At 62.3% G+C, this 97,233-nt stretch carries 90 protein-coding genes; 56 read left to right on the top strand and 34 right to left on the bottom strand.

The features are described from left to right. The 4 genes from AC1DVN_RS16300 to AC1DVN_RS16285 form a co-directional block, all read left to right on the top strand. Nucleotides 1-300: diiron oxygenase (locus AC1DVN_RS16300; protein WP_477994041.1), on the top strand; the 300-nt coding region annotated here is incomplete at its 5' end. Nucleotides 301-333: 33 nt separating this feature from the next. Beyond that, the gene (locus AC1DVN_RS16295) at nucleotides 334-2,061 is read left to right on the top strand and encodes an FAD-dependent oxidoreductase (RefSeq protein ID WP_046379510.1); all 1,728 of its coding nucleotides are present in this window, start codon (nucleotides 334-336) and stop codon (nucleotides 2,059-2,061) included. Nucleotides 2,062-2,273: 212 nt separating this feature from the next. Beyond that, nucleotides 2,274-2,750: a Zn-ribbon domain-containing OB-fold protein gene (locus AC1DVN_RS16290; RefSeq protein ID WP_019745839.1), complete on the top strand. Its 477-nt coding sequence runs from the start codon at nucleotides 2,274-2,276 to the stop codon at nucleotides 2,748-2,750. Next, complete coding sequence (locus tag AC1DVN_RS16285; RefSeq protein WP_020909545.1) at nucleotides 2,747-3,937, top strand: lipid-transfer protein; 1,191 nt, start codon at nucleotides 2,747-2,749, stop codon at nucleotides 3,935-3,937. The genes AC1DVN_RS16290 and AC1DVN_RS16285 overlap by 4 nt, the downstream gene beginning before the upstream one ends. Before the next feature lie 30 nt (nucleotides 3,938-3,967). On the opposite strand, the gene AC1DVN_RS16280 is transcribed toward AC1DVN_RS16285, so the two are convergent. Continuing rightward, nucleotides 3,968-4,774: an alpha/beta fold hydrolase gene (locus tag AC1DVN_RS16280; RefSeq protein ID WP_477994040.1), complete on the bottom strand. Its 807-nt coding sequence runs from the start codon at nucleotides 4,772-4,774 to the stop codon at nucleotides 3,968-3,970. A gap of 168 nt (nucleotides 4,775-4,942) precedes the next feature. On the opposite strand from AC1DVN_RS16280, the gene AC1DVN_RS16275 reads away from it, so the two are divergent. Continuing rightward, nucleotides 4,943-5,914, top strand: coding sequence for a helix-turn-helix domain-containing protein (locus AC1DVN_RS16275; RefSeq protein WP_477994039.1), 972 nt, complete (start codon nucleotides 4,943-4,945; stop codon nucleotides 5,912-5,914). Here the strand turns inward: AC1DVN_RS16275 and AC1DVN_RS16270 are convergent. Next, on the bottom strand, nucleotides 5,875-6,636 hold the full coding sequence (locus AC1DVN_RS16270; protein ID WP_020971188.1) for an ankyrin repeat domain-containing protein: 762 nt from the start codon (nucleotides 6,634-6,636) through the stop codon (nucleotides 5,875-5,877). The two genes, AC1DVN_RS16275 and AC1DVN_RS16270, sit on opposite strands and share 40 nt — an antisense overlap. Further along, nucleotides 6,633-7,343: a FadR/GntR family transcriptional regulator gene (locus AC1DVN_RS16265; protein WP_019745844.1), complete on the bottom strand. Its 711-nt coding sequence runs from the start codon at nucleotides 7,341-7,343 to the stop codon at nucleotides 6,633-6,635. Before AC1DVN_RS16265 ends, AC1DVN_RS16270 begins: the two co-directional genes overlap by 4 nt. Before the next feature lie 216 nt (nucleotides 7,344-7,559). On the opposite strand from AC1DVN_RS16265, the gene AC1DVN_RS16260 reads away from it, so the two are divergent. The 5 genes from AC1DVN_RS16260 to AC1DVN_RS16240 all read left to right on the top strand — a co-directional run bounded on the left by AC1DVN_RS16260 (nucleotide 7,560) and on the right by AC1DVN_RS16240 (nucleotide 15,150). Continuing rightward, nucleotides 7,560-8,999 (top strand): aspartate ammonia-lyase, encoded by a 1,440-nt coding sequence (locus AC1DVN_RS16260; RefSeq protein ID WP_477994038.1) that lies wholly within the window; start codon nucleotides 7,560-7,562, stop codon nucleotides 8,997-8,999. Next, nucleotides 8,999-10,444 carry an amino acid permease gene (locus tag AC1DVN_RS16255; RefSeq protein ID WP_029256561.1) on the top strand — a complete coding sequence of 482 codons (1,446 nt, stop codon included), beginning with the start codon at nucleotides 8,999-9,001 and terminating at the stop codon, nucleotides 10,442-10,444. Before AC1DVN_RS16260 ends, AC1DVN_RS16255 begins: the two co-directional genes overlap by 1 nt. Before the next feature lie 15 nt (nucleotides 10,445-10,459). Further along, the gene (locus AC1DVN_RS16250; protein WP_446695418.1) at nucleotides 10,460-11,422 is read left to right on the top strand and encodes an asparaginase; all 963 of its coding nucleotides are present in this window, start codon (nucleotides 10,460-10,462) and stop codon (nucleotides 11,420-11,422) included. Nucleotides 11,423-11,599: 177 nt separating this feature from the next. Next, nucleotides 11,600-14,314, top strand: coding sequence for a winged helix-turn-helix domain-containing protein (locus tag AC1DVN_RS16245; RefSeq protein WP_477994037.1), 2,715 nt, complete (start codon nucleotides 11,600-11,602; stop codon nucleotides 14,312-14,314). A gap of 14 nt (nucleotides 14,315-14,328) precedes the next feature. Beyond that, nucleotides 14,329-15,150 (top strand): hypothetical protein, encoded by an 822-nt coding sequence (locus AC1DVN_RS16240; RefSeq protein WP_020909552.1) that lies wholly within the window; start codon nucleotides 14,329-14,331, stop codon nucleotides 15,148-15,150. Here the strand turns inward: AC1DVN_RS16240 and AC1DVN_RS16235 are convergent. Genes AC1DVN_RS16235 through AC1DVN_RS16225 form a run of 3 tightly spaced genes read right to left on the bottom strand, consistent with a single transcriptional unit; the run spans nucleotide 15,142 to nucleotide 18,227 of the window. Then, a complete protein-coding gene (locus AC1DVN_RS16235; protein ID WP_477994036.1) occupies nucleotides 15,142-16,842 on the bottom strand; it encodes a SulP family inorganic anion transporter in 1,701 nt (566 codons plus the stop codon). The two genes, AC1DVN_RS16240 and AC1DVN_RS16235, sit on opposite strands and share 9 nt — an antisense overlap. Further along, nucleotides 16,839-17,552: a GAP family protein gene (locus AC1DVN_RS16230; RefSeq protein WP_019745851.1), complete on the bottom strand. Its 714-nt coding sequence runs from the start codon at nucleotides 17,550-17,552 to the stop codon at nucleotides 16,839-16,841. The genes AC1DVN_RS16235 and AC1DVN_RS16230 overlap by 4 nt, the downstream gene beginning before the upstream one ends. 15 nt (nucleotides 17,553-17,567) lie before the next feature. Beyond that, nucleotides 17,568-18,227, bottom strand: a complete 660-nt coding sequence (locus AC1DVN_RS16225; RefSeq protein ID WP_020909553.1) for a GAP family protein — start codon at nucleotides 18,225-18,227, stop codon at nucleotides 17,568-17,570. A 257-nt stretch (nucleotides 18,228-18,484) separates the two neighbouring features. On the opposite strand from AC1DVN_RS16225, the gene AC1DVN_RS16220 reads away from it, so the two are divergent. Next, nucleotides 18,485-18,697 carry a hypothetical protein gene (locus AC1DVN_RS16220; RefSeq protein WP_078377385.1) on the top strand — a complete coding sequence of 71 codons (213 nt, stop codon included), beginning with the start codon at nucleotides 18,485-18,487 and terminating at the stop codon, nucleotides 18,695-18,697. Nucleotides 18,698-18,809: 112 nt separating this feature from the next. On the opposite strand, the gene AC1DVN_RS16215 is transcribed toward AC1DVN_RS16220, so the two are convergent. Beyond that, the gene (locus AC1DVN_RS16215; RefSeq protein ID WP_020909554.1) at nucleotides 18,810-19,226 is read right to left on the bottom strand and encodes a DUF7144 family membrane protein; all 417 of its coding nucleotides are present in this window, start codon (nucleotides 19,224-19,226) and stop codon (nucleotides 18,810-18,812) included. 145 nt (nucleotides 19,227-19,371) lie between these two features. On the opposite strand from AC1DVN_RS16215, the gene AC1DVN_RS16210 reads away from it, so the two are divergent. Then, nucleotides 19,372-19,845, top strand: a complete 474-nt coding sequence (locus tag AC1DVN_RS16210) for an SRPBCC family protein (RefSeq protein WP_259349088.1) — start codon at nucleotides 19,372-19,374, stop codon at nucleotides 19,843-19,845. Between the two features lie 54 nt (nucleotides 19,846-19,899). Here the strand turns inward: AC1DVN_RS16210 and AC1DVN_RS16205 are convergent, their stop codons facing one another. Together AC1DVN_RS16205 and AC1DVN_RS16200 are read right to left on the bottom strand one after the other, a co-directional pair. Further along, nucleotides 19,900-20,580, bottom strand: a complete 681-nt coding sequence (locus AC1DVN_RS16205; RefSeq protein WP_021333365.1) for a cation efflux transmembrane domain-containing protein — start codon at nucleotides 20,578-20,580, stop codon at nucleotides 19,900-19,902. Beyond that, entirely contained in the window at nucleotides 20,571-20,915 is a 345-nt protein-coding gene (locus tag AC1DVN_RS16200) for an ArsR/SmtB family transcription factor (RefSeq protein WP_003943224.1), read from the bottom strand. The genes AC1DVN_RS16205 and AC1DVN_RS16200 overlap by 10 nt, the downstream gene beginning before the upstream one ends. Nucleotides 20,916-21,043: 128 nt before the next feature. On the opposite strand from AC1DVN_RS16200, the gene AC1DVN_RS16195 reads away from it, so the two are divergent. Next, nucleotides 21,044-21,808 (top strand): acyl-[acyl-carrier-protein] thioesterase, encoded by a 765-nt coding sequence (locus tag AC1DVN_RS16195; protein WP_477994035.1) that lies wholly within the window; start codon nucleotides 21,044-21,046, stop codon nucleotides 21,806-21,808. On the opposite strand, the gene AC1DVN_RS16190 is transcribed toward AC1DVN_RS16195, so the two are convergent. Continuing rightward, nucleotides 21,799-22,395, bottom strand: coding sequence for a CHAP domain-containing protein (locus tag AC1DVN_RS16190; protein WP_047888262.1), 597 nt, complete (start codon nucleotides 22,393-22,395; stop codon nucleotides 21,799-21,801). The two genes, AC1DVN_RS16195 and AC1DVN_RS16190, sit on opposite strands and share 10 nt — an antisense overlap. A 131-nt stretch (nucleotides 22,396-22,526) precedes the next feature. Between AC1DVN_RS16190 and AC1DVN_RS16185 the strand changes: the two genes are divergently transcribed. The 4 genes from AC1DVN_RS16185 to AC1DVN_RS16170 all read left to right on the top strand — a co-directional run bounded on the left by AC1DVN_RS16185 (nucleotide 22,527) and on the right by AC1DVN_RS16170 (nucleotide 25,727). Next, nucleotides 22,527-23,042 (top strand): toxin-antitoxin system HicB family antitoxin, encoded by a 516-nt coding sequence (locus AC1DVN_RS16185; protein WP_029256566.1) that lies wholly within the window; start codon nucleotides 22,527-22,529, stop codon nucleotides 23,040-23,042. A gap of 65 nt (nucleotides 23,043-23,107) precedes the next feature. Further along, entirely contained in the window at nucleotides 23,108-23,983 is an 876-nt protein-coding gene (locus AC1DVN_RS16180) for a DUF4097 family beta strand repeat-containing protein (RefSeq protein WP_317559140.1), read from the top strand. Nucleotides 23,984-23,997: 14 nt separating this feature from the next. After that, complete coding sequence (locus AC1DVN_RS16175; protein WP_477994034.1) at nucleotides 23,998-24,939, top strand: ATP-binding cassette domain-containing protein; 942 nt, start codon at nucleotides 23,998-24,000, stop codon at nucleotides 24,937-24,939. Next, the gene (locus tag AC1DVN_RS16170) at nucleotides 24,936-25,727 is read left to right on the top strand and encodes an ABC transporter permease (RefSeq protein ID WP_019745861.1); all 792 of its coding nucleotides are present in this window, start codon (nucleotides 24,936-24,938) and stop codon (nucleotides 25,725-25,727) included. The genes AC1DVN_RS16175 and AC1DVN_RS16170 overlap by 4 nt, the downstream gene beginning before the upstream one ends. Here the strand turns inward: AC1DVN_RS16170 and AC1DVN_RS16165 are convergent. Together AC1DVN_RS16165 and AC1DVN_RS16160 are read right to left on the bottom strand one after the other, a co-directional pair. Then, the gene (locus AC1DVN_RS16165; protein ID WP_097386688.1) at nucleotides 25,682-26,476 is read right to left on the bottom strand and encodes a 2-phosphosulfolactate phosphatase; all 795 of its coding nucleotides are present in this window, start codon (nucleotides 26,474-26,476) and stop codon (nucleotides 25,682-25,684) included. The two genes, AC1DVN_RS16170 and AC1DVN_RS16165, sit on opposite strands and share 46 nt — an antisense overlap. A gap of 13 nt (nucleotides 26,477-26,489) precedes the next feature. After that, nucleotides 26,490-27,317, bottom strand: a complete 828-nt coding sequence (locus AC1DVN_RS16160) for a transglutaminase domain-containing protein (RefSeq protein ID WP_097386687.1) — start codon at nucleotides 27,315-27,317, stop codon at nucleotides 26,490-26,492. Nucleotides 27,318-27,405: 88 nt separating this feature from the next. Between AC1DVN_RS16160 and AC1DVN_RS16155 the strand changes: the two genes are divergently transcribed. Further along, nucleotides 27,406-28,419, top strand: a complete 1,014-nt coding sequence (locus AC1DVN_RS16155; protein WP_223257822.1) for an ABC transporter substrate-binding protein — start codon at nucleotides 27,406-27,408, stop codon at nucleotides 28,417-28,419. Here the strand turns inward: AC1DVN_RS16155 and AC1DVN_RS16150 are convergent. After that, entirely contained in the window at nucleotides 28,394-29,686 is a 1,293-nt protein-coding gene (locus AC1DVN_RS16150) for an MFS transporter (RefSeq protein WP_019745865.1), read from the bottom strand. The genes AC1DVN_RS16155 and AC1DVN_RS16150 overlap by 26 nt on opposite strands. A gap of 132 nt (nucleotides 29,687-29,818) precedes the next feature. Between AC1DVN_RS16150 and AC1DVN_RS16145 the strand changes: the two genes are divergently transcribed. Next, complete coding sequence (locus AC1DVN_RS16145) at nucleotides 29,819-30,940, top strand: endonuclease/exonuclease/phosphatase family protein (protein ID WP_477994033.1); 1,122 nt, start codon at nucleotides 29,819-29,821, stop codon at nucleotides 30,938-30,940. On the opposite strand, the gene AC1DVN_RS16140 is transcribed toward AC1DVN_RS16145, so the two are convergent. Next, entirely contained in the window at nucleotides 30,911-31,990 is a 1,080-nt protein-coding gene (locus tag AC1DVN_RS16140) for an alpha/beta fold hydrolase (protein ID WP_477994032.1), read from the bottom strand. The two genes, AC1DVN_RS16145 and AC1DVN_RS16140, sit on opposite strands and share 30 nt — an antisense overlap. Before the next feature lie 106 nt (nucleotides 31,991-32,096). Here AC1DVN_RS16140 and AC1DVN_RS16135 point away from each other — a divergent pair, with 106 nt between their 5' ends. Next, the gene (locus tag AC1DVN_RS16135) at nucleotides 32,097-32,699 is read left to right on the top strand and encodes a TetR/AcrR family transcriptional regulator (protein ID WP_020971207.1); all 603 of its coding nucleotides are present in this window, start codon (nucleotides 32,097-32,099) and stop codon (nucleotides 32,697-32,699) included. On the opposite strand, the gene pip is transcribed toward AC1DVN_RS16135, so the two are convergent. Next, nucleotides 32,687-33,646: a prolyl aminopeptidase gene (gene pip / locus AC1DVN_RS16130; RefSeq protein ID WP_031331457.1), complete on the bottom strand. Its 960-nt coding sequence runs from the start codon at nucleotides 33,644-33,646 to the stop codon at nucleotides 32,687-32,689. The genes AC1DVN_RS16135 and pip overlap by 13 nt on opposite strands. A gap of 100 nt (nucleotides 33,647-33,746) precedes the next feature. On the opposite strand from pip, the gene AC1DVN_RS16125 reads away from it, so the two are divergent. The 10 genes from AC1DVN_RS16125 to AC1DVN_RS16080 all read left to right on the top strand — a co-directional run bounded on the left by AC1DVN_RS16125 (nucleotide 33,747) and on the right by AC1DVN_RS16080 (nucleotide 49,316). Next, nucleotides 33,747-34,205 (top strand): hypothetical protein, encoded by a 459-nt coding sequence (locus AC1DVN_RS16125; RefSeq protein ID WP_019745870.1) that lies wholly within the window; start codon nucleotides 33,747-33,749, stop codon nucleotides 34,203-34,205. Nucleotides 34,206-34,209: 4 nt separating this feature from the next. Beyond that, nucleotides 34,210-34,806, top strand: a complete 597-nt coding sequence (locus AC1DVN_RS16120) for a hypothetical protein (protein ID WP_020909569.1) — start codon at nucleotides 34,210-34,212, stop codon at nucleotides 34,804-34,806. An 84-nt stretch (nucleotides 34,807-34,890) separates the two neighbouring features. Continuing rightward, nucleotides 34,891-35,511, top strand: coding sequence for a TetR/AcrR family transcriptional regulator (locus tag AC1DVN_RS16115; RefSeq protein WP_021333352.1), 621 nt, complete (start codon nucleotides 34,891-34,893; stop codon nucleotides 35,509-35,511). A gap of 9 nt (nucleotides 35,512-35,520) precedes the next feature. Beyond that, nucleotides 35,521-36,381 (top strand): 3-hydroxyacyl-CoA dehydrogenase, encoded by an 861-nt coding sequence (locus AC1DVN_RS16110; RefSeq protein WP_097386684.1) that lies wholly within the window; start codon nucleotides 35,521-35,523, stop codon nucleotides 36,379-36,381. Between the two features lie 185 nt (nucleotides 36,382-36,566). Next, nucleotides 36,567-37,610, top strand: coding sequence for a ParB/Srx family N-terminal domain-containing protein (locus tag AC1DVN_RS16105; protein ID WP_477994031.1), 1,044 nt, complete (start codon nucleotides 36,567-36,569; stop codon nucleotides 37,608-37,610). A gap of 182 nt (nucleotides 37,611-37,792) precedes the next feature. After that, nucleotides 37,793-43,261: a glutamate synthase-related protein gene (locus AC1DVN_RS16100; RefSeq protein WP_477994030.1), complete on the top strand. Its 5,469-nt coding sequence runs from the start codon at nucleotides 37,793-37,795 to the stop codon at nucleotides 43,259-43,261. A gap of 31 nt (nucleotides 43,262-43,292) precedes the next feature. Then, nucleotides 43,293-45,065 (top strand): sulfite reductase subunit alpha, encoded by a 1,773-nt coding sequence (locus tag AC1DVN_RS16095; protein WP_477994029.1) that lies wholly within the window; start codon nucleotides 43,293-43,295, stop codon nucleotides 45,063-45,065. A 46-nt stretch (nucleotides 45,066-45,111) separates the two neighbouring features. Continuing rightward, the gene (locus AC1DVN_RS16090) at nucleotides 45,112-46,005 is read left to right on the top strand and encodes a ChuX/HutX family heme-like substrate-binding protein (protein WP_477994028.1); all 894 of its coding nucleotides are present in this window, start codon (nucleotides 45,112-45,114) and stop codon (nucleotides 46,003-46,005) included. 132 nt (nucleotides 46,006-46,137) lie between these two features. Then, complete coding sequence (locus AC1DVN_RS16085; protein ID WP_477994027.1) at nucleotides 46,138-47,769, top strand: ATP-binding cassette domain-containing protein; 1,632 nt, start codon at nucleotides 46,138-46,140, stop codon at nucleotides 47,767-47,769. Next, on the top strand, nucleotides 47,769-49,316 hold the full coding sequence (locus AC1DVN_RS16080; RefSeq protein WP_477994026.1) for an ATP-binding cassette domain-containing protein: 1,548 nt from the start codon (nucleotides 47,769-47,771) through the stop codon (nucleotides 49,314-49,316). Before AC1DVN_RS16085 ends, AC1DVN_RS16080 begins: the two co-directional genes overlap by 1 nt. 11 nt (nucleotides 49,317-49,327) lie before the next feature. On the opposite strand, the gene AC1DVN_RS16075 is transcribed toward AC1DVN_RS16080, so the two are convergent. The 3 genes from AC1DVN_RS16075 to AC1DVN_RS16065 form a co-directional block, all read right to left on the bottom strand. Then, a complete protein-coding gene (locus AC1DVN_RS16075) occupies nucleotides 49,328-49,915 on the bottom strand; it encodes a sugar O-acetyltransferase (RefSeq protein WP_037120624.1) in 588 nt (195 codons plus the stop codon). A 258-nt stretch (nucleotides 49,916-50,173) separates the two neighbouring features. Further along, nucleotides 50,174-51,259: an ABC transporter substrate-binding protein gene (locus AC1DVN_RS16070; RefSeq protein ID WP_080910289.1), complete on the bottom strand. Its 1,086-nt coding sequence runs from the start codon at nucleotides 51,257-51,259 to the stop codon at nucleotides 50,174-50,176. A 74-nt stretch (nucleotides 51,260-51,333) separates the two neighbouring features. Further along, nucleotides 51,334-52,164 carry a siderophore-interacting protein gene (locus tag AC1DVN_RS16065; RefSeq protein WP_477994025.1) on the bottom strand — a complete coding sequence of 277 codons (831 nt, stop codon included), beginning with the start codon at nucleotides 52,162-52,164 and terminating at the stop codon, nucleotides 51,334-51,336. Nucleotides 52,165-52,335: 171 nt separating this feature from the next. Here AC1DVN_RS16065 and AC1DVN_RS16060 point away from each other — a divergent pair, with 171 nt between their 5' ends. Further along, a complete protein-coding gene (locus AC1DVN_RS16060; protein WP_477994024.1) occupies nucleotides 52,336-53,922 on the top strand; it encodes a helix-turn-helix domain-containing protein in 1,587 nt (528 codons plus the stop codon). Nucleotides 53,923-53,952: 30 nt separating this feature from the next. Here AC1DVN_RS16060 and AC1DVN_RS16055 read toward each other — a convergent pair whose 3' ends face one another. After that, nucleotides 53,953-54,267: a hypothetical protein gene (locus AC1DVN_RS16055; protein WP_042953267.1), complete on the bottom strand. Its 315-nt coding sequence runs from the start codon at nucleotides 54,265-54,267 to the stop codon at nucleotides 53,953-53,955. A 174-nt stretch (nucleotides 54,268-54,441) separates the two neighbouring features. Between AC1DVN_RS16055 and AC1DVN_RS16050 the strand changes: the two genes are divergently transcribed. Together AC1DVN_RS16050 and AC1DVN_RS16045 are read left to right on the top strand one after the other, a co-directional pair. Continuing rightward, the gene (locus AC1DVN_RS16050; RefSeq protein ID WP_092765547.1) at nucleotides 54,442-55,557 is read left to right on the top strand and encodes an agmatine deiminase family protein; all 1,116 of its coding nucleotides are present in this window, start codon (nucleotides 54,442-54,444) and stop codon (nucleotides 55,555-55,557) included. 36 nt (nucleotides 55,558-55,593) lie between these two features. Further along, entirely contained in the window at nucleotides 55,594-56,166 is a 573-nt protein-coding gene (locus AC1DVN_RS16045; protein ID WP_046379538.1) for a TetR/AcrR family transcriptional regulator, read from the top strand. A gap of 3 nt (nucleotides 56,167-56,169) precedes the next feature. On the opposite strand, the gene AC1DVN_RS16040 is transcribed toward AC1DVN_RS16045, so the two are convergent. Further along, a complete protein-coding gene (locus AC1DVN_RS16040; RefSeq protein WP_021333340.1) occupies nucleotides 56,170-56,826 on the bottom strand; it encodes a TetR/AcrR family transcriptional regulator in 657 nt (218 codons plus the stop codon). A gap of 167 nt (nucleotides 56,827-56,993) precedes the next feature. Between AC1DVN_RS16040 and AC1DVN_RS16035 the strand changes: the two genes are divergently transcribed. From AC1DVN_RS16035 to AC1DVN_RS16010, 6 genes are read left to right on the top strand one after another with little or no spacing between them, the layout of a single operon-like run. After that, on the top strand, nucleotides 56,994-58,382 hold the full coding sequence (locus AC1DVN_RS16035; RefSeq protein ID WP_175470368.1) for a flavin-containing monooxygenase: 1,389 nt from the start codon (nucleotides 56,994-56,996) through the stop codon (nucleotides 58,380-58,382). Next, nucleotides 58,379-59,533: an EstA family serine hydrolase gene (locus tag AC1DVN_RS16030; protein ID WP_019745886.1), complete on the top strand. Its 1,155-nt coding sequence runs from the start codon at nucleotides 58,379-58,381 to the stop codon at nucleotides 59,531-59,533. The genes AC1DVN_RS16035 and AC1DVN_RS16030 overlap by 4 nt, the downstream gene beginning before the upstream one ends. Beyond that, nucleotides 59,530-60,570, top strand: a complete 1,041-nt coding sequence (locus AC1DVN_RS16025; RefSeq protein WP_020909584.1) for an NAD(P)-dependent alcohol dehydrogenase — start codon at nucleotides 59,530-59,532, stop codon at nucleotides 60,568-60,570. Before AC1DVN_RS16030 ends, AC1DVN_RS16025 begins: the two co-directional genes overlap by 4 nt. Before the next feature lie 19 nt (nucleotides 60,571-60,589). Then, entirely contained in the window at nucleotides 60,590-62,251 is a 1,662-nt protein-coding gene (gene casG / locus AC1DVN_RS16020) for a steroid-24-oyl-CoA synthetase (protein ID WP_092765492.1), read from the top strand. Next, on the top strand, nucleotides 62,248-63,993 hold the full coding sequence (locus tag AC1DVN_RS16015; RefSeq protein WP_092765491.1) for an N-acyl-D-amino-acid deacylase family protein: 1,746 nt from the start codon (nucleotides 62,248-62,250) through the stop codon (nucleotides 63,991-63,993). The genes casG and AC1DVN_RS16015 overlap by 4 nt, the downstream gene beginning before the upstream one ends. Continuing rightward, a complete protein-coding gene (locus tag AC1DVN_RS16010) occupies nucleotides 63,983-64,771 on the top strand; it encodes an SDR family NAD(P)-dependent oxidoreductase (RefSeq protein ID WP_029256589.1) in 789 nt (262 codons plus the stop codon). Before AC1DVN_RS16015 ends, AC1DVN_RS16010 begins: the two co-directional genes overlap by 11 nt. Nucleotides 64,772-64,773: 2 nt before the next feature. Here AC1DVN_RS16010 and AC1DVN_RS16005 read toward each other — a convergent pair whose 3' ends face one another. The 3 genes from AC1DVN_RS16005 to AC1DVN_RS15995 all read right to left on the bottom strand — a co-directional run bounded on the left by AC1DVN_RS16005 (nucleotide 64,774) and on the right by AC1DVN_RS15995 (nucleotide 67,116). Continuing rightward, nucleotides 64,774-65,253, bottom strand: coding sequence for a carboxymuconolactone decarboxylase family protein (locus AC1DVN_RS16005; protein ID WP_003943220.1), 480 nt, complete (start codon nucleotides 65,251-65,253; stop codon nucleotides 64,774-64,776). Next, nucleotides 65,250-66,374, bottom strand: coding sequence for an NAD(P)H-dependent amine dehydrogenase family protein (locus AC1DVN_RS16000; protein WP_477994023.1), 1,125 nt, complete (start codon nucleotides 66,372-66,374; stop codon nucleotides 65,250-65,252). Before AC1DVN_RS16000 ends, AC1DVN_RS16005 begins: the two co-directional genes overlap by 4 nt. 61 nt (nucleotides 66,375-66,435) lie before the next feature. Next, entirely contained in the window at nucleotides 66,436-67,116 is a 681-nt protein-coding gene (locus tag AC1DVN_RS15995; RefSeq protein ID WP_477994022.1) for an NUDIX hydrolase, read from the bottom strand. Between the two features lie 78 nt (nucleotides 67,117-67,194). Here AC1DVN_RS15995 and AC1DVN_RS15990 point away from each other — a divergent pair, with 78 nt between their 5' ends. The 6 genes from AC1DVN_RS15990 (at nucleotide 67,195) to AC1DVN_RS15965 (ending at nucleotide 77,243) form a co-directional block, all read left to right on the top strand. Continuing rightward, nucleotides 67,195-69,132 carry an O-acetyl-ADP-ribose deacetylase gene (locus AC1DVN_RS15990; RefSeq protein ID WP_477994021.1) on the top strand — a complete coding sequence of 646 codons (1,938 nt, stop codon included), beginning with the start codon at nucleotides 67,195-67,197 and terminating at the stop codon, nucleotides 69,130-69,132. Nucleotides 69,133-69,435: 303 nt separating this feature from the next. Beyond that, on the top strand, nucleotides 69,436-70,545 hold the full coding sequence (locus AC1DVN_RS15985) for an Ig-like domain-containing protein (protein WP_021333332.1): 1,110 nt from the start codon (nucleotides 69,436-69,438) through the stop codon (nucleotides 70,543-70,545). A gap of 29 nt (nucleotides 70,546-70,574) precedes the next feature. After that, nucleotides 70,575-72,320 carry an Ig-like domain-containing protein gene (locus AC1DVN_RS15980; protein ID WP_264613532.1) on the top strand — a complete coding sequence of 582 codons (1,746 nt, stop codon included), beginning with the start codon at nucleotides 70,575-70,577 and terminating at the stop codon, nucleotides 72,318-72,320. Nucleotides 72,321-72,424: 104 nt separating this feature from the next. Further along, nucleotides 72,425-74,548 carry a phosphocholine-specific phospholipase C gene (locus tag AC1DVN_RS15975; RefSeq protein ID WP_477994020.1) on the top strand — a complete coding sequence of 708 codons (2,124 nt, stop codon included), beginning with the start codon at nucleotides 72,425-72,427 and terminating at the stop codon, nucleotides 74,546-74,548. Nucleotides 74,549-74,628: 80 nt separating this feature from the next. After that, nucleotides 74,629-76,098, top strand: coding sequence for a cellulase family glycosylhydrolase (locus AC1DVN_RS15970; protein ID WP_477994019.1), 1,470 nt, complete (start codon nucleotides 74,629-74,631; stop codon nucleotides 76,096-76,098). 83 nt (nucleotides 76,099-76,181) lie between these two features. Next, complete coding sequence (locus tag AC1DVN_RS15965; protein ID WP_477994018.1) at nucleotides 76,182-77,243, top strand: alpha/beta hydrolase; 1,062 nt, start codon at nucleotides 76,182-76,184, stop codon at nucleotides 77,241-77,243. Nucleotides 77,244-77,250: 7 nt separating this feature from the next. Here AC1DVN_RS15965 and AC1DVN_RS15960 read toward each other — a convergent pair whose 3' ends face one another. Beyond that, complete coding sequence (locus tag AC1DVN_RS15960) at nucleotides 77,251-77,577, bottom strand: winged helix-turn-helix transcriptional regulator (RefSeq protein WP_019745900.1); 327 nt, start codon at nucleotides 77,575-77,577, stop codon at nucleotides 77,251-77,253. A gap of 56 nt (nucleotides 77,578-77,633) precedes the next feature. Between AC1DVN_RS15960 and AC1DVN_RS15955 the strand changes: the two genes are divergently transcribed. After that, a complete protein-coding gene (locus AC1DVN_RS15955) occupies nucleotides 77,634-78,518 on the top strand; it encodes an NmrA family NAD(P)-binding protein (RefSeq protein ID WP_477846002.1) in 885 nt (294 codons plus the stop codon). Nucleotides 78,519-78,578: 60 nt separating this feature from the next. Here AC1DVN_RS15955 and AC1DVN_RS15950 read toward each other — a convergent pair whose 3' ends face one another. After that, the gene (locus AC1DVN_RS15950) at nucleotides 78,579-78,707 is read right to left on the bottom strand and encodes a hypothetical protein (RefSeq protein WP_003943237.1); all 129 of its coding nucleotides are present in this window, start codon (nucleotides 78,705-78,707) and stop codon (nucleotides 78,579-78,581) included. A gap of 179 nt (nucleotides 78,708-78,886) precedes the next feature. Continuing rightward, a complete protein-coding gene (locus AC1DVN_RS15945) occupies nucleotides 78,887-79,459 on the bottom strand; it encodes a TetR/AcrR family transcriptional regulator (protein ID WP_021333326.1) in 573 nt (190 codons plus the stop codon). A gap of 53 nt (nucleotides 79,460-79,512) precedes the next feature. Between AC1DVN_RS15945 and AC1DVN_RS15940 the strand changes: the two genes are divergently transcribed. Further along, nucleotides 79,513-79,950: a DUF2867 domain-containing protein gene (locus AC1DVN_RS15940; RefSeq protein WP_477846001.1), complete on the top strand. Its 438-nt coding sequence runs from the start codon at nucleotides 79,513-79,515 to the stop codon at nucleotides 79,948-79,950. On the opposite strand, the gene AC1DVN_RS15935 is transcribed toward AC1DVN_RS15940, so the two are convergent. Genes AC1DVN_RS15935 through AC1DVN_RS15925 form a run of 3 tightly spaced genes read right to left on the bottom strand, consistent with a single transcriptional unit; the run spans nucleotide 79,951 to nucleotide 83,850 of the window. Continuing rightward, nucleotides 79,951-81,579, bottom strand: coding sequence for a cation:proton antiporter (locus tag AC1DVN_RS15935; protein ID WP_269576694.1), 1,629 nt, complete (start codon nucleotides 81,577-81,579; stop codon nucleotides 79,951-79,953). Between the two features lie 37 nt (nucleotides 81,580-81,616). Next, a complete protein-coding gene (locus AC1DVN_RS15930; protein WP_019745905.1) occupies nucleotides 81,617-82,282 on the bottom strand; it encodes a YoaK family protein in 666 nt (221 codons plus the stop codon). Nucleotides 82,283-82,296: 14 nt separating this feature from the next. Beyond that, on the bottom strand, nucleotides 82,297-83,850 hold the full coding sequence (locus AC1DVN_RS15925) for an MBL fold metallo-hydrolase (protein WP_355332711.1): 1,554 nt from the start codon (nucleotides 83,848-83,850) through the stop codon (nucleotides 82,297-82,299). A 244-nt stretch (nucleotides 83,851-84,094) separates the two neighbouring features. On the opposite strand from AC1DVN_RS15925, the gene AC1DVN_RS15920 reads away from it, so the two are divergent. Then, on the top strand, nucleotides 84,095-85,072 hold the full coding sequence (locus AC1DVN_RS15920; RefSeq protein WP_477994017.1) for an ABC transporter substrate-binding protein: 978 nt from the start codon (nucleotides 84,095-84,097) through the stop codon (nucleotides 85,070-85,072). A gap of 33 nt (nucleotides 85,073-85,105) precedes the next feature. On the opposite strand, the gene AC1DVN_RS15915 is transcribed toward AC1DVN_RS15920, so the two are convergent. Further along, nucleotides 85,106-85,591 (bottom strand): hypothetical protein, encoded by a 486-nt coding sequence (locus AC1DVN_RS15915; RefSeq protein ID WP_020971240.1) that lies wholly within the window; start codon nucleotides 85,589-85,591, stop codon nucleotides 85,106-85,108. A gap of 71 nt (nucleotides 85,592-85,662) precedes the next feature. After that, on the bottom strand, nucleotides 85,663-86,541 hold the full coding sequence (locus AC1DVN_RS15910) for an alpha/beta fold hydrolase (RefSeq protein ID WP_477846000.1): 879 nt from the start codon (nucleotides 86,539-86,541) through the stop codon (nucleotides 85,663-85,665). Between the two features lie 82 nt (nucleotides 86,542-86,623). On the opposite strand from AC1DVN_RS15910, the gene AC1DVN_RS15905 reads away from it, so the two are divergent. Next, nucleotides 86,624-88,564, top strand: a complete 1,941-nt coding sequence (locus tag AC1DVN_RS15905; protein ID WP_477845999.1) for a BTAD domain-containing putative transcriptional regulator — start codon at nucleotides 86,624-86,626, stop codon at nucleotides 88,562-88,564. A 10-nt stretch (nucleotides 88,565-88,574) separates the two neighbouring features. On the opposite strand, the gene AC1DVN_RS15900 is transcribed toward AC1DVN_RS15905, so the two are convergent. After that, on the bottom strand, nucleotides 88,575-90,149 hold the full coding sequence (locus AC1DVN_RS15900) for a carboxylesterase/lipase family protein (protein ID WP_477845998.1): 1,575 nt from the start codon (nucleotides 90,147-90,149) through the stop codon (nucleotides 88,575-88,577). A gap of 112 nt (nucleotides 90,150-90,261) precedes the next feature. Beyond that, entirely contained in the window at nucleotides 90,262-91,590 is a 1,329-nt protein-coding gene (locus tag AC1DVN_RS15895) for a diacylglycerol/lipid kinase family protein (protein WP_020909604.1), read from the bottom strand. 154 nt (nucleotides 91,591-91,744) lie between these two features. Here AC1DVN_RS15895 and AC1DVN_RS15890 point away from each other — a divergent pair, with 154 nt between their 5' ends. From AC1DVN_RS15890 to AC1DVN_RS15875, 4 genes are read left to right on the top strand one after another with little or no spacing between them, the layout of a single operon-like run. Further along, nucleotides 91,745-92,179 (top strand): hypothetical protein, encoded by a 435-nt coding sequence (locus AC1DVN_RS15890; RefSeq protein ID WP_031331451.1) that lies wholly within the window; start codon nucleotides 91,745-91,747, stop codon nucleotides 92,177-92,179. Further along, complete coding sequence (locus AC1DVN_RS15885) at nucleotides 92,176-92,439, top strand: hypothetical protein (RefSeq protein WP_019745914.1); 264 nt, start codon at nucleotides 92,176-92,178, stop codon at nucleotides 92,437-92,439. Before AC1DVN_RS15890 ends, AC1DVN_RS15885 begins: the two co-directional genes overlap by 4 nt. Further along, nucleotides 92,427-93,071 (top strand): TetR/AcrR family transcriptional regulator, encoded by a 645-nt coding sequence (locus AC1DVN_RS15880; RefSeq protein WP_020909606.1) that lies wholly within the window; start codon nucleotides 92,427-92,429, stop codon nucleotides 93,069-93,071. Before AC1DVN_RS15885 ends, AC1DVN_RS15880 begins: the two co-directional genes overlap by 13 nt. Nucleotides 93,072-93,081: 10 nt before the next feature. Then, a complete protein-coding gene (locus AC1DVN_RS15875; RefSeq protein WP_020909607.1) occupies nucleotides 93,082-93,720 on the top strand; it encodes a DUF5701 family protein in 639 nt (212 codons plus the stop codon). Here the strand turns inward: AC1DVN_RS15875 and AC1DVN_RS15870 are convergent. Beyond that, a complete protein-coding gene (locus AC1DVN_RS15870; protein WP_477994016.1) occupies nucleotides 93,717-95,150 on the bottom strand; it encodes an amidase in 1,434 nt (477 codons plus the stop codon). The genes AC1DVN_RS15875 and AC1DVN_RS15870 overlap by 4 nt on opposite strands. Before the next feature lie 68 nt (nucleotides 95,151-95,218). Here AC1DVN_RS15870 and AC1DVN_RS15865 point away from each other — a divergent pair, with 68 nt between their 5' ends. The 3 genes from AC1DVN_RS15865 to AC1DVN_RS15855 all read left to right on the top strand — a co-directional run. Then, complete coding sequence (locus tag AC1DVN_RS15865; protein WP_264613544.1) at nucleotides 95,219-95,851, top strand: TetR/AcrR family transcriptional regulator; 633 nt, start codon at nucleotides 95,219-95,221, stop codon at nucleotides 95,849-95,851. Continuing rightward, entirely contained in the window at nucleotides 95,848-96,702 is an 855-nt protein-coding gene (locus AC1DVN_RS15860; RefSeq protein WP_070795460.1) for an alpha/beta fold hydrolase, read from the top strand. Before AC1DVN_RS15865 ends, AC1DVN_RS15860 begins: the two co-directional genes overlap by 4 nt. A 56-nt stretch (nucleotides 96,703-96,758) precedes the next feature. Next, nucleotides 96,759-97,233, top strand: a 475-nt coding sequence (locus AC1DVN_RS15855) for a DUF222 domain-containing protein (RefSeq protein WP_477994015.1), incomplete at its 3' end; no start/stop codon positions are given.

The raw sequence follows: 97,233 nt of genomic DNA, 5'->3' as shown, positions 1-97,233 counted from the left end.
GTCCTCTCGCTGCTGTTCCCGATCGTCATGCGCATTCTCTGTGACGCCATCGTCATCCCGCCGAAGTCCTTCTGGAAGCAGTTCGACATCCCGAAGTCCGTGAAGAAGGACCTGTTCTGGGATCTGCCCGAGTCACGCCAGACCCTGCGCAACTACTTCGGTGACGTCCGCATGCTGGCCACCGACACCGGCCTGATGAACCGTGCCTCGCGCCTGGTGTGGAAGGCCTGCAAGATGGACGGCCGCGCATCACGTTTCCGTAGCGAACCTCACCGCAGCTCGCACAACGCCGCCGCGTAGCTCCCGGACAGTCGAGATCGGACTCATAGCGCCATGCCACACGTAGTCACGCAGTCCTGTTGCAGCGACGCCTCGTGCGTCTACGCCTGCCCGGTCAACTGCATCCATCCGACGCCGGACGAGCCGGACTTCCTCACCGCCGAGATGCTGCACATCGATCCGCAGGCCTGCGTCGACTGCGGCGCATGCGTCTCGGCCTGCCCGGTCGACGCCATCGTCCCCGAGTCGAAGCTGACCGACCCGCAGCGAGTCTTCCTGTCCATCAATGCGGACTTCTACAAGGAAGAGCGGCCCAGGCCGCTTCTCGCCAAGGTCATTCCGGCAGCCCACGTCGACAAGGGCCGACCGCCGTTGCGCGTTGCGATCGTCGGTTCCGGACCGTCGGCGATGTATGCCGCGGACGAGTTGCTGACTCAGCCTGACGTGCAGGTCAACGTCTTCGATCGCCTTCCTGTGCCTTACGGCCTGGTTCGCGCCGGCGTTGCTCCGGACCATCAGAAGACCAAGCAGGTCACTCGCTTGTTCGACAAGATCGCCGCACAAAAGGGTTTCGAGTTCTACCTCAACGTCGAGATCGGCAAGCACATCTCGCACAGCGAACTGCTCGAAAATCACCATGCGGTGCTCTACGCAGTCGGCGCTTCGTCCGACCGTGGTCTCGGCATTCCGGGTGCTGATCTGCCTGGCACGGCATCGGCCACCGACTTCGTGGCCTGGTACAACGGCCACCCCGATCACGCCGACGACGTCTTCGATCTCTCGCATCGCCGCGCGGTCATCATCGGAAACGGAAACGTCGCGCTCGACGTCGCTCGCATTCTGACGGCCGATCCCGAGAAGTTGGCGGGCACTGACATCTCCGCTCACGCACTCGCCGCTCTGCGGAAGAGTCGCGTCGAAGAAGTTGTCATCGTGGGTCGACGCGGAATCGCGCAGTCCGCGTTCACAGTCCCCGAGTTCACCGGCCTGATGGCACTGCCGGACATCGAACTCTCTGTCGGATCCGACGACATGGTTCTCGACTCGGCCACCGAAGAACTGGCAAAACGCGGCGAGCTTCCGCATGCCGTCGAGCAGAAGTTGCGTCTACTCGAAGCACTGAAGAACCGCGATCACGTCGACGTCGGCAACAAGCGCATCACGTTGCGCTACCTGCTCACGCCGACGTCGATCACCGGCGACGATCAGGTCAGTGGAATCGAGTTCGCTCGCAACGCCCTGGTCGACGCCAACGGAACCGTGCAGATCGAGGCGACGGGCGATACCGAGACCATCGATACCGGCTTGGTCCTCACCTCGATCGGCTACCGCGGAGTGCCCATCACCGGCGTCCCGTTCGACGAGCGTGCTTCGGTCATTCCGAATGAGAACGGCCGCGTCCTCGAAGCTCCGAACGGCGATCCCGCAACCGGCGTCTACGCGACCGGTTGGATCAAGCGCGGACCGAGTGGGTTCATCGGCACCAACAAGTCCTGCGCGCAGGAAACGATCAGGATGCTCGTCGACGACTTCAACGACGGACGCCTGACCAACCCGGTCGCCGACGACTCCGCAGTCGATCGTCTGGTTCGGGCGCGACAGTCCGACGTAGTCGACCGCGAGGGCTGGCACGCCATCGACAAGGCGGAACTGGAACGCGGCGCTGCGCACGACCGTGTCCGCGAAAAGGTTCTGGATCAGGTCGAGATCACCTCCATCCTCGACGCTGCGGCCCGGGTGAAACCGACGCGTCGATTCGGTCGACCCGTTCGCGCCCGGTGATCCGCTACAGGTAAACAGCTACTTTCACGCACACGGCCCCGCCTGCAGACTCGTCTGCCCGGCGGGGCCGTCTGCGTTCCGGCAGCGTCCCACTCAGCGAAAATTTTTGCCCGTCAGCGGCCAAAATCGTGTAATACTGCAACCTGTTCCAGTAAGCGGCACAGCGGGCCCACGATCCCCCGGATCAGGCTCGCCAACCAGATGAGGATTGCATGAGCGAGACTGCAACGCCGGCGCCGAACGGGAGTGTGACACCTGCAGTAGAGGGTTGGTTCACCACCGGCGACGAACCTGCTCTGATCGGCACGAAGTGCCAATCCTGCGGCACCATTTCCTTCCCTCGTGAGGCGACGTTCTGCAAGAACCCGAGCTGCTTCAGCGAGGAGTTCGACGACGTGGAACTCTCCCGCCGCGGCACTGTCTGGTCGTACACCGACGCGCAGTACCAGCCCCCGCCGCCGTACATCCCGCGCTCGGATCCGTACGAGCCTTTTGCTCTCGCAGCAGTCGAGCTGCCCGAGGGGATCGTCATCCTCGGCCAGGTGGCCGACGGATTCGGCGTCGACGATCTCAAGGTCGGCAATACCGTCGAATTGGTTGTCGAGCCGCTGTACACCGACGAAACCGGAGTACGTACGACGTGGCGCTGGAAGCCTGTCGCCGCAGCTGATCAGGAGTCGCAGTCATGAGCAAGGACGTCGCAGTACTCGGTGTCGGAATGCACCCCTGGGGCAAGTGGGGGCAGTCGTTCGTGAAATACGGCGTAGCCGCCGCTCGCGCCGCGCTCGCCGATTCGGGTGTGAATTGGCAGGACGTCGACTTCATCGTCGGCGGCGAGACCGTCCGCAACGGTTACGGCGGATACGTCGCCGGAGCCACGTTCGCTCAGGCCCTCGGCTGGAACGGCGCTCGCGTCGCCACGTCGTATGCAGCGTGCGCGACGGGAGCCCAGGCACTCGACACCGCTCGCGCACGAATTCTGGCCGGCCTCAGCGAAGTTGCCCTGGTCGTCGGAGCCGACACCACCCCCAAGGGTTTCCTCGCTCCCGTCGCCGGTGAGCGTTGGGACGACCCGGACTGGTTGCGCTTCCGCCTCATGGGTATGACCAACCCGGCGTACTTCGCGCTCAACGCGCGTCGTCGCATCGACCTCTACGGCGCCACCGCGGAGGACTTCGCCAACGTGAAGGTCAAGAACGCCAAGCACGGGCTCAATAATCCGAATGCGCGCTACCGCAAGGAAGTCACCGTCGAGAACGTGTTGGCATCCCCCGTGGTGTCCAATCCCCTGCATTTGCTCGACATCTGCGCGACGTCCGACGGCGGCGCCGCAATCTTGCTGACGTCGATGGAATACGCCCGCAAGATGGGCATCGCGGAACCTGTTCGCATCAAGGCTATTTCGACGGTCACGCCGACGTTCCCGCAGACGATCATGGATATGCCGAACTTCTCCACCGATTCCAGCTCCGCCGTCCCGGCTCCGGAGCGCACGTTCAAGGAATCCATCGGCTACGCCGCGTACGAGGAAGCCGGAATCTCTCCCGAAGACGTCGACGTCGCCGAGGTCTACGACCTCGCTACCTCGGTGGAACTGGACTGGATCGAAGACCTCGCGCTGTGCAAGCGGGGCGAGGCCGAGCACCTTCTACGTGCGGGTGACACCAGTATCGGGGGGCGCATCCCGGTCAATCCGTCCGGCGGTCTCGCATGCTTCGGCGAAGCCGTTCCCGCACAGGCACTTGCGCAGGTGTGCGAGCTCACCTGGCAGCTGCGCGGACAAGCCGAAGGCCGTCAGGTCGAAGGCGCCCGCATCGGTATCACCGCCAACCAAGGTCTGTTCGGACACGGCTCCTCGGTAATCGTTTCCGCCTGACCCCGTTCTACTTTCGTGGCGGTCGCACACTCACCCGTGAGCGGCCGCCACGATCACGTCTGCCACTGCCCCTGGCTGTGAAACCAGCGAGGCATGGGAGGTCGGGAGTTCGCTGATGTTCGCGCCCATCCGGTTTGCCATGAACCGCTGCGCCGAAGCTGGGATCACGCGATCCTCACCGGCGACCAGATACCAGCTCGGTGTGTTCGCCCACGACGGTGGCCCGCCGAGTTCGAGGTTCGCCCACAAAGCGGCCGACTTCTGATGAGCCAACATCGTTGCCGCCGTCTCGTCGGAAACGTCCTGAGCGAAGACGGAATGGAAATACTCGTCCGTGACGTAGCCGTCGACGTTCTTCCCGCCGATCGCGTGAGGATCGTCGACGATCTTCAATCCCAGAGCGGGAGGAAGCAATTGGCTGCCAGGGAATCGAATCGGGTCGATCGTGATCTGTACCGGCTCACCCTCCACCGGACCGAACGCCGCGATGTAGACCAGCGACTGGACTTTCGGATCGTGGACATTGGTGATCACCGCGCCGCCGTACGAGTGCCCGACGAGAACGACGGGGCCGTCGATGTCCGCAACCGTCTTCTCGATCACGGACGCGTCGTAAGCCGGCCCGCGCAGAGGATTGTCCGGCACCACGACGCGATAGCCACGCGAGCGTAGGTCGGCGGCAACTCCGTCCCAACTGGTGGCGTCGGCAAAGGCGCCGTGAACCAGAACGACAGTTGGCTTGGGGCCTGCCACCGCAGCACCGGAACCGAAGATCAGTCCGGCCGCGACTGTCATGAGCATTGCCAGAACTGCTGTGAATACACGTGAGATCTTCATGCGTTTCCTTCACTCTCTTAGGCAAGCGAGAAACTGCGGTAGGCCGGGACACGCCCGTTTCGATCCTAGAAATACCTGCTGCGACGGACGTGACTGTCCGTGCAGACTTCTGGGCTCACGGTGCACAAATTCTGGTTGAGCGTCCACATCCCGGGGTATCAAGGCTGCATGGCTTTGCTCCTGGATACTTCCGTGCTGGAGCCTGACCAACGCACGGACGCCTTCGTCGACGCGATGGGACGCGCATCGGTTCCCTGTGCGATCCACTTGGAGGATCCGGCGGGCGTGAGCGCCCGGATGAACGTGTGGAATCTGGGCGCAGCATCACTGTTCCGCTCCGAGTCGACCGGGATGCGATTGACCAGAACACCGCGGCACGTGCGATCAGCGTCGATGCCGGTTCTCGCGATTGCCCTGCAGGAGAGCGGAATCGGCCATCTAGATCAGCACGATGAGCAACGCAGAGTCCCGGCCGGTGAACTACTCATGACGGACCTGACGTCGACCTACGATTTCTCCTGGACGGGAACGGGCGCTTCCCAGTGCCTCTACGTTCCGATGGATCGGCTGGGACTACCGATCGACACCGTGCGAGACGCTGCCACGCGACCTCACCACAGCAACCTGTACCCCTTGATGATCGCGCACGTTCGTGAATTGTTCCGCAGCGCCGATCAGTTGGAGACCGATCCTGCCGCCGAACAGTTGGGCGAGGCCTCGATCGAACTGGCGCGCGCTTTGGTCGTATCGATCGCGCATGCAAATCCCGACGCCTCCGCTCCGAGATCGGCACTCACGTTGACATCGGTCCGCCGATACATCCGCGAAAACCTTCACGATCCGGCGCTGCATCCTGCACGAATTGCCCACGCCCACAGCATCTCACTGCGTCAGCTGTACAAGATCTGTTCGGACAACGAATTCCGGCTCGAGCAGTGGATCATCACCCAGCGCTTGCAGAAAGCTCGGGCCGAACTCGCTCGACCCGCTACCGTCGACCTGCCCATCGCGACCATTGCGCGCCGTGCGGGATTTGTCGACGCCGGACACTTCAGCCGACGGTTTCGGCAGGCCTACGGAGTCAGCCCGACTCGTTGGCGTCAGCTCCGCGATTGCAGCAGCGCCACAACGTCTGACTGACCACGGCTTTCGGCATTGTCCAATGCGGTCTTTCCCGACGCATCCCGGATCGAGGGATCTGCCCCGGCGTCGAGAAGCTGAGTGATCACGTCGACGTAGCGCGCCGAGCCGTCGCCGTACACAACGGCCTCGAGAAGCGCCGTCCACCCCGGATCATTGACGTGATTGACCGGTACCCCGGCAGCAATCAGCATCCGGACGGTCTCGACATGCGCGTGTTCACTCGCGGGAATCAGAGCCGTACCGCCGTAACGGTTCACGCTGTCGACATCCGCGCCATGGCTGAGCGTCAATGCCAGAATCTCGTTCAATCCCTCGGCTCCGGAATACAGGAAGGCCGAATCCTGCATGGAGTCCTTCGCGTTCACGTCAGCTCCGGCAAGAATCAACGTAGAAGCCGCAGCGACGGCGTTGTTCTTGGTGGCCTCGACGAGTGGAGTCCGTTCGCCCTCGCCGCGCGCTTCGATGTTCGCGCCGGCAGTCAGGGCAGCGGTAACAGCTGCGGGATCATTGCGGTCCACAGCATCGAAGAGCGTGCGTTCGGATTCCGGCGTCGATGCTGGCTTTACACCCGTAGGCGGTACAGCTGCCGTTGTTGTCGCTGACGCCGCGGTGGTCGGCGTCAGCGGGGTGTCGGACGAACTGCAACCCGCCAACGCTCCGGTCACCGATGCCGCGAAGATTGCGCAGGCGAGGACAGACCTGCGCGGCCGCGCCGTCACAGCGAATCACTTTCTTGGACAAGTGTTTCGAGCGTCACCCTGACGGCGTCCAGGTGTTCGGCCATCGCCCTGGAGGCGTGGTCGTAACTCCCGGATGCAATTCCTTCGACTATTCGTTCGTGTTCCTCGTTCGACTTTTCCTGGCGACCTGCAACAAGATTGAGTGTCTCGGATTGCCTTGTCAGCGCTTCACGGATGTCGACGATTACCGACTCGAAGACACGATTCCTACTGGCTTTTGCAATCAGTCCGTGAAATTGGGCGTCGAGTGCAACCCATACGAGCGGATCGTCCTCGTCACGCATCTGCTGAACCAGTCCGCGGAGGGCTGCCAGTTCCTCCGCGGTGTGCCGTTGTGCAGCCCATCCCGCGGCCGGAATTTCGACATGAGGCCGTGCTTCGACCAATTCGTTGGCCGCATAGCTGCCGAAATCGAGGTCTCGCGCTATCGAATCACTGACGACGAACGTGCCGAGCCCGGATTTTGTCTCGGTGAGCCCGAGGGCGTGGCACGAGCGCAGGGCTTCACGGATGACCGATCGACTGACCCCGTGCCTTTCGGCCAGGGACGCTTCGGACGGGAGACGCTCTCCGACTGCCAGATCGCCGGAGGCTATTGCGGCACGAAGGTCTGCGAGAACTGCCTCGGCAGCACTCACCCGCGCGGCGACTGGTCGCCTGGTGGCCCAGCTGTCTGACAGGTTCATGCCGTCATTGTTGCGACTGCCGAAGTCCCGCGTCAAACATCGCACCTGGTGACGGGTTGACGTGCAGGAGTGAGCGAGGTAACAATTAGACCTGTCAGACAGCCTGATAGCCCGATAGCTGGGCTGGTCTACTACTTGTCCGTCAGCGCTGCGATCCCGAAATACACCCACCGCGCAGAGTGATGCTTGCGCGAAGAGACACGAGGAATTGATCAAGTGCTCGAAACGCGAACAGAACACGATCTGCTCGGCGATCGCGAAGTTCCAGCCGATTCGTACTGGGGAATCCACACCTTGCGCGCGATGGAGAACTTCCCGATCACTGGTCGAACAATTGCCACGAACCCGCATCTGATCCGCGGCATCGCTTACGTCAAATGGGCCGCAGCCAGCGCAAACGAGAAGCTGGGCATCCTCGATGGCCCGCGAGCCGAGGCCATCTCACAGGCATGCAAGGAAATCGTGGACGGCCGGTGGCACGAACAGTTCGTAGTGGACGTCATCCAGGGTGGTGCCGGAACTTCGACGAACATGAATGCCAACGAGGTAATCGCCAATCGCGCATTGGAAATCCTCGACCACCGGCGCGGCGACTACGAACGACTTCACCCCAATGAGCACGTGAACCTGAGCCAATCGACCAACGACGTCTACCCCACGGCCGTCAACATCTCGACGATCTTCGCGATCGAGGACCTGCTGGATGCACTTCGTGTACTCCAGAATGCGTTCACGACCAAATCTCTCGAGTTCGCCGACACAGTGAAGATGGGACGCACCCAACTGCAGGACGCCGTGCCGATGACTCTGGGTCAGGAGTTCGGCACCTACGCGGTCATGATCGAGGAGGATCGAGCGCGCCTGGCTGAGGCTGCTCTTCTCGTTCACGAGATCAACCTCGGCGCCACTGCTATCGGCACCGGTCTCAACGCACCTGCCGGCTACGCCGAGGTGGCCTGTTCCGACCTGGGCGCACTAACCGGGCTGCCGCTGGTGTTGGCAACGGATCTGGTCGAAGCGACCCAAGACGTGGGCCAGTTCGTCCACCTCTCCGGCGTACTCAAGCGGGTCGCTGTGAAGTTGTCCAAGGTGTGCAACGATCTTCGGCTGCTCTCTTCTGGTCCGCGAGCCGGATTGAACGAGATCAATCTGCCTCCGGTGCAGGCAGGTTCGTCGATCATGCCGGGCAAGGTCAATCCGGTAATTCCCGAGGTCCTCAATCAGGTCGCGTACGAAGTCATCGGCAATGACGTGACGATTACGATGGCTGCGGAATCCGGGCAACTCCAACTCAACGCTTTCGAGCCGATCATCGTGCACTCACTGTCCGAAGGAATGCGACACCTCGGTGCGGCTTGCCGCATTCTGGCGGACCGGTGCGTACTCGGTATCACGGCCAACACCGAACTGTTGCGCGCGCGAGTCGAAGATTCCATCGGCCTCGTCACTGCGCTCAATCCCTACATCGGATATACCGCGTCCACACGGATTGCCCAGGAGGCGTTGATTTCCGGGCGTCGCGTCGCCGATCTCGTGATCGAAGCGGGCCTGCTCGACCGCGAGGAACTCGATCGGTTGCTCAGCCCCGAACATCTCGCCAATCTCCGCGTTGCGGGCGAGAAGCCTCATGCTACCGCCGTTGCGGAGGAGGTTTGATGACCGTCGAACGGGAAGAGACACCCCACGCCGAGGTTGCCGCTGAAGAGGATCTCGGGTATCAGAAGGCGCTCGGCCCCAGACAGATTCAGATGATCGCGATCGGTGGTGCGATCGGAACAGGCCTTTTCATGGGTGCGGGAGGGCGGCTCCAACAGGCGGGCCCGGCCTTGGTTCTCGTGTACGCGCTGTGCGGGTTCTTCGCGTTCCTGATCCTGAGGGCACTCGGCGAACTGGTGATGCACCGACCGACTTCGGGATCCTTCGTTTCCTACGCACGCGAATTCTTCGGCGAGAAGATGGCTTTCGCTGCGGGTTGGCTGTACTGGATGAACTGGGCAATGACTGCCGTGGTCGATGTCACGGCTGTGGCGTTGTACATGAACTTCTTCAAGAAGTACTGGGCGCCACTGGGGCACATCGATCAGTGGATGTTCGCTCTGATCGCGGTGGTGTTGGTTCTCGGACTGAATCTGGTGTCCGTGAAGGTCTTCGGAGAGCTGGAGTTCTGGTTCGCGTTGATCAAGGTCGTTGCGTTGACCGCGTTCCTCGGGTTCGGTGTCTATTTCGTACTCTTCGGCACGCCCATCGAAGGACATTCCTCCGGATTCAGCCTGATCACCGACAACGGTGGGCTGTTCCCCAACGGAATACTTCCGGCAGTCGTGGTGATTCAGGGCGTCGTGTTCGCTTACGCCTCAATTGAACTCGTGGGAACCACGGCCGGAGAGACCGAAAATCCCCGGAAGGTGATACCCAAGGCAATCAACACAGTGATCATTCGGATCCTCGTCTTCTACGTGGGATCGGTGCTACTGCTCTCGCTGTTGCTCCCGTACACGGAGTACCACGCCGGTGAAAGTCCATTCGTCACATTCTTCGGTTCGATCAACATCCAAGGCGCGGATGCGATCATGAATCTGGTCGTTCTCACGGCAGCCTTGTCTTCCCTCAACGCCGGATTGTATTCGACCGGACGAATACTCCATTCGATGGCGATGGCAGGCTCGGCGCCTGCCTTCGCTGCCAAAATGAACAAAGCCGGAGTGCCGTACGGGGGAATCGCACTCACCGGCGTGGTCATCCTGTTCGGCGTCGGGCTCAATGCTGTTGTCCCAGCGCAAGCCTTCGAAATAGTCCTCAATCTTGCAGCCCTCGGCATCATCAGTGCGTGGGCAGTCATAGTGTTGTGCCAGTTGAAGCTCTGGCAACTTGCGAAACAAGGCAAAGTCACCCGCCCTCCCTTCCGCATATTCGGCGCACCGTACACCGGGATCGCGACACTGGTTTTTCTTGCGGTCGTTATCGTATTGATGGCATTCGACAACCCTGTTGGAACATGGACCGTCGGCTCCATCGCGATCATCGCACCGCTGTTGATGATTGGTTGGTACGGCGCCAGGAATCGCATTCGCGAGTTGGCCATCCATCGACCCGCAGCTTGACGTGAAAGGACCTCAGTGTCGAAAGTCGCAGTCGTCACCACTGGTGGCACCATCGCCAGCACCCGAGATGCGCACGGAATCAGTCGGCCCGCAATCACCGGTGCAGATCTGCTCGGCAATGAGCAGACCGACATCGATCTTCGAGTCGTGGACGTGATGTCGAAGGACAGTTCGAGCATGACCTTCGCGGACATGGATCGTGTTCGCGACGCCGTAGCCGACGAATTGAAGGATCCTGGACTCGACGCGGTGGTCGTGCTTCACGGCACCGACACGATGGAGGAAACTGCGTTCTTGTTGGACCTGCACCACGACGACCGACGTCCGGTGGTCTTCACCGGGGCGCAGCGCACTTTCGACCATCCAGAGTCCGACGCTCGTTCGAATCTGGCCGCTGCGATCGCGGCCGGACTCGACATCTCGTCGCAGGGACGTGGTGTCCTCATCGCCTTCGGCGGTTCGGTCCACCCGGCCGCAGGTACGCGAAAGGCCGACACCACGGCACTTGATGCCTTCCGCTCCTTGCGCATCGATCCGGCACTGCTGCACACTCCCGAACCATTGCCGTGGCATCCCATTTCGAACACCCGCGTCGACATCATCGCCGTGTATCCCGGGGCAGACCGCGTACAGATCGACGCTTGCGTGAGCGCCGGGGCAAATGGACTTGTTCTCGACGGACTCGGTTCGGGAAATGCCAATCCGACGATCGTCGAGGCCGTCCGAGACTGCGTAGGCGCTCACATTCCGGTGGTCGTGACAACTCGTGTGCCCTCGGGGCCAATCTCCCCGGTTTACGGTGGTGGTGGCGGCGGCCACGACTTGATCGCCGCGGGCGCTGTATTTTCCACCGATCTTCGGGCCGGGCAGGCACGTGTACTTCTGGCGGCCTTGTTGTCAGATCCGGATCTCGTGGGCCGGGAAAAGGTATTCGACCGATATTCGAGGTTTGCTCGCACCCCGCCGTTCAGGCGGTAGCACTGGCGACGCCGTTCGTAGTTCGAACGCACCCCTTGCTAAATCAGGGACTTTGGTCCGAATCTTTTGATTTGGACGCTTAACAAGTGTCCGAATTGGGTAGTTTCACATCATCTAACTCGTTACGTATGTCGATCCAGCGGTCACGTCCAGTGCAGCCAGTCGAACAGGAGTCGGATGAGCAGCCCATTTCGTGATGCCGCTGCAGTGACGCTCGACGCGTCTCACCGCGTCGGGCACACTCACGCGTCGGACGCGCCTGTCAGCGGGCGCTTTCACCCGCCCTCTGCAATCAAGGGACTGGTTCCACGTCCCCGGTTGCACCAGAAACTCACCGCGTCCACCACTACCGAGGGCTCGGGGCCCGGGTCCGTCGGGCTGCTTTCTGCACCGGCCGGAGCGGGAAAGACCCTGCTGCTGGCGAATTGGGCTCGTGAGTATTCGCGGGCGTCCCCTGACGTGGACCTGGCCTGGCTGACGTTGGCCGAGCGCGACAACAACGTGTCGGTGCTGTGCGAATCCCTCGCCGAGGCCATCTCGACGCCTCTCGACCCGGCCGGTCGCGCGCCCACCGGGCAAGGGTTCCCGGCACAGGCGGGATCGAGACGCCCCGTCGAACAGTGGCTCGCGCACTTCGCGGAAACCGTCGAAGCTCACGATCGCCGAACGACGCTGATCCTCGACGATGTGCACACACTTCACGATCCGATGTCGATCGGTCTTCTCGACCAGATACTCACGCACACGCCGGACAATCTGTCGATCATCGTCGCTGCTCGATACGAACCTCCGCTCACCTGGCATCGTCTCGCGCTCGATGGCCGACTCACTCGCTTCGCATCCACCGATCTCGCCTTCGACCGCACCGAGATCACTGCGATGTTCGGCGAATACGACATCACCCTCGGCGACGACGAGCTCGCAATCGTCGAGAACTTCACCGAGGGGTGGGGCGCTGTTGTTCGCCTGACCGCAGCGTTCCTGGCAGGCCGGAGCGACATCGGTGATGCATTGAACGAGTTCACCCATACGCCCCGCCCGATCGCCGACTTCCTCGTCGACGAGGTCCTGACATCCTTGCCCGAGCATGTCACGACATTCATGTTGCGGACATCCGTCGTCGATTCGTTCTCTGCTCAACTCGCAGAAACGTTGACCGATTCGAATGCTCGGTCCGAGATCGACGCTCTGATTCAATACAACTTCCCCGTGACGCGGACCGACTCCGCTGACCACACCACGTGGTTCAGCTACCACCCCCTTCTCCTCGAACACCTCCGCGCAGAGTTCCGTCGGGTCGATCACGAGGAGAGAAATCGCGCGCACCTTCGAGCAGCAACCTGGTTCGAGAGTCATCACTTCGAACTCGAGGCGCTCGAACTCGAGGTGTCGATCGGCGACCCGTGCCGCATCCTCGCTTTTCTCGAGCGCTGCGGACTGGGCCTCGTACTCGACGGGCACAGCGGAGACGTCGTCCGAGTGCTCGAATCCGCACCGACGCAGGTCTCCGAATCTCCGATCACCCGCCTGGTCCTGGCTGCGGCCGCCCTCCATTCCGGTGACATGACCTCTGCGACAACGTGCCTCGATCTCCTCGAGGCAACTCATCCGCCTATTGCGGACGAGCCACTGTTCCTGGCGATGAGTCTGGAAATCTCCTGTGCTTCGCCAACTTCCGACAACAAACCATTGGTTTCGCGCCTGGTGCGGCGCCAGAACAGCACTCACTCGGACGTCGAAGCCTACGCTCACCTTGAGGTAGCGACGGCCCTCCTACTCAAACGCGAGTTCGACAGGGCAACTGTCGAATACACCCAGGCGGTCGCGCTCGGAACACTACGAGGCAGGTCGCGATTCGTACTGAAGGCACTGACCGGGCTGGGATTCGTCGCCTCACTCAGCGGGGACATCGAGGCGATGAGGGCACACTCCACCTACGCCATCGACTACGCGGTCGAACACCGAATCACAACGACGGCGGAGTACGAGTTGTCCGCGTCCGTGGTGGCCTTCGCTGCATATCTCTGCGCCACCAGCGAACTTCCGTACCGCATACCGACTATCGGAAACTACCGGAGCACAGATGTTCTCGGCGCCAGCGTCCCGGCATTCGGGTGGCACACCGTCGTCACGTTCGGGCTCCACAGTCTCGGCGACGCGGCCGATCGACGGTCGACCGCTGCCGACGTCCGCGATGCGATGCTCAGCGCAATCGCACTGCGCACCTTCTCATTGGCGACTCTTGCCCTACTCCCACCGGTCGTGAACGCATGCCTGTCGGTCGGCGAAGTGGAATGGGCCGGCCGACTCGTGCGCGATGCGGCTGATCAGTTCGGCGAGACTTCCGAGATACACCTGGCGCGAGCTGCCGTGGCTTTCTCGTCCAACAAGTTCGCAGAAGCACTCGTCGAGGTTTCCGAAGCCCTCGGATCCACCGAAGAGCCTGTGCTCGCCCACACCGTCTACGCCTGGACACTCGAGGCTGGGATCCACGCTGCCACCGGTCACGAGCGCAAGTCGTTTCGTTCGCTGCACAAAGCCCTGCGAGCCGCAGAAACCGGTGGGCTGTTGCGACCTTTCCTCGACTACGGCGCGTCACTGCGTCCGATCTTCGACGAGTTCAGTGGGCACTTCGGCGATCAGGAAGCTTTTGCCGAACAGGTACGCAACCGCATTCGTCCACAAGAGCTGGTGAGTGCACCGATCCTCACACCGGGCGAATACACCGTGCTGCGCGAACTGGCCTCGGGAGACACCACCGAGTCGATCGCCGACACGCTGTTCCTGTCCGTCAACACCATCAAGACGCATCTACGCGGGATCTATCGGAAGTTGGAAGTAAGCAACCGACGCGACGCACTCAAGGCTGCGCGTCGCGGCGGACTCATCTGAGCAAGACTGCTTCCATGCCCCCGAAGTTGTACTCCGATACGCGCGATCGAATGACCGTCTGGGCGAGACGCACGCCGAGCCGACGGTTGGCTACCGACGCGACGATCGACGTCTTCGAAGTCGGACTCGTCGACAGCGCCATGACTTTGGCAGCCCAGGCATTCACGTCCTTGCTGCCGGTGATGATCGCAGCGTCCACCCTGGAAAAGCTGAAGCCCTTGGCCGATGTCGCCAGAGACGACCTCGGGGTGCAGCTTCCCGACGCCGTGATGACCGACACCTCCACTGCGGCCGCGTTCGGCATTGTCGGCCTGCTCATGCTGTTGATCAGTTCCACGTCCTACGCTCGCGCCCTTGGCCGGATGTACGGACGAATCTGGAGTGTGCCGACAGCGACACTTCGCCAGGCATGGCGGTGGATCGCGGTCGTGTTCGTCGTCGCCGCGTCAGTGGTCGGTGCTGCGCTGTGCCGCGAACTGAATGCCGTTCCGAGAGTGGGCAGTCTCCTGGAATTTGTTGCGGTCTACGCAGTGTGGGCACTGGTCTGGACTGCCGTGCCCATGCTGTTGACCGCCAATCGCATGACCACTCGTATGTGTGTCGGGTCCGGCTTGCTCACTGCGACGGGTCTGACCGGACTGCACGTGGCCGGCACTCTTTTCCTGCCGCGGATGACCAAGACGTCTCAGGACGAGTTCGGCCTTCTCGGCGTGATGTTCACCGTGATCGGGTGGCTGTTCATCTTCTCTGCCATCGTGGTGGTCGCGTCGTCGATCGTCGGATCGGTCGCAAAAGATGCGGGGCCACTGGGAATCTGGCTGCGGACGTCACGCTGAAGTGTTGTCCCGGCCCTCGAGTGCCTGCGAGACGGTCGGATAGACGTCGACCTTCAGCGCACCCTCGTCGGCCCCGGACAAGACATCGCGGAACTGACCGATGTCGCGGGCCACCCGGAAGCTCACATTCTTGCGAGCCAACGAATCTCGAAGCTGAGCCAACATCTGGGCCGCGCTGACGTCGATGAACGGTGAAGTCTCGGCGTCGAGAATGACCGTCGTGGTCCCGGTAGTCACCATGCCGGTGATCTGATCACGCACGTGATCGGCATTCGCGAAGAAGAGTCCGGATTCGACCCTGACCACCACGACGCCGTCGAGTGTCCTCAGATCAGGATGGCTGCTGGTGTCGACCCAGCGCGTGCCGTCCTTGGCCAGAGCAGCCACGTGCGGTTTGGAGACTCGATACAGGAGCAGCAGCATCGAGACGACGATTCCGATGATCAGACCGGGCAAGGTATCGAACAGGAGAACTCCGAACATCGCCGCGACAGCGGCGGCGAAATCGGCCCGAGCGGCGTGCCCGTAGATGCTGCCCAATCGCCTCGTCCAGACCCGGTACAGCGCTGCGAGAGAAGAGAAATCCACTAGTTCGATCACTGCGGCGATCACCACCGCCGATAGCGTCGCTTCCGGTAGTTTCTCGAACAACCCAGTCAGGAACAGCAGTGTCAGCAGGGTCAATGCGGCGACCACCAACCCGCTGACCTGTGATTTGGCACCCGCTCCCCCGTTGACAGCCGTCTTCGAGAGGCTGCCGTTGACCACCATTCCCGAGCAGATGCCCGATCCGAGATTGGCGGCCCCCAGTCCTACCAGTTCCCGATTGGCGTCGATCGTGTATCCGGCCTTCGCCGCGTATGTCTTTGCAGCGCCGAGACCTTCGGCGAACCCGATGAGTAGAACACCGACGGCCGGCCCCACTAGGTCGAGGTAGTCCTCGGCTCCTACTCCACTCGGCAGGCCCATAGTCGGCAAGCCCGAATCGATGTGTCCCACGATGTCGATGCCACGGTCGTCGAGTCCGAACAGCGCCACTGCGGTAATCCCCAGTAGCACAACCAGAAGCGAACCTGGCACCAGCGGGAGCCATCGCTTGACTCCCAGAACCATTGCCAAGCTGAGCAATCCGATGACCACCGTCGGACCGTCGACCTCGCCAAGTTCCTTGATCACCGTCCACGCCTGGACGAAGAAGTTCCCCTCGCCCTTTTCCACGCCCAGGAGTTTGGGTACTTGACCGATGATGATCGTGAGCGCCAAACCGACTATGAATCCCTTGAGAACCGGCTCGGAGATGAAGGATGCGATGAATCCGAGGCGCATGAATCCTGCGAGCAGTCCGACGAGTCCGGTCACTATCGCGAGCCCGACCGACAACGCGACAAATCTGGTGTCGTCTCCCGACGCCAGTGGAGCGATCATCGCCGCGGACAACGCGGCAGTGGCCGACATCGGTCCGACGATCAGATGCCGCGAACTACCAGCTGCTGCATACAGAATCAGTGACGGAACTGCAGCATAGAGCCCGACCACCGGCGGAACTCCGGCGATGGTGGCGTACGCGAGCGCTTCCGGGACAAGGACAGCCCACACCGTGAGGCCCGCGATGATGTCTGGTCGAAGCCAGCCTCGCTGATAGTCGGACAGTGATCCGAAGACCCACCACGTCCGTGTGTGCGGAGCACTCATAGCCCTTGCACCCCTTTACTGATCTGCATCGCCGCGATCAGGACGAGGAGCCCGACGTTCAGCAAGTGCGTGTTGGTGGCTATCCAGGTGCGGATCTTCTGCAGCGGTTCGGTGGCCTCCTCCTTCTTGATCAGGAGAAGGGCGACCGGCACGGCGACCGAGGTCACGGACACCAGAGAAAAGATCACGGCCGAGACGATCTGCGACGTCGGCGCCACGGTGCTGAGGCGAAAGTTCATGGCAGCGGCAATCGCACAGGACATGTCGATGGGATTGAGAACGAACAGCGCGAACCCGAGCACACCCGATCGCATCGGCTGGAAGTGTTCTACCGACTGGAGCATTTTCGGCAGTTGAGGGGCCGCCGCGACAACATCTCCCGGAGCCACTGCAGCCGCCATCGCCTGTACTCCGCGCCGACTACGCGTGTAGACGAACCAGGCACCCGCGAGCAACGTCACGCCGAGAACGAGGTGGAGGATGGGCACCCACAGGGGTGGGTGTGTTCTCTGATGAACTTGGAGTGCGGTCAAGATGATGTACGACCCGGCCAGGGCGACAACTATTCCGAGATACCACCCGATCAGATACGCGATGCTGTTGAGACGCGCTCGTTCGGAAAAGAGCACGGCGACAACGGCGACAACCGCCAGCGGGCTCATGATGATACCGAGTGCCAGCGGGATCTGTTGCAGTAGCAGCGATCCCATAACTACCTCCCGTTGTCAGAGACCGCCGATGCCCTTACCGATGAGAACAACACCGATAACCAGGATCAACACACTCATCACAGTGGCGTTGTTGTCCTGCAACCACACCTTCAGCTTGGCCAGCGGACCGCGCAGTCGCTCCGCGGCAACGAGGTAACCGATCACGGGCACGCACACTGTCGAGGCAGCGATGACGGTGAAAACCAGAACCGCGACGACTACTTCGCCGGAGCCCAATGACGCAGAGCCGATCGAGATACCAGCCGCGATACACATCATCAGATTCTTCGGATTGATCGCTGCCAGCGCGAAGCCCAAGCCGAGGCCCTTGGCAGCGGTCATGTCGTCGATGGCTTGCATCCACTTCGGGGTTTCATGCTCGCCACCGCGGCCACGCCATTGCTTCACTCCGAACGCAAGCAGCAACACACCCAACGCCAGCTTGATCCACGACACCGTCGCAGAGGGATCGCCTTCGGAGTCGCCGAGCTTGCTGGACAGGAGCACGAAGATCACAGTGGCGACAACTATTCCGAGTATCCAGCCCAGGGCGAAGCCGACGCTGGTGCTACCGGCTCGCTTGGACAACAACATCAAGATTGCCGCGATGATCGGGATGGGCGATACCGCAACACCGACCGCTAAGGGTAGAAGATCCCCGATGACAGATCCCATGCCGACCTCTTCTCTCTCCCGGTCGACACTAGGGGTGACGTTCCTTCGCAGCCTCACACTAAAGGGATGAACGGAGCCGCGATGACATTCACCCGTTGGGGATGACGCCTCGGGAGCGTGTGGGAGCAAGACTGGATCTCACGGATACGGAGTCCTGGATCGAGCGGCGACGCCGATTACCCCTGACGACACGTGATTTCGAGGCTCGACGCGGTGCTGACCGAACCTCATGGCCCTACGAAATGGAGCGGACACTGATGAATGCTCCCACTCGGTATCAATTCCTCATCGACGGCGAAGTGTCGGACCGCGTCAAAGCGGCGTTTCCCGAACTCAGCGTTGCCAGTGCAGCCGGCGGATTCACCAGTTTGTACGGACCCGTCGCGGACCACACTGCTATGCGAAGCATCATGGCCCGCCTCGATTCCCTTGGCTTGACCGTAGCCGAACTACGGAGGCTCCCAGACTGATCCGAGCCGACTGATCCGAGCCGGCCCTCCGTCGGATCGTCCCCCGCGCACGAGCGATGGTCCCGACCGAGTCGATTCGGTCGGGACCAACTGCTCTCGAGTTGTTCGGCGCCTAGACTCTGTCTGTGTCCCAGGTCGCGACGGCCCAGATCACAACGACGTCGAGCGCGATGACCAGGATCGACCACAGCGGGTAGTACGGCATCCACAAGAAGTTGGCGATGATCGAGAGCGACGCAATGACTATCGCCGCCGCCCTGGCCCACACTGCACCGGTGAAGAGGCCGAGAGCCACCACGATTCCGATGATGCCCAAGATGATGTGGATCCAGCCCCACGTCGTGATGTCGAACTTGTACGTGTAGTTGATACCCACGACAAACAGATTGTTGTCGGCGACCGCCGCAATGCCCTGAAGCAGAGCGACAATGCCTGCGGTGAGCAGCAGAATTGCTGCTGCAAACGTCGTACCTACCGCGAAACCCTGCCGGACAGGGTGATTCGCGGGTTCCCGCGGTGGAGCAGTCATCAGCGTTCCTTTCGACAGAATGCACTTCCCATACTCAGTCTCGAGGGGCTGGGAAGCGAAAACATCACCCGTCGCGGATGAACCGCAGGTCACCGACCCGTACCCGCTTGTCGGCATCGCAAACCAACATTGGCAGACTGGCACTGTGCAACACACCGTGGTCGTGATTACCGATATCTACGCTCCACCAGCAGTGATCTTCGATCTCGAACTCGACATGGACGAACACTCCGCCTCGCTCAGCGCAACAGATGAGGTGGCAGTCACCAGTACGGGTAGATCGACGCTGGGAGAGGGCGACGAGGTGTCGTTCACTGCTCGGCATTTCGGGTGGAGATTCTCGATGACAAGCCGAATCACGCAGTACAACCGTCCGTACTCGTTCACAGACGAGCAGGTCCGCGGCCCGTTTGCCGCAATGCAACATGAGCACGTCTTCGACGATCAGCCGGGTGGGTGGACGCGGATGCATGACCGCTTCACGGTTACGGCCCCTTTCGGCGTGCTCGGACACCTGGCACTGAGGTTGGCTGTCGGCCCGTATCTGCGCCGTCTTCTCGAGCAACGCGCCGCGCACATCAAGACCCGCGCAGAAGGTGGCACCCCTTTCATCGAGTGAGCACCCGCTCCGACGCGCTGCAGACGGTGTTCACTCAACTGAACCTGTGCTCACTCAGCAGCAGTCACACTCGTCACCGCTCTCGGGCACCGTCACAACCGGGCAGCACGGATCACCCTTCCACGCGTTGATGCCTTCCTTCACGGCGATGACGGCGATCACCAGTGCCGCAATCGGGTCCGCCCACGACCAGCCGAGCACCGAGTTGAGCAGCAAACCGACCAGCAAGACTGCAGAAAGGTAGGTGCAGAGCAGCGTCTGCTTCGAATCCGCGACCGCCGAAAGCGAACCCAACTCCCGACCTGCTCGGCGTTGCGCATAGGACAGAGCCGGCATGATTGCCAAACTCACTGCAGCCAATACTATTCCGACGCTCGTGTGCTGCGCTTCACCCAGACCGAACAGCGACCGAATCGCGTCGAACGAGACGTACGCAGCGAGCCCGAAGAACGAGAATGCGATCACTCGCAGTGCCGTCTTCTCACGGCTCGTCGGATCCGGGGCCGAGAACTGCCAGGCAACCGCTGCCGCCGAGGACACTTCGATCACGGAATCGAGGCCGAAACCGAACAGTGCTGCGGACGACACCCGTGTGCCCTCCGCCAGCGCGATGATCGCTTCGACGACGTTGTAGCTGATCGTGATCGCCACGAAGATGCGAATTCGTCTCGACAAGAGCGCACGCCGGGCAGTCGAGAGGCCGCCACCGTCAACGGGCGCAACCATCAGCAGCATCCTTCTGATTCACTGTCCGGGCAGTACGACGGATCCACCGCGAGTACGACCCCGAGCAGGTCGTCGAGGGCCTGACCGATATGTGCGTCGGCGAGTTCGTATCTGGTCCGGCGCCCTTCCGGGACGGCCACTACCAAGCCACAACCGCGCAGACAAGCCAGATGATTGGACAGCTTCTGCCTGGTCACAGCCAGTGTTTCAGCGAGGTCGGACGGGTACCGAGGGGCAGTTTTCAGTTCGAGCAGTATCCGTGTCCGAGTCTCGTCGGACAAGGCATGCCCGAACCTCGCAAGCACCGCCACGTTGGTCACCACATCTACGCCCTCGATATCCATACATACGACAGTACATCGAAATCTGTATTCAGAAAACAGTGAACTCAGATGGTTCAAGATCCCTCCATCGGGTAACGCAAGCGTGAAGCCACCCGACCGGATAAGCGAACACCGGGAGTCCACATCCGATGAACCGTACAAAAGTCGACGATCACGTAGCGATGGCCGAACTACCGACAACCGGCAGCATCTTCCAGGTCTCCTGGCCGGTGCGTACGGGCGACATCCACACCGACAAGCAACTGCGCCTCGACGCGATCGCGCGCTACCTCCAAGACGCGGGCTTCGACAATCTCGTCGACCGCGGCGCCATGGATACACACCCGCTGTGGATGGTGCGAAGGACGGTGATCGACGTACTCGAACCCGTCGTCTGGCCGGATCGAGTTCATCTGCAGCGCTGGTGTTCCGGACTCTCCAGCAAGTGGTGTTCGATGCGGGTTCGGATCAGGTCCGACAGCGGTGGATTGATCGAGACCGAGGCATTCTGGATCAACATCGACCCGAAAACCGGAATGCCGGCAACCATCAGTGAAAAGTTCACCGCTGCCCTGGCATCGACGGCCGTGGACGAGCATCTTCACTGGCGTCGGTGGATCGACCCCGACACCGACAATCAGGTGGATTCTCCATTCCCGTTGCGCTCGAGCGATTTCGACCCTTTCGATCACGTGAACAACGCGATCTATTGGCAACCCGTGGAAGATGCACTGCCCGAAAAATTACGAAGCAAACCCTTTCGCGCGATCCTCGAGTACACCCAGCCCGTCAAGAGAGGTGAGCAGGTGAGCGTGCGAACCGGCACGAACACGCTGCACATCGACGCCGGCGGCGAGGCACGTGCATCCGCTCGATGGTTTGCCCTGACCTCGAACCACAGCGATCAGGGGTGAAGTTTTCCGAACCCCACGACGGCGGAGTCGGATTGCCAGTGAAGATCATGGACTCGCACCTTGCCGAACTCGTTGCCGCCGACCGTGATCGCCGAGTCACCGTCCACTGCCACAACGATGTTGGTGTGCTGACCCACCCATCTCGAACTGTCGTAGATCACCACATCACCCACGCTCGGGATGTACCCGCTGCCGTTCTCGGCGTACGCGCCGATCCCCTGGTAGTACTCCTGCAAGGTGTACACCCCCGGGATACGCCAGCTTCCGGAGTTCGGGTTCGACAACGGTCTACCCGCTTCCCTCATGATCCAGCTGACAAAATCGGCGCACCATTCTTCGTCGATACCGTCGGAATAGAAAGTGCCCGGACGGTCCCGCTCGTGCTCGGATTGCAGCAGTTCGAGCACTCGAGCCTGGTCCGCAGTCACCGAACTGGCATCGACCGTCGGGAACTCGGCAGTGTCCCAGGGCAGATACCGCGAAGGCGCGACCGCGACGACAACCGCCCCGACCACGATCACGACGCCGAGCACCCCGGCAATCCAGAGCAAGATACGGCGGCGACGGTTGGGTTCGGCAGGACTCACCCTTACGAGTGTGCCAGCCTGCCGAGAATCGAAACGCCAACCACCCCGATGACCTGGCGCTTCTCATCAAACTCACATGAATGTGCCACCAAACTATTGCTATGGCACCAAAGTGGTGCCATAGTGATGCCATGGACTTGACACCGTACGTAGACAACCTTCGCCACGAACTCGCGGTGGCGGCCGAAGCAGGCGGAGAAGACGCAAAGGCCCTCGCCGATCGTTTGACCGCACCGCTGGAATCAGCAGTGCGACTCACCCTTCTCGACGCATTGTCTGCGGCAGCCGCCGAGATCACGCGTGACCTCGCCCCAGGCTCGGTGGACCTGCGCCTACGGGGACGCGAACCCGAATTCGTGGTGGCACCAGCCATCAGCGAACCGGCTCCGGCCCCCGCCGAAGAGGAACCGACTCCGGCTCCGCGCCCCGTCACGGAGTCCGACGACGCCTCGATGACTCGAATCAACCTGAGGCTGGGGCAAGACCTCAAAGACCGGATCGAGGCGGCGGCCAAGGAAGCCGGGATCTCCGTGAACGCGTGGCTGGTTCGCTCGGCTGCAACTGCGCTGGAAGGCGGCATGAGCAGAAGCACTCCGAGACAGCGCACGTCCCAAGGCTCCGAAAGCTTCAGCGGCTGGGTGCACTGACACCGGCTTCACCTTTCGCACGACCCTCTATCACCAACCGAGACAACCTCATCGGGAGTATCACCATGCCTACATTCAGCACACCTGACCCCATCACCTTGAACTTCGACGTGGCAGTCGGACACATCCGGATCGCTGCGAGCAGCCGCAACGACACTGTCGTGGAAGTGTTGCCCAGCAACTCGTCTCGCGAGGTAGACGTTCGAGTCGCCGAACAAACGCGCGTCGAATTCGCAGGTGGCCGGCTACAGATCAAGACTCCGAAACAGCGCGGTCTCGGCATTTTCGGGAAGACAGGATCTGTCGACATCGCCGTTCAGCTTCCTTCCGGCTCGGGACTCGAAGGCACTGCCGCAGTTGCCAGCCTTCGCGCCGAAGGCACTCTCGGACGCTCACGCGTGAAGGTCTCGGCCGGAGATTGCACACTGGACACCACCGGACCGCTCAACGTCAGCACCGGCGCCGGAGCGATCATCGTCGAGCATGTGGCCGGTGACATCGACACGAGCACCGGGTCCGGAAGCATCCGCATCGGCCGCGTCGACGGCAACGCGGAGGTCAAGAATTCCAACGGCGACATCAACATCGGCACGATCACCGGCGCGCTGAAGGCGAAGACCGCCAACGGAAGCGTCGCCGTCGAACACGCCGAATCCGACGCGAGCGCCGCAACCGCCAACGGCGACATCCGTTTCGAGACCATCGAGAGTGGAGTCGTATCCGCCAAGACGGCCGCCGGGCGAATCCATATCGGCGTTCGATCCGGAACCGCCGCACGATTCGACGCTCATACGTCCTTCGGCCGTGTCGACAACCAGATGAATGCCACGCACGGTCCGGCTTCCACCGAACGCCGGGTAGACGTCCGGGCACAAACCAGTTACGGCGACATCGTCATTCGACGTTCGGAGCCCCGAGAAGAATCCAACAAGAAGATCTAGCGAAAGGAACGCTGATGTCCCGTAAACCAGCCATCACCGCGACGGGTCTGAAGAAAGCCTACGACGACAAGACGGTACTGGACGGAATCGACATCTCCGTCGACCGCGGAACCGTCTTTGCACTCCTCGGCCCCAACGGCGCCGGCAAGACCACCATCGTGGAAATCCTCTCGACCCTCGTTCCCGCAGACGGCGGCGACATCCGCATCGCCGGGTACACCCCTTCCGACGATCCTGACGCGGTGCGTTCGCGCATCGGTGTCACCGGACAATTCTCGGCGGTAGACGACTACCTGTCCGGCGAGGAAAACCTTCTCCTCATGGCCGATCTTCACCACCTCGGCAAGGACGAACGCCGCAGTCGCACTGACGAACTCCTGGAGATGTTCGATCTGCAGGGCTCCGCGGACAAACTCGCGTCGACGTACTCGGGCGGAATGCGCCGACGGCTCGACCTGGCAATGACGTTGATCGGACGACCGGAGATCATCTTCCTGGACGAGCCCACCACCGGCCTCGATCCCCGGAGTCGACGCACCATGTGGCAGATCATCCGGGAGTTGGTCAAGGGCGGTGTCACCATCTTCCTCACGACGCAGTACCTCGAGGAAGCCGATCAACTGGCCGACCACATCGCCGTCCTCGATCAGGGACGGATAGTCGCCCAAGGTACGGCAGCGGAACTCAAACGACGCATCCCCGGCGGCCACATTCGTCTTCACTTCATCGATCGAGACCAACTCGACTCTGCTGCTGCTGTTTTCGACGAGTCTACCCGTGACGATGCCGCGTATGTTCTGCAGGTTCCCAGCGACGGCGGTGTCCGCTCGCTGCGCTCTCTTCTCGACCAACTCGACGCTCACTCGATCGACGTCAAGGAACTCTCCGTGCACACACCGGACCTGGACGACGTGTTCCTGACTCTGACCGCCACCGAAAGGACCGACGCGCGATGACCACCATGACGCTTGCCTATCAGGACTCGAAAACCATGCTGCGTCGCAGCATTCGACACATCCTTCGATATCCGTCGATGACGGTGATGCTTGTCGGGATGCCAGTCGTCTTCCTGCTGCTGTTCGTCTACGTGCTCGGCGGAACGCTCGGGAACGGCCTCGGCCCAGGCGGTGGCGGCCGAGCCGAGTATGTCAATTACGTTGCACCGGCGATTATTCTGATGACTGTGGCATCAGCGGCACAAGGTACTGCCATCTCCGTCGCAACCGATATGACCGCGGGGATCATTGCACGATTCCGCACGATGGCGATCACGCGCACGTCCGTCCTGACCGGTCACGTTCTCGGCAGTCTCCTTCAGACGATCGTGAGCCTCGTTGTAGTCATCGCCGTGGCGATAGCCGTCGGCTTCCGGCCTACTGCAGGCTTCGTGGAGTGGGTCGCCGCGTTTGCTCTACTCATCCTGGTATCCATCGCGATGATCTGGTTGTCCGTTGCCTTCGGCCTCGTCAGCAAGAGCGTCGAGACGGCCAGTAATCTTCCAATGGTGTTGATCCTCTTACCTTTCCTGGGAAGCGGATTTGTCCCCACCGACTCGATGCCGACCGTGTTGCGATGGTTTGCCGAGTATCAGCCGTTCACTCCGATCATCGAGACTCTTCGAGGACTTCTTCTCGGCGAAGCGATCGGGAACAACGCCATACTCGCGATCGGATGGTGCGTCGCAATCACCTTCCTCTCCTACCTCTGGGCGCGGAGTTTGTTCAATCGACGCCCGGTGCGCTGACCTCGAAACACACGATCTTCGAGAACAGGTACGGTGTCGCTGTCGTCGAGTTCCGAGGCGATGGCGACGTCGTGTGGAAACCCCATGACGATCAACTCGCGTCCTGAGGCACAGTCCCGCAGGCGGTCCTCGTACGAATCCGACACCGCTGTCCAGGCATCCGCCGCCATCTGTGCCTCGGGCGACAGGGAACCTTCCCAACCAGCCGCGGTCAACGCCGTGACAACCCCGCCGGCGCCCCACAGATCCTCCACTGCAGGACGCAACTCTCCACCGGGCCACTTCTCCCCGGATGCGACTATCGCAACCCGCGATCCCGGACCATGTTCGTGCACAATCCAATCAGCGACGGCGGAAGCGTTCCTCAATGAAGCGCCGACACACACCGCAACCTGGGACGCCAACGCAAACGCGATAGTCGACCCGTTCGGCGACGGCAGTACCAGCCGACTCGGGACCTCGGACTCGCGAATCGTCCTGGGAGACAGACTGATCTGCCCCTCCCTGGCCACACTTCGTCGCACTGCAAGAACCGCATCGGCATCACGCGCGTAATCGACCGCCCTCTCGTCGTTCCAGGAAAAGGGAAGTACGTCGATTCCCGCATCGGCGGCGACGCTCAGCGTCGTCGTGAACGAGAGGACGTCGACCACAACGGCGGTATCGACTCCCGCAGCGATCGCCTCGGCGCCGCGCAGGCCCCAGTCGAATCGAAGTCCGTACTCGAGTTGGCGGTGCTCCTGATTCATGCAGGCAAGTCTCTCAGAAAGTAAGCAGCTTCTCCGGCACGCGTAAATCCTCGTGCTCGTACAACGCTCGCACGGCCACGGGATCGTCAGTGGCGCAGACGTCGGCGATGTCGTCGAGAAGTACGTCGTACGCCGCACCGGTCTTTCCGTCGTAGGCGTCGGTCATGCGGCCCCACTCGTCCCATGGCAGGGTTTCGACTTTGTTCATCGCGGCAAGGTCTTTCACAGCGTTGCCGCGGATCTCGGCGGCTCCCCAGTTCTGGGTTCCGTACACCCCGAACTGGGAGGCGTCGATCTCGCCGCGTCGATACGCCAACCACGCCTCACCACCACTGAGGAATTCTCCCGGCTGCAGGTTATGGGCGTGAGGAAGGACGTTCTGTCCGAGGATCTCCGAGTCGATGCGGATCCACCGCTTGCCGGCGTCGTCCCAGTACTCGGTAATCCAGTGGTCCACGCCCTGTCCCGGTTGAAAGTAGGTGGCAAAACCACAGCGGACGCGAGCGGCAATTCCGCGGTGGCGCAGAAACGCACAACTCAAAACAGCAAAGTGCCGACAGGTTCCGACGAGCCGCTTGTCGGGTTCTCGGGCGGAGGTCACCGGTGCCGGATCGAGCGCAAGCAAGCGTTGGAGCAGAACGCTTGCCGGCCGGATCTGGTTTTCGTCGAATCGGTCGGCAGGCAGATTCAGCGACCGTGCATCGGTGGGTTGGACCACCAGGTACGGCACTACCCGGCATATTTGCACGGGGTCGGTGGGGAGTGACTCGAGGGCGAGCGGGTCCACTCCGTCGATGCGGGTGAACGGTCCTGCTGATGTGTAGTCGAGAACCGCCGTCATGGGCGGAGACTAACAAACACTGCCGACACTGCCGCTCCACTATGGTTAGGGTCCCATAACCATGAAACCCGAGGTTGCTGTGAACCCAATGTTGAGCCGCCGTGCCATGCTGTCCGTCACCTTCGCAACAGCAGCAGGTTTTGCCCTTGCTGCCTGCGGCGACAGCGCGAAGGACGAATCCACTCCCGGCACCGAAGGTGCTCACGCCGAGGCCAACGCCTTCCCGGTGACGATCGACCACAAGTTCGGCTCCACCACCATCGGGCAGGCACCCAGCCGCATCGCAGCGGTCGGCATCGGCGACGCAGACGTACTGCTTTCCCTCGGGCTGACGCCCGTCCTGGTCCCGGTGTGGAAGGGATCGACCGACGACGGAATCGGAGTCTGGGCCGACTCGGCAGTCCAGGGCGCCGAGCCGACACCACTGGCCAACGCCACCACCGATTTCGACATCGAAACGATCGTGGCAGCAGCGCCTGACCTGATCATCGCCGTCAACAACGCGATCGACGAGGATCTGTACAAGCAGCTCAGCGCCATCGCGCCGACTGTGCTTCACGCCGCCGATCAGACGGATTGGGTGCTGCCCTGGCAGGAAGTCACGACCCGCATCGGTACGGCTGTGGGCGTTCCCGCGCAGGCAAAGCAGGAGGTCCAGGAAGTCGAAGACCTCATCGTTCGCACCCGCGCGGAGAACCCCCAGTTCGAAGGCAAGACAGCAGCTCTCGTCATTCGCTGGAGCGACGGAAATCTGCGGGCGTTCAGCCCTGAGGCAGCGCGCGCTCAGTTGCTCACGCAATTGGGATTCACGGCTCCTGCCGCACTGAAGGATCGGTTCGCGGGCAAGCTGAACTACGAGATCTCCGCCGAAAACTACGACCTCCTCGAGTGCGACTACCTGCTCTTCGACAACTACGAAAAGGCGCGCCCCGAGATGCAGACGCAGCCGGCGTTCACCAATCTGAACGTGGTCAAGACCGGCGGCCTGATCAGCTTGGACCCCATCGTCAGTGACGCGGTGTCCATGCCGAACCCGCTCACCATTCCGTTTGTGCTGGAAGATTTTGTAGCAAAGATCAATCAGACGATCGCGGGTCGATAACCTTCGTTCGACCGGACCACACCCACAACACCACAGCCGACACGGCCACGCAGACCGAAACGATCACCCATGGTGACGCCGGCGCTGCGTGGCCGTTGTCGACTAGGTCGTACACGAATCCGACTCCCACGGTTCCCAGGAGCGCGAGCAGACCGCCGATCGTGTTGAGCATGCCGAAGTGCGCTCCGAGGTTGCTTTCACGACCGAGGATGGCAATGGTGTCTCGCATCGGCGGCACCATCAACATCTGTCCCAGGTGCAGCAGCCCGATCCACACCGCCAGACCGACTATCTGCGTCGACGCCGAAGCTGCGGATTCGACGCCGGTGACCAGCGGAACCAGGAACGACACCGAAATGAGCACAAGCCCGAAGGTGATCGCGCGTCGATGCCCGATGCGGTGGGCAACCGCGACCGTCGGCCCCTGTCCGACGATCACCAACACCGCTGCGCCCACGTAGAACCATCCCAGCGCCGACTGCGAACCGATTCCGCGCTCGAGCTGTTCCGGAAGCATCAGGTACAGCTGGCTGTACGCAACCAGCTGAAAACTGCAGAGCGTCGCGAAGAGCAGAAAGTTGTTGTTGGTCAGGACGCTTCGCCAGACGTCGCGCAGCGTATAGGTCGACACCGGGCCGTCGTGGGCATCGCCCGGCCGCGGGAACCAGATGAAGAACCCGACCCACATGATCGCGAACAGCAACGCCGCGCTCGACGCCGTCCACGAGAACGGAAACATCAACAGAGCAGCACCCAACGCCGGACCGATCACGGTTCCCAGACGACTGCACATCTGTTCCACTGCAAACAGATCCGTACGACGCATGACTCCTGAGGTCTCGAGTTCGCGTCCGTATTCGGCGTTGGCCGACTCCACTGCGGGTGCGAACAGAGCCGCGGCGAACCCGACCAGAAGCACACCTACGATCACCGCCGCCATGCTCTCGGCCAATCCGAGCATCAGGAAGCCGACCACGCGAACTGCGATGCCCAGCAGAATGATCGGACGCTTGCCGAACCTGTCGGCGAGGCTTCCACCGATGAAGAACATGCCCTGCTGACTGAACATCCGGAGTCCGAGGACCAGGCCGACAATCCAGGCCGCGAATCCGAGGTCCTCCGAAAGGTGCACCGCGAGAAAGGGGACAACCAGATAGAACCCGATGTTGAACAGCACCATCGAAAGAAGGAGCAACTTCACCACCGGCGGCAGGACACGAACCTTCGCGAAGGTCTTGTTACCGGGGAAACGCTCACTGAGTACCACGACCAGAAGACTATTGCCCGCGCCGCGTTCTGTGGAAATCTGCCATTTTGCAATTGGTTAACTGTCCGTTTAGGTAGCGATGGTAATCATCTTCCGGGGGTTCGAGCACACGACAACGAGAGCCGGGATCTGATGAATGGATTGACGCGCCGCCAGATGGTCAAGGCGATGGCGGTAGCCGCAGGGACAGTCACCGCAAGCGCATTTACCTTGGGTGCCAATACCTCCGTCGCGGGGGCGAACCCCGCGCAGGAGGTCAAAGTGCTCTCCCTCAATACCTGGCACGGCGGAACCAAGATCAACGGTGGCCTGCAGCTGATCGCCGACATGATCATCTCGACCCAGGCGTCGATAGTTCTCCTGTCGGAAGCCGGCACTGCGACAACTGTATTGGCCGACATGCTGACCAAATCAGGAACCACCTTCTACGGAGCAGCGTCCTCCGACGTGGGGATTCTCTCCAAGTTTCCGATCGAGGAAACAGCCGACCTGAACTCGATGATCAAGGCAGTCGTGACGGTCGACGGCAAACAAATCGCTGCTTACTCGGCACATCTGGCCTACACGTCCTACGCAACCTATCTACCGCGCGGATACGGCGCGGGTGTTCCCAAGCCTGGAGAGTTCTCCGAGTTCGGCTGGAACAAGATGCCGTCCGGTCCGGTCACGGACCCCGAGACGGTTCAGCGTGTGAACGTCAATTCGGGACGACCCCTGGCAATTTCGACGTTCATCGACGATGCGGCCGCAGAACGGGCGAAGGGCAGATCCGTCATCCTCGGCGGCGATTTCAACGAACCGTCGGCCCTGGACTGGACCGACGACACGCGAAATCTGTTCGACCACAACGGTGTCGTCATTCCGTGGGAATCCACCCGTCTGCTCGACCAAGCCGGATTTGTCGATGCATACCGCAGCAAGTACCCGAACCCGGCTACACACCCGGGCTTCACCTGGCCGTCCGACAATCCCGACGTCGACACCTCACAGCTCACCTGGGCACCCGAGGCAGACGAACGCGATCGGATCGACTACATCTTCGCCGACCGCGCTTCCGAGCTGAAGTTGGGATCTGTAGGAATCATCGGGCCCCGAAAGACGATCGTGCACAACAAAAGAGTGGAGGAGAACTCCCAGGACAACTTCATCGCTTCACCGACGCCGTGGCCGACCGATCACAAGGCCGTTCTTGCGACGTATCGTTTTGCCAGCTTTGGCGGCGGATCATCTACCGGTTCGTGGAGCGGTTCCTGACAGGGCATCTCGTAGCCAGTCGATCATCATCGGCGTCAACTCGGGCAGCTTGGTCACTGCGCAGTGCCCCGCATCCGGGATGACGTGTACCTGCGTGTTCGGGCGCTCTTCGAAGAGTGTTGTGTCCGAGAGCGGGATGTGAACGTCGTCGGCCCCGTTGACCACAAGCATCGGGGTCCGGCCGTCGTCGGCGGTCATCAAGACACTGCGATCGAACGCACGGAGACCCTGTACCAGCGCCTCTTTGGTTGGCGGGGCATCGAAACCCAGTGCGTTTCCGACGATGTCGCCCATGCCGTAGACCAGGCGCTCGGCATTCGCGGTCTCGAACGCACCCTTGACCGGGGCACCGATGTTGATCACCGCATCGACGGCGCCGGTCAACCCCGAGCGCACGGCGAAGTTTCCACCGAAGGAGACTCCCAGGTGCGCCACCTGCCCGTTGCCGAGAGCGCGAGCCGTCGATACGAGCCCGTCGATCACCTCATCGCCGAAAGCATCGAGAGGAACGGGTGATTCACCAGTTCCCGGCTGATCGAAAGCAACAACCGTCACCCCGGCGTTCTTCGCGAACGCGCTGGCCAACGGATGCATGTCCATCTTCCAGCCGTCGACGCCGCCGCTGAGCAACAGGACGGGTGCGTCTTCGTACCGTCCGTCCGCCGAGAGGATGTGTACCGGTAGCTCGATCTCGCCGTTTCGGTAGGGCAGGGCGAGGATTCGACGCTCGAACTCGAGCCCGAATCCTGGTGCTGCCTTGACGTATTCGTCCACCTGATTGCGCAGAGCCCGTCGACGGGATTCGTTGGCCAGCACCGGGAACTTGGCGATTCCGTAGATCATCGCTGCCAGGGAATGATTGCCGGCCGCGGAGTACTTCGCCGCCAACGCCGACCACTCGTACGACCAACCACCCGGCGCGTCGGCCCAGGTCGAGTTGATGGACGCGCGCAGTTCCTCGAGATCCGAGACGGGGAGCCCGAAGCTCAGAAACTGTCCTGTGCGCTCTTCGAAGAGGCCTCGGTGATCGACAGGAAATTCGTATGACATGGGAAAACACCCCTCAATTCATCTCTAACGCAACGATCAGTTGCATTAGCTCAGTGAACCACGTGCCTCCAGCTAACACAACACCTTGTTGCGATAAGGTTGACCCATGACCTCGACACCACAACGGCCCGGAGGGCGTAGCGCCAGGGTGCGCGAGGCCGTCCTGGCGGCCACCGCGGCCGAACTGTCCGAACGCGGATTTGCAGCGATGACCATCGAGGACATAGCCGCCCGTTCCGGAGTCCACAAGACCACGATCTACCGGCGATGGAGCACGCTGTCCCAACTGGTGGCCGACGCGGCCGTCGAGGTATCGGCAACTACCGTCCCCATCCCGGATACCGGTTCCATCGAATCCGACCTGCGCGAGATGGCCAGATCGATAGTCGCACTGGTGACAAGCGAGTCGGGCGGCGCGTTGGTGGCCGCACTGTTCTCGGACGCGGTTCGTACGCCAGAAGTGGCGAGACTCAAGCGCGAGTTCTATTCCGCACGTTACGAACTGGCCGACATAGTGGTCCGCCGAGCAGTCGAACGCGGGGAAATCTCCGAAAAGGTCTCAGCTGCTGATCTTCTGGCGGCCGTCGCCGCGCCCATCTACTATCGCCTGTTGGTCGCCGATCTACCTGTCGACCAGTCGGTTGCCGATCGCGCTGCTGCCGGCGCGCTCGCTGCGGCGCACGCCGGAGCACTCGATCAGACCGAATGAGCCAGTGAATTCAGCGCTTCCACAATTGCCTCGTTGAATCCACCCCCGCCATGCCCGGCTTCGTCGAGCACCAGCAACTCACTGCCCGGCCAACGCTGGTGGATCGCCCAGGCAGTATCGAGTGGTCCGGAAATGTCATACCGGCCGTGCACGAGAATCGCGGGAATCTCGGCGAGACGGTCCATTCCGTCCAGGATCTGATTCGGCGCGAGGAAGCAATCGTTGGCCCAGTAGTGCGTGACCAGCCTGGTCATCACCCGACGGAAGTCCGGATTCTGGTATCGAACACTCGGAGTCCACCCCGGCATCAGCGACACATGTACGTCTTCCCAGCGGCACCACTGCACCGCAGCATTTTCCCGCACAACAGGATCCGGATCGGCGAGCAGTCGCGCGTATGCCGCCGGGAGATTCCCGTCACGCTCTTCCACCGGCAGCGGCGCGACGAACTCTTCCCATTCACGCGGAAATATCCTGCCCATGGCACGGGTGATCCATTCGATTTCCACTCTCGTCCCGCCGGTGATCGCGCCCAAAGCCATCGCGATCACCCGCTCGGGAAACGCTTGGGCGTACACCAGACCCAAACTGACGCCCCAAGAAAGGCCGGAAACGATCCATCGTTCGATACCGAGATGTTCACGAAGACGCTCGATGTCGTCGAGGATGTGCGCCGTCGTGTTCACGGTGAGATCGACGTCCGGGCTACTCGCGAGAGGAAGGCTGCGCCCACAGCCTCGTTGATCGAACAGAACTGCGCGAAAGGTTTCGGGATCGAAAAAACGCCTGGCACCGACAGTGCACCCGGAACCGGGGCCACCGTGGAGATAGAGAACCGGGACACCGGCCGGGTTACCGACGGTCTCCCAGTAGAGGCTCTGACGATCGGGCACTTCCAACAGTCCCGACTCGTACGGTTCGACGGGCGGGTACAGGACAGCGCTCATAGGCGGTAATTCTTCCATCAACCGACGTGTCCGGTAAGCAGCACGCGTCCGGGCTATGGCCTAGCGTGGACAGGACACCTCTGCGACGGGAGTACACCAGATGCGTGATGGGTTCAGGTTGCCGGGGTACGGCGGCGCCGCGGTATTCCTTCGCAGTCATGCGGTACCCGCCGCTGTCTTCGAATCCGACGTACCCACACTCGTTTTCGACGTAGGCCTGCTCAGCCCCGATCGGTTCAATCAGTATCTCAGCAGACACACCGACGAAGGATTTGTCGAACGGCTGGCGGCATTCTTCTTTCACGCGGCCGCAGACTTTCATCCCGAGAAATCGCTACCGGCGTTCACCGACGAACGACTCGGGCTGATGATCTCGGTCTGTTCCAGCACCGATCGAGAGGTGGAACTCGACTTCTCACTCGCCGAGGATCCCGAATCGGAGGACACCGAACGCGACGAGATGACCTTCGAGACAAGCCGAGTCGTCCTCGCGACCTCGGCTCAAACGGTTTCTCGACTCACCGGTGGAGTAACCACCCACTTCGACGGAGAGTGGTGACGACATGGGTTTCCTCTTCGAGGTTCTCGATTTTCCCGACGGCAGTCGGATGACCGACCTGTGGAACAACACGTGGGCCGAGCCGGCAACCGGAGAGGAGATCGCGTCCGGCCACTTCATTCACCTCGGAGACGATCAGCACGTCGACGTGGAGACAGATTTTCTCAGTAGCCACCTCCCCTTCAACGTGGCAGGCTTCGGCGGAGTCTTTCCCGACGGCAAACCCTGGATGTTCGTCATGCAGAAGGCACCGGCCGACCTCGCGACCAGGCTGCGCGGTGAGGACGATCCACACTCGCTTCTGCGCGGATCACTCGACCGCGCCATGTCTTTCAATCCCGATGCACTGGTGGCCGAGGAATTGTCCTGGAGGCATGACGATCTGGTGAAGGTGTACGAGGAAGAGGGGATCCCCGCAGCATCCATCGCCGGCTGGTCGGCCGCGGACCTCCTGCGCGGCCTCTTGGCGCAGTGTTGCAATGCCGAACTTGCCGCCGTCGTCGCCGGATACCCCGAATGTGCCTACCCCGAATCGGCGCATGCGTGCGAAGCAGACGTGTTCTCCGACGTGTTCGCCGGTTGGGTCAGCGGCCTGCGGTGATGTGACGGAGGAGACCCCACCCTCTCAATATTTCGGAGTAGACTCATTTATGAGCGTGATCCGAAATGAGACGAGGTGAGCGGGATGACGAAATCGGACCAAGAGTTGGGTCGTCGTGAACGCAACAAACTCGAGAAGCAGACACGCATCTTCGACGCCGCGGCCGAACTGTTCGCGGAAAAGGGCTACAGCGCAGTCACAACTCAAGAAATTGCCGATCGCGCCGATGTAGCCGGTGGCACCCTCTTTCGTTACGCCGCAAGCAAAGCCGAGCTACTGCTCATGGTGTACAACGCGGAGTACCGCAAGCAGATCGAACTGGGAGAAGAGCGTGAGGCCAAATCGACGGGCACAGAAGATCGTGTGCTCGAGCTGGTTTCACCCCTGCTGATCGCGAGTCGCCGAAACGACGAGAACACCGGTATCTACCAACGCGAAGTGTTGTTCGGCGAGCCCAGCGAATGTTTCCGGGCCGAAGGTCTGGAACTCTCGCAGCGCCTGCAAACGCGGATTGCGCAAATCTTGCTCGAGGGGCACCCCAACCACACCACCCGAACCATCACTGCAGCGCGAACGATTTCCAACGTGCTGCACTTCGAAATAGCCCGCGCGGCATTGGACCGGATCACGGCTGACGAACTCACGAACATCGTTGCCGCACAAGTTCGATTGACGCTTGCCGGACTACCCACCGAAAAGGATTGAGGATCGAAAATGACTGAACTGAAGCAGATCACCGTTCTGGGTACCGGAGTTCTCGGCTCGCAGATCGTCTATCAGACCGCCTATCACGGATTCGACGTCGTCGCGTACGACATCAACGCCGAGGTCATCGAAAAGGCCAAGGCTCGGTTCGACTCGTTGGCCGCGGCCTACAAGGCCGAAAACGTCGAGGGCGCCAAGGAAGGCAAGGCCGACGAAGCGCTACAACGTATTACGTACTCGTACGATCTCGCCGAAGCCGTGACCAAGGCCGATCTTGTCATCGAGGCAATTCCCGAGGACATCGCCATCAAGCGCGACACCTACGAGAAGCTCGCCGCAGTAGCTCCGGAGCACACGGTGTTCGCAACCAACTCCTCGACGCTTCTGCCGAGCGACCTCAAGGAGTTCACCGGCCGCCCCGAGAAGTTCCTCGCACTGCACTTCGCAAATCACGTGTGGGTCAACAACACTGCCGAGGTCATGGGCACCGAGTCCACCGACCCCGCCGTGTACCGCGAGGTCGTCGAATTCGCGAAGAACATCGGCATGGTGCCGATCGAACTCAAGAAGGAGAAGGCGGGCTACGTACTCAACTCGCTCCTGGTCCCGCTCCTCAATGCAGCATCCGACCTGCTGATCGACGGCATCGCCGATCCCGACATGGTCGACAAAACGTGGCGTATCGGCACCGGAGCCCCGTTCGGCCCCTTCCAGATCATGGATGTCGTCGGGTTGACCACCGTCTACAACATCTCCTCCCAGGGCGGCGAGAAGCAGCGCGCGTTCGCCGACTACATCAAGAAGAACTACATCGACGAAGGCAAGCTCGGCGTCGCTGTCGGCGAGGGCTTCTACAACTACAAAGGCTGATCAACTGCCGGGCTGATCAACCAACAGAGCTGATCAACCAACAGGCTCACCGCGCGGTGGCTACGACGTGAATTCACGTGGTAGCCACCGCGCGGACGTCTGTTGTCAGTAAGTCCGAAACCACCCTGAGCGATTGTGACGCAAGCTTCTTCACGTGCGAACCCATCCTCAGGAGAGATCCCCACATGCGTCGTTCCGCCATCTCGGCACTCACAACACTGGTACTGCTCGGCGCCGGAACACTGGTCAGCACACCCGCTGTCGCCGCTCCCCTCGCGTGTGGCGGAATCTCCACCGGTTCGTTCTCAGGCTCCGCCGGCGGCTCGGAGTACCTGTGCGCCAAAGAAGGTGACCTTCTGGACGTGCGCATCGGCGACGTTCATGCGACGCAGCCTTCCCTCGGCTACGACGAGGTGTACTACAAGCTCGGGCGATACACGCTCGGAAAAGACACGATCAACAAGAAGTTCGACGACTGGTGCGAGGCGAACGGCCAGATCCAGGCTGCGACCGCTACTCCTGCCTCGACGCTGAAGGACCCGTCGTCCTTCACCTGCCAGCTTCCAGTGGGTCAGGAAACCGCCGAGAGCATCGCGCCCATGAAGACCGTGGTCGTCGGACCCCGCGGCGATCTCTACCTGACCGACGGTCACCACACCCTCACGTCCTTCATCGAGACGGCCGACGGAGGCCCCGACCTGCACGTGCGACTGCGGGTTCTCGGCAACCTCAACGGCCTGAGTGAAGGCGCCTTCTGGACCGAGATGGAAAAGAACAAGTGGGTCTGGTCGCGTGACGTGGACGGAAACCAGGTACCGGTCCAGTCCCTGCCGAAGAGCGTCGGCCTGGCCAACTTCGCCGACGACAAGTACCGCAGCCTGATGTACTTCTCCCGCGACATCGGATTCGCCGCCGGCACGATTCCGTTCCAGGAGTTCTACTGGGGTGCGTGGGTCCGCGACGCCGCGCCCGTCGACCTCACCAACTGGAATCGCGACGACCTCTCCAGCTACCTGGCCACCGTGAAGTCGGTGACCAAAGCACAGACCGCGTTGGCGGGTGATGCCGTCGTCGACAGCGGGTTCACGGCTACCGATCTCGGAGTCCTGCCGGCCTGGAACGACGGCAAAGCGGAGTCAAAGGGCGAGTTCGCAAAGCTGTCGAAGCCGTACACAGACGACAAGCCGGGCAAGATCGCCTACGCACTTGCCTACAAAGCAACCCTCTGACCTGCTCGGATCCAAGTCACACCCAGCAGACTTGACTAAGGTAAGCCTCTACTCAGTAGTCTGATCCCATTCGGGTGCCGCTTCATCGAAGCAGCGACGCCCTGCCCTGACGGAAACCATGCCGTCGTATCTGCCCGGTCGAACAATCTCCGGGCAACCAGGACAGGGAGAAGGTTGCTGCAGTGAGCACGTCCATCGTCGGTTTGTACGACCCCGCAGATGACAAGAGCAGTTGCGGGGTCGGGTTCATCACGCGCAAGGACGGCGTGCAGACCCACGATGTCCTGATCAAGGGCCGCGAAGCGCTCTGCTCGGTTCCGCACCGCGGCGGTATGTCCTCCGAGGGCGTCGGCGACGGCGGCGGCGTCTCGGTGGACCTCTCCCTCCGGTTCTTCCGCAAGGTAACCGGGCGCCCCGACCTTCGCGCCGGACGCTTCTGCGTCGGCAACTTCTTCCTTCCGGACGACGACGCCCAGCACGCTCGCGCTGCCGCCCTGGTCGAACGTGAACTTCTCGATCGCGGTTTCACCACTCTCGCGGTGCGCGACGTCCCGGTCGACAACTCGGCGATTCGGCCGGCCGCGATCGCGCATCAACTTCCGGTCAGGCAGTGGATTTTCGAGGTCCCCACTCCGCGTCCCGAGCCTGCGGTAGTCGATCGCCTCGTGCACGAGGCCCTGCTCGCCATCGAGGCAATCGCGTACAACACGCCTGCACTACGCGGGTTGTACCCACTGTCCCTCAGCGCGAGGACTCAGGTTCTCAAGGGCCGCTTGAACTCCGACGAAGTGATCCCGTACTTCCGCGACCTGCTCGACCCCGATCACGCTGTCCACACGATGTACTTCCACACGCGGTTCTCGACCAACACGGACCCGCATCCCACGATGGCGCAGCCGTTCCGGTTCATTGCTCACAACGGAGAACTGAACACGGACAAGAAGAATCGGCTCTCCGAAGCTGCGGTGGCCAGTGCAAAACGACGTGCGATCGTCCGTCCGCCCGGTCAGTCCGACAGCTGCCGGCTCGATCAGACTCTGGAAGCACGCGTCATCGAGGACAGCGTCGATTTGGTGACAGCTGTGGTCTCGATGATGCCCCCTGCCTGGGAAAACGACACCACTCTCTCCCCCGCAGTGCGTGCGATGTTCGAGTACTTCTCGCTGTACGAGGAGAAGAACGACGGACCGGCAGCGCTCGTGTTCGGCGACGGCACCATCATCGGCGCCCGACTGGACCGCCTCGGCCTGCGTCCACTACGCACGATCGAGACACACGACTACGTGTGCGCATTCTCCGAAGCCGGACAGATCGCGTTCGCACCCGAGACGGTGATCCACCGTGGCCGCGTCGAGGCCGGCGGAATGCTGTACTTCGATCATCGAGATCGCCATACCTATACCGCCCGCGAAGCCCTGGAAAAGATTGCCGCACAGCGCGACTACCAGTCTCTGCTGGAGCAGTCACGAATCCTGATCGAAGACATTCCCGCCGTACCTGCGGAGAAGGTCAGCTCACCGACGCGCTACAACGGAACGTTCGAGGTTCATCAGCGCTACATGGCGTACTCCCTGGATCAGGAGAGCTTCAAATTCCTGATGGATCCGATGCTCACGCACGGAGCCGAGAAGGTATCGGCCATGGGTTACGGCAACGCCATCAACGCGTTTTCCGATCGTGAAGGCGGTGTGGCACGCTACTTCTCGCAGCGATTCGCGCAGGTCACCAACCCTCCGCTGGACAGCATCCGGGAAGCGGACGGCATGACCCTCCGGGTCGCGTTGGGCGCGAAGATGACCGCCGGACAGGGCAAGCAGATCGTCATTTCGTCGCCGATCCTCGGGCATCTGGACATGCTCAAGATCCGTGAACAGAAGCACACCCCGCATCGCCGCTTCGAAATGCTCTACCCCGCCGCGGGTGACGCGCAGGCGATGGTTGACGCGATGACCGCGCTCGGCGACGCCGTTGTCGCCTTCGCGGCCGAACAGGGCGGAATCGCAGTCCTGACCGACCGGCACGTATCTCATGAGCGCGCAACGCTTCCCGCGATCATGGTCGTCGGAGCACTGAACCAACGCCTCATCGACGCAGGCCTGCGATTGCGTGTCTCTCTCATCGTGGAGAGTGGCCAGATCGAGTCCTCGCACCACGTTGCCGCTGCGCTCGGATTCGGTGCTTCCGCTGTCTACCCCTTGTCCGTTCAGTTGCGAGCCGAGGAGAAGTTCGCTGCCGACCCGGATGCCGCCTTCCGACGCTTCGCGAAGGCTGCCGAGAAGTCCCTCATGAAGACGATGGGACGCGTCGGCCTGTGCACTGTCGAGAGCTACATCGGCGGAGAATTCTTCGAACCCAACTTCCTCGATACGTCCGACCCTGTTCTGCGCCAGTGGTTCCCCAACATGAAGTCACCGGTGGGTGGCGTCGGTTTCGACACCCTCGCGGTGACCTCGAAGCAGTGGCACGAGCGTGCAAGTGAAGTCGAGGGTGAAAAGGACCTGCCACTGCTCGGCCTGTTCAAGGAGCGCGCAGACGGCGCGGGGCATTCGTTCGGTACCACCGCAGTCCGCAAGTACGTCGAACTCACCGAAGAGAAGATCGCGTTCGACAGTCCCTCAGGTACCGAACAATTCGATGCTCTACGCCTGCTTCCGCTCGGGCGACTCGACGATGCATTCCGCCTCGATGCCGGGGCCTACCGGGCAACGAGTTTCGACCGGTTGACCACCGAACAGATCGACGACTTCGACATCACTGCCGGGTACCGTGATTTTTCGACTGTGATGGCCGCGGAACGATCGCGTCGGCCCGCAGCGTTGCGCGACGTCATCTCTGTTCCCGGCGACGTCACGTTTGCGGTCACGACAGCCGAGTTCGCCGAGCAGATCAGCCGATTCTCGGTGCACGGCAACACAACGATCGTGATGCGCGGAGTCCAGTGTGAATCCGCCGCAGACGACCGGTACACGCTTAGCCTGGACGGTCCACTGGCCGGTGACAGCGCGCGAGGAAAAGCGCTCGGCGACGCTCTCTGCGCCACCTTTGCCGCCGATATCACCATTGAAGCCATCACACCGGATCTTGCGCTGAGGGCAACCGGCATTGGGGCAGAGTTCCTGTCCAAGCTGAGGGTCGCACCGGCAGGTGTTCCTCTCTCCGCGGTACAGAGCGCCAGCGACATCACCCCGAAGTTGGCGTCGGGTGCCATGAGTCATGGCGCACTGAACGCTCCGGCGCACGAAGCCGTCGCACACGGCACGAACATGGTCGGCGCGATGTCCAACAGCGGCGAAGGCGGCGAACACCTTTCGCGCTACAACACGATTCGTGCGTCGCGCATCAAGCAGTTTGCATCCGGACGCTTCGGAATCTGGGCGGGATACCTCGCCGACCCGATGCTCGAAGAGATCGAGATCAAACTCGGCCAGGGCGCAAAACCCGGTGAGGGCGGACAGCTTCCGGCCGCCAAGGTCACCGTCGACATTGCTGCTGCCCGCGGCGGAACGCCCGGCGTCGAACTGGTATCGCCGCCGCCGCACCACGACACCTACTCCATCGAGGACCTCGCTCAGCTCATCCACGACTGCAAGGCAGCGCGCATCCGGGTGATCGTGAAGTTGGTGTCCTCGGAAGGAATCGGCACCATCGCCGTCGGTGTCGCCAAGGCCGGCGCCGACGTCATCAACGTCGCCGGAAACACCGGTGGCACCGGCGCCGCTTCGGTGACCAGCCTCAAGTACGCGGGCCGTGCGGCCGAGGTCGGTATCGCAGAGGTCCATCAAGCTTTGTGTGCCAACGGGCTTCGCCAGAAAGTCGTTCTGCGATGCTCGGGCGCGCATCAGACCGGCAGCGACATCATCACTTCCGCGCTACTGGGCGCAGACAGCTTCGAGTTCGGTACGTCTGCGCTGATGATGATGGGCTGCGTCATGGCCAAGAACTGCAACATCAAGTGTCCGGCCGGTCTGACCACCAACCCGGAACTGTTCGACGGCGATCCCCGCGCCATGGCGCAGTACCTTCTCAACATCGCTCACGAAACTCGTGAACTGCTCGCGAATCTGGGAATGCGATCCCTTCAGGAAGCGCGGGGTCGAACTGATCTCCTGCATCTGCTCGATCACCCGTCCATCGTCGGCAATCTGAAACTGGACGCGATGTTCGAGTCCGCTCCGGACATCACCGTCGACAATCCCGTTTACCTCGAGCGTGAGTACGCGCTCGACGAGAAGATCATGGACGAGGTTCGCACGGTGCTCTTCAACCGTGGCGAGGACTCGATCGCCGTGTCCGGATCTGAATTCGCCGAAGGTGCACTGCACCTGGGTAACCGGAACAAGAGCGTCGGTGGGCAGTTGGCGATCGACCTCGAACGCGAACTCAACTACGGAGCGGCCGGCCTTCTCGCTCCGGGGGTACTGACTGACGAGCGTGGGCGACGATATCTGGCTCCGGGCAGCGTGCGCGTCCTGACGACCGGATCTGCTGGCCTCTCGTTCGGCGCATTCTGCAACGACGGCATGCACCTGGAACACACCGGGACATGTAACGACGGTGTGGGAAAGAGCATGAGCGGCGGCGTGATTGCCGTGCGCAGCCCAGGCGGCGGCTCCAGTGACGCCGGCGGAAACGTGTTGATCGGCAACTTCGCGCTCTTCGGCGCCACCGGCGGACGAGTGTTCGTCGAAGGTGAAGCAGGCGATCGCTTTGCAGTTCGCAACTCCGGCGCCAGTGCTGTCGTCGAAGGTGTCGGCGACTTCGCCGGCGAGTACATGACCAACGGTGCTGTCGTGAATCTCGGCGAGTTCGGCAAGGGTGTCGGCAACGGCATGAGCGGCGGGTTCTTCTACCAGTACGACCCTCGCGGCGAACTGGCACTGCGAGCAAGTACCGATTCCGTACTGCTGGGTTCGATCACCGCTGCGACCGATCCTATAGCCGCCGTCCACAACCACGCGGTACAACTCCTGCTCGAACTGCATGTGGAAGCAACGGGATCCGCACTCGGAACCCGACTGCTCGAGAACTGGGAAGTCGAACAGCACTCGTTCGTCTACGCCATGCCCAAGGCATTGATGCTTTACCAGGACAGCGATGCAATCCTGGCTGCGAAGTCGCACAAAGAGCTTCTCGAAGAATTGGCGTCCGCCATCGCAGCACGTCAGGTCCGCACGTTCAAACTCGCAGTGCGCGATGGGCGCCCCGCGCTGAACGGAGCAGTCCCCGCCTACGGCGAGACCGATACCGCGACGATGTATGCGCTGCTCAGTGCGTACACCGTGCTTCACTTCGCACAACAACTCGCCGCCGCCCGCACGCCGGGTGCGTCCGGACCCGACGATCCAGCAGTGCAGAAGGCGGCCCGAAACCTGGTACTGACCGAGGACTTCGCCCTCGTCCAGCACTTGGTCAAGTACTCGAAAGAGATTCTCGCCGGCTACGACGACGAACAGTTGGCTGCGTTGATTGCAGCCAAGCGCGTCGACGACTACAAACAGGCGCTGAGCCTGCGCAACGTGTTGGCCATGGACAGCCCGGCGACGTACGGCTGGATTCTGTTTCAAGACAACAAGAATCGGGACAAGCTCGGATCACTGCCGAACTTCGACGAACTGTTCGCTTCGCGCACGATCCCCGACCTGGTGTCCTGACCTCCTCCCCCGAACGTAGGTGAGCTTCAAAATGGAAATCCCGTACATCCCCGAATACGCACCGTTCAACGGCGACCAACGCGCGTGGCTTTCCGGATTCCTGGCCGGTCTACACTCACGAACTGTCATGCCCGGTCAAACCGGTGCTGCAACAGCGACAGTGGAGAGAACTGCCGGCGCGGCAGTGCACATCCTCTACGGAAGCCAGACCGGCAACGCGGAGTCCGTGGCCGAAGACGCGGCCGCAGCTGCTCGTGCCCACGGTCTCGAACCACTTGTCGCGGGTCTGGACACCGTGGATATCAATGCACTTTCCGCCATGCGCCGGGTGCTCGTCATCACCTCCACCTACGGCGAGGGCGAGATGCCTGACAACGCGCAGCTGTTCTGGGATGCAGTCGAATCCGAGAGTGCGCCCAGGCTGGAGGGTCTCTACTTCGGAGTACTCGCACTCGGTGACACCAGCTACGACGGGTTCTGCCAGTCGGGAAAGAACATCGACGCCCGATTCGAAGCACTCGGCGGGTCCCGGGTTGTCGACCGCACCGATTGCGACGTCGACTACGAGGATCCGGCGGCCGAGTGGATCGTTCGGGCGGTCGCTGCGGTAGCCGGTGTCGACGGTGATGCGGGGGCCGCTGCCTCGCCGGTTGCGTCCACTCCGACGAAGACCAAGTCCCAGTGGACTCGCAAGAACCCTTATCCTGCAACCGTCCTCGCCAACCGACTGTTGTCCGGCGAGGACTCCGCCAAGGAAGTCCGCCACTTCACCTTTGCACTCGGCGAGGACGGTCTGGACTACGAGGCCGGAGATGGATTGGGCATCCGCCCGATCAACGACCCCGCTCTGGTCGAGGCGATCATCCTTCAGCTCGGTGCGAGCAGTGACTACGTCGTCACCGCGAAGGACGGCTCGTCCGCACCGTTGGACCAGGTGTTGACCAGCGACTACGAGATCTCGATTCCCTCGCGCGATTTGATCGAAGACATCGCCCGACGCAGCGGCGACGCCGAACTGCAGCACATTCTCGACACGGAAGATCGGGAAGCGCTCGATGCGTGGCTGTGGGGCAAGGACGTTCTCGATCTCCTGCAGTTGGACAACAGCATTCGATTGAATCCCGAAGATCTGCTTGCACTTCTGCGCCCGCTGCAACATCGGGTCTATTCGATCTCCTCCAGCCCGCTGGCCCACGACGGCACCGTGCATCTGACGGTAGCGAGTGTGCGCTACCGCTCGGGCGAGCGGGACCGCGGCGGCGTCTGCTCGACGTACCTGGCGGACCGCGTCGGCGAGGGAGATCGGGTCGGAGTTTTTGTCTCCAAGAACAATTCGTTCCGCCTACCTGCCGATGACACTGCTCCCGTCGTGATGATCGGACCCGGCACCGGTATCGCACCCTTCCGTGCTTTCCTGCACGAGCGTCGCGCACGCAACGCGTCGGGGCAGAATTGGCTTTTCTTCGGCGATCAGCATCAGTCGAGTGACTTCATCTACGAGGACGAGTTGAACGGTCTGACCCGTGACGGTGTCCTGACGCGTCTCGATCTGGCATTCTCGCGTGATCAGTCCGAGAAGGTCTACGTCCAGACTCGTATGCGCGAGCAGGGCCGAGACTTGTTCGACTGGCTCGAAAACGGTGCGCACGTGTACGTCTGCGGCGACGCTACCCGGATGGCAAAGGACGTCGACGACGCGTTGCACGAGGTGGTCGCCGAGCACGGTGGGTTGGATGCGGACGCCGCCGAGGATTACGTCAACAACCTCAAACGATCGAAGCGGTATCTACGGGATGTCTACTGAGATGTGCCCGCACCGTGGCGAATGCCGTTGCGCAGCTTTGGCGCGCATGTCGGACCTGGACGCACTACTTGCGCGTCCAGGATTCCGCGGCGGACTGATCGACACCGCACCTGAGGTAGTCGGCAAAATGCTGCCACTCTTGGACGACGCCGTAGCAATCACCGTTGCAGGTCCGGTGGCTGTCAACGACTCGGGCAAGTACGCCGTTCCAACAGTTCCCGGCGATCCGCTGGTCTGCACGCCGGGACTTGTCTCCCTACGTTTGAAGCCTTCCGCCCTCGGTTCGGTGGTGACCACTGACGCAGAACAGCACCTGCCCCCGACGCTTCGGATGTTCGATACCCACGGATCGAGTTCACACACTACGTATTTGACCCCGACCTCGGATCGTCTCGCCTTCGAAGCGATGCGAACTGCACCGAGCACTGTGAGGGAAACAAGCCCTCCCGCCCAGACATCGAATACTCCCGCCTTTTGGGCCGAGGCCGATCAGCTGACACAGCTCGACTTCATCCTCGCGGACAGCGGCAGCGAACGTCGTAGCGGCTTGGTCGCTCTGGGTGCCCTCGGCTACCGGAGAATCGATCCTCACCTCATGGCTGCCGGGATGGAGCACCTGTCCTACCACCAACTGCCCGTCACGAGTGTCGTCGCCGGCAACGGCTGCCTGCAGATCCACCGCGGTGATCTCGACGCCGCAGCCATGTTCGGCGGGACATTGACTCTAGCCGCGGACACCTGCCGAACGATGATCGATCTGAACGGCGTCTCGGAGTGTTGGCTGACACGCACCCACGGAGTGCACGGTTTGACGACGTCTGTCGAGGTGTACGACTTCCGCCGCAAGTGCGTAGCCGTGTTCACTCAGACTGGCCCAACCGAATCCGCGGTCATGAGCGTATGGGAAGACGTCATGAGCAGCATTTCTGCAGCATCCTGAAAATCGCAGTGCCGTCCATTCAGGTGTAAGAAATCGGCGCATCGCGATAACCAGACAGGACGACCGAAGCCTAGCCTTGGGTTTCGGTCATTTGTCGTGTCTGCACCCGGACGCTGATTCAAGGAGTTATCCATGCCCCGCCCTCTCGTCGAACCGTCGCTGGTCCCGGCTTTGCGCCCGGCGCTGCCTGCATTGGCCGCCGGGGTGGTCGCGGCGGCAGCGTCGGGGGTCGCGATGCTCGGTGCGCTTTGGAGCGTCGTGCAACTCATCGGTGAACCGTCGATGACATGGGCCGGGTGGGCATGTGGGCTGTGGCTCACCGGGGTAACGCTCGCGGCCACGTCGTCGTGGCTCTCCCATCACGCCGAGTCGCTCTTCGAGGCCAGGCTTCGACGCCAGCTCGCAGCTCATCTCGTTCGACTGCCCGCAAGCACGCTGTCCCGCTACAGCGGAGACGCACTGAGGAGGCTCGTTTCGGCCGACATCTCGGCGCTGCACCATATGACTGCGCACCTACCGGCCGAGTTCGCCACACTGATCGTGGTCCCGGCGGTCACGATCGCGGTGCTGGTTGCCTCAGCCGGCCCCGTGGCGCTTCTCGCTCTGGCTCCGGGCATCGTGGCAGCACTGTTCTACTTGTTCGTGATCCCCAGAATGGCCGCTCGGCACAGCGCCGAAAGTGCGGATGTCATGGGCGACATAGTGACCGCCGTGGACGACTATGCCCGCGGTATCCACGTCTGCCGGATCTACGGCGCGCAGACCGGCGCTGCCGCCGACTATGCAGAATCGACAGCACGGTTCACCCGGGGAATGCAGGAGCGCGTTCGACTCGTGGCTACCCCCGCGGCCGTCGCGGTTGCCCTCATGCAGGCGACGGCGACGTTCGCGATCGCCTATGCAGTCGGATATCGCTGGGATGCAACGACATTGGCCGCCACTATTCTCTTCAGCCTCGCAATCGTGACACCGGCCCTGCGGCTCGGGCACGGCCTCGACTACGTCGCGGCTGGACGCGCTGCTGCAGTCCGGCTCGCCGCTGCCCTGGACGAACCCACCCTCCCTGCCGGTGAAGCACTCACCGTTCCGGCGTCGAGTCCCTCCGACCGCCTGGAGATCGTCGACCTGACTGTCATGATCGCGGACCGCAGAGTCGTCGACGGCGTCACGCATGCATTCCGCCCAGCCGCGATCACTGCGATCACGGGACCGAGTGGAGCGGGCAAGTCGACGCTCCTGAAAGCACTGGCCGGCTTCGAGATCCCGGAACTCGGTACCGTCCGCTACGCGGGCCAGAGCGTCGTCACCATCGACGAGAACCTGCGGCCACAGTCCATTCTGCTCACACCCCAGGGCGCAGACGTGTTGCCGGCCACGGTGCGCGAGAACATCGCGCTGGCCGCCCCCGATGCAACGGACGCGGAATACAACGCCGCACTACGCCGGGCACAGATCGACATCAGCCTCGACACCGACGCCACTTCACTCTCCGGCGGAGAACGTCAGCGAGTCGGGCTCGCTCGGGTATTCCTCTCGCCCGCAGCAGTACTGCTGCTCGACGAGCCGACCAGTGCGCTCGACGATCGGACAGCGGCCGAACTGCTGAAGGAACTGCGCGACTTCGCGCACGCTGAAGGGAAGACGATCGTGATCGTCACCCACGACCCCGCTCTTGCAGACGACGCCGACGATCGACTCGACCTCGACAGTCCCAACTCGCACAACGCCGCCTCGCGTAATGCCGCCCTGACTGGAGCCGAATAATGAACAGCGCCAATGCAGCCCGTCGCCGCTTGATCACCATCGGATTCGGTTGGGTGTCCGTTGCTGTCCTCGAGGCGATCGCGTACACCACCCTCGCCCTCTCGATCGCTGATCACCGGTCGCCGGTTCTCGTGCTGGCCACGGCCGCAATCGCTCTCTTCGTGACCGTCCTGGTCTCGCGGGGTGGTTACTTCACCGGGGCTCGACTCGTCGGCGATCTCTACGATGCGCTCGGCGACACCTTCGCCCGCACCAAGCTGTCGTGGTTCACCGACGACAACCGGGCGCTGCTCGCCACCGTCGCCGGGCGCGGAATCCCGTCACTGATGAGCGTTCCCGCGCACCAACTTCAGACCTTCCTCGTTACGCCGCTGATACCGCTGCTCCTGCTTCCTGGGATCGCGGTCGTCGCGGGGCTAGGCGTCATGCTGCTGGTCGGCGGACTGCTCGCAGTGTCGCTCGCGGCTCAGACGCTCGCCCAACGCGCTCTCAGCCAAGCGGACGCGCGCCGGCACGAGGCCGAACTCGCAGCAACGCAGTCGACTCTCGAGCTCACCGATCATCTCGAATTACTGCGCACGGCAGCCGGTCCCACACGTTCCGTCGAACGTATCGAGAGAAGTTGGCGGGATCAGGAAACCGCGCTTGCACGGACCAATCTCGCCGCGGCACCAGCGACATTCATCTCGGCGATCGCCACTATTGTGCCGCTGGCAGGCGCAGTGATCTTCCTCGCCGCCACCGGATTCGACGATCCCGCAGCCGCTCTAGCGCTCGTCATCCTCACCGCCCGCGCCGCTGCCCCGCTCGACGAACTCGCTCTGGCCGGAATCGGAGTCAATGAACTGCGTGCAACGGTTCGCGATTATCGGGCCGCGACTTCGGCTCCCGCACTACCCGAGCCCGCGTCCCAGGACGCCGCGCTCCTTGTTGGAACTGACATCAAGGTCGTAGGAGTGGACCACGCTCCGGTTCTGCGCGGCATCAACGCGGAGATCCCCGCCGGGGAGCGTGTTCTCGTCGCAGGGCGCTCGGGTACGGGGAAGAGCACCCTTCTCGGGCTGCTCATGCGCTTCGACGACCCGGACGCAGGCAGCGTCACTCTCGGCGGAGTTTCATTGCGCGACTTGCCATACGACGACCTGGCTGCTCACATCGGCTACGTGCCACAAGATCCACTCGTGTTCTCGGGCACGCTCGGCGAGAACATCGGACTGGGAAGACCGGGCGCTACCGAAACCCAGATCGAGGAAGCCTCCAGGCGCGCTGCCCTCGGCGCCGTTCTCGACCGCTCGACGCTCGGCATTCATCAGGACATCGGTCACCAAGGATCCGCTCTCTCCGGTGGCGAACGTCAGCGGGTGGCGATCGCTCGTGCCTTCCTCAAAGACGCTCCCGTCCTGGTGCTCGACGAGGCTACTTCGGCTCTCGACGAGGGCACCGAGCGCCGCATCGCCGGCGCCGTGCGGGAATTGGCGGCTACCGTCTTCGTCGTCACCCACCGCGACCCCGCCATCTGGGAGCCCACCCGCACGATCACGCTCTGACATCGCAAGCCCTAGTGCTCGCGTTGCAGTCCTTCTACTTCGGCAGGTGTACGACGGACAACCCTTGCAGGCGATCCAGCAGCAACGACGTGATCGGGAATGTCATGCAACACCACACTTCCGGCACCGATCACGGCGTTATGACCGATCGAAACTCCTGCACCGACGGTGACGGAGGCACCGAGCCACGTGTTCTCGCCGATGACGATCGGAGCCGCTCGCTCCCATCCCTCGCGGCGCCGTCGATGATCATCGACAGGGTGCAACGCTGTCATCAGCTGGGCTCCAGGCCCGATCCTCACGTCCGCACCGATCGTGATCAGCGCATCATCCATGAAGAACCCGTTCGCGTTGACGAATGCGTTGGCTCCGAGCCGAATGTTGTGTCCGTAGCTGCATTGGAACCGCGGCACCACCAAAGCTCCGTCACCTACCTCACCAAAAAGGCTGGCGAGAGCCCGTGAGCGGACAGCATCGTCGTCCGCCGCAGCCCCATTGAACGAGTCGAGTCGACGCCAACACTCCAGCCGCCGCTGCCGCAGCTCTTCATCATCGAGATACCACTCGCCACGAGCAAGACGATCCGCCTGTTCTCCCACCCGCGGATCGTCGCACACCGCGCCACCGCACTCCGACTGGGCACACCGCACCCCACCGAGCGCTACAACGCGGCGGCTCCAATGCAGCCCGGACGGCGAACGGGATCGCACACCTTTACCGCCGGACCGATCACCCCGGGTAGCGCGACTTTTTTGTTCCATCGGTGGCCCCAACCCCGGACACCTGCTGTACGAACAACCCGTCGCCACACAATCATGTGGCGACGGGTGAGTGCTTTCCGTTCTCCAGTTGTACGCCTACAGCTTCGCGCTGATGAGCGGCACGATATGTTCAGCCGCCCACGTCGTTCCGATCGGGCCACCGCTCGTGATTGCCCACAGAACATCCCCGCCGTCGGCGGTGCGAGGAGGCAGGCCAACCCAATGACCGGAGGACACAGCGCCGAGAGCTTGGAAGAGCTTCCCGCCGGTCAGCTTGTCGAAATCCTCTTCGCTGCCGGCGGCACTGCGACCGATCAGCAGGAAATCCGCATCGATGTTCTCGAGAAGTTCCTCTCCGACCGTGCTCTGGGTGACGAACTCCTTCGCACGCGGATTCTCGGCGAAACCAAGCTCACCCAGGAATGTTGCCGGCGCCGAACCTGGCGCTGAAAGATACTGCAACCCATTGCCCGTGCCGTAGAAGATCGCCCAAGTCGCAGTCAGACCCGCGAGTTGCGGGTTTTCCTCACGCACTTTGGCGAAGTACTGATCATGCTCTGCCACAACCTTTTCAGCCGCATTCGAGAGATCGAGGGTCTCGCCCAGAACACGGATCGACTCCTTCCACGGCACGAGCATCCGCGACTTTGTGTCGGGGCTCGTCACCACCGGTGCGATGGAGGACAAACGCTCGTAGTAATCACCCATGGACAAACCACCCAGGCCGTCAGCCCAGCCGACGGCGACGATGAGGTCCGGTTCGCTCGCGGCGATCGCTTCGACGGGAAGTGTTCCGCCCATCGCGAACTCGAAGGTGTCGAGATTCTCTGCGTCGTAAGGCAACAAGTACGACTGGGAAGCCGATTCCTTCACCATCGACGAGGAGAGGACAGGTTTGACGCCGAGCGCGAGGAGCATTTCCGTGTCGACGGCGTTGGGCACGATGGCGGCGATCCGCTCCGGTCGCTTCTCGAGAATACTTGTACCGTATGGCGATTCCAGGGTCAGCGGGTAGGTGGTCGTTCCTTCCGCAGCGGGCAGGGCGTTCCCCTCCGAACCGGGAGAGGATGCCGTTTTCGAGTCTTCGGCCGAGGCCGAGCACCCGGTTACGAGGAGCGCTGCGGCGAGCGCGGCCCCGATCAGTCCGGTGATCCGTGATCGTCTGGTGCGCAGGACTGTCATTTCTGCCTTTCGGTGTTATCGAGCACTTTCGGTGTTGCTGAGGTGAAGGGTGTTGGGTGAGCGATGGAGCCAGGTCAGGAATCTGCGCGCACGGCCCCGCCGCGTTTCCAGTAGCCGGTGAAATCGATGTCGGTCTTCACAATTCCTCGATCACGAATCAAATGACGACGAAGCGAGCGAACCGTCGCCTGTTCGCCTGCAAGCCAAGCGAATACGCGTCCGTCAGGCCATTCGGCAGCACTGACCGCGTCGAGCAACAAAGTAGTGGCGCCGGGCTCGGCCCCCTCGCGCGGCAACCACGTGACACTCACCCCGGACAACTCGCGCACCGATTGGATGTGAGCCGAGTCCGCAATTTCGACGAACACATGCCCCCTGGCATCGGCGGGCAATTCCTCGAGCAGACGTGCGATCGCCGGCAACGCGGTCTCGTCACCGACGGCCAGCAGATACTCGTGATCTTCCGGGAGTCCCTGCGATACAGAGGGGCCCGCGATGTGCATTCGGTCGCCCGGGCTGGCGTCCCGCGCCCAGGTGGTAGCCACTCCGTCGCCGTGAACGACGAAATCGACGTCGAGTTCCCTTGTTTGCGGATCGTAGCGGCGCACGGTGTATGCGCGGGCAAGCGGACGGCGCCCCGCAGCGAAAGTCACACTGCCGTCGACCATTACCGGCAGGACCGGGTCGGTTTCGCCGGGGTAGGTGAACAGCAACCGGATGTCGTCGTCGAAGCCCGTACTCGCGAAGGCGGGTTCGGCAATTCCGTCGGCGTTGGTGAAGGTGTCGAGTTGGACTCCGGTGAGCGTCACTCTCCGCATGCCCGGCGTCACCTCTGTCACCCGATGTACCTCGAGTTCACGCAAGGTAACGGGGTACGCCGTTGTCGGACGGGTGTTTCGGGGCACGGAAAGTCTCCTCGGAAGCGCACAGACGGGGGTCCGGCCCACGTTCGATCACGACGGGCGGGCCAATAAATAAAGCTAGCCTGCCCTAATCAGTTAGGGTTATCCGTGCGTGCCGACTTCTTACACTCATCGGTCGGCTGGAAGAGAATGCATCGACGTCGGGAGGGCATCGTGGGACCACGGCTGGTGTTCCCCGCAGGCGAAGTCCCCGAGATCCCCGCTGCTCGGCTCGCCTCGACCGCGAATGAACGCGAGCCACTGCTGTTCTGGGTACATACCGGGCGCGCAGAATTGCAGATCAGCGGCCGTACCCGCAGTGTGACTGCGGGGGCGGCAATCTGGGTACCGGCGGGAATCGCGTACAGCATCCGGGTCGATCCGGGCGCGGTCGCATTTCCCATCCCACTGCCCGCGGCCGACCTGCCGCCCGCGTTGAACCGGGTCATCGACTTCGAGATCCCAGCAGACTGGCAGGACTGGCTCGTCCACCAATTCGCGCACAACTTGGGATTTCTTCGGGGTGAGACGGCAGCGGGAGCCGGACTGATCGAGCTTGTCGCGGGTGTTCACTCCGACGTGGACGACAACTCCCCGTCATACTCCCCACCGCGCTTGCCACGCTCGGCCGAAACCCTCGAGATCGCACGCACGCTGCTTCGGACACCATCCGACGACACCGAACTTTCCCGGTTCGCCCAGCAACTCAAGATCGGTGTCCGCACCCTGCAGCGCCGATTCACCGAGGAAACGGGATTGTCATTCGTGCGCTGGCGTACTTCGGCCCGGATCGCGGCAGCGACCTCATATCTGGCCGCCGGCCGCGAAATCGGCTGGACGGGTAGCCAGGTCGGATTCGCGACACCCGCGGGCTTCACCCGCGCCTTCCGAGAACAAACCGGCATGACACCCACCGACTACGCACGCGCCAACCGGCGCCCGACGCCGCCCCGTGAAGACGAGACCCTGGCGCAGGGCGTTGCATTGTTGTCCGAAGAAGGCGCCCAGTCAGGATCGACACCAGCACCCCCGACGATCCCCGCAAGTGGAACGTGGGCACGGGTCAACGACTTTCACGTCGTTGTCTGGATCTACCGAGGCTCCGCCCGGGTCACTTTCGGCGACCGAACCTGGAATCTGCGACGGGGTGACGCGATGTGGCTTCCCGCTGGAGTGCGCAACAGCGTCGAGATCGCTGAAGGCTCTTTGTTACTTCCCCTCGGATCCCAGCCGGGTGCCTCTCCCGTCGCCGCACCGCCCCCACGTGTGCTGCACTTCGCGCGCGAAGCGCAGGCGTATCTGCTGCACACGGTGGTCGCGAATTACACCCACCTGCGCCCCGAGATCCACGACCCCGCCCGGATCGCGAGGCTGATTCGAAGTGCCGCGGCAGCACCCCTCCCCAGCGGCGATCAGGCCGATCCAGTCGAAACGATCCTTGCCGCACTCCGGGAGAACCCCGCCGATTCGCGCACGCTGCCGGATTGGAGCGCTCGGCTCGGCGTCGACGAGGACATGCTCCTCAAAGACTTCGTAGCGGCCACCGGCCAGAGCTTCCCGCGCTGGCGCGGTCAGTTGCGGATGACCCTCGCCCGCGCTTATCTCGAGGAGGGCCTCGCGGCCGGAGAGACTGCCCGTCGACTCGGATACGCGCACGCGTCCGGATTCACCAAGGTCTTCATCGCGGCTCACGGCATGTCGCCCCGGGACTACCAGCGCCGCGGATGGCGAGGAACGGTCGAAGGACTCATCGACTCGTGACCTTCCGTCGGATAATTCCTTCAGTTCCCACTACACGAACAGTGCGGCAGCCATTCCGGCAAAAACCAGCGAGATGGCAAACAAGTAGAGACGCAGAATACTGCGGTACCTCTTGCGAGCATGCTCCACTTCATACGAGCTACTCAGCGTTCGGAAGAGAACTATGAGCATCAGAGCGACGGCTGTGAACAGTGTGACCACGATGACCCAGTCCGTCGTGGTTTCCACTGGCGCTTTGCCGTCGTCGCGAATTGCCCACTGAGCCAAAAAGTTCAATAAGAACCCCAAGATGATGCCAAGCGAAGTCACCATCGGCTGGCGGGTATCCCGAATGTCATCGTTCATGATCACTACTTTCTTGACTAAATTTTCAGTCAGGAGCTAGTCTCTGTGCAAGCAAGTGAGCGCCAGACGCACCTGGTGTGATCGAACAGTAGCTGGATGTTGCCCCACTCGCGCGCGATGAACAGATTTCTCGAAGACCACACGAGCCCGCGAGAAGCAGAAGGAGTCACCGCAATGCACAGACGTCGGTTCATACAGGCAGGCGCAGCCGCGCTCAGTGGCCTCTTCCTGGCAGGTTGCGGCGATTCCGACTCAGCCTCGGGCGGGAGCAATGGCAGCGACGATCTTCGCGAGTGGGTGATGCCGGAAGAGGGCGATCCGCACAAGCGCACCTGGATGGCGTTCGGCGCCAGTGAAGCGATCTGGGGAGCCGCCCTCCTGCCCGAGGTCCAGCGCAACCTCGCGACGATCGCGCAGACTATCGCGCAGTTCGAGCCCGTCTCGATGCTTGTCCGTTCCGAGGAACTGGACTTGGCACGAACCCTCGTCGGCCCATCGGTCGAACTGATCGCCGCCCCTCTCGACGACCTCTGGATGCGCGACACCGGCCCCGTATTCGTGAAAGGCAACGGGACCAAAGCGGGTATCGATTTCAACTTCAACGGTTGGGGCGAGAAGCAGGATTTTGATCAGGACGGCCAAGTCGCAGCGTTTGTCGCCGCCCGCGCGGGAGTCGAATCATTGCCTACCGACCTGATCCTCGAAGGCGGCGGCATCGAGGTCGACGGCGAAGGAACAGCCATCATCACCGAAAGCTGCGTCCTCAACAACAACCGCAACCCGGGATGGTCGAAGTCGGACGTCGAAGCCGAACTCGGTCCCCTGCTCGGCCTCGACAAGATCATCTGGCTACCGGGAACCGCAGGCAAGGACATCACGGACGGCCACACGGACTTCTACGCCCGCTTCGCGCGACCAGGCGTCGTGGTCGCAGGCCTCGACACGGATCCGGAGTCCTTCGACCACGACGTGACCGCACGCCACCTCGAGATTCTCGAGAACGCGACCGACGCCCAGGGGCGGAAGCTGGAAGTGGTTGTTCTCGAGGCACCTGTTTCGATCAGGCCGCAGTTCGAATCAGATGATTTCGCAGCCGGATACATCAACTTTTACGTGTGCAACGGAGCAGTCATCGCCCCTGAATTCGGTGATCCCGAGGCCGACCAGGCTGCCAGAAGTGAATTGGAGCGCCTCTTCCCCGACCGTCGCGTCGTGCAGATCAACATCGACGCCATTGCCGCCGGTGGTGGCGGCATTCACTGCACCACCCAGCAGGAACCTGCGGACTAGAAGCCCGTCCCGACCACCCTCGTAGAATTCGGACTCGTGTCGAACCGTCAAACGGAAATCTTGGAAGCGGCAGTCCGCGTCATCGCCCAGCACGGCGTGCGCGGGCTGAGAGTGGAAACGCTCGCCGCCGAGGCGGGGGTGTCGACCGCGCTGATCTACTACCACTTCCAGAACCGCGCCGGTGTGCTGCGCCGGGCCCTCGATCACATCAACGATCGCGCCGCGCTGTACACCGAGGATGCCTTCACGGAAACAGACCCGCGCGCGCAGCTCGACCAGATGCTCCTGCTGGAGTTTCAGAACTCGCCGAAGATTCGCGAAAACAGCATTGCATGGGGCGAACTTCGGGCAAGCGCCGTCTTCGCAGACGAGCTACGCGAATCACTACGTACCACAACGCAGAAATGGGCAGACGACGTCGAATCCTTGATCCGGCAAGCTCAGGACGTCGGCCTCGCTGATCCGAAGGCAAGCCCGGCCGACGCCGCCGAACGACTCACTGCACTGGTCGAAGGCCTGAGTGAACGCTGGCTGAGCGGCTCGATTTCCATCGAACGAGCAAGAGAACTCCTCATCGGTGCGATCAGCGTGGAGATCGATCCGAGCTAGCCCCTACCGCTCGTCGCCGCCCTTGGATTCCGGCGACAGGGCCGGGAACCAGATGTCGGTCAGAACCTCGGCCGCCTGCATCCGAGTCACATCGATCGTCCCCTGCACGGCCCAGCGTGTGAAGAATCGCTCCAGCTGGCTCACGAGCAATTCGACGCGCAACCTCGCCTCGTCATGCTGTTCCACCGGCCACCGACCCAGATACTTGGGCATGGCATTCGGTAGTTCGGTCATACCGTCTCGCGCTGTCTCGCGGAACTCCGGTTCGAGTGCCACGGCCTCGTCCCACGCCGGCAGCAGGCGCTTGTTCTCGTCGAACCAGTCGAAGGCACGTTCCAGCCATGCGGTGAACTCCACGCGAGAGTTCGTGTCGAGGACCCGATCGAGATCGATGTAGAAAGCGAACGCACTCGCCGCCATCCCGGCCGCGCCGATCGTCTTGAGCATCTCCACCTTGCTGGCGAAATGCACGTAGAACGTGGCTCTACTGCATCCGACGACCGAGGAGATGTCGTCGACCGTGACAGCCGCGTATCCCCGTTCCTCGAACAGAGTGCGTGCGGCGTCCACGAGTTTGGCCCGCGTCGCGCGTTTCTGCTCGTCGCGAAGTGTTCCCCGCCTGTTCTTCGGGCCATCGGTAGTCGTGCTCACGTCGCCCACCTTGCTCGCATTTCGACTTCCTGGCAAATCACCGACTCACCGTCATCAAAAAACATTGCGTCATTCATTGACACATCGTCAGCGAATGGCGCACTATGACTCAAGTCACTTCTCGGGCTTCGATTCTTCTTCGCGCACGCCCGAGACAGAACAGAAAGCGATGGCGAATGAGCCCCTCCCCCTTGCCGAGCGTCTGCATCATCGGCGCCGGGCCTACCGGAATCACGACGGCCAAGCGAATGAAGGAATTCGGAATACCCTTCGACTGCTACGAAGCGTCCGACGAGGTCGGCGGAAACTGGTACTACAAGAACCCCAACGGAATGTCGGCCTGCTACCAGAGCCTGCATATCGACACGTCGAAGTGGCGCTTGGCATTCGAGGACTTCCCGGTCTCTGCCGACCTTCCCGATTTCCCCCACCATTCCGAACTCTTCCAGTACTTCAAGGACTACGTCGAGCATTTCGGCCTGCGTGAGTCGATCATCTTCAACACCAGTGTTGTTGCCGCAGAGCGTGATGCAAACGGACTGTGGACGATCACGCGCTCGGACGGCGAAGTCCGTACCTACGACGTCCTGATGGTCTGCAATGGTCACCACTGGGATCCCAACATCCCGGATTACCCAGGCGAGTTCGACGGCGTCCTCATGCACAGCCACAGCTACAACGACCCGTTCGATCCGATCGACATGCGCGGCAAGAAAGTAGTCGTGGTCGGAATGGGGAACTCCGGCTTGGACATTGCTTCCGAACTGGGGCAGAGATACCTCGCCGACAAGCTCATCGTCTCGGCGCGCCGCGGCGTGTGGGTGTTGCCGAAATACCTGGGCGGCGTGCCGGGAGACAAACTGATCACCCCGCCCTGGATGCCTCGGGGGCTGCGCCTGTTCCTGAGTCGTCGATTCCTCGGCAAGAACCTGGGAACCATGGAGGGCTACGGACTACCCAAGCCAGATCACCGCCCCTTCGAGGCACATCCGTCAGCCAGTGGCGAGTTCTTGGGACGCGCCGGGTCCGGCGACATCACCTTCAAGCCGGCGATCACCAAACTCGACGGAAAGCAGGTTCATTTCGCCGACGGCACCGCCGAGGACGTCGACGTGGTCGTCTGCGCCACCGGCTACAACATCAGCTTCCCCTTCTTCGACGACCCGAACCTGCTGCCGGACAAAGACAACCGATTCCCACTCTTTAAACGCATGATGAAGCCCGGAATCGACAACCTCTTCTTCATGGGACTCGCTCAGCCCATGCCGACGCTCGTCAACTTCGCCGAGCAGCAGAGCAAGCTCGTCGCGGCCTACCTCACCGGGAAATACCAACTGCCGTCCGCGAACGAGATGCAGGAGATCACCAAGGCCGACGAGGCGTACTTCCTCGCCCCCTATTACAAGTCACCGCGCCACACCATTCAGCTCGAGTTCGACCCGTACGTCCGCAACATGAACAAGGAAATTGCCAAGGGCACCAAGCGTGCCGCGGCCTCGGGAAACAAGCTACCTGTCGCGGCGCGTGCAGCCGCACACGAACTCGAGAAGGCGGATCGCGCATGAGCACGGTGAACGGTCACTGCAACAACGAGTTCGAAGCCGTCCGCACCGCCTTCGAGGCGCAACTCGAATCCGGTGAGGAGTTGGGTGGCTCCATCGCCATCACCGTCGACGGAGAAGCAGTAGTAGACATCTGGGGCGGATACGCCGACGAATCCCGTACCACTCCTTGGGGTCCGGACACCATCGTCAACACCTTCTCCATCACCAAGACCATGACGGCTCTGTGTGCGCTCCTGCTGGTCGAACGCGGCCAATTGGACGTGTACCAGAAGGTTGCTCACTACTGGCCCGAATTTGCGGTAAACGGCAAGGAGGACATCGAAGTTCGCCACCTCCTATCGCATACGTCTGGCGTCTCCGGTTGGGAGCGCCCGATCGAACTGACGGACATCTACGACCTCGAGACGTCCACCGCTCGCCTCGCTACCCAGAAGCCTTGGTGGACCCCGGGTACGGCGTCGGGCTATCACGCGATCAACTACGGCCATCTCGTCGGTGAAGTCATTCGTCGCATCGACGGTCGGACCCTCGGCAGGTTCTTTGCCGAAGAGCTTGCCGGTCCACTGGGAGCCGACTTCCACATCGGCACGTCCGCAGAGCATTTCGGTCGAATAGCCACCATGGTTCCGCCGCCCGCGTTGGAGTTCGACCTGTCCACGCTCGACCAGGACAGCATCTTCATCAAGACCCTGACCTGCCCACTGCTCGACTACCCCGAGGTCAACACCGCGCCCTGGCGGGAGGCCGAGATCGGCGCAGTCAACGGCCACGGCAACGCACGTTCTATCGCTCGGATCCAATCCGTGATCTCGAACGGTGGTGTGCTCGACGGCCAGAAGCTGCTCTCGCAGAGCACCATCGACCTGATCTTCGAGATCCAAGCCGACGGTATCGACCTCGGGATCATGACTCCGCTCAAGTTCGGCATCGGATACGGACTGCCGCACCCGGATACCGCACCCCTGGTTCCCGACGGACGCGCCTGCTGGTGGGCCGGTATCGGCGGCTCGATGCTGGTCAACGATCTGGACCGCCGGATGACTTTCGCCTACGTCATGAACAAGATGGCACCCGGTCTGATCGGGTCCGACCGCAGCAACGCCTATCTGAGCGCTGCGTACAACTCCGAGATCAGCGAGGTCAGTTCATGAAGGCAGCTCAGCTCATGGGGCCTGGTCTCCTCGAGATCAACGACGTGCCGATCCCCGAGATCAGCCCATCGGAACTGCTGATTCGGGTGGGCGCAGCGGGAATCTGCCACTCCGATCTGCATCTCCTGCACTTTCCGTACAAGATGCGCGAAGAACCGCTGACCATCGGCCACGAAATTGCCGGAACGATCGAAGCCGTCGGGAGTGGCGTCGACGGCCGTTCCGTCGGAGAGCGTGGCGTCGTCTACCTGTGCTGGTCCTGTGGACAGTGCCGAGAATGCATGAGCGGCAACGAGAACATGTGCCTCGCCGCTGGGCGCACCGCGATGCCGCCCTGCCCCGGGCTCGGTCCCGAAGGCGGGATGGCCGAGTACGTCAAGATCCCGGCTCGCTCATTCGTACCCATCGGAGACCTCGACTTCCTGCAGGCCGCACCGCTCGCCGATGCAGCACTGACGAGCTACCACGCCATTCGCGGCGCACGCGAACATCTCCAGCCCGGTGCCACCGCCGTCGTGATCGGCGTCGGCGGACTCGGTCACGTTGCAGTACAGATACTTCGCGCAATCAGTGCCGTGCGCATCATCGCCGTCGATGTCGGACAGGATCAACTCGATCTCGCCAAACGTTGCGGCGCCGACATCACGCTCGAATCGGGACCGGACACCGCGCAGCACATCCTCGACCTCACGTCGGCCAGAGGCGCAGAAGTCATCTTCGACTTCGTCGGTATCGACGCAACTGCACAGATGTCCGTTCAAGCGGTTGCGCCGAACGGCGCGTATCGCATGGTGGGTCTCGGAGGCGGAAACCCGGGAATCACAGCCGAAGCTGCCGGCGGACCGGGCTGGCCGTGGGGCGCATCGATCCGGAAGTCCTATGGCGGCACCAGAAACGACCTCGTCGATTCCATCGCCCTGGCACAGGCCGGTCTGGTAACGGTAGAAGTAGCCCGCTTCGACCTCGCTGATGCCCGCGACGCACTCGACCGTCTCGAACACGGCAAGGTCACCGGACGCGCAGTGCTCGTACCCTAATCTTCGAAAGGCACTTCACGTGACTACTTCCGCTGATACACAAGCATTCATCGCGTCCGTCATGGCTGGGCTGACCGGCCCTGGTGGTCCTTTCGAGATGCAAGTCGAGGATGTACTCGGCAGCTCGATGCCCGTCATGAAGAACCGTGACAAGGCACTCGGCGACGTGCTCGCTGCATCCTTCGATTACGGATCACGCGACTACCTGGTGACCAAGGACCGACGCTTCAGCTACCTCGAGCACGGCGAGGCCGTAGCAGCATTGGCCACTGCGCTGCGCGAGCGTTACGGCGTTCGCAAGGGCGATCGGGTGGGCATCCTCGCCGCCAATACGCCGGAATGGGTGATGACCTTCTGGGCGGCTCAGTCGCTTGGCGCCATCGCCGTCGGGTTCAACTCGTGGTGGGTGGCCCGTGAAGTGCAATACGGCATCGATCACACCACTCCCACCGTGGTGATCGCCGACGCCAAACGCGCACAAGTTCTTTCCGAAGTGAACACCGATGTTCCCGTGCTCACGATGGAAGAAGATCTACCGGCCTTGATTGAGAAGTATTCGGGTTCTGCACTGCCCCGCACGTCCGTCGACGAGGACGATCCGGCCGTCATTCTTTACACGAGCGGAACCAGCGGCCGCCCCAAGGGAGCTGTTCACACTCATCGAAACGTGTTGGCCGTCATCGACTACCACCGCTACAGCGATCGCCTCGCTGCGGCGTTCACCGGCCGACCCAGTGACGGCCGGCCCAGTGACTTGCGGTATCTGCTGACCGCGCCGCTGTTTCACATTGCAAGCCTGCATAACCTGGCGATCCCACGACTCGCGACGGGCGGAGCCGTGGTCATCCATCAGGGCGCCTTCGACGTCGACGAAGTCCTTTCCCTTGTCGAACGCGAGAAGGTCACCAACTGGGCGGTTGTCCCCACCATGGCAACCCGTCTCCTCGAACATGGCAGTCTCGAGAAGTACGACCTGACCTCACTGAGCGCCTTTGCACTCGCGTCTGCGCCGTCATCTCCGGCTTTGCAAGACCGCCTGCGCGCACGACTGCCTTTTGCGCAGCACACCTTGGTCGACAGTTACGGGCTCACCGAATCCTCCACCGGCATTTCGGTTGCCACGCCACCAGAACTCGCCGCGTTCCCCGGAACTCTCGGACGGCCCATCATCGGTGTGAGTGTGGAGGTCCGTGATCCATTCGGTGTTGCGGTTCCCGACGGCGAGGAGGGCGAAATCTGCGCTCGCAGTCCGTATGTGATGTCGGGATACTGGAACGACGAGACTGCAACTGCTGCCGCCATCGGTCCCGACCGATGGCTCCGAACCGGCGACTTCGGAGTTCTCGAAGACGGCCGACTCCGCCTGACGGGCCGCCGGTCCGATCTGATCCTGCGCGGCGGCGAGAACGTCTACCCTCTCGAAATCGAGCAGTGCATCGACGAGCATCCCGCGGTACTCGAATGCGCTGTGATCGGCATTGATTCGGCAGACCTCGGCCAAGAAGTGGCGGCCGTTGTGGTTCTTCGCAGCGAGGGAGCGGCGACCGAAGAAGAACTACGCGACTATGTCGCCGAACGACTGGCCTACTTCAAGGTGCCGGTGAAGTGGAAACTGAGCACAACTCCTCTGCCTCGCAATGCAACCGGGAAGACGATACGCGCAAAGGTGGCTATCTCATGACCTACGACGCCGTGATCAACAACGGTCTGTGGTTCGACGGCACCGGGGCGAAACCAGCTGTCCGCAATCTGGGTATCAGAGGCGGGCTGGTCACTGCCATCTCCCTCGATCCACTCGACGAAACCGACTGTCCCCGTGTCATCGACGCGCGGCGCAAGTGGGTGATCCCGGGCATCGTGGACATCCACACTCACTACGACGTCGAGATCCTCGAAGGCCCGGCGCTGAGCGAATCTCTCAGACACGGGGTCACGTCGATCTTTGTCGGATCGTGTTCCCTGTCCACCATTCACGCCAGCCCGTCGGACGCCGGCGACCTTTTCGGCCGCGTCGAAGCTATCCCACGCAAGCACGTCGTCGAATCACTCACGCGGGCCAAGACCTGGAACTCCGCGAGAGAGTATGTTGCTGCACTCGAGGCGCTTCCGCTAGGTCCCAACATTGCAGCCTTCATCGGACACTCCGACATGCGAGCCGCCGAGATGGGACTGGATCGTGCTACCCGGAAGGGCGTGCACCCCACCGACACCGAACTCGCGTCGATGGAAGCACAGTTGACCGAAGCTCTCGACGCAGGATTCGTCGGGATGTCCAGTCAGCAATTGTTGTTCGACAAACTCGACGGTGAGACCTGCCGCTCACGCACGCTGCCGTCGACGTATGCAACCACGAAAGAACGACGCCGACTCAATGCGATCCTGCGCCGCCGAGGACGGGTATTTCAGGCCGGACCTGACCTCTCCAACCCGATGAGTACCGGAGCGATGGCGTTCTCCAGTGCGGGTATCTGGCGTAGGCGACTCAAGACGAGCATGCTTTCGGCGGCCGACATCAAGTCCAACAAGTTGGCCGTGGTGATCCTCGGCCCACTGGCACACTTGGTCAATCGACTCGGCGGCGACCTGCGCTGGCAGCACCTGCCAGTTCCCTTCGAGGTATATGCCGACGGCATCGACCTGGTTGTCTTCGAGGAGTTCGGATCCGGCGCTGCAGCACTGCATCTGACCGACGAGATGGAACGCAACGTTCTGATGCAGAGCGAGAAGTACCGTCGGCAATTCCGCAAGGACTACGATCAAAAATTCGGCGTCAAAGTCTGGCACCGCGACTTCTTCGACGCCGAAATCGTCTCCTGCCCCGACGAATCCCTTGTCGGCAAGAGCTTCGGGCAGGTCGGCGTCGAACGAGGCGGCCTCCACCCTGTCGATGCATTCCTGGATCTGGTCCTCGAACACGGCACGAAAGTGCGTTGGCGCACAACCATCTCGAACCACCGACCGGAGATTCTGGACAAGTTCGCCCAGGACAACGGCGTCCAACTCGGGTTCTCCGACGCCGGAGCGCATTTGCGCAACATGGCGTTCTACAACTTCGGCTTACGACTGCTACGACGTGTCTACGATGCCCAAAAGGTCGGCCGTCCCTTCATGACCGTCGAGGCAGCGGTGCATCGCCTCACCGGCGAACTGGCCGAGTGGTACGACGTCGATGCCGGGCACCTTCGATTAGGTGACCGCGCCGACCTGGTTGTGATCGATCCCGCCCATCTCGACGATTCACTCGAGGCGTACGCCGAAAGTCCGGTCGCGGAGTACGACAACCTCTCCCGCATGGTCAATCGCAATGATCAGACCGTCACCGCAGTGTTCGTCGGCGGCGAGTACGTCTTCGGCGACGGAGAAGCAGCACCCGTTCTCGGCAACCGCCGAACCGGAAAGTTCTTGAAAGCAGGTGCCCATTAACACGTCCAGATTTGCCGGCAAAACCGCGGTTGTCACCGGCGCAGCATCAGGTATCGGTGCAGCCATCGCACTACGACTTATCGGCGAAGGCGCACAGGTAGCCGGAATAGACATCGATGCAGAGGGTTTGAAGGAGATAGCCTCCCAGCACGGCGCGTCTTTCCTCGCCGTTCCCGCTGACGTCACCAAGGAATCCGATGTTGCCGAGGCTATTGCCGCTGCGGCTGCGGAATTCGGCGGTATCGATCTGGCTTTCAACGTTGCCGGAGCGTCGAGGGTGGGGCAGATCGTCGACCTCGACGAGGCCGACTGGGACTTCACCATCGACCTGGTGCAGAAGGGCGTCTTCCTCTGCACCAAACATGAAGCGCGGCATATCCGAGAGCACGGTCGCGGTGGTGCGATAGTCAACGTGTCCTCATTGAACGCGCACGTGCCGAGCCCCTACGGGAGCGCGTACGCGACAGGCAAAGCCGGGGTCGAGATGTTCAGCAAGAATGCCGCGATCGAACTCGCTGCGTCGGGGATCCGGGTCAATGCCGTTCTACCCGGCCTGGTCGACACGCCACTGGTCGCGCCGGTCATGAACTACGAACCCGCCCGCGACATGTTTCTCAGCCGAATCCCCATGTCCCGAGCGGCAACTCCCGACGAGATCGCGGGCCCCTGCCTCTATCTCGCCAGCGACGACGCCTCGTACATCACCGGAACCAGTCTCGTCGTCGACGGCGGCTGGGAGGTCTCGAACTACCCGGATCTGACGACGCTGGGCAACTAGGTTCAGTTGCCGGGCAACACACATTGAGTATCGAGGCCGAGGACGTGGTTGAGCCGGCCGAAGGCCAACCACGATCCGAGGCACATGCTCAATTCGACGATTTCTCGCTGGGAGTAGTGAGCTGTCATGCGTTCCCAGAACTCGTCGTCGAGCCCGTGGTGGTCGAGGGCGTATCTCTCGGCGTATTCGGCAGCGAGGCGTGTCCTGTCGTCGAAGGCATCTGTGGTGCGCCAGTCGGTGACAGACTGATCGAACGTCGACTCCACAGTCTCGCCGTCACGCTCGGTGCGCCAGTCCTGACAGAAGATGCACCCGTTGATCTGAGCGATCCGAAGCCTGGCCGCCTCGAACTCGCGGAGTCCGAGAGTGCCGTCCGTGTAAACCTTTTGGGAGAACCCGGCGGCCGCGGGCCCGATGCCGGGAACCATCTCGCCCCACACGTAGCCGATCGGGTTCTTGCCTTCGGGTATGTCGATATTCATGTGAGTACCTCCGAGTTTCGGGCACCGAGCTTGCCGACGCCGGGTGTGAGCGGAACGTCCAGCGCGTCGTATAGGCCGGGTTCAGCCATACGTAGCCACGGAATTGCGTTGACGAGACGTCCTACGGCCGTGGCATTTCCACCGGCCGCGCGGTTTCCACCTTCATCGGTGGCTTCGACGTTGATCTCGATTCGTGGTCGTCCTTCGACGATCACCTTGTGCGCGCCGTCGCCTCCTTCGGGCGGGAGCGGCCAGTCGCGGGCACAGGACGGATGAATACGCGTGACGTGTTCGATCACGATCAGGGGTTCCCCGCCGACGATTCCCTGAACCTCGAATCGCAGTGCGCCTTGGGTGCCGGCCGCGAACTCCCCCATATGTTCGGTCGACACGGTTTCCTCGAGCGGGCGGCGCAGCAAGGTCTCGCGGATCTCGTCGAGTTCCACCCCGAGCGCTCGGGCGATGAGCCGAATCTGCCCGCCCCAGACCATGGAGGGAACACTGGGCGCGACCATCGGAGGTTCGTAGTCCATCGGCTGACCCATCCCGATCAGGTAGCGGACAGAATCCGGCTGTTCGTAGGTCGTGTAGTCGAAGATTTCCTGACACCGGATCTGGTCGATTGTCCCCGCGAGCCCGCTGACGAGAATCGGCAGGATGTCGTTGCCCCAGCCTGGGTCGATACCGGAGACGAACAGAGCGCCGCCGCCCGTCTTGGCGGCAGCCTCGACGGGATCACGAAGTTCGGGAGGCGCAGATTTCGGGTCGTACAGCGCATATACCGACGGCGTGACCACTACAGCTCCGGCGGCCAGCGCCCGCGTGATGTCGGCAACCGCGTCGTCGGGCCGAATGTCGCCGGACGCCGCGTAGACCACCGCGCCGGGGGACGCTGCGAGCACGGCATCGGCGTCGTCGGTAGCCGCGACGCCCAGGTGCACTCCCAGATCGGCGAGGTCACCGGCGTCTCGCCCGACCTTTGCGGGGTTGGCAACGATGACGCCGACAAGTTCGAGGGCCGGATTGGCTGTCACAGCGCGAATCGATGCACGCCCGACGTTGCCGGTACCCCACACGACAGTCGGAATCTTGGACTCGGCTTCATTCGAAACTGCACCCATCAATCGGACATTACCCAGCTCAGCGCGTCAGGTCAGCAGAACTGCAAGAATTCGTTTCACTTCATCCGGTCAAAAATGCCATTGCCTGCGCAGTCAGTGCGCCGTCACCCCGCCTCCGGTACGTCTCGGCGGGTCGGCCGTTACCTGGCCTGCTCATCTCGCCGGTACTTTCGAGCGCGTCGATCACCTGCCGGCGGAAGCTGTCCTTCTGGAACGGACGATCGAAGATCACCTCGTACAGTCCCCGAAGTTCGGCGACGGTGAACGTCCCGCCCGACAATCCGTCCGGATCCACGTACGACGCATACCTCGTGCGTAGGTCCGTGACCGCGAGTCGCACCATGTCGGCGTGATCGAATGCGAGTCCGCTCACTGCCTCGTCGTCGTACACATCGACGAGAAGCGCCGAATCGGGCAGTGCCGATTCCGGTAGGCAAGCCGTGTGTGCGACCGACAAAACCCATCCACGGTCGTCGCGGTCCGGTCGGTCGAAGATCGCCAACTGGTGGAAGCTCGTCTGGGCCAACTCTGCCTTGACCGACAGCGCACGATCGGCTGCGGCCGTGAGCAATTCGCGTTCGTCCAGAAACGTTCCCGGTAGCGCCAGCGCACCGAGACGGTGCCGAACCACCAGAACTTTCAGAGATCCACCGCTGTACGTCAGCACCGCGACGTCCACTGCCACAGACGGACGCGGATAGTCCGCCAATCCCTTGCCGCTCGTGCCTGTCCATTTATTCACCCTTGCATGTTATCTCAAACATGATCTATGGTTAGCGCAAAGTTGATCAAACGATCATCGCGAACCGAAGAGGTGGCTATGAAACTCACCGCACAGCAGTCCGATCGAGCGGCCGGCGTTCTGCTCGGCACCGCAGCAGGAGACGCACTCGGCGCCGGCTACGAATTCACCTACCCGAAGGCCGAGGTCACGATCGACATGATCGGTGGCGGCCCGTTCGACTGGGCGCCGGGAGAATGGACCGACGACACCTCGATGGCAGTTGCGATCGCCGATGTGGCCGCTACCGGAATCGACATCGGAAGCTCTGACGGTCTCGATGCCATTGCAGCACAGTTCATCCGGTGGTACGACTCGAAGCCCGCGGACATCGGCAACCAGACGCGAGCAGTGTTGTCCGTCCGCTCCGAAAGCGCAGCGGCGATGGCGGATCGTGCGCGGGCGATCAGCGGCCGCAAGGCCGGCAACGGCTCGCTCATGCGGACTGCTCCCGTCGCCCTCTCCTACTTGGACGATGCAGAAGGTGCCAGGTCGGCAGCGCACCGGATCAGTTCACTCACGCACGACGACCCGCGTGCCGGACAGGCGTGTGAGTTGTGGACCCATGCCATCCGCCATGCCGTTGTCGCCGGCAACTTCGACGGCGTTCGCGGCTTCCTCTCCGTTGCCGATCAGGAGGTAGCCGAATACTGGGGCCCGCTGCTCGATCAGGCCGAAACCGGGAACCCGCAGGACTTCTCCAAGAACGGTTGGGTGGTGCATGCACTTCAGACTGCTTGGTGGGCCATCACTTCCACGGACAATGCCGACGCTCGCCACCTCCAGTACGCATTGGAAGCAGCCGTACGAGCCGGCGGGGACACCGACACGACTGCGGCCATCGCGGGTGGCCTTCTCGGCGCCCGTTGGGGAGCGTCGGCTGTTCCCGCCCGCTGGCGCCGAATCATGCACGGCTGGCCGGGATACCGTTCCTCCGATCTGGTTCGCCTGGCGATCAAGACTGCTCGCGGCGGTACCGACGACAAGAACGGATGGCCGTCGACCGCAGAACTCGATTACTCGAAATTCCGCGGAACCCACCACCTGACCACACATCCGCATGACGACGGCGTCACGCTCGGCGGCGTCGATGCGGTGTCCACTGCGGACTACGACGCCGTGGTCAGCCTGTGCCGCATGGGAACACGGCAGGTCAGCTCCGATCACGTCGAGTTCTGGTTGGTCGACGACGGTCACGATTCCAACGCCAACCTCGAGTTCGTTCTCGACGACGCAGCGCGCACCGTCCAGGCGTTGCGGGCCGAGGGAAAGCGCGTACTCCTTCATTGCGTTCAGGCGCACAGTCGCACACCGTCGGTTGCGGCGCGATACTCGATGTTGATCGGACGTGACCCCTACGACGTACGCTCGGCTATGCCGTGGGCTCGCCCGAAGCGTGAACTCTGGAACACGGCAGTCGGAGATACGGCCGTCGGAAACACAGCCGTCGGGTACACAGGAGGATCCATGCCCGCTATTACAGTCGTCGAAGGTGACATCACGACGCTGACCGTCGACGCCATCGTCAATGCGGCCAACTCCAGGCTCCTCGGCGGTGGCGGTGTCGACGGCGCGATCCACCGAGCCGGAGGACCGGAGATCCTGAAGGCCTGCGAGGTATTGCGCAACACCAGCCTTCCCGACGGCCTCCCGGTGGGTGCGGCCGTGGCCACCACCGCCGGAAAGCTCCACGCCAAGGCCGTGATTCACACCGTCGGCCCGAGGTATTCGCGCTCCGAGGACCGATCCGGATTGCTTCGGTCGGCGTACACCCGCAGTCTCGCCGTTGCCGACTCGATCGGCGCACGTACCGTCGCCTTTCCGTTGATCTCGGCAGGGGTCTACGGCTGGCCGAAGGAAGATGCGGTCCGACAGGCCGTTTCAGCGATTCGCGCGGCGAAGACCGAGGTCGAGACGGTCACACTGGTCGCATTCAACAAGGAGACGGCAGAACTGATGCGCCGCGCGATCGCCTGACCGTTTACCGGGCCCACTTCACGCCACGTTAAAGCAGTGCAGAGCGGTCAGTGAAGTGGAGAAATTTCGCCGGTTGGACGTTTGTCCAACAATTTGTCCGAATCGCATATTTTGCGGCTCGCTCTGTGTTCTACTCCTCTCCAGGGTTTGAGCTGGTGGTGAGCAAACGACGAAGACGTATTCGCTTCTCTGTCAGCTCGAGGCCGGTTCCCGGACCCGGCTTCAAGCCGAGAGCTCGATCTTTTCGAGCGCTACTCAAGGAGAATGTGAATGGTGTCGACGTTGATGCGCCGAGGAGTAGGGGTGGCCGCATCCTTGACCGGATGCGTTGCCCTGGTCGTCGGCGGAGCGGGAGTTTCATCCGCCGCTGATGTGAACCTTCCGTTCACGGCATCGTGTCACGGGTGGCAGTTCCCCGGTCCGATCACACACAACGAGACGCGTGATTCCGGCGTCACGATCAGTGCCCCGACCGTGGTTCCGCCGAACTCGACCTTCACCTACCGACTCGCCCCCAAGCCGATGACGGTCCCCAATGACGGCTACGACCTCAGGTCCGTCGTGAACTGGACGCGTCTCAAGTTCGATTTCGACATCCCTGCAGGCACCTCCTACGTGGGGGCGCAGATCGTGGCCGGCACCAGCTCGAATCTGGGTGGGGTCGCCCCGACGATCACGCGGGTGAACGATGCCGGTTCACCCGATCCGAATGGGACGCATCTTCGTATCTCCGGCAACAACATCACGGCGGGCAACGGACCCAACACCGACGACAACGGCGGCGGCGGAATCGAGGTCGGTGGAGGAAAGACGTTCCAGCTCCCGGCAGTCGACGTCACCGTCACGTCAGGGGCTGTGGGAACCCAGATCAAGCCCATGCTCCGCGTTTCCGACACCAACTCCGGTTCCTACGACAGTGCCGCCAACTACCTGACCTTCCTGCAACAGGAGACACTGCTCGGTGGCGTCAAATACTGGCTGACCACCAATTGCTCACCACGCGACAATCGTTCGGCCGGATTGAACGCAGGCGGCCAGCCGCTCGCCGTGATCAATGTCGACTCCAGCCTCGCTCAGACACAGACGCGAATCGACGCACCCGGTAAAGCTGTCGTCGGTGACTCCGTGGAGCTGACGGCAACGGTCACTCCTTGGCCGTCGGGAGGAACAGTGCAGTTCCGTGACGGAGGGGTCGACCTCGGCGCTCCGGTGGCCGTCGTCAACGGCGTCGCGAAGGCCAACCGCACGATGACAACAGCGGGCGACCACAACATCACGGCGTACTACACGGGATCTGCCGGTTTCATGGAATCGATGTCGGGCGCCGTGACGATCAACGTGGTCGAACCGTCCGAGCCCGAGCCTGGCACCGGTAGCCTCGGCAGCCTTGGTACCCCCGGATTCGGGTCTTGAAAACTGTGAGCAGAAACCAGGATTCGTCGATGAACTCGAAACTGTTACGCGGCTCTGCGATTGCAACCGTCTCGGTACTGGCCGGCGGATTGTTCTCCATCGTCGGCGGCGGGACCGCCGCTGCTGCCCCCGAGACCAAGAGCGTGGCCTTCACAACTGCATGCCATGTGCGCGAGATGGACGGTGCGGCAAGCCCGATCACGTTCAACGAGACGCTCGGCTCGGGGGTCACCATCACCGCACCGACCACCGCGGCACCAGGTGAGACCGTCACCTACCGCGTGCAGCCGAACGAGATGAAGGCAAACGGCGGCGGCCATGCCAGCCGTGGAGTCGTGCATTGGGCCCGGATCAAGTACGACTTCGACATCCCGTCGGGCGTCGAATTCGTGAGTTCGCAGCTTGTGGCGGACAGTGCGTACGGCCTCGGATCCGACAGTGCCACTCCAACAGTCACACAGATCGACGACGGCGGTAATCCATCGGCATCCGGTACGCACCTGCGTATCTCCGGATCGAATCGGACCATCGGAAACGGTCCGTCCTCCGCGGTTCGATCGAGTGACGGCATCATCGTCGGTGCCAACACCAAGTTCCGACTCCCCGCAGTCGACGTCACAGTCAAAGCCGGTGCGGCTGGTAGCGAGATCAAGCCTTCGCTGCGAGTTTCCGATCCCGGCTCCGCCAACTACGACGACGACCGAAATGCGCTCACATTCGTCCAGCGCGAGAAGGATGTCTTCACAGTCAACTACTGGGAGCGCTACAACTGCTCCCCGCGGGACAACAGGAACTCCGGCCTCAACGCCGGTGGGCAGGCCCTGACCACCATCTACGTCAGCCAACCGACAACCACCACAATCCAGATGCCCGACTCGATCCAAGCCAGCACACCGACAGAGCTTGTCGCAAAGGTGGATCCGGCTCCGGTCAACGGAAACGTGCAGTTCAGGGTGGACGGCGCTGACGTCGGTACACCTGTCACGCCCGGTGCCGACGGCACTGCCCGGCTACCGCATACCTTCTTCACCGCCGGAACCGCGCGGGTCTCCGCAACGTTCCAGGGAGTCAACGGATTCCAGAGTTCCAACTCGACAGAGGCGATGGTCACGGTGACTGCCGCACCTGTCGTCAAGCAAACCGACACTGCCGTGAACGTTCCTACCGATGCAAAGACGGGCGTATCGGTGTCGCTGAGGGCGCAGGTCACGCCGACCCCCACTGGTGGCACTCTCCAGTTCAAGGATGGCGCTGCAAATATCGGTGCCCCGATCCCGGTGGGCGCTGACGGAAAAGCCACTCTGGAACACGCATTCACCTCGGCCGGATCTCATGCAGTGTCGGCCTACTACTCCGGCGCAACAGGATTCATGCCGTCGATGGCATCGGCCCAAACCGTCACCGTGTCTGATCCCGCGCCGTCCGATGTCACCACCTCGACCTCACTGGCAGCTCCCGCGACGGCCAAGCAGAATGTCGCGGCAGAACTTTCCGCAACGGTCAGTCCTAATCCGGGCGGGGGTTCGGTTCAGTTCTTCGACGGTGACCAACCCATCGGACAACCCGTTGTCGTCGGAGTCGACGGTGTGGCGCGACTGACGCACACTTTCGCATCGACGGGCGATCATCCGATCAAGGCGGCATACGCCGGGCGAAGCGGATTCACGCAGTCTGCGTCGGACGAATCCGTCGTAAAGGTTTCTGCTGCGCCTGATGATGGCGGAAACGGCGGCTCGGGCAGCCTCGGTTCGCTGGGCGGTCTCTTCGGTTCCTGATCGCATTTCTCTCGACACTGTTGCCGCTGCACCGATTCGGAGCAGCGGCAACAGCATGTCGCGGCCGTAGTCATAGCACTGATTGATTGATCGATGGAGCACAAGTGTCCAGGAATTCCTTTTCTCGACGGTCGTTTCTCGCCGCCGGGGTCGGCGCGACTGCAGTCGCCGCCGCTTCCCTTCTGCCGCCGTCGCTTCAACGTGCACTGGCGACACCCGCGAACTCCGGCGGGCTCGATTCGATCGAGCATGTAGTCCTCGTCATGCAGGAGAACAGATCTTTCGACCACTACTACGGCGCTCTGAGGGGTGTTCGCGGCTTCGGGGATCCGAATGCGTTGCGTCTACGCAGCGGCCAAAGCGTCTTCGAACAACCCGGACCTACCGGTCCGGTGCTCCCCTTCCCCATCCGCGATTCCGCTGCGGCACAACGCATGGACACCCAGAACGTCACCGGGCTGGATCACAGCTGGGCGGGCGGACATGCCGCACTCGCCGACGGCTGGCACGACGGTTGGATTGCGGCAAAAACCGGTACGACGATGGCGTACTACGACCGGCAAGACATTCCCTTTCATTACGAACTGGCGGACTCGTTCACGATCTGCGACGCCTACCACTGCTCCGTTCCGACGTCGACGAGCCCCAACCGGAACTATTGGGTCTCTGGATACACCGGATACGAGCCACTTTCGCCGAATCCAACCGAGTCCGTCCTGCCTTCGGATCCGCCCGGCCCCGAGGGAAGAGCTGTAACCAATGCGGCCTACAACCCCTGGCACGCCGGGTACGGATGGACGACGGTTCCCGAGCGGTTGCAGTCCGCCGGCATTTCCTGGAAGACCTACCAAGAGTGGGACAACTTCGGAGACAACAACCTCGAATACTTCACTGCCTTCAAGAAAGTGGCGGCAGGGCTGCTTGGTCGGCCAAGCCTGCTCCCTTACGAACTGCAGACCTTGGCCGGGTTCTATCTCGCCCTGCCGTCGATGCCGGCGCCGGTCCAGGACTCAGCGGTACTGGCCCTCGATAATGCTGCAGACCAACTGTCGCCTGCTGATCGCCAACTCTACGATCGCGCACTGTACCGATCCCGGCCCGGCACACTGGCCGCCGAGTTCAGGAAGGACGTCGAGTCGGGCCGACTGCCGCAAGTCAGTTATCTCGTTCCGTCCGAAGTGGATTCGGAGCACCCATCGGGATCGTCACCTGCGGCGAGCGCAACACTGCTCTATCAAGTGCTCGACGCCGTCGCCTCCGATCCCGATCTGTGGGCGAAGACGGCCGTGATCGTCAACTTCGACGAGAACGACGGGTACTTCGACCATGTACCGCCACCTCGACCACCGCGCTCGGTCGAAACCGAATGGGTCGGCAATCAGCCGCTCGGCCTCGGCCCGAGGGTGCCGATGACGATCATCTCGCCGTGGACTGTTGGCGGTTTCGTTTGTTCACAAGTGTTCGACCACACGTCCGTCACACAATTCCTGGAGAAGCGGTTCGGAATCACGCAGCCGGAAATCGACCCGTGGCGACGCACGGTGAGTGGCGACCTGACGTCGGCGTTCGACTTCGCCAACCCGCGTAGCCGACCGACTTTGGCGCGCCCGCAGCCCACTCCGCCTCTGGAACCGCGGTGGACACCGACCCCACCCACCGAACAGAGAATGCCCCTGCAGGAAAGCGGCACTCGACCAGCACGGGCCCTTCCCTATCAGCCCGACGCCTACACGACGGTGAACCCGGAAACCGGCTCGTTGACGGTCCATCTGGTCAATGCCGGTGCCGCATCAACTCACCTGGCCTTGTACCCGTACGCAGGTGAGTTCGACGAGCCACGGCATTACGACCTCCTGGGCGAGGTCGATGACACCGTTGCGCTCAGTGATCGCGTCTACAGCCTGACCCTGGTGGGTCCCAATGGTTTCAGGCGCGAGTTCAGTGGAGCTACAGACAGTGCGGCAGCCTCGCTCGACGTCTCGACAACCATCGACGCAGGGTCGCGCGCGCTTGTACTGACCGCGAACAATTCCGGAAGTCGTGCACTCTCCGTCGACGTCGACGGAGACCGACGGAAGCTCGCTGCCGGCGCACGCGGCCGGTGGGCGGTGGCGTCGGTGGACGGCTGGTATCAGGCCACCGTGACGGTCGACGAAGATCTTGAATTCAAGCGCGTGCTCGTCGGACACATCGAAAACGGGCGTACCAGCGTAAGCCAACCGACGTGAATCGACACCGAGTGATCAAGACCAGGGCTGAATCCTCAGTCGGACAAGTCAATCCATCCACACATCCAGGAGGAGTTTCCGTGCGCCGTATCCCGCTCTCAGCATTGATAGTCGCGGGCTCACTGACACTGGGCGGCGGCATTGCCGCGGCTCAGGGCAGCCTGCCCACGTCGGGGAGCGCCGGCGGCACGGACGTGCCGCCGTCGTACCTGACCGACGACGCCGGCCGCTCCTTGATCCTGCGAGGGTTCAACACGGCGTCGAGCGCAAAAAGCGCACCCGACGGCATGCCGAAGTTCACCGAAGCCGACCTCGAACGCGAACATGCCGACATGGGAACAAATTTCGTGCGGTTCCTGATCTCCTGGCGTTCGGTCGAACCGGAACCAGGACAGTACGACCAGGCGTATCTCGACCGCGTCGAGGACCGGGTCAGCTGGTACGCCGAGCGCGGCTACAAGGTCATGCTCGACATGCATCAAGACGTCTACTCCGGCGCGATCACACCAGAGGGCAACAGCGGCAACGGCGCAGGCAACATCGGCAACGGCGCACCGGCCTGGGCGACATACATGGACGGCCTTCCGGTCAGCCCTCAAGACCGCTGGGAGCTGTACTACATCCAACCCGGCGTGATGCGCGCATTCGACAACTTCTGGAACACCACCGGCCAACACCCCGAACTGGTCGAGCACTACGCGAAGGCATGGCAGGCGGTGGCCGAACGTTTCGCAGGCAATGACACCGTCGTGGCATACGACCTGATGAACGAGCCGTGGGGCGGTTCCCTCCAAGGCCCCGCATTCGAAGGCGGGCCCCTCGCTGCCCTGTATCAGCGAACCACCAACGCCATCAGGGAAGTCGATCAGGACAGCTGGGTGTGCGTGGCCCCGCAGGCCGTCGGCGTCAACCAAGGTGTCCCCAGCGGACTGACGAAGATCAACGACCCACGAGCCGGCGAACAGCGAATCGCCTACTGCCCACACCTGTACCCACTGCCCCTCGACCTCGGTGACGGATACTCCGGCCTCTCACGCACACTCACCGACGCGACCATCGACACCTGGCGCGACAGCGTCGAACACATAGCCGGAAACGTACTCGGCGGCGTCCCGGTCATTCTCGGCGAATTCGGGCTCGACACAACACTGCCCGGCGCAACCGACTACATCGACCGCGTCTACACGACCGCCCGAGAACTCGGCGCGGGCGTCTCGTACTGGTCCAGTGATCCCGGGCCTTGGGGCCCGTACCTGCCGGACGGAACACAAACACTCCTCGTCGACACCCTGAACAAGCCGTATCCGCGTGCCGTCGCTGGCACACCCACCGAATGGTCCTCGAGCGTCGACCGCCTTCAGTTGACGTTCACCCCGAACCCCGCGGTGACGGCACCGACCGAGATCTACCTACCCGAGAGCGGCTTTCCCGGCGGCGTCGACGTCGCAGGCGCCGACATCGTGAACTGGAATCCCCAAAGCCGGCTTCTCACAGTGGAAACCGCGGACGACGCGGGCCCCGTCACAGTCACGGTGACGCCGGCAAGCTGATCGCGAGCGTCGAAGTTCCTGGATATTTGTCCAGTTCTTTCGTAACGTACAAGCGACGGGTGATCAGCCGACGGAAGGCGAGTATGTCCACGGAGAAGATGTCTGTCCAAGATCGTGTTGCGCGGGTGGTGCTCGATGTCGTTGGCGCCTTACCGACCGGCGCGCAGCGCATTCTCGGTGGCAAGCCGAAGGAGATCGACGGACAGACTCTGCACCCCGAGATCCAGCTTGCACTGCGATTGCTGTCGGCAGTGGAAGGTACGAGCTTCGAGCATCTTCCGGTCGAAGAGGGACGAGCTCAGATCGACGCCGAATCGCGACTGTTCGGCGGTACGCCCATCGACATCGAAACGGTTCGCGACCTCGAGATCCCGGCCGGAGACCACGCGATTTCCGCTCGGCTGTATCGCCCGGCCGGGGTCTCCACGCCCGCTCCACTTTTGGTGTACTTCCACGGCGGCGGGTTCGTCCTCGGCAGCCTCGAGAGCGGCGACAGTGTGTGCCGCTTCCTGGCCCGCCACGGCGAAGTCAGTGTGCTGTCGGTGGACTACCGGCTGGCACCGGAGTTCCCCTTTCCCTCCGGGGTCGACGACGCCGTCGCCGCATTCCGGTACTGCGTCGAACATGCCGCGGAACTGGGCGTCGATCCGAAATCCATTGCAGTGGGCGGAGACAGCGCCGGCGGGAACCTGGCTGCCGTCGTCGCGCAGTCCACGACCGAAGACGACGTCAAACCCGCATTCCAACTGCTCTTCTTTCCCTGGGTGGACCTTTCGTCGAAGCGCCCGTCGCACAAGATGTTCGGCACCGACTTCTTTCTCACCGACGCCCAACTCGACTGGTATGCAGCCCATTACCTGTCGGGCGGCACTTCGGCTCTCGACCCGCGAGTCTCACCGCTGCTCACTCCGGACCTGGCCGGCCTACCGCCCGCGTACGTTGCGGTCGCCGGTTTCGACCCACTACGCGACGAGGGCGAAGCGTATGCGAACCGGCTGCGAGAGGCCGGAGTCCCGGTCGCACTGAGGCGTCACAGCGGTTTGATCCATGCCTTCGTCAACACCACCGGCGTCGGCCACACCGGACAAGACGCGATGTTCGAGTCCTGTGGCGCTCTGCGAGTTGGACTTTCGGGCCCGCGCTGAGGGCACCTCAGGAAACGGGGAGTGCCAGATCCGCCCACTCGACCATCGCTTCGAGCACGGAGCGCAGTTCCATCCCCGTCGCGGTGAGTTCGTACTCCACTCGCGGCGGCACCTCGGCGTAAGCAGTCCGGGTCACCAGGTCGAACTCCTCGAAACGTTTGAGCCTAGCCGACAGTGTCCTTGGACTGATGCCGGGCAAAGCGCGTCGTAGTTCCGTGAAGCGCATGGGGCCGTGCGTGAGCTCACGAACGATCAGCGTTGCCCACGGTCCGTCCAGGACCAGCAGGAAGCGCGCGACGCCGCACTCCGGAAGCACGTGACCTGATTCACTCATCGATTCCCCATTAGTTCACTTGAAGTAACTGGTTCCCGATGTGAACTATAGGCGTCATGACTTACACAGTGCATGGCGCCACCGGCGCACAGGGCTCTCCCGTTCTCGCAGGATTGGTCGCGGCTCTCGCCGGATCGGCAGGGGCCGAAGTCCGAGCAATTACCCGTAACCCTGACCAGACGTTCGAGGGTGCGAACACCGTCGTCGCGGACAATGCGTCAGTCGACTCTCTCGCCGACGCTTATCGCGGGGCGGACGGGGTGTTCTTTCACCTGCCACTCGCCGGCGACACCGAGACGCTAGCTGGTTATGCCCACAATGTTCTGGCTGCAGCGAGAGCGGCGCGCCCTTCGCGGTTCGTGATCTCTACCAGCGGCACGGTGATCGGCGACGCTACTTCGCCGCTTGCCGGTCCCAACACACCCGTTCTCTCCGAGCTCGTCGACGGACTTCGCGCCGAAGGCATCGCGGTGACCGTTCTGACCCCACGTTTGTTCCTCGAGAATCTTCTTCTGCCCACTGTGCTGTCGGGAGTGAAAGACGAAGGCGTCCTGCGTTACCCACTGCGTGCCGATCTCGCGGTCACATGGAGTTCACATCTCGACGTCGCTGATGCAGCCGTCGCGGCCCTGACTCTCGACGTAGCACCGGACGCGGTCGACATCGGACAGATTCCGGCGATCACCGGTATCGAATTGGCCGAGGCATTCGCCGAACACTTCTCGCGCGCGGTAACTTTCGAAGCCGTAACACCCGATGCCTTCGGTGCATCGATTGCGCCGATCATCGGAGCGGGTGCAGCAGCCGGGGTTTCCCAGCTCTACACGGGACTCGAATCTGCCGACAGCGTCGCGTTCGACTCCGCGACGGGTTCTACTGCTGCCTTGGGTATCACTGCCCGCAGCACGCGGGCCTGGCTGGCAGATCTCGGGGTGAACTGACCGGACAACGCAAAAGGCCGGCTCCGCGAAGTATCGCGTGGAGCCGGCCGATTTCCGGGGTTACCGGTGCGTGCGGGTCTTCAACTGGCGGTTCAGCTGCCGACTCCCGAAGTCCAGACCGGCACCGTCACTGGTGGCCAGCACGGTGAGTCCAGCGGCGACCAGCAACGAAATAAGCACAACGCTCATGGTGAGTCACCTTTCTTCCTGTCGTGAAACGGTTTTGCGCCTCCGGGAAATGCCGACATACCCGGCACCCCACTTCAGCTGACCTCAAAGTATCTGTAACTATGGGTTACGCGCAATGTGTGGTCCCTCACCTGAAAGCGCAGGGTGATGCGCAGATCACGCTGCATTCGATGGCGGACTTACCCGGCCAGAACCATGCTCACGAACTCGTCGGCGAGCGCGTGAGCGTCCGCACCGCTGCCAGGAACCACATCTGGCGCACTGTGCACCAATTGCATCTGCCCCAGGTACATCGAATAGGCAAGTACGCCACGATGTTCCGCTTTCTGCCTGTCCATCCCCAGATCGACCAACAACGTCACGATGTAGGCGACTCGACGCTCGGTGACACGTCGAACCGCCGCCGAAACCACAGGATGGTCGATCCCGGCAAGCAGTTCCAACTCCGCACGGCGACCGGCCAGTCCGGTTGTGACCGCGTCGACCAGGCGACGCAACCTCACCTCTGCCGGTTCGCCGGAGGCCTCGACGGAAGAGATCAGTCGCTCGGTTGCCAGAACTTCCCATCGATCGAGCGCAGCCTGCAGCAATTCGTCACGGTTCGCAAAGTGCCAATAGAAGGAACCCTTGGTCGATCCCAGCGTGCGTGCCACCTTCTCCACAGCGACGGCACCTGGCCCGTGGCTGGTCAGAGCCTCGAAAGCAGCATCGATCCATTGATCGCGGGAGAGTCGGGCGCGGGCATTCGTCACCTCCGTACGGTACCGTATGGGTAAGTTCCATACGGCACCGTACGGAGGATGAAATGACACTCGCATTCAAGGCAATGTCTGCACCGGACTGGGCAGAAGCCACCACGATCACCATCCCGTCTGTTCCGACCCATACTTCCGAGGAGTGGGCGCAGGCCGTCTTCGACGTCAGGAATGTCCCCGCACCAGTCCTCGCGATGTTCTGGCTCAGGGAGCGGGTAGTCGGACTGCTCGGCATCGCCAAGGGACGCCCGGACACCTTTACCGTCGACAAGATCGCCGACGGCGAGGCCCTCATCGAGGCGGACGAGAAACACCTACGATTCGTCGCCTCGGTTCAGGCCGACAACGACGCCGGTCTCCTGCACGTCGTCACTGCCGTGGAGCTGAAGAACCGCGCGGGCCGAATCTACTTCGCACCAGTTCAGGTACTGCACGGCGTGATCACGCGGGCAATGATGACGTCTGCTCGAAAGAGACTGTGCACGTGATCAACCGTCCGGACCGCCCTTGAGTTCGAGGCTGATCTGATCGGCATCCAGCGCGGCCAGTGCCGATCCGAGCATCCGTGCGTCGAACAGGCCGTCGTCCCGCGCGTCGAGTAGCGCTTGGCGCTGCGCGTCGATCACATCGAGCCGGGTCTTCTTCTTCGACTGCCCTTCGGGTGGAACGAAACTCGCAGAAGCATCCTCGAGTAGAGCGAGCAAACGTCGATGTTCGTCGAGTTCGGAATCGGTGAGGTCCTGCGCTGCCGGACCGACCGCCACTACGACGCGCTTCAACGTCCCACCCTGAAGGATCAACGAGCCGGCTGCGACCAGGAACGCCACCAAGATCAGAAGCGATCGACTCGGAGTGTCTTCCGGAAGAGTCTGCGCGGCAGCCAGAGTGACCGCTCCGCGCATACCGGCCCAGATGACGATCGTCCCTTCACGCCATCCCAACGGCGCGGCAAGGTAGTAATCGATATCGGCAACCGTCCGCCGCACCCGAATCTTGAACCGTTCCATCTGATTCGCCGAAGGCGCCCGGCGCCTGCTACGCCGCCCTTCGTCCGGTGGGTAATCCTCTGGATTTTCGAGACGATTCGCGATGTCGGAGAGTCTGGGTTTCATGCGTTCGCGAAAGTTCGCCCGCGCCTGGAGTGCTCGCAGTAGCGGCGCGACGTACAGAGCCCGAACCAAGATCGTGAGGAACAGTGCACCCGCAGCGACGAAGAATGCGGTAGGTATTCCCTCGTGGTCGACCCGGACATCGTCGACTATCGACGAGAGTTCGAGGCCCATCACCAGGAAGATCGCACCTTCGAGGACCAGTTCGACTGTGCGCCAGTTCTGGGAGTCCGACAACCGATGACGCGGCGAAAGCTTCCGAGGAGCGTCGTAGCCGGTGACGAGCCCGGCCACAACGGCAGCAACCAACCCCGATGCACCCAACTCTTCGGCGGGGATCGCGGCCAGAAACGGCACCGTGAACGAGATGACCGTGTTGACCGTCGAGTCGGTGACACGGGCACGAACCATCAGGTTGACCTTGCCGACGACAACACCGATGACCGCGGCCACGACGACGGCAAAAGCGAACTTGCCCAACACACTCCACAGCGATACCGACGCGGCCGCTCCGGCGATGGCAGTACGCAACAGGACCAGAGCGGTAGCGTCGTTGAGCAGGCTTTCGCCTTCGAGGATCGACACCACCCGCGGCGAGACCGGGAGTTTCTTGACGATGGACGTCGCGACGGCATCCGTCGGGCTCACGATCGCGCCGAGTGCAATGCCCCACCAGATGCCGAGTCCTGGTATCACCCAGGAGAAGAACACACCCAGAACAAGCGCACTCACCACGACGAGGAGAACTGAGAGCCCACCGATAGCACCGAATTCACGCCGAAACTCCATCGACGGCATCGAGACCGAAGCTGAGTACAGCAGCGGCGGAAGCACACCCGCGAGAATCCATTCCGGATCGATGTCCACTGCTGGGACAAAGGGGAGGAGGCTGACAACGATCCCGGCCATCACCAGAATCAGCGGCGCCGCGACTCCGATCCGCGCCCCCAGCGTCGAGGCGGCGACGATTCCGAGTAGTCCCAGCACAACGATGATCAGAGCATCCACAGTTCCCCCGCACTCCGGCTTGTGTACCCCGCTCTTTCTACACCTGTGCCGGCGCCGGGGGCGAGACCCGCCACGCGACGGCGATCAGAAGAACCGTGAATGCCGAAGCAGGCCACAGAGCGTGAAGGCCGATCCACCGATGAACGAGCGCACCGACTACCGCGCCCGCGATCAACCCCGCGCACATCCCGAAGTGCTGCAGCCACGCCCACTTCGGGCCGCCCAGAAAGGCTCCGGTGAGACGCTGGCCCATCTTGACCAGCGCACCGGTCATGTACGTGACACCGATCGTCACCTCACCGTCGCGTTGGAACACCGAGTTGACGGCTCCCATCGCCAGGGCCATCGCGGAAATCGCGCCTGGGGTGACGTCGAGGCTGCTCATCACCGAACCGATGGCCAGCAGTCCAGCCACAACCGCAAGCACCGTGACCTTGCGCGTCCGGACGGAGTACCGCTCCGTGAAGTGGGTGACGACGGTTCCCAGCGCGATTCCCAGGAGGAAGAGCACGATGATGCCGCCTGCCACCCGCGCGGTCGACCACACCCCGTCGGCAAATGCGACGCTCGCCTGCGTCATGTTGCCGCTCATGAACGAAACGAAAGGCCCACCGAGCGTGATGAATCCGAGCGCGTCGACGTATCCGGCCAACCCGGCGAGCGCTGTCGCCAGGCCGATCAGCGACCTGCTGTATCCCGTCACCCGACGAGCTCGGTTCAGCTCAGCTTGCTGGTGCGCAGCTCGTGGCCCTTGGACGTCTTGCAGCGGCCGGTCTCGAGATCCCACTGCCAGCCGTGCAGATCGCAGGTGAGGTTGGTGCCGTCGACGACACCGAACTTCGACAGGTCAGCCTTGAGGTGGGGGCAACGACGCTGAATCTCGTAGCCACCCAACTCGATAGACGCACTGTCGTCGTGCGCCTCGGCGAACCAGCCGTCGGCGTATGCGATGCGTTCGTCGGTGAGGCACTTGAAGAACGTGTAGAGGAACTCGTTGTACCCACCGATGCGCCACGCCGTGAAGCGTGTCGACAGGAAAATGGTGTTGACCCAGTCTGGCTCGTCGTCACGCAGAACGGTGCGAACCAGTTCGGGAGCAATGCGGAAGCCGTAGCGGTACTTACCTTCTCCGTCGATGGGCTCGCGAACGATCCGCTTCGGGAAGTCGAGGACGACAGTCTCCTCTCCCATCACGAGTCCGACGGGGTAGCCGATTCCGTCGCAGATCAGATCGGACTGCGCCATGATCGGCTCGAACTTGGCCTTCAGACCGTCGAGCAGCGGCTCGCCTTCGGCCGGAGCCCACGTAGCCTTCTGCGCGGCGATGACCGGTGCCATCTTCTGCGCCATCTTCTCGATGTACTCGGCCTTGTTCGAGAAGATCTTGTCGACGTCCGCGTCCGGGATGGGATGCGTCAGGGCGACCTTCTCGCTCCCCCGAAGTTCGACGGCCGAGCCGGGGATCATCAGCAGACCACGATCGTTGCCGTTGATGCGCATCTGCTCGAGGAACGTGATCTGGTCGGGGAAGATGTTTCCCTCGTCGCCGTGATCGTCGTTGAGGTAACGCAGGTCGTCGTCGAGGAAGACCGGCGGGCCGGCCGACGGGACAACCCAGGCAGCGTCGACCTGGGCGATGTAGTTGCGGCAACGGTCCATGCCGCGCTGACGCTTCTGCTTCCCGAAGTTGCGCTTGGTGCCCTTCGGGATGTCGTAGACCATCGGGTACCAGATCGCGCCCGAGTACTGCAGCAGATGGATGTCGACCTTCCCGAAGGCGTCGGTCAGCGGGTCCAGGTCGACGGGCCTGGCGTCGTTCATGTTGAAACAGGTGGTCTCCCCGTCCGAGACGACCAGGCCTGAGTCACCGATCGGACCGTCCGCGGGAGCGCGCAAAGCGATGATCATGATGTCGAGATCGCCCTTGGGACCGCTGACTGTGTGCTTGACGGAGTCTTCCGTCTCGAAGAACTTGTGGAAGCCGAGCTTCTCGAGCTCACGTTTGAGGTCCGGCACCGGGTAATCGGGGAGCAGGACGGTGGCGTCCTTGTTGACGTGCGCGATCAGGTTCTTCGGATCGAAGTGATCCTTGTGCAGGTGCGAAACGTAGAGGTAGTCGCAATTGCCCAGCGCGTCCCAGTCCAACTCGGTGTTGTCGGGGAACGGCACCCAGGACGCGAAATACGTCGGGGTCACCCATGGATCACACAGGATGGATCCGGCCTCGGTCTGGATGTGAAATCCTGCGTGGCCGACGCTGGTGATCTGCATTGCAACCTCCGAAATCGTACTGCTGGTGCACCCAGCATAGTCGGCGCCATCAGGGCCAAATCGCGATCGAGGAGGCGGCCGGTTGTGACGTCATGCACGTCAAAGGTCGAAAGTGGGTTGTGATTCAGGCGGGCCGGTGACGCCGACAACACTCTGCGCGCTGGCGTGTTCGCCGTATTTCTTGGCGCTCATGGGAGCTGTTTCGCCATTCCCGAAGGCAGCCCCTAAGGCTAACCTAACAAACATGACTCGACTTCTTTCTCCCTCCACGACCGATCGCGACTACTGGGCGATCGTGGACAACCTGACGCGGCGCGGTTTCTTCGGCGTCGGCGCGGGCGTCGCTGCAGCCGCGTTTCTCGCCGCCTGCAGCAGCACGGAAAGTTCGACGCCCGATAACGCGGAGACCTTCGAGTTCACACGCGGCGACGAGAAGCTGATCATTCCGACGGACCCCCAGAACGTCGTTGCCCTCGATCCACGCGACGGCCTCGAATTGTCGATCCTTGCGGGGTACCCGGTGACCGCCTACCCGACCGGCGCCGCCGAACACCTTCGCCGCGAGGTCCCGGATGCCACCGGTGTCGAGATTTTCGCCGAAGGTGCTTCGGATCCCAACTTCGAATACATCTCGACCCTCGGCGCGGACCTTCTCGTCCTCAGCGCCGGCTGGTGGGACACCGGGTCGTACGGCAACGACCGGATGCAGCAGATCGCACCGGTCCTGCCCGTCGGCAAGGACTTCACCCCCGAGTGGCGCAAAGTCATGTCGGACTTCCTCACCGGCATCGGGCGCAGCGATCGCGCCGAAGAAGTACTCGCCGAGTACGACGCCCATGTAGCTCAGGTCCGCCCGACCGTCGAACCGCTGATGGCCGGCAAGAAGGTTGCCTTCGTCGCCGCCGCCGAGGATCAGATCGCGTGGTTCCAGAACGATTTCCGCACCGCCGTCGCCGAGGACCTCGGGTTCGAGGTGCTCCGTGAAGGCCCCGACCTTCGCGTGATGCTCGGGTCGGAGCAGTTCAACCGTCTCGAAGAAGCCGACGTCATCTTCGCCTTGGATCGCAGCGCCTCCGGCAGCGTGTACACCTCGCCGACGTGGCAGCGCTTGCCCGCCGCACAGGCCGGTCGCGTGATTCCGTTCGACTACTACACGGCCGCGGGATACGCATTGACCGCCAAGGTCCTGGTCGACGACTTGGCGGCCGGGGTCAAGCGGTAGAATCCGACCTTCGTCAACCCGACGGGGCCCCGATCATTCGGCACCGGCGGCTCGTCCTGTCACGCGGTCCCGAAACTCGCGGAACGCTTGGAAACCACCGGTGAGCGCCCGCGCCAGTTCCTCGGCGCTTTCGACCCAGACGACGTCCTCCAACTCGGAAACGTCGTCGGGCTCGTGATTGCGCTGGGGAACGAGAAACGTCGGGTCACCCTGAGGGTTGACGATCAGGAACCCAGCGGCCGCGCAGAGGTCGTAGACGAACGCGCACTCGGCAGGCGACAGCGTCGCGTGGAAGATTCCACCACTGAGTGGATCGCTCTGCTCGAGCGAGTCGAGATGAAGGTCGGAGAAGGCCCCGTCGATCGTCAATGCCCTGTCGTCACGGTCGACGATCTCGCCTCCGTACGGGCTCTCGACCACGCGCAGCCCGTGCTGATCGAGGAAAGCGGCGACCGCCGCCCGATCAACATCGAGTTGCACGTCCTTCGTCATACGCATGAAGTGCAGCGAGAAACCCATCGATCCCCCTCGTCCATTCGCGACGCACGTGATGCGCTCGCCAGTACCTCGACAGCCGAGAAGCGTCAAAACTACCTCTCGAGTAGGGTCCGGATCGCCTCGACCACTTCGGCAGGCGCCTCTTCCGCCATGAAGTGACCTGCGGACAGCGTGCGGTGCTCGAGATCGGGCGCCCACGCTTTCCACAGGGCCTCGGCGTCGTAGCCGAGCATCGAACCCCAGTCCTGCTGAATGACCGTGACCGGCATGTGCAGTTGGTTGCCAGCATCCCGATCGACCTGATCGTGTTCGATGTCGATGCCTGCCGACGCCCGGTAATCGGCAACGATCGACGGCACCGCCTCCCGTGAGGCGCGCAGGTATTCCGCCCGCACGTCTGCCGGAATCGCTTCGCGGTTCTGCGTCCACACGTCGAGAAAGTGCTCGAAGAACGCGTCGGCGCTGGCGCTGATCATCTGCTCGGGAAGACCAGGTGGCTGAGCCATGAGATAGAGATGGAACGCCACAGCAGCATTCGATCCGTGCAGGATGTCCCACATATCCAAGGTCGGGAGCACGTCCAGCGAACCGAGCTGTGTGATCACATCCGGGTGGTCCAGCCCAGCTCTGACGGCAACCAGCGCACCACGATCGTGGCCGACGAGGGCGAACTTCTCGTGTCCCAGCTTCTTCGCCACCTCGACAATGTCGGCAGCCATTGTTCTTTTGGAGTAGGTGTCCGGGTTTTCCTCGACCGGTTTGTCGCTGGCTCCGTATCCGCGGAGATCCGGGCAGATGACAGTGTGATCCGACGCCAAGGCAGTGGCTACGTGACGCCACATGAGGTGAGTCTGAGGGAAGCCGTGCAGAAGGACGAGTGGTGTTCCGCTTCCGCCGACCGCGACGTTGAGCCGCACCCCGTCTGTTGTGGAAATCTGCTGATAGTCGAAGCCTGGAATGGTGATCGTCATCGGTCGCTCTCGTTTGTCGGGGTGATGGCAATCAGCCTCGCCGTGGTCGATGAGCATTCGATGAGCGCGATAACGTGGGGAAATGCGAGACCACACATTTTTCGGAGTTCTCGGACCCGTGGTCGCGTGGAACAATTCGTCAGGGTTGATCGATCTGAAGGGCCCGCGACACCGAGCGGTTCTCGCTCGTCTGATCATTGCCCGAGGACGTGTTGTTCCGGTGGACGTGATTGTCGACGACTTCTGGGTCGATCCTCCGGCCGGGGCGACCAGTGCAATACGTACGTTCGTTTCCGCACTGAGGCGCGCGCTCGAACCGGATCGTGCCCCGCGAACGAAGCCGAAAGTCATTGTCACCGAAGGCCCTGGCTACGCCTTTCGTGCTGCACCCGACGCGGTCGACGCTTGGGAATTCGAAAGACTGGTACGTGAAGCCGCCGATTCGACGCCGGCGCAATCACTCGAACTGCTCCGAACCGCGCTCCAACTGTGGAGAGGGCCGGCCTACGCGGAGTTCGCCGAAGAACCGTGGGCTCGATCGGAGCGGTCACGCCTCGAGGAACTGCGTCTGACTGCCGTAGAACGCTTCGCATCCGCGCAACTCGATCTCGGGCGAACTGCCGAAGCGATTCCCGATCTGGACGCCCACGTCATGGAACACCCTTGGCGCGAGGATGGTTGGCGACTACTCGCTCTCGCGCTGTACCGCTCCAACCGTCAAGGCGATGCTCTGGCAGTCCTACGTCGCGCACGCGAGCTACTCGCCGAAGAGTTGGGCATCGACCCCGGGCCACGACTGACCGACCTCGAGTCGGACATTCTCCGCCGCGAAAACCACCTGGATCCTGTAGCGGCAGAACAGATCTTCACTCATGTTTCGGCAGCGTACGACCGGACCGTAGCGGCAGGATCGAAATCGAGATTGGAGTCAACCGTCGGCCTGCTCCGAAGTTTGGCAGTTACGGGCGGAAGCGGACTCGAGACTGCCCGAAACCAACGACTGACAATCATCGGTGCCGCTGAACAATTGGACGATGTCGAACTCACCGCACGGATCATCGGCAACTACGACGTGCCCGGAATCTGGACACGATCCGACGATCCTCGGCAGGCTGCACAGATCGTCGCGGCCGCTCAGCGCACCCTCGATCGACTTCCGGTCGGCAACGAACCCGCTCGGGCCAGACTGTTGGCGACAATTGCACTCGAATCGCGCGGACTGTCCGGTCAGCGCGGGCTCGAATGTGCCCGCGCTGCAGTGCAGATCAGTCGCGCTCTCGACGATCCAGGTCTCCTGGCTTTCGCTCTGAACGGATTGTTCATGCAGACGTTCTGGACTACCGGTCTGGCCTCCGAGCGCGACGGCATCGGCCGTGAACTGGTCGACCTCTCCGCTCGACACGGACTGTCCACCTTCGAGATTCTCGGCCATCTCATCCGTATGCAAGCGCTCGGCGCACTGGGGCAATTCGACGCAGCCGAGCTACACGCCGAGACAGTTGATCGATTGGCCGGACGTCACGAACGGCCGTTGGCAGCGGTGTTCACCACCTGGTTTCGCGCTATGCGAACGGCCACTACCGGCGCGGAAGCGGCGCACTGCGAGAAGCTGTACGAAGCTGCGGCGGTGAACCTTTCCGGTTCCGGTATGCCGGGTCTCGAGGACGGCATACTCCCTCTCGCAATTCTCGCCCTCCGCGTGTGGCGGGGACTGCCGGCAATTTTCGACCCGGCTACGCAGTGGGGCCCGTACGAACCCTGGGCCCGGCCACACCTGCTCATCGCACAGGGGCAGGCGAACGAAGCAGCGAAGGCCGTCGAGGCATTGCCGGACCCGCCCAAAGACCTACTCTCCGAGGCACTGTGGTGCCTGACTGCCGCGGCGGCAACTGCAGTCGGCGACAGTCGAGTCAAGGAGCGTGCTCGAGCGGCGCTCTTACCTGCCGCCGCCGAAATTGCCGGCGCCGGAAGCGGAATGCTCACAGCGGGACCCGTCTCGCACTATCTCGCCACACTGCAGTAGACCGGAACCATCAGGTGAATGCAATCACCGTGTCACCCCACGCCTCCCGGATCTCGCAATCCAGATCAGCGACGACGGCATCGTGCTTGTCGATCAACAGTGTCGAGCGTGTGTCGGTGTCGTAAGTGGGCCACCCCGGGTCCGCACCCAGTTCACGATCGGCTCCGGTGCCGTAATCACCTGCAGCTCTGGCGAAATCCAGCCACCTAGCCTGCATGCGCTCTGACACGTGACGCGCCGCGCTCAGCCCACCCAATTTGTAGGTGATGTCCCGCGCTCCGTGATTGATGTTGCCGAAGACGTAGGCAAGTTCGGTCCCGTGGGTCGCACCAATTTTCAGCGCCTTGAGCATCGGCGGCGCGTAGTCGAATCGGTACAACCAGGTCGGTGCAATCTTGCTGTGCGCCTCGGCAATCCACAGCGTGGGCAAACGAAATCCGAAGTCACGGGTCAGCCCGAGACCAGCGCCCAGCTTGGACAGCCCCGAATACGCGCCTTCGATCTGCGAATGATCGGGTAGCTCGAGCCCAGGGTGCTCGTCGGCGATCTCCGCGAACATCGACGTGATCACGACGGGATCGATCGGCATCAACGGCGATTTCATCATCCGGAAGAGCGAAGATTCGTCTTTGTTGGTTCCGATGATCAGCGGAATCGGGTGTGCACTGCCGTGACGGAACGCGCGCACCGGGTAATCAGGGAGCAGATCACCGTCGACGATCGGCGCGAACGCCAAAGTGCCGGGCGTCTCCTGAGGGACGCGAGCAAACAGTTCGTCTGACGGCCCGATCATGTCTTCGGCAGACGTGGACCGCAATAGACCCAGATCGCCACCGCCGCTGAAGATCTCCAGAAACAGCTTCGCGACGATCTCGCCACGTTCACTCCCGTACACCGAAGTGGCGGGGGAACTCTCGGCGATAGCGCGATGAAACAGGCCACGGGCGGACGGCACGGTCATCAGCGTCGTCACAGCGCCGCCACCTGCCGACTCGCCGAACAACGTCACCCGATTCGGATCACCACCGAAGGCCGCGATGTTGCCTTGAACCCATTGCAGCGCTGCAATCATGTCGCGGAGAGCGACATTGGGTTCGAAGGTGTGTTCTTCCGAGTTGAAGGACGAGAAATCGACGAAGCCGAACACACCGATGCGGTAGTTGATCGAGACGACGACAACGTCACCGTTCTCAGCCAATGTGGTTGCGTCGAAAAGTGGTTGGCTGGATGCTCCGCGAAAGTACGCACCGCCGTGAATCCAGACCATGACCGGTTTACCCGGCTCATCAGAGCCGACGGGGCCCGGCGCCCATACGTTGAGAAACAGGCAGTCTTCATCCATCGGAACGTTCTCACCGAGCGGGATCATCGCAAGTCGACTTTGCGGTTCACACGGACCGAATTCTGTTGCGTCTTGAATCTCGGTCCACGGCTGTGGCGGAACGGGTGCGCGGAAACGCAACGACCCGACCGGAGGTGCCGCGTAGCGGATCCCCTTCCAACTCGATACCGCACCTTCCGTGGATCCACGAACCGGCCCGTACGTTGTCTCGACTACCGGCGCTTCGCTGGGTGTGATCGTCATTCGATTGCTCCTCGAGGATCCGTACCGGCCCTCAATGCTGCCAGCATCCGGTGCAAATCGGACATGTTTGCCGGATTCACTCTGCTGGCAGTCATGCAAGGCTATCGCCAGGTCATGCGCCGGATTTCGTGAACTTAGCCAACTCTCGCAATCGGACCAGATCCCAGGCATGCCTGGGCCTACGGACGCCCGGACGGTCTCGGGGGACTCTGACTCTCAGTGCCTGCGGGCTGACCGTGCACCTGACGGGAGTCGGCATCACCAGAGCCTCACCGTCGACGCCGACCGGAATCTCGTCGGTGTCGGCGTCGATGATCACCTCGAATCCGGTGCCCTGAGCCAGGCCTCGTTGATGCGCCCGATGGAGTAACCCGACGGCCTGACGGGCGCTGCCGACGGAGATCGCCACGATCCCGAGAGTGCCCCGGTCCAATCGCGGGCGATGACCGAGCCCCGCCAAGTCGTTCATCTCGTACGGTCCGTTGCTGACCAGAACCGCCTGTGGACCCACCGCGGACACGCTCGGGGAGCGCGCGGTCAGCACCGCTCCGGCGCGTCCGGCGAGCAGATCCGGGAGTTTCTGCAGGAAGGTGCTGGTTTTGGCGTCGCGGTACTCCGGACTCTGGACAACTTCGGCGTATGCCCCGAACGATGCGTTGTTGACGAAGGTTCGACCGCCGACATTACCCAGATCCACCGTCACCTCGACGCCGTCGACAAGAGCGTCGAGGCACCGTGACGGATCGTCGAGGTCGAGACCCAGATCCGCGGCGAAGTGATTGCGCGTCCCGGCGCTGACGACCAGGAAGGGCAGATCGTGTTCGGCCGCGACAGCGGCAACCAACGCCTGAGTTCCGTCGCCACCGGCAACACCGAGTAGGTCGGCGCCGTCCGCGACCGCCTGCCTGGCCAAGGCCGTCACGTCGATCTTCTCCGGCCCCTCGAGCAGTACGACCGTGGCCCCTCGTTCCTCGGCCTTGCGTTTCAAGTCGAACTTCTCGACCTTGCCACCGCCGGAGTTCGGATTCATCACGAAGAACGGTTTGGCGGGCGGCGGCGCCGGTCGCTCGACCACCGGCAGTTCCTTCTCCTCCCCCTCCAAAGCGGCGCGGGCGCAGATACCGGCTATGACGAACAATCCGATCGAGAGCAGCACCACCCACAAGAGGCGTTCTCGGATCAGGAAGGCGAGCACCACGATCGGCGTCAGAACCGCCACAGCCAACGAGATCCAGCGGAGGAATCCGCGGGTGGTCAGAAACCAGTACACCGCTACGACGCACACGACCACCCCACCGATCCCCAGGATCAGCATGGTCAAGGTTTTCAGTCCGGCGAAAATCAGGAGCACCACGACGGCAAGAACCAGCGCAGCAAATGCCGCGCGCGCCAACCAACTCTGTTTCGACGAGGGCCGATCCGTGCGGACAGGGGTCGTCATCGAGCCACCTCCCGCAGTTCGCCTCGTCGGATATTCAACTGTTGATATTGCCGTGTCTGTCTCCTCAGGACTAGCCAATTACCTACCCTCGGAAACCCACTTTTCCAGCGCTGATACTTTATGACGACACCTCGTCATAAAAAGGAGAAGGCCCGTGACAACACCGACGTCCGCAGCATGGGGATCTTCGGAGGAGCCTCTGACCGTGGTGCGGAAAGCCGGTCTTCACGGACTGCGGTGGACGGCCTGGCTGGCCGGCGCGACGGGCCTCGCACAATTGGTGTCGATCGGGCTGAACCTAACCGACACCGTCCACGGAATCGTCCCGACCACGTACCCGCCTGTAGACGTGGCCTGCAGCGTTGTCGCGCTCGTTCTCCTGGTCAGCCTGCTTGTCGGCCGACCCGACGGCCCCGCGATGTTGTCGGGTCTCGCCCTCCTCATGGCCATGCTGATGGCGCCGACCCTCCACAAACATGCACCCGAGTCGCTCTGGCTGGCGGGTGCACACGCCGTTTCGGTCGTCGCCGTCATCATGCTGTCCGTGATGACTTCGAGGTTCTCCAGTGCCGAGTTGGATCGGCCGTGACACCGGATTCACCTCTCTCACTTGCAGCCGAAGAATGGATCACCGATCTGACTGCCGCGGAGATGGAGCGATTGCGCAAACGCACGACGCTCACCGCCGCCGAGGCGCAGGAAGTCTGCCGATCCGTACGCTCGATCGCGCAGCAGATGATGCTTGTACCCGTCTCGATGTGGCAGGGTGATCCACGCCTTGTTGCGGATCTGTTCGACCTCCCCGTGACCATGAATCAGACACAGGAGGATCGACCATGCCGAAGCTGACCGGTGGCGCGACAACCGCAGAACACAAGATCGCGACCCGAGAAGCCATGTTGGACGCGTTCATTCGCGAACTTCACGAGCAGGGCTGGCAAAACGTGAAGCTGCAGACTGTGGCCCAGGCAGCCGGTGTCTCACGGACCGCGGTGTACAACTACTTCCCCGACAAATCTGCGTTACTGCTTGCCTGGTCCACCCGGGAGATGGACAGATTCCTGCTCCTGGCCGAGCGTGAACTCGCGGATCGCGAGAATCCTGTCGACCGAATCGAAATCCTCGTCAAACTGACGCTCGTCGAGTTCTCACTGCAGCGATTCACGGGAATCGCGTTGGTCGAATTGCTGTCTGCGCAAGATCGCGAAAGTTTCCTCGAACATATTGTCCCGCTGTCGGTTCTGGTAGAACAGCTCGTCCAGGAAGGTGTCGACGCCGGCGTCTTTGTCGATTCCGATGCTGCCGCGTCCGCGCAACTCATCCTCGCCTGCGTGGAAAGCCGTCGCCCGATGCTCATGGCCGGCGACCGAGTGGACACTGTCGTGGCGACCACCGTCCCGTTCATCATGCGCGCGTTGGGCGTCTCGTGGCCGACTTCCCTCACCGCCGATCCCACCGATCGGCCTGCTCACGATCGGTAGGATCGCAGGTATGCACTTCGACCTCCCGCCCATCGATCAGCAGGCCGAACGATTGATCGAACTCGGGGTACACGAGATGGCCGGGCTTTCTGCCGGCGACGTCAGGGCAGCCGCCGCAGCCGGACAAGGTGAGGTGGGACTGCTTACCGTGCACGAAAAACTCGCTCCAGCTTCCATTTTGACTCCCCTGCTCGAGCACAAGAACAAGCGGGGCTTCATTGTCGTCGACATGGCCGACGTCGATCTGTTCGCTCCTACCGAGCCGGCCGCGTTGCCTGATACCGCGATGTATCTGCTCGGTGAAGTCGACCGCGGGGATCACCTGGCCAATTGGAGCCCGGACGAAGCACTTCCCGCGATCGTTGATGCCGACCGTACGCCGCTGACCCTCACCGAAGGCATTCACTGGCTGTTGCAGCGCCCCGACGTCCTCGAACGCGGAAAGTGCTTCATGACGATCGGCTCCCGATTGCGTAAGCCTGACGGATCTTTCGACACCAGAACCCCGGCTGTGTGGATCAGCAACGGAACCGGCCGGGACGGCAAAGACAACCGCAACGCCCCGAAAGTCGGGTGGTGTTGGTGGGGTAACCGCCACACGTGGTTGGGGTTTGCATCGGCCGGCGGGCGGACGTCGCTCCCGGGTTAGAGCACGGTTGCGCGGTCGAATCGGTATCGATCCTTCCACGGCATCGCGTTCTCCAGCATTGCAGCGGCAGAGAGCAATTCTGCGTCGCAACCCCATTTCGCCGAGATCATCACGCCGAGTGGAACACCGTCTTCCGTCCAACCGAGTGGCAAGCTGATCGACGGGAATCCAGTTGCGTTGGCGACGATGGTGTTTCCCGTGAAAGCGACCATGTCGATCAGTTCGGTCGCGGGGTCTTCGTCATTACGTAGCTCACCGACTGCCAACGGCGGTGTTGTCACCGTCGGGGTGACAACAAGATCGGCGTCGGCGTAATCCAGGCTCCACCGCCGCGCCCATGCCTGAACAACTCCGATTGCCGCGGCCAGATCGCCCGACGGCACTTCGTTCGCTCGAACACGTAAGTGCTGCACTATCGGACGGAGAAGGTGTTCGTACTCTTCGGGAATGGGCTTGGTGCCGGCCAAAGACGAGAACATCGTGGTGAAGGCATCGACGAAGGCGTCGTCTCGGACCTGAGGTCGTTCGAACACGTTGTGTCCCAGGCTCTCGAGAACGACGCCCACCCTCGATACCGCCTCGGAGACTCGTGGGTCCACCGTGCCGCCGGATACCGAGCCATGAGCGAGGGCGACGGCCAGGGGGCGAGAGTGCGATCCTTCTGCCTGGACGACAAACTCTTCGAACGACTTCGGCCGGGGCGGGTGAATCGTCCCGGCGCCAGGTCGCGTCGCCAGAACATCCAGCAGTGCAGCGGTATCGCGAACCGTTCGGGCGATCGGCCCCTTGCTCGCAAAACCGAAGTTGTCGTGACCTGCCACCCCCATCGTGATCAGACCGCGACTCGGCTTGAGGCCCACGACTCCGCACGTACTTGCCGGTGAACGCAACGACCCGGCGGTGTCACTTCCCTGAGCAAACGGCACCAGACCAGCGCCAACGGCGGCCGCGGCGCCACCACTGCTACCGGCAGCACTTCGTGTGCGATCGAACGGACTGCGCGCGGGCGGAGCAACTTCCGGCTCGGTGTAACACGCTGCCCCGAACTCGGGCACCGTCGTCTTGCCGATATCGATCAGACCACCTTCTCGGATCGCCTCGACGATCTCGTCATCGGCGTCCGGCACGAAGTCCCGAAAGAGCGCCGATCCGAAGGTCGTGCGGATGCCGCGAGTCGCGTCGAGGTCCTTGATAGCCGTCGGGACGCCGAACAGGCGCGGAAGCGGTCCGGCGTCCCGCTCGTCCAACCTGCACTGGGCCTGCTCGGCGAGTTCGATCGCATGTTCCCCGGCGATCGTCGTGAATGCACCCACGTCATCGGAAGTGGTCGCACGATCGACGAAGTACCGGGCCACCTCGGGGATCGAGACCTGCTTCGCGGCGATCACACCGGCGAGTTCGACAGCGGACAATTGATGGAGATCAGTCATCGGGCAGCACTCCTTGTAGGTCAATCGACACTTGTAATTTCGATACGCGTATCGCTATTGTTGTCAGCATGGTATCCGAATCCGCCGGCTCTGCAAGGGCCGGTCGACCAAAAGCATTGAGTCACAGACAGATACTCGATGCTGCGGCCGAGATCGCCGATACGGACGGCCTGGACGCGGTCTCATTTCGAGTGCTCGCCGAGCGACTGGGCATATCGCCGATGTCCGTCCACCGCACTACCGGCGGCATCGACGCGCTGAGGCGAGACCTGATTTCCACCCTCGTGGGAGAAGCCGTCTCGTCGATCGACTGGCCGACCGACTGGCGCGGGGTTGCCCACACGTTCGCCTACGGTCTACATGACCTTCTGATGAGGCATCCCCTCGTTCTGGAAGCCCATCGGCAGGCATCGCTGGAAGCACCCGGTGCCGACGATACCGCCCACCGAGTCGTGCGAGCACTTTCGCAGGCCGGCCTCGATGACGAACAGGCCACTTACGCATACGGCGCCGTGCATGATTTCGTGACCGGACACGTCGCAATTCAATTGGGACGCGGAGCTTTCGACAGTGCACCCGCCGATCGACGCGAGGCATCGGTGTTCGCGCTTCATCACGATCCCGCCCGAAGGTTCGAATTCGGAGTCACGCTCATTCTGGATGGCGTGGCGTCGATCGCGCAGCGAGGAAGCACAACATGACAAGTAGCGTGACGACAACCGAAATTCGTGGCACCTCGGGGCGCCGTATCGCGTTCTGCGAGTACGGCGATCCGACTGGCCGGCCGGTAGTCGTGGTTCATGGATCACCTGGCAGCCGATACGAGGGGCTCTCGCTCGACAACGCGGCTGCGACGGCGGGTCTACGGCTGATCGTCCCCGATCGCCCCGGCTTCGGTCGCACAGATCCACACACGGACAAGGGATTTCATTCCTGGGACGACGACTACGTCACTCTGATCGATCATCTCGAGTTGGACTCGGCCGCACTGATGGGCTTCTCCGGAGGCGGCGGTTACGCGCTCGCAGTCGCTGCGGCCGTACCCGAACGAGTCTCGAAATTGGTGCTGGCGTGCGCCATGATTCCCGGAGCCCCACGAGATACTTTGCGGCGCAGGATAAAACTGGTATCCGCGCTGTACTTTGCCGCCAACTGGGCTCCCCGCATGGCTGGCGCAATGCTTGCGGGAACCGGAGTGTTCTCCAAGTTGCGCAGCGACTCCGTCTCGATCTGGCCGGCCGCCGATCAGGCCGTCATGACCGACGAGTCGCATCGCCCTGCTCTCCAATTGGATTCATCCGAAGGGATCGCACAGGGCGGATCCGCAGGGGTTGTCGACTTGGCTCGGTATCGCCACGAGATGCCAGGGTTGCTTCAATCCATCTCGGTACCAACGGTTTTCCTGCACGGAACCGATGACAGGAACGTACCCATCGAAGTTGCCCGCTGGGCCCACTCGATGATCCCCCACTCTCGCTTCGAAGAGGTCAGCGGGGGCGGCCATTTGTTCGTAGTCGCGGACCCCACTCCACTCATTCGCGCCCTCACATAACCTCTTGACTCGAACTGATGTTCGAGTATTGTTAGAGGTGGGGATCGGGGGATTCAATGAGCGTCTTGTTGTCGGATGTGGTGTCTGGTTCTGCGGTGGGGTTGCGTGGACGGCTGTGGCAGTTACCTGCTTCTGAGTTGCGTGCGGCTGCGGTGTCGGCGAGCGCGGAGATTCTTCGTCTCGAGGCGGTGCGGGTGGCGGTGGTGGACGAGTTGTCGTTGCGGCCGGATGATCAGGTGATTGCCAGCCGCGGGGTGGGTTGCTGGTTGGCGGCGAACACGATGCTGCAGGTCCGGGACGGGAAGAAGATCGCCGCCCTCGGTGCAGCGCTACGGCCTTTTCCGGCGGTGGCGGCCCGGTTCGATGACGGGGACTGCTCCTTCGAGCACGCCGTGCTGATCGTGGCGTTCTGCGAATCACCACCGAAGGGAATGCCGGACGAAGCGCTCCCTCGCTGTATCGACCTACTGTTGGCGGCCGCGTCCGGAGTGGAAGCGACGACCACGAAAGTCCGGACCACGAAAGTCCGGA

It is taken from the genome of Rhodococcus sp. P4_E4 (genome assembly GCF_056401575.1).
The sequence above is the reverse complement of the archived record's forward strand: the minus strand, read 5'-3'. Positions and strand labels throughout refer to the sequence as shown.

Excerpts from the sequence above, each read along its gene's own strand:
- AC1DVN_RS15965 (WP_477994018.1), top strand. The coding sequence starts at position 76,182 with ATGTCCACGGAGAAGATGTCTGTCCAAGATCGTGTTGCGCGGGTGGTG.
- AC1DVN_RS16050 (WP_092765547.1), top strand. The coding sequence starts at position 54,442 with ATGCACAGACGTCGGTTCATACAGGCAGGCGCAGCCGCGCTCAGTGGC.
- AC1DVN_RS16175 (WP_477994034.1), top strand. The coding sequence starts at position 23,998 with ATGTCCCGTAAACCAGCCATCACCGCGACGGGTCTGAAGAAAGCCTAC.
- AC1DVN_RS15990 (WP_477994021.1), top strand. The coding sequence starts at position 67,195 with ATGAAACTCACCGCACAGCAGTCCGATCGAGCGGCCGGCGTTCTGCTC.
- AC1DVN_RS16295 (WP_046379510.1), top strand. The coding sequence starts at position 334 with ATGCCACACGTAGTCACGCAGTCCTGTTGCAGCGACGCCTCGTGCGTC.
- AC1DVN_RS16145 (WP_477994033.1), top strand. The coding sequence starts at position 29,819 with ATGAATGGATTGACGCGCCGCCAGATGGTCAAGGCGATGGCGGTAGCC.
- AC1DVN_RS15900 (WP_477845998.1), bottom strand. The coding sequence starts at position 90,149 with ATGACGATCACACCCAGCGAAGCGCCGGTAGTCGAGACAACGTACGGG.
- AC1DVN_RS16225 (WP_020909553.1), bottom strand. The coding sequence starts at position 18,227 with ATGGGATCTGTCATCGGGGATCTTCTACCCTTAGCGGTCGGTGTTGCG.
- AC1DVN_RS15940 (WP_477846001.1), top strand. The coding sequence starts at position 79,513 with ATGACACTCGCATTCAAGGCAATGTCTGCACCGGACTGGGCAGAAGCC.
- AC1DVN_RS16285 (WP_020909545.1), top strand. The coding sequence starts at position 2,747 with ATGAGCAAGGACGTCGCAGTACTCGGTGTCGGAATGCACCCCTGGGGC.
- AC1DVN_RS16205 (WP_021333365.1), bottom strand. The coding sequence starts at position 20,580 with ATGCTGCTGATGGTTGCGCCCGTTGACGGTGGCGGCCTCTCGACTGCC.
- AC1DVN_RS15870 (WP_477994016.1), bottom strand. The coding sequence starts at position 95,150 with ATGACTGATCTCCATCAATTGTCCGCTGTCGAACTCGCCGGTGTGATC.
- AC1DVN_RS16005 (WP_003943220.1), bottom strand. The coding sequence starts at position 65,253 with ATGAATATCGACATACCCGAAGGCAAGAACCCGATCGGCTACGTGTGG.
- AC1DVN_RS16025 (WP_020909584.1), top strand. The coding sequence starts at position 59,530 with ATGAAGGCAGCTCAGCTCATGGGGCCTGGTCTCCTCGAGATCAACGAC.
- AC1DVN_RS16200 (WP_003943224.1), bottom strand. The coding sequence starts at position 20,915 with ATGGATATCGAGGGCGTAGATGTGGTGACCAACGTGGCGGTGCTTGCG.
- AC1DVN_RS16290 (WP_019745839.1), top strand. The coding sequence starts at position 2,274 with ATGAGCGAGACTGCAACGCCGGCGCCGAACGGGAGTGTGACACCTGCA.
- AC1DVN_RS16155 (WP_223257822.1), top strand. The coding sequence starts at position 27,406 with ATGTTGAGCCGCCGTGCCATGCTGTCCGTCACCTTCGCAACAGCAGCA.
- AC1DVN_RS15895 (WP_020909604.1), bottom strand. The coding sequence starts at position 91,590 with ATGACGACCCCTGTCCGCACGGATCGGCCCTCGTCGAAACAGAGTTGG.
- AC1DVN_RS16220 (WP_078377385.1), top strand. The coding sequence starts at position 18,485 with ATGAATGCTCCCACTCGGTATCAATTCCTCATCGACGGCGAAGTGTCG.
- AC1DVN_RS16140 (WP_477994032.1), bottom strand. The coding sequence starts at position 31,990 with ATGTCATACGAATTTCCTGTCGATCACCGAGGCCTCTTCGAAGAGCGC.
- AC1DVN_RS16115 (WP_021333352.1), top strand. The coding sequence starts at position 34,891 with ATGACGAAATCGGACCAAGAGTTGGGTCGTCGTGAACGCAACAAACTC.
- AC1DVN_RS16185 (WP_029256566.1), top strand. The coding sequence starts at position 22,527 with ATGGACTTGACACCGTACGTAGACAACCTTCGCCACGAACTCGCGGTG.
- AC1DVN_RS16030 (WP_019745886.1), top strand. The coding sequence starts at position 58,379 with ATGAGCACGGTGAACGGTCACTGCAACAACGAGTTCGAAGCCGTCCGC.
- AC1DVN_RS15955 (WP_477846002.1), top strand. The coding sequence starts at position 77,634 with ATGACTTACACAGTGCATGGCGCCACCGGCGCACAGGGCTCTCCCGTT.
- AC1DVN_RS15865 (WP_264613544.1), top strand. The coding sequence starts at position 95,219 with ATGGTATCCGAATCCGCCGGCTCTGCAAGGGCCGGTCGACCAAAAGCA.
- AC1DVN_RS16110 (WP_097386684.1), top strand. The coding sequence starts at position 35,521 with ATGACTGAACTGAAGCAGATCACCGTTCTGGGTACCGGAGTTCTCGGC.
- AC1DVN_RS16265 (WP_019745844.1), bottom strand. The coding sequence starts at position 7,343 with ATGAACCTGTCAGACAGCTGGGCCACCAGGCGACCAGTCGCCGCGCGG.
- AC1DVN_RS15910 (WP_477846000.1), bottom strand. The coding sequence starts at position 86,541 with ATGACGATCACCATTCCAGGCTTCGACTATCAGCAGATTTCCACAACA.
- AC1DVN_RS16230 (WP_019745851.1), bottom strand. The coding sequence starts at position 17,552 with ATGGGATCGCTGCTACTGCAACAGATCCCGCTGGCACTCGGTATCATC.
- AC1DVN_RS16240 (WP_020909552.1), top strand. The coding sequence starts at position 14,329 with ATGCCCCCGAAGTTGTACTCCGATACGCGCGATCGAATGACCGTCTGG.
- AC1DVN_RS15920 (WP_477994017.1), top strand. The coding sequence starts at position 84,095 with ATGACTCGACTTCTTTCTCCCTCCACGACCGATCGCGACTACTGGGCG.
- AC1DVN_RS16215 (WP_020909554.1), bottom strand. The coding sequence starts at position 19,226 with ATGACTGCTCCACCGCGGGAACCCGCGAATCACCCTGTCCGGCAGGGT.
- AC1DVN_RS16095 (WP_477994029.1), top strand. The coding sequence starts at position 43,293 with ATGGAAATCCCGTACATCCCCGAATACGCACCGTTCAACGGCGACCAA.
- AC1DVN_RS16120 (WP_020909569.1), top strand. The coding sequence starts at position 34,210 with ATGGGTTTCCTCTTCGAGGTTCTCGATTTTCCCGACGGCAGTCGGATG.
- AC1DVN_RS15915 (WP_020971240.1), bottom strand. The coding sequence starts at position 85,591 with ATGGGTTTCTCGCTGCACTTCATGCGTATGACGAAGGACGTGCAACTC.
- AC1DVN_RS16280 (WP_477994040.1), bottom strand. The coding sequence starts at position 4,774 with ATGAAGATCTCACGTGTATTCACAGCAGTTCTGGCAATGCTCATGACA.
- AC1DVN_RS16070 (WP_080910289.1), bottom strand. The coding sequence starts at position 51,259 with ATGACAGTCCTGCGCACCAGACGATCACGGATCACCGGACTGATCGGG.
- AC1DVN_RS15905 (WP_477845999.1), top strand. The coding sequence starts at position 86,624 with ATGCGAGACCACACATTTTTCGGAGTTCTCGGACCCGTGGTCGCGTGG.
- AC1DVN_RS16255 (WP_029256561.1), top strand. The coding sequence starts at position 8,999 with ATGACCGTCGAACGGGAAGAGACACCCCACGCCGAGGTTGCCGCTGAA.
- AC1DVN_RS16090 (WP_477994028.1), top strand. The coding sequence starts at position 45,112 with ATGTCGGACCTGGACGCACTACTTGCGCGTCCAGGATTCCGCGGCGGA.
- AC1DVN_RS16125 (WP_019745870.1), top strand. The coding sequence starts at position 33,747 with ATGCGTGATGGGTTCAGGTTGCCGGGGTACGGCGGCGCCGCGGTATTC.
- AC1DVN_RS16245 (WP_477994037.1), top strand. The coding sequence starts at position 11,600 with ATGAGCAGCCCATTTCGTGATGCCGCTGCAGTGACGCTCGACGCGTCT.
- AC1DVN_RS16105 (WP_477994031.1), top strand. The coding sequence starts at position 36,567 with ATGCGTCGTTCCGCCATCTCGGCACTCACAACACTGGTACTGCTCGGC.
- AC1DVN_RS15925 (WP_355332711.1), bottom strand. The coding sequence starts at position 83,850 with ATGCAGATCACCAGCGTCGGCCACGCAGGATTTCACATCCAGACCGAG.
- AC1DVN_RS15960 (WP_019745900.1), bottom strand. The coding sequence starts at position 77,577 with ATGAGTGAATCAGGTCACGTGCTTCCGGAGTGCGGCGTCGCGCGCTTC.
- AC1DVN_RS16055 (WP_042953267.1), bottom strand. The coding sequence starts at position 54,267 with ATGAACGATGACATTCGGGATACCCGCCAGCCGATGGTGACTTCGCTT.
- AC1DVN_RS16170 (WP_019745861.1), top strand. The coding sequence starts at position 24,936 with ATGACCACCATGACGCTTGCCTATCAGGACTCGAAAACCATGCTGCGT.
- AC1DVN_RS16180 (WP_317559140.1), top strand. The coding sequence starts at position 23,108 with ATGCCTACATTCAGCACACCTGACCCCATCACCTTGAACTTCGACGTG.
- AC1DVN_RS16035 (WP_175470368.1), top strand. The coding sequence starts at position 56,994 with ATGAGCCCCTCCCCCTTGCCGAGCGTCTGCATCATCGGCGCCGGGCCT.
- AC1DVN_RS16015 (WP_092765491.1), top strand. The coding sequence starts at position 62,248 with ATGACCTACGACGCCGTGATCAACAACGGTCTGTGGTTCGACGGCACC.
- AC1DVN_RS16135 (WP_020971207.1), top strand. The coding sequence starts at position 32,097 with ATGACCTCGACACCACAACGGCCCGGAGGGCGTAGCGCCAGGGTGCGC.
- pip (WP_031331457.1), bottom strand. The coding sequence starts at position 33,646 with ATGAGCGCTGTCCTGTACCCGCCCGTCGAACCGTACGAGTCGGGACTG.
- AC1DVN_RS16080 (WP_477994026.1), top strand. The coding sequence starts at position 47,769 with ATGAACAGCGCCAATGCAGCCCGTCGCCGCTTGATCACCATCGGATTC.
- AC1DVN_RS16195 (WP_477994035.1), top strand. The coding sequence starts at position 21,044 with ATGAACCGTACAAAAGTCGACGATCACGTAGCGATGGCCGAACTACCG.
- AC1DVN_RS15880 (WP_020909606.1), top strand. The coding sequence starts at position 92,427 with ATGCCGAAGCTGACCGGTGGCGCGACAACCGCAGAACACAAGATCGCG.
- AC1DVN_RS16160 (WP_097386687.1), bottom strand. The coding sequence starts at position 27,317 with ATGACGGCGGTTCTCGACTACACATCAGCAGGACCGTTCACCCGCATC.
- AC1DVN_RS16275 (WP_477994039.1), top strand. The coding sequence starts at position 4,943 with ATGGCTTTGCTCCTGGATACTTCCGTGCTGGAGCCTGACCAACGCACG.
- AC1DVN_RS15875 (WP_020909607.1), top strand. The coding sequence starts at position 93,082 with ATGCACTTCGACCTCCCGCCCATCGATCAGCAGGCCGAACGATTGATC.
- AC1DVN_RS16235 (WP_477994036.1), bottom strand. The coding sequence starts at position 16,842 with ATGAGTGCTCCGCACACACGGACGTGGTGGGTCTTCGGATCACTGTCC.
- AC1DVN_RS15860 (WP_070795460.1), top strand. The coding sequence starts at position 95,848 with ATGACAAGTAGCGTGACGACAACCGAAATTCGTGGCACCTCGGGGCGC.
- AC1DVN_RS16165 (WP_097386688.1), bottom strand. The coding sequence starts at position 26,476 with ATGAATCAGGAGCACCGCCAACTCGAGTACGGACTTCGATTCGACTGG.
- AC1DVN_RS16000 (WP_477994023.1), bottom strand. The coding sequence starts at position 66,374 with ATGGGTGCAGTTTCGAATGAAGCCGAGTCCAAGATTCCGACTGTCGTG.
- AC1DVN_RS15950 (WP_003943237.1), bottom strand. The coding sequence starts at position 78,707 with ATGAGCGTTGTGCTTATTTCGTTGCTGGTCGCCGCTGGACTCACCGTG.
- AC1DVN_RS15980 (WP_264613532.1), top strand. The coding sequence starts at position 70,575 with ATGAACTCGAAACTGTTACGCGGCTCTGCGATTGCAACCGTCTCGGTA.
- AC1DVN_RS16085 (WP_477994027.1), top strand. The coding sequence starts at position 46,138 with ATGCCCCGCCCTCTCGTCGAACCGTCGCTGGTCCCGGCTTTGCGCCCG.